The organism is Cupriavidus basilensis, assembly GCF_000876015.1.
In the GTDB taxonomy this organism is placed as follows: domain Bacteria; phylum Pseudomonadota; class Gammaproteobacteria; order Burkholderiales; family Burkholderiaceae; genus Cupriavidus; species Cupriavidus basilensis_B.
In genome coordinates this window covers 57,374-149,217 of sequence record NZ_BBQM01000029.1, presented here as the reverse complement: position 1 = coordinate 149,217, position 91,844 = coordinate 57,374, and the positions used below count along the sequence as shown (strand labels likewise).

Below are 91,844 nucleotides of genomic sequence, written 5' to 3'. Positions count from 1 at the left end.
CCGCCGAGGGCGAGCGGCCCTACGTGGCGCCGCGCACGGAGGCGCAGCGCTGGCTGGCGCAAGTGTGGCAGGAGGTGCTGGGCGTGGAGCGGGTCGGGCTGGACGACCATTTCTTCGAGCTGGGCGGCGACTCGCTGCTGAGCCTCAAGGTGATTTCGCGCGTGCGCGCCAACAAGGCGCTGGGGCTGGCGCTGAAGCTGCGCGACCTGATGCGCACGCCGACCATCGGCGAGCTGCTGCCGGACGCCGCCGCCGCGCCGGTGGCCGGCGCCACGCCGCCGGCCGCGCTGCGCGTGCTGGCGCAAGGCCCGGCCGGCGCCGCGCCGGCGCCGCTGTGCTGCGTCCACGCGGCGCTGGGCACGCTGTTCGACTACGACGAGATCGCGCGCCGCCTCGGCGCCGGGCGCGCCGTCTACGGCCTGCAGTCGCGCATGCTGCTGGACCCGGACTGGCGCGACGCCTCGCTGGAGGCGATGGCGCGCGACTACGTGCGCGAACTGCGCGCGGCGCGGCCGCAGGGGCCTTACCTGCTGCTGGGCTGGTCGCTCGGCGCCACGCTGGCCACGCTGATGGCGCGCGAGCTGGAGGCGCAGGGCCAGCAGGTGCAGTGGCTGGTGCTGGTCGATCCGTTCGTGCCGCAGCCGAACGCCGGCGCCACGGCGCCGGCGCCGCGCTGGCGGGCCGCGCTGGCCGACTTTGCCCGCCGCATGCTGCCGCACGCGCCGCCGCTGCCGATGCCGGCCGGCGCGGACGTGAACGCGGAGCCGGAGCCGGAGCCGGACGCCGCGGCCGTGCGCGCCCTGCTGGCGCCGCTGATGGCCGGCGCGCCGGCGCGGCAGCAGACGCTGGGCGCCGACGAGCTGGCGCAGATGTTCCTGGCGGCCCACCGCCTGGGCACGCTGGCCGGGGCGCTGCGCGCGCTGCCGCCGGTGCGCGCGCCGCTGGCGGTGTGGTGGCGCGCCGGCCGCGCCGGGGCCGCCGCGCGGCTGGCGCAATGGCAGGGCGCGCCGCTGCGCGAGGCCGTGCTGGACGGCGTGGACCATCACGCCATCGTGCGCGATGCCCGCCTGGCCGAGGCGCTGGCCGCGCTGGCGCCGGACCGGCAGGCCCCCGGCAATGCCACTGCCGGCGGCGCGGGCAATGGCATGCAAACCACAACCCTGCTGACGGAGTAGGGTAAAAACGAAAATTCGGATGCGAATACTAATGATTTGCATTTAGAATTGCGGTCGATATGACCGCCCGGCGCCAAGGCGCCACCGGACCGGCCCGCCCTGCCTCGCAGGCGGGCCGGCGCCGTCGGGGCGGGCCGCACCGGCTCCCCATCGCCAATCGCGGCCATCACGGAATTCCAGGGACCACCCGCAGGCCGCGCCGCCGCAGAACCGGCCCGGCCCGCCGGGGCGTGCCCATCTGTCGGGCTGCCCGGCCGCCAGGCGCGGGCCCGGCCCTCCAGCGGGTTTTGCGCGCCGTGTGGCGTGCTGCTTCGCCATCGCGGAACACGCGGCGCCGCGCGCCGCCGCCGCGATGATTTTTGACTTAGGGGAGAAACATGAAAACGGGCAAATCGGTCGGGTCGCGCAGGGCGCAGGCCAATCACCGACATCTTGCGCTGAGCGCGCTGGCCTTGGCGGTATCGGCGCAGATGGCGCACGCGCAGTCCGGCGCCACCACCACGGCGGCCTCGGGCGAGGCGCAGCTGCCGGCGGTCAGCGTGCGCGCCGACAGCGCCGCCGCGCCGGTCTACGGGGCCAGGAACACGGTATCGGCCACCAAGACCGACGCGACCATCGCCGAGACGCCGCAGTCCATCAGCGTGGTGACGTCCGACCAGATCCGCGCCCAGGGCGCGGAGCGGGTCGAGGAGGCGCTGCGCTACACCGCCGGCGTGCGCACCGAGCCGATCTACGACACGCGCCGCGGCAACTACCTGATCCGCGGCTTCCTGGCCTCGCAGCAGGGCCAGTACTGGGACGGCCTGAAGCTGCCCCACTCCGGCGGCTACGGCGGCTGGGAACTGGAGCCCTACAGCCTGGAGCGCATCGACATCGTGCGCGGGCCGGCTTCGGTGCTGTACGGCCAGAGCTCGCCGGGCGGCATGATCAACCAGGTCAGCAAGCGCCCGCAGGACACCCCGGAGCACGAGCTCAACGTGAGCGTGGGCAACAACGCGCGCAAGGAAGTCTCCGGCGACTTCACCGGCCCGATCGACCAGGACGGCAAGCTGCTGTACCGCGTCACCGCGCTGGCGCGCGACAGCGGCACGCAGACCCCGCACGTGGACGACAACCGCCTGTTCATCTCGCCGCAGATCACCTGGCGCCCGACCGACGCCACCAACTTCACGCTCTACGCGCAGGCCTACAAGGACCGCTCGGGCAACAGCGGCAACTTCCTGCCCGCGGTGGGCACGGTCAGCCGGCTCGGCAACGGCCAGCGCATCCCCACCAACCTGTTTACCGGCGAACCGGACTTCGACCTGTTCAAGCGCGAGCAGTACATGGTCGGCTACGAGTTCTCGCACCGCTTCAACGACGTGTTGACGGTGCGCCAGAAGCTGCGCTACGCCCACCTGCATGTGAGCTACGAGGACATCGGCGGCAACGGCGGCCTGACCAACTACACCACCGGCCCGTTCAACCTGCGCCGCATCGGCCTGATCTCGAACGAGTCGTACAGCCTGTTCACGGTGGACAACCAGGCCCAGGTCAAGCTCTCGCACGGCATCTTCGACCACACCTTCCTGGTGGGCGTGGACTACCAGCGCTCCACCTTCGACCGCCTGTTCGGCCAGAGCGCCAACGAGCCGGCGCTCAACGTGTTCAACCCGGTCTACGGCAACTTCGTGCGCCCGGCCTACCAGACCGACACCGACACCACGCGCGACCAGGTCGGCTTCTACCTGCAGGACCAGGTCAAGATCGACAAGCGCTTCGTGGTGCAGTTGGCGGGCCGCTACGACAAGGCCAAGGTCAACACCGACACGCGCACCATCGCCACCAACGCCACCTCCACCACCAAGACCGACGATGGCCGCTTCACCGGCCGCGCCGGCCTGCTGTACGAAGGCCCGTTCGGCCTGTCGCCGTACGTCAGCTACTCGACCTCGTTCGAGCCCGCCATCAGCACGCTGATCTACGGCGGCGGCACGCCCGAGCCCACCACCGGCCGCCAGTACGAGGCCGGCGTCAAGTGGCAGCCCGCCAACTCGCGCAGCTTCGCGCAGATCTCGCTGTTCGACCTGACCCAGCGCAACGTGCTGACCACCGCGCCGGTCAACGGCTTCTATTCGCAGATCGGCGAGGTGAGCTCGCGCGGCATCGAGCTGGAAGGCACCTGGGCGGTGACGTCGAACTTCAACGTGCTGGCGTCCTACACCTACACCGATGCCGAAGTGACCAAGGCCGGCCCGGGCGCGCCCAATGCCGGCAAGGTGCCGCCCTACGTGGCCAGGCACATGGCTTCGCTGTGGGCCGACTACCGCCTCTCCGGCGGCCCGCTGGCCGGCGTGTGGCTGGGCGGCGGCGTGCGCTACGTGGGCGGCAGCTTCGATGCCACCAACACGATTTCGGTGCCGTCGTTCACGCTGGTCGACCTGGCGGCCAGCTACACCATCGCCAAGCACTACACGCTGCGCGTAAACGTCAACAACCTGTTCAACAAGACCTACGTGGCGGCCTGCGACAGCGCCACCAACTGCTATTACGGCCGCAACCGCACCGTGGTGGGCACGTTGAGCTACCGCTGGTAAGCACCGCGCGGCCCGCCCGGCGACGGACGGGCCGGCGGCAGCGCACCGGCACGCATAAGAAAGGACCCCCATGAAAGCGCCTACGCTGCGCATCTGGTACGCCATCCACCGCTGGACCAGCCTGCTGTGCACGCTGAACCTGCTGGTGCTGTGCGTGACCGGCCTGCTGCTGATCTTCCATGAAGACATCGATGCCATGCTGGGCCAGGACCACCACGGCAGCGTGGCGGCCGAGCGCGGCGCGGCGGCCAGCGCGCCGCGCCCGCCGCTGCAGGCGCTGGTGGACGCGGCGCGCGCCGCCAGGCCCGGCTGGGCGCCCAAGTCGGTCTCGTTCAGCGACGACGACCCCGACGCCGTGGGCGTGCGCGTCGGCCCGCCCGGCGAGCCCAGGCTGCGCAACGGCGCCACCGTCCAGTTCGACGCCGCCACCGGCGCCACGCGCAAGCCCGGCCCGCCCGGCGAGACCTTCAGCGGCTTCATCCTCAAGCTGCACCTGAACCTGTTCCTGGGCCTGCCGGGCCAGTTCTTCATCGGCTTCATCGGCGTGCTGCTGGTGGCCAGCCTAGTCAGCGGGCTGGTGCTGTACGGCCCGTTCATGCGCAAGCTGGCCTTCGGCCTGCTGCGCTTCGGCAAGCCGGTGCGCGTGGTGCAGGCCGACCTGCACAACCTGTTCGGCATCGTGGTGATGGTGTGGGCGCTGGTGGTCGGGCTGACCGGCACCTTCCTGTCGTTCTCGCCGCTCATCATCGGCCTGTGGCAGAAGACCGAGCTGCAGCACCTGATCGCCACCCTGCCCGGCCCCGCGCCGGGCGCGCTGGTGCCGGTGGACCGCGCGCTGGACGCGGCCCGCGCCGTGGTGCCCGGCAAGGACCCGGCCTTCGTGTTCTATCCCGGCACCGAGTTTTCCACGGGCCGCCACTACGGCGTGGTGCTGCGCGGCCATACCGAGCTGCAGAAGCGCGTGTACGCCATCGTGCTGGTCGATGCCGGCGACGGCAAGGTGGCCGCCGTGCGCGGCATGCCGTGGTACCTGCAGGTGCTGCTGCTGTCGGCGCCGTTCCATTTCGGCGACTACGCCGGGCGGCCGCTGCAGGTGCTGTGGGCGCTGCTCACGGCCATCACCGCCGGCGCCACCGTGACCGGCTTCATCTTCTGGCTCAAGCGGCCGCGCCGCGGCGCGGCCGGCGCGCGCGCACCGCAGCCGCAGCCGCAGCCGCAGCCGCAGCCGCAGCCGCAGCCGCCGCAGCTTTCCGGGGACCAGGCATGAAGGACACGGACGTGAACGACCACAACGGCGGGCGCCTGATGCGCGATACCTGGCCGATGCCGGTCCTGCTCGGCCTGCTCTCGCTGGGCGGGCTGGCGGCGGGCATCTTCGGCGACGGCGCCTGGGACTGGCTGTGCTGGCTGGGGCTGGCCGTGCCGGTCGGCGTCACCGCGCGGCTGCTGTGGCGGCAGTGGCGCCAGTTCCGCGACGGCCGCCGCGCGCCGGCAGGCGCATCGGCGCGCGGCGATGCCGGTGCCGATGAGGTGGAAGGATCCGAAATCTGAATAGCGCCGCTGAATAACGCCGGACAGACGCGGCATCAGCGGGCCGCCACCGGGACCGTCTGCGCGACGGCTTCCATTTTCCCCGCGCGCGCCTGCGGCAGCGGACAGGTCCCGCAGTGCCCCTCGCCGGGCAGCCGGTGGTTCAGGCAGCAGATGCGCCGCAGCGGCGCCACGCCCGGCGTGCCGGGCTCCCTGCCCGGCCGGAAAGCGCCGTGGTACGGATTGGCGATGCCGCCGTCCGACACCGCCTGGCCGATCCACGCCGCCACTTCCGCGCGCGCCGGCGCGGCCAGCGCCGGGTGCGCGGCCAGTTGCCGCGCCACGCCGGCCGCGGCGACCCCGCCCGTGCACCACAGCAGGCGCGGCGACACCTTCGCTACCGCCGACAGCGCCGCCACCACGCCGGGCAGATGCGCGTTCACCAATGGCGCCAGCAGGTCCGGCAGCGGCGCCTGCCGGCATTCGCCTTCGTCCGGCAGCAGCAGGCAGGCCAGCAGGCCGTCGGCGGCGCCGTGCCAGATTGCCTGCGGCGCGTCGAACGGCAGTTGCCGGCGCAGCAGCGCGGCCGCCACCAGCGCGCTGGGCAGCAGCGCCAGCGTGTAGTCGCGGAACCAGGCGGCGGCCAGCGCGCGCAGGTCGCCGCAGCCCAGCGCGCGCGCCTGCCGCGCGAGGCAGTCGCGCGCCTGCGGCTGGCCGAAGGCGCCCTGCCACGGCGCGCCGCCGGCCGGGGCTGCCGGCCGCGCGGCGGCCACGCCCACGCGCTCGCCGAACGGGCGCAAGGCCCCGGCGAAGAACGGGGCCAGCGAAGCAATCATCGGATCTCCTGACGTGACGGCGCGGCCATGCCGGCAAGGCCGCCCACGTCACCGTGACGAAGCGCGCCGCCGGAAATTTAACGCGCCGCCGCCGCGCGGGCGATGCGCGGCCGCCGCTAACTTTCGCCGCGCGCCGCACGTCTATCCAGCAGTGCCCGCCACCTTCCGCCATCTCCGCGACCCCATGACGCTTCTCTCCTCCCTGCCGCGCAAACTGCGCCTCACCATCGTCCTGGCCGCCGCGGCCAGCCTGGCCGCCGGCCTGTGCTCGGTGGGCATGATCGCGGTCATCAACCGCGTGCTGGCCACGCAGGGCGCCGAGGCCGCGCGGCTGGCGCTGCCGTTCGCGGCGCTGGCGCTGGCCGTGCTGGCGTGCCGCACGCTGGCCTCCACGCTGTTCGTGCAGGTCAGCCAGAGCGCGCTGGCGCGCATCCGCGCGCAGATCTGCGCGCGCTTCATCGGCGCGCCCTACGCGCATATCGAGCAGACCGGCAACGCGCGCGTGCAGGCCGCGCTGGCCGACGACAGCACTCACGTGGCCAACGGCCTGTCGGTGATCCCGGTGGTGCTGACCAACGCGATGGTGGTGCTGGGCTGCCTGGGCTACCTGGCGTGGCTGTCGTGGCAGACCTTCGCCGTGGCCTGCGCCATCATCCTGGCGGGCTCGTGGTTCTACCACCGCAACCACCGCCGCGCGCTGGTGCACCTGAAGCAGGCCAGCGCTGCGCAGGACGCGCTGCATGGCCAGTTCAAGGCGCTGGTGGCGGGCGCGCGCGAGCTCAAGCTCAACCAGGACAAGCAGCACAGCTTCCTGCGCGACGGGCTGGAAGCCTCGCTGGAGGCGGTGCGCGGCGCGCGCACGCGCGGGCTGTCGATCTTCTTCGTGGCGCTGGGCTTCGGCAGCTTCCTGTTCTTCGCGGTGATCGGCGGCGTGCTGTTCATGCCGCGCGCCACGCCGCTGGCGCCGGCGGTGATGACCGGCTTCACCATCATGTTCCTGTACATCATGTCGCCGCTGGAGTCGCTGCTCAACGCGCTGCCGGCGCTGAGCATGGGGCGCCTGGCCTACGCGCGCATCGAGGCGCTGGGCGCCGACGCCGAGCCGGAAGCGCCCGCGCGCGCGCTGCCCGCGACGCCGTTCGTCTCGGTGGCGCTGGCCGGCGCCAGCCACCGCTATTTCCACGAGGCCGAGAACAGCTTCTTCGCGCTGGGCCCGCTCGACCTGGAGCTGCGCGCCGGCGAGATCGTGTTCCTGGTGGGCGGCAACGGCAGCGGCAAGACCACGCTGGCCAAGCTGCTGGCCGGGCTCTACCCGGCGCTGGCCGGCGAGGCGCGCCACAACGGCGCGGCGGTCGACCCGGCCCACCTGGCGGACTACCGCACGCTGTTCTCCGCGGTGTTCTCCGATTTCCACCTGTTCGAGACCCTGCTGGCGCACGACCCGCGCGACGAGGCGCTGGCCAACCGCCTGATCGAGCGCTTCCAGCTCGCCCACAAGGTCAGCGTGCGCGCCGGGCGCTTCACCACGCAGGCGCTGTCGCAGGGCCAGCGCAAGCGGCTGGCGCTGATCGTGGCCTGCCTGGAGCGGCGCCCGGTGCTGGTGCTCGACGAATGGGCGGCCGACCAGGACCCGCTGTTCAAGGAGATCTTCTACCGCGAGGTGCTGCCCGAGCTGCGCGCGCAGGGCAAGGCGGTGCTGGTGATCTCGCACGACGACCGCTACTTCGGCGTGGCCGACCGCGTGATCAAGATCGAGAACGGCCAGATCGCGCGCGACGGCGGCACGCCCGCGCCGCAGGCCGCCCCGCCGGCGCAGCCGGCGCATCGGCACGACGCCCTGGCGGCGCCGGCCGCCTGAGCGCCCGCGCCGCCGCTCCACCATTCCACGGACCCGATTTCCCATGCCACTGCATCCCGACCTCGAAGCGCTGCTCGACATGGTGGAAAGCGCCACCGCCAGCGGCAAGCGCCCCGCCATCCATCACCTGACGCCGGCCCGGGCGCGCCGCGAATTCGACGACGCGTCCGGCGCGCTCGACCTGCCGCCGCTGCCGCTGGCGCGCGTGGAAACGCTGACGCTGCCCACGCGCGACGGCGGCCATATCGGCGCGCGGCTGTTCGCGCCGCGCGCGGCGCACGCGGGGCCGCCGCTGCCGGTGCTGCTGCATTTCCACAGCGGCGGCTTCACCGTGGGCAGCCTGGACTCGCACGATTCGCTGTGCCGCTCGCTGGCCGCGCGCACGCCGTGCGCGGTGCTGTCGGTGGCCTACCGGCTGGCGCCCGAGCACCGCTTCCCGTGCGCCGCCGACGACGCGGTGGACGCGCTGGCCTGGCTCGGCGCGCACGGCGCGGCGCTCGGACTGGACACCGCGCGCATCGCCATCGGCGGCGACAGCGCCGGCGGCACCCTGGGCGCCATGCTGGCGCTGGCCGCGCGCGACGACCCGGCGCTGCCGCAGCCGTGCCTGCAAGTGCTGTGCTACCCGGGCCTGGGCGGGCGCCAGGACACGCCCTCGCACCAGCGCTATGGCCACGGCTACCTGCTCGACAGCGAGACCATCGACTGGTTCTACCGCCAGTACCTGCGCGACGAGCGCGACCGCCTCGACTGGCGTTTCGCGCCGCTGCTGGCGCCCGACCACCGCGGCGTGGCGCCGGCGCTGCTGGTGCTGCCCGAGTGCGATCCGCTGCTCGACGAAGGCCGCGCCTACGCGCGCAAGCTGGCCGAGGCCGGCGTGGCGGTGACGCTGCGCGAATACCCGGGCATGGTCCACGAGTTCCTGCGCATGGGCAATATCGTCGGCGAGGCCGAAGACGCGCACGACGACATCGCGCGGGCGCTGGCGCAGGCGTTCGGGCTGGCCGGCGCGGAGCCGGACGCCGTGGCGCGGGCGGCCTGACCACGCCGGCCGCCGGACTGGCCGGACTAAATTCGCGCGCGCGCGCCTCGTCTCGGTAGGGAAGGCGCGCGCGGCATGCCGCCGCCGCGCGCCGGCCCCGACCGCATCGCACCGCATTCAATCGCATCGCCAGGATTCGCCATGTCGACCCCGACTTCCGCCGCAACGCCCGCTATTACTCCCGACGCCACGCCCGACGCCGTCAAACCCTTCGCGCGCTTCCGCTCCTTCGCCGCGCAGCCGGACGGCGGCTGCGAGAGCCGCTTCGACGGCGCGCGGCTCACGGTGTCGCGCGATGGCGCCACGCTGGCCAGCTTCGCCTTCGACGGCGGCACGCTGCGCCTGCGCGAAAGCGCGCTGGACGATGACGCGCTGGCGCGCGCCACGCTGGCCGCGCTGGATGCCTGCTTCGCCCACGGCGCGCTGCGCGCACTGCCCGTGCAGCTGGAAGCGCGCGGCTGCGAGCGCGCGCTGCTTGAGCGCGGCGCGCTGGTGCGGGACGCCGCGCGCGGCACGGTGGCGCTGGCCGAGATGCTGTGGCAATTGCCCGAACTGTGGATGGCGCCCACGCCCGGCGCCTACCCGCTGCGCTACGCGCTCACCGCCGGCCGCCGCCATCCGCTGCGCCCGCCCAAACCGGGCGGCGTGGTCTACGCGCGCCACATCCCGTGGCTGGGCCGGACGCTGACGCTGCGCGCGGCCACGCTGGAACAGGACCTGCCGCTGCTGCACCGCTGGATGAACGACCCCGACGTGGCCTACTTCTGGCAGGAGGAAGGCGACGAGGCCAGGCACCGCGCCTACCTGCAGGGGCTGCTCGACGACCCGCACATGCTGCCGCTGATCGCCGCGTTCGACGACCAGCCGTTCGGCTACTTCGAGGTGTACTGGGCCAGGGAGAACCGCATCGCGCCGTTCTACGACGCGCAGGACCACGACCGCGGCTGGCACGTGCTGATCGGCGAGCCGGCGTTCCGCGGCAAGTCGTTCCTGACGGCGTGGTTCCCCGCCATCCAGCACTACCAGTTCCTGGACGACGCGCGCACCCAGCGCATCGTCGGCGAGCCGCGCGCCGACCACGCGCGCCAGATCGCCAACCTCGACAAGGCCGGCTTCTCCAAGATCAAGGAATTCGATTTCCCGCACAAGCGCGCCATGCTGGTGATGCTGCTGCGCGAACGTTTCTTCGGCGAGCACCTGCTGCTGCCCGCCGCCAACCCCGCCCCCGCCAGTGCCGGCACGCCCGGCGCCTGATCCGCGCCGCCACGCTGCGCTTTCCGTGACCCATCCATCAAGGACCGAACTCATGACGCTACGCGACGCATCCACCGCCGTCCACGACCTGGTCGGCATCGGCTTCGGGCCGTCCAACCTGGCGCTGGCCATCGCCCTGCAGGAACAGGCCGGCGCGGGCCGCCCGCTCGACGCGCATTTCCTGGAAAAGCAGCGCACCTACCACTGGCACGGCAACACGCTGGTGGCGCAGAGCGAGATGCAGATCTCCTTCCTCAAGGACCTGGTGTCGATGCGCAATCCCACCAGCCCATACAGCTTCGTCAACTACCTGCACCGCCACGGGCGGCTGGTGGACTTCATCAACCTGCGCACGTTCTACCCGAGCCGGCTGGAGTACGACGACTACCTGCGCTGGGCCGCAGGCCACTTCGCCGAGCAGTGCAGCTACGGCGAAGAAGTGGCCCGCATCGAGCCCGAGCGCCACGGCGACGCCATCACGCGCGTGCGCGTGGTCTCCACCGACGCCGCGGGCCGCGAGCGCGTGCGCGACGCGCGCGCCATCGTGCTGTCCACCGGCGGCACGCCGCGCATTCCCGAGGTCTTCGCCGGCCTGCGGGGCGACGCGCGGCTGTGCCACCATTCCGGCTACCTCGACTGGATCGGCCGCCAGCCGTGCGCCAGCGGCAAGCCCATGCGCATCGCCGTGATCGGCGCCGGCCAGAGCGCGGCCGAGGCCTTCATCGACCTGCACGACAGCTACCCCGGCGTGAAGGCCGACCTGATCGTGCGCGGCGCCGCGCTCAAGCCGGCCGACGACAGCCCGTTCGTCAACGAGATCTTCGCGCCGGCCTATACCGACGTGGTCTACGAGCAGGCCCAGGCCGGGCGCGACCGGCTGATCCAGGCATACCTGAACACCAACTACTCGGTGATCGACGCCGACCTGATCGAGCGCATCTACGCGCTGCTGTACCGGCAGAAGGTCAGCGGCCAGTTCCGCGTCAACCTGCTGACCTGCAAGACGGTGGTGGCGGCCCACGCGGCGCCGGCCGGCATCGAGCTGACCATCGCCGACACCGCGCCGGCCGGCAGCGAAGCCACCGAGACGCGCCGCTACGACGCGGTGGTGCTGGCCACCGGCTACGAGCGCGAGAACCACCGCCGCCTGCTGGCGCCGCTGGCGCCCTACCTGGGCGATTTCACCGTGGACCGCAGCTATCGCGTGCAGGCCGCGCCCGAGCTGGCGGTGCCGGTCTACCTGCAAGGCTTCTGCCAGAGCAGCCACGGCCTGAGCGACACGCTGCTCTCGGTGCTGCCGGCGCGCGCCGAGGAGATTGCCAGCGCGCTGTACGACGCGCTGACGCCGGGCCGCCAGGACGGCGCCGCCGCACGCCACGCGCGCGCGGCCGAGCTCGGCGCGCTGCGGGCCTAGGCTGCCGCGACGTGCTCCCCGGCATGCCCGGGGGTGCCGCGGAACGGCCGGCCGGCGGCGTTTCCCGCATCATTGCGCGGACGTCCGGACGTCCGCGGCCAGGCCGCCGGGCGGCCGGTCGCGGAAAGTCGCGGGAAATTGGTGGATGGCGGCGGCGCGGCGCATGGCCGGCTTCCGCACGCTATTCCCGATTCCCTCCGGCACCACTGCCGAAAGCGCTCACGACCTGGCGCAGGACCTCCGCCGATTCGTGCAGCGACGCCGCGGCCGAAGCCGCCTGCTCGACCAGCGCGGCATTGTGCTGCGTCATCTCGTCCATCTGGACGATGGTCTCGTGCACCTGCGCAATGCCCGTGGCCTGCTCACGGCTGGCGCCGGTGATGTCCCCCACGATGCGCGTCACGCGCCCGACGCTCTCCACCACGTCCCGCATGGTCGTGCCGGCCTGATCGACCAGCACGGTGCCGCTGTCCACGCGGCTGGTGGAACTCTCGATCAGATGCTTGATGTCGCGGGCGGCCGTGGCCGAGCGTTGCGCGAGGCCGCGCACTTCCGACGCCACGACGGCGAAACCACGGCCGTGCTCGCCGGCGCGCGCCGCCTCCACCGCCGCGTTCAACGCGAGAATGTTGGTCTGGAACGCGATCCCTTCGATGACGCCGATGATGTCAACCACCTCCTTCGCGCTCTGCGCGATCCCCTGCATGGTATCGACGACCTGGGCGACCACGGCGCCGCCTTCGCGCGCCACGGTCGAAGCCGCGTCGGCGAGCCGGCTCGCGTCCTGGGCATGTTCGGCGTTCTGCTTCACGATGCGCGCGAGCGTTTCCATCGAGGCGGCGGTTTCCTGCAGGCTGCCGGCCTGGACTTCGGTTCTCCGGCTCAGGTCGGCGTTGCCGCTGGCGATCTCCATTGCCGCCCGTTCGACACCCGATGCGCTGGCGCTGACGTCCCGCATGGCGATTTCCATCTTCGCAATGGTGGACTTGAGCACGGTCGCGATCGGCGCGGTGACCGGGATGTGCCCGACGTCGAGGCAGATCCTGCCGCCGCGATCCACCTGGCTGACGATTGCCGACAGTTCCGCCGCCTCCAGGGCCGCGACGCGCAGCCGCCGGGCGAGAAACATCTCGACGGCGGTCTGCATGACGACATAGGCCGCATGCAGCAACGTGCGCGGCAGATTCGCGCTCTCGGTGCAGAACACCATGAAGTTCAGCGCCTGGAGCCGGTCGAACGCGAGATGATGCACCGCGAACAGCCCCGCCGCGAGCAGCAGCACGCCCACGTCGCGGTAGACCAGGAGCAGCCCGAGCAGCACGAATACCCCGAAATGGAATTCGGTGGTCCCGTGGGCAAGCTGGATATGCAGCGCCACGAGAACGACATTGCAGATGGTAAGCAGGCTGCGGGACAGCGCCGTGCCGCGCGCCTGGAAGAACGCGGCGCTGCCCACCAGCAGGGACAAGCCGCCGCCAGTCAGGGCCAGCCCCGTCTGCGCGTAGTACAGCCCGATCAGCCATGCCACCACGACGGAACAGACCAGCGTGAAGTACATGATGGCGTCGGCCTGCCGCGCCATGTCGCGCAGCGCCAGGCTCGGGACGCGCGCCTGAGGGCCGCAGGCGCGCGGCAGCGCGGCGCGGGCCGGGGGAGTGATAAAGGCAATGCCGCTGTTCATGCGTATTCTTGGTGGCCAGAAGGTAAAGGGGATGCCCTGACGAGCAAGTTCCCTTCCGTTATCAAGTTAACGGAGGGCTAAGTGGAAACCCTTAGAAGGCAATTGTGAAAAACTGTGAACGCGCATTCGCCGGGCGCGATGTCGGCACCCGAGGTCGGCGCCTGACGCGAATCCGCGCGGGGCTTCCGGCGCCCCAGGCCGCCGCGCCGCCGTACACGGCGCCACGGCAACCGGGTACAGTGCTGGCTGGTTGCCTTTGTGCCCCGGACGTTATCGAACGATCCTCTTCCGGCAGTGGCTTGCCCGCAACCCGCGGCATGCCCCGACGCGCGCCAGCCGGCGGCGGCCTTTGCGTCAGGCAAGCCGGCGGGCATTCGCCGGCCCGGACATAACGACGTTTTTCGACATGCTTCACGGAGGCCGATCATGGACGCTCCCGTCAAGGACGCTTCCGCCCCGCCTGCCGCATCGCCACGGCGCCATCCGCTGTCGCGGGCGATGGCCGGCGCGGCCCGGATGATCGGCAACCACCCGTATGCGGTGGGCATGGCGGGAACGCTGGCCGCCATCGTGGTGATGATCGTGCCGCTCGCGATGATGGCGGTCAGCCGCCATGAGGTCATCGACCACGCGCGCGAAACCTCGGAGAACCTGAATTCGATCATCGCGCTCGATCTCGAACGCAATTTCCGGTTCTACGACGTTCAGCTCCAGGACCTGGTCCGCAGCGTGGAAGCGCTGCGGGCGTGGCCACTTTCCACCGGCCTGCAAGACCGGGCGCTGTTCCGCAGCCTGCCCGACAGCGCCTATGTCGACGGCAAGTTCATTGTCGACGCGTCCGGCCGGATCCTCGCCTCATGGGACGGCAAGGAAACGGACCCCGCCTTGCGGCTGAGCGACCGCGACTATTTCTTCAGGCAACGGCACAACCCGTCGGCGGGCCTGGTCGTTTCGCATCCGTTCCGCTCGCGGATCAACGACGGCAAGCTGGCCATCGCGCTGACGCGCCGCATCAACGGCCCGGACGGATCGTTTGCGGGCATTGCCTTCTTCGAGGTACGCCTCGAATTCTTCCAGCGGCTGTTCGACAGGATAAACGTGGTGGCGCCGGGGATCGTCGAGATCCTGCTCGACGACGGCACGGTGCTGGCCGCAAAGCCGTTCTCGGAGAGTAGAGTCGGCACCAGCGTGGCCGGCTTGCCGGCGTTCAGGCCGATGGCCGCGCGCGGCAGCGGTTCGGTGATCGCGACCGGGACAGGCGCGATCGAGCGCCTGTATACGTACCGGCACGTTCCGGACTTGCCGCTCATTGCCGTGGTCGCCCCGTCGATGGAGGATGTGGCCGGGCGATGGCGCCGGCAATTCATCGTGACGGCCTGTGTCGCCGGCCTGTGGGGCATGGTGCTGATCGCCGGGGCCTGGCTGCTTGCCTACACGCTGCGCGACAAGTTGCGCGCGGAGGCCGAGCTGACGCGTCTTGCCACCACCGATCCGCTCACCAGGCTGGACAACCGGCGCACGCTGGATGAGCGGCTTCAGGGCGAATGGGACCGCGCGGTGCGCGACAAGAACGAGATGTCCATCCTGTTCATCGACATCGACCGCTTCAAGCTGTTCAACGACACGTACGGGCATGCCGCGGGCGACGAGATTCTCGCCACCGTGGCGAAATGCATTGCCGAGTCTGTGAGGCGATCGGTGGACGTGGCGGCCCGGTACGGCGGCGAGGAGTTCACGGTCGTGCTGCCCGGCACCGGGCGCGACGGCGCCGCGCGGGTGGCGGAAACGATCCGCGGCAATGCCGAGGCCCTCGACATCTCGAATCGCGGCAGCGAAACGGGACGGCTGACGCTCAGCATCGGATGCGCGAGCTGCCGGCCCATCGACGGCGGCAGCCCGGAGAAACTGGTTTCGATCGCGGACGAACAGTTGTACAAGGCCAAGTCCTCCGGCCGGAATCAGGTACGTGCGGTCGTCGCCAAGGCGATGACGGCGCAGCCGGCGCCGCAGGATTAGCGCGACCGGCCCCGAAGCTAAAGAATCCGCCCGGCCTGCCGTTGATATTTTTCACGGAGGAAGACGCCGCTTTTTTTTTGCATTACCGGAATTCCGGCCGTTCCCGACTCGCCTCGACATGGACGGCCGGCCGGGCCCGTTCAGCCCGTCATCGACCGTAGTGGAAAGGATTCCCGCACATGGGAGGATTCAAGCACATCTTTATCGACCCGTCCGTGGACATCCCGTTCCTGCACGGCACCTACGACGCGGGGCTGGTCGTGCTGTCGGTGCTGGTGGCGGCGTTCTCGTCCATCATGGCGCTGCAGATCGCCCACATTGCCCGCGGCGCCGAAATCCCCCTGCATCGCCACATCGCCATCGGCACCGGCGCCATCTCGCTGGGCGGCGGCATCTGGACCATGCACTTCATCGGCATGCTGTCGTTCCAGCTGTGCACCGCGGTTCACTACGGCACCGGCCTGACCCTGCTGTCCATCGTGCCCGCGCTTGCCGCGTCATGGGTCGCGCTGCGCAAGCTCTCGCTGCCCGAGGTCACGGCGCGGCAGGTATGCGTCTCCGGCACGCTGGTCGGCCTGGGCATCGCCGCGATGCACTACAGCGGCATGGCGGCCATGCAGATGAGCCCGCTGCTGCGCTATGACCCGCTCCGCTTCGCGCTGTCCGTCGTGCTGGCGGCCGGGCTGTCGATCCTGGCGATCTGGATCCGCTTCGGGCTCAACCGGTCGCGCCTCGGCGCGCTGCAGCGCCTCCTGGCCGGCGGCGGCGTCATGGGGCTGGCCATCGCGGGCACCCATTACGTGGGCATGTCGGCGGCCCGTTTCATCGGCCAGCCGGGCACGCCCGCCACGGGCATGATCCTCGACACCACGTTCGCGTCGCTGGCCCTGTCCACCTTCACGATCACCGTCACCGTCCTGGTGTTCGCCGCCAACGGCCTGATCCGCTATCGCCTGCTGTTCCGCAAGATGGGCGAGAGCGAATCGCGCATCCGCGCCATCGTCGAGACCGCCGTGGACGGCATCATCACCATCGACAGCCGCGGCATCATCCAGGCGTTCAACCAGTCCGCCGAGCGCCTGTTCGGCTGGCAGGCGCACGAGGTCATCGGCCGCAACATCAAGATGCTGATGCCGGAGCCGGACCAGTCCCGCCACGACGAGTACCTGGACAATTACCTGACGTCCGGGGTGCCCAGGATCATCGGCTCGGGCCGCGAGGTCGAGGGCCTGCACAAGGACGGCACCCTGATCCCCATCCGGCTCGCCGTGGGACGGGTCGAGCTGCCCGGCGCGCCGCTGTTCGTCGGCTTCGTGACCAACATCGCCGAGCGCCGCAATCTCGAGAAATCGCTGCGCGAAGCGGCCGAGCGGGCCGAGCAGGCGGCCTCGGCCAAGAGCACCTTCCTCGCCAACATGAGCCACGAGATTCGCACGCCGATGAACGCCATCATCGGCTTCACCGAATTGCTCCTCAAGGGCGAGCTGACGCCGCTGCAGCGCAGCCACCTGACCACCATCCGGCAATCGTCCCGCTCCCTGCTGGGACTGCTCAACGATATCCTCGACACGACCCGGCTGGAAAAAGGCGCGCTCGAACTGGAGACCATCGACTTCTCGCTGAAGGAAGTCACCGAGCACATCCTGGCCTCGCTGCGCCTGAGCGCCCAGGCCAAGAACCTGGCGCTGACGATGGTCTACCCGGAGGACATGGAGCGGTATTTCAAGGGCGACCCGCTGCGCATCCAGCAGGTGCTGACCAACCTGATCGGCAACGCCATCAAGTTCACCGAGCGCGGCGCGGTCACGGTCGAGTTCCGGCCCGAGAACGGCCTCGTGCACATCCGGGTCAGGGACACCGGCATCGGCATGAGCAGCCAGCAACTGCAGACCATCTTCGACCCGTTCTCCCAGGCCGATGCCAGCATCGGCCGCCGCTTCGGCGGCTCGGGACTCGGCACCACCATCGCGCGGCAGCTGGTGGAGCTGATGGCGGGCTCGATCTACGCCGACAGCGTGCCCGGCGAGGGCAGCGTGTTCCACGTGCTGCTGCCGCTGCGCCACGGCGCGAGGCCGGGCGCGCAGCCGGCGGACGCCGGCGCCGTCGCGCTGCCGCCGCTGGACATCCTGATTGCCGACGACGTGCCGCAGAACCTGGAGCTGCTGACGCTGATGCTGGCCGGGCGCGGCCACAAGGTCACGGCGGCCGGCGACGGCGACGAAGTGGTCCGCCTGGCGCTGTCGCGCCGCTTCGATCTCGTGCTGATGGACATGCACATGCCCGGCATGGACGGCCTGTCGGCAACCCGCCTGATCCGCCAGCGCGAGCAGGCCGCGAACGCCGCGCCCACCCCCGTCATCGCGCTGACCGCCAGCGTGATGGACTCCGACCGGCGCGCCGCGCGCGAAGCGGGCATGAACGGCTTCGCGGCGAAGCCGCTCGACCCGCCCAAGCTGCTGGCGGAAATCGCGCGCGCCCTCGGCCTGGACGCCACGCCGCCACACGCCGGGCCGGACCCGCAGAAGCCGGACGAGCACCGCCACCTGATCGACTGGACGCTGGGCGTTTCGTTGTGGGGCGGCAAGGCGCGCCTGGCGCAGGCGCTGCGCACGTTCCTGGCCGAGGCGGCGGCGCGGCATCCGCTGCCCGACGAGAATGCGCCGCACATCGACTGGGACGCCGCCATGTTCAGCCTGCACGGCATCCGCGGCGCCGCCGGCAACCTCGCCCTGCCGCGCGTCACCGAGCTGGCGAGCACGCTGGAGGACAAGATCCGGGGCGGCGCGCGGGAAGAGGTCCGGCCGCAGTTGACCCGGCTGCGCGACATGCTGGCCGACGCCGCGGAGGAATTGCGGCAGTCCGGTACGCTCGCGCCGGCGCCTTCCCTGGCGCCTTCCCCGGCACCCTCCGCATCGCCCTCGGCGGCCGCGCCCGTGGCGCCGGCCCCCGGTCCCTGCGACGACGCGGACGACGAGGAAACGTGCCGGCAGATGGAGGACCTGCTCGCCTGCCTGGAGCGCAGCGAGCTGAACGCGCCGGCCCTCGGCGCCGTGAACGCGTGGCTGCGCCGGCGCGGCGAACACACCCGGTGCGAGGCGCTGAACGACGCCATCGACGCCTTCGACTTCGCGCAGGCCGCGGCCCTCGCGCGGCGAATCCTGGAGAGCCTGGCCAGGCGCCCGTCCGGCAGCACCATATGAGAAAACTCACCGACCCCCGCCAGACCCTGCTGCTGGTGGACGACGAACCCACCAACCTGCAGTTGCTGCGCCACACGCTCCAGGACGACTACCGCCTGTTCTTCGCCAGGGACGGGGAAAAGGCCATCGCGCTGGCCCGCGCCGAGCAGCCCGACCTGATCCTGCTGGACGTGATGATGCCGGGCATCTCGGGCTACGAAGCCTGCCAGGTGCTGAAGCAGTCGCCGGCGACCGCCTGCATCCCGGTCATCTTCGTCTCGGCCCTTTCCCGGGAGGCCGACGAGCAGCGCGGCTTCGACCTGGGCGCGGTGGACTACATCAACAAGCCGTTCAGCCCCGCCATCGTCAAGGCGCGCGTGCGCAACCACCTGTCGCTGATACGGGTCCATGCGCTGCGCGAGACCCGGCTGCAGATCGTCCAGTGCCTGGGCGTGGCGGCCGAGTACAAGGACAACGAGACCGGGCGGCACGTCATCCGCATGAGCTACTACGCGCACACGCTCGCGCTCGCCGCCGGCTACAGCCAGGCGGCGGCCGACGACCTGCTGCATGCGGCGGCCATGCACGACGTCGGCAAGATCGGCATCCCCGACACCATCCTGCAAAAGCCGGGTAAGCTTACCGAGCAGGAATGGCAGGTCATGCGCGAGCACACCACGATCGGCGGCCGGATCATCGGCACGCACGAGGCGGGCGGCCTGTTGCACATGGCGCGCGTCATCGCCGAGAATCACCATGAGAAGTGGGACGGCAGCGGCTATCCGCGCGGCCTCAGGGGCGAGGAGATTCCCCACGTCGCGCGCATCGTCGCGCTGGCCGACGTGTTCGACGCGCTCACGAGCGTGCGCCCGTACAAGGCGGCGTGGCCGATCGGGGACGCGGTGGAGCACATCCGGCGCAGCAGCGGCTCGCACCTCGATCCCGAGCTGGTATCGCTGTTCCAGCAATGCCTGCCGGCGATCCTGGAGATCCGCGAACGCTGGGCCGACGCATCCCCGCCGGCGCCCGCCCCGGAACCGTAGCGCCGGGCATCCGGGGACGGCACGCAGAAGAAGCACAAGAGACGCGGCACGGGAGAGGAGCAAGATGATGCAACTGCAGTTGCTGGCAAGACTTCGGCGGCTCTGGTCGGTCGAGCGCGACAACCCGGCGTTGCTGAAGGCCCAGTACAGGGCGTTCTCCCGGAAGATCCCGCTGATGTATTTCGTCCTGCTGGTCAACAGCTGGGCGCTGGCCTTCACCCATCTCGACGCCGCGCCGCGCTGGCTGGCGGTCTACTGCCCCATCGCGCTCAGCGCGCTCTGCGTCGCGCGCTTCGCCTACTGGCACCGGATGCGGCACACCGAGCCGACCGCGGACATGGCCTGGCGGGCCCTGGTGCTCACCAACCGCTTCTCCGTCCCGGTGGCGGTCAGCTTCACGGTCTGGGCGGTATTGCTGTTCCCCTACGGCGACGACTACGCGCGCGCCCACGTCGCCTTCTACATGGGCATCACGGTGATCAGCTGCATCTTCAGCCTGATGTACCTGCGCTCGGCCGCGCTCACCACGGCCCTGATCGTCAACGGCACGTTCATCGTGTTCTTTCTTGCCACGGGCATCCCGACGTTCGTCGCGACCGCGGCCAACATCGTGCTGGTCACGGGGGCGATGCTTGCCATCGTCATGAGCCACTACCGGGACTTCACCCGCCTGATCGACGCGCAGGTGCGGGCCGAAGCGCTCGGCAACGAGAACCTGCTGCTGGCGAACCTGGACAGCCTGACCCAGCTCCCCAACCGGCGGAAGTTCTTCGCGCTCCTGAACGCCGCCTGCGACAAGGCGCGCGCCGGCGGCAACCGCTTTGCGGTCGCCATCATCGATCTCGACGGATTCAAGCCGGTCAACGACCTGTACGGCCACGCGCTGGGCGACCGGCTCCTGACGGAGGTCGGCCAGCGCCTGCGCTGCCTGTGCGACGAGCACAGCCACGTCGCCCGCCTGGGCGGCGACGAGTTCGCGCTGATCCTGGGCGACGCGCCCGATGACGCGCAGCTGCAGGCCTTCGGCCAGCGCGTCTGCGCCGTGCTGCACGCGCCGTTCCTGCTTGCCAACACCACCATCCACATCGCCGCGTCGGCCGGGCTCGCCACCTTCCCCGACATGGCGGCCGACGCGACCACACTGTACGAATACGCGGACTACGCGCTCTACCACGGCAAGCGCAGCAACCGGGGCGCCGTCAGCCTGTTCTCCGCCAGCCACCGGGACCAGCTCCACCGGGACGCGAACATCGAGCAGGCGCTGCGCAAGGCCGATCTCCAGCAGGAGCTCTCCGTCCATTTCCAGCCCATCGTCGACGTCCGCAGCGACGCCACCATCGCCTTCGAGGCGCTCGCGCGCTGGACCAGCCCAATGCTCGGGCGCGTGCCGCCGATGCACTTCATCCCGGTGGCCGAGCGCACGGGCATCGTCGGCCAGTTGACGCGCATCCTGGTGGCCAAGGCGCTGGCGGCGGCGGCGCGCTGGCCCGCCGACGTGCGGCTGTCGCTCAACCTGTCCGCGCACGATCTCGGCTCCGTCGAAAGCGTGCAGAATCTCGTCGCGCTGATCCAGGCGGCGGCGTTCGATCCGCGCCGCCTCGACCTGGAGATCACCGAGACCGCCATGATGTACGACCTCGACCAGACCCGCTGGGCCACCGACCGCCTGCGCCAGCTCGGCTGCGGCATCACGCTCGACGACTTCGGCACGGGGTACTCCAGCCTCAGGCAACTGCACGCCCTCGCGCTGACCAGCATCAAGATCGACCGGAGCTTCGTGACCGGCATCCAGGACAATCCGACCAGCTACAAGATCGTCAGGTCCCTGCTGGCATTGAGCCGCGACATGGGGCTGGGCTGCGTGGTCGAAGGCGTGGAAACCCGGGACGAGATGCGCGTCGTGAAGGAACTGGGCGGCTCGCTGGTGCAGGGCTACCTGTACTCGCGGCCCATGCCGGAATCAGAAACGGGCCCCTGGATTCTCGCCAGCCGCGACGGCGCCGCGATCGCTCCCTGCTGACCAGACCGCCGCCGGTCCGAATGCCGGCCCGAACGCCGGCACCGACTCCGGCCCGGCGTCCGCAAGCAGCGCTTCCTCCTGCGGCAGGCACAGGACCAGCAGCCAGCCGTTCGCCATCGAGATTTCCTCGACGCGATAATGCCCGCCGTCATACATCTCGACCGAGATGCTCCGCTGCGGCTGGCTGCGCCGCAGCGTGTCGGCCACCGACAGCCACACCCGGATGTCGTCGGTCTCGATGCGCGGGCCGCACTTGCGCCGGTAGCAGCTATACAGGATGTCGCTGAACGTGCGCGTCTTGGGCAGCACCCCGTACAGCCGGCGGAATACTTCGTTGGCCCAGGCCAGGCGATCCGACGGATCGAAGATCGCCGCGGCGATGCCGCCCAGCTCCAGCCCGACCATCAGCCGCATCCCGGGCGGCAGCGACGGCTCGCCTTTCGCGCCCTTCTTGCGCGCGGACTGGGTATCGGCGAAGGCATGATGGCCGGCGACGACCACGCGGTTCCGGCCCTGCTCCTTGGCGCGGTAGAGCATCTGGTCGGCCAGTTGTATCCACTCGTCGCGGCTCGCGAGATCCGGCGTCAGCCCCGCGATGCCGATGCTCACGGTCACGGCGCGCCCTTCCAGGATCGGCTTGTCGCGCAATTCCGCCTGCAGCCGCTTCATGAACAGGCCCGCGTCGTGCGCGGTCGTATGCGGCATCAGGACGACGAATTCCTCGCCGCCGTAGCGCCCGACCACGTCCGACCGGCGGAAGCCGCCCTTGAGCCTCGCCGCGAACCGGCGGATGACCTTGTCGCCGACCGGATGCCCCAGATCGTCGTTGATGCTCTTGAAATGATCGAAGTCGATCATGGCGAGCGCGGCCGGATCGCCGCCGCGCTGGAATCTCAGGTATTCGGTCTGGATGCTGGCGTCGACGTGCCGCCGGTTGTGCAGGCCCGACAGCGCATCGTGCAGGCTCAGCTGGGTCAGTTCCTCGCGCTGCGCCTGCAGGCCGCTGATCGCCCGGTAGGCCCGCTGCCCGACCAGCAGGAGATAAGCGAACAGCAGCAGCGCGCACGCCCACAGCACCGGCATGGAGGGCGCCGGCTGCCACGCCACGCCATAGACGAGCCCGCCCGCCGCGATGCCGCCGGCATGCGCGGCCATGCCGCGCGCGAACTGGCGCCAGCCTCCGGCGATCATGCTGTCCATCGCCTTCAGAGACAGCATCAGGACGCCGGGCAGGAGACTGAAGGCCGTCGCGGCGGTCCACATGCCCACGGCGAAATGGTCCACCAGCAGCGCGCGGCGCTCCGGGCTCACCTGGTCCGCGGCGCGGCCGCGCAGCCAGCGGGCGACGTGCGGCCACGCGACCCCGTGCAGGGCCGGCCCCAGCCAGAACCACCAGGGCGCGCGCCGCTCCAGCAGCACCAGCCCCACGCACAGAAACCCGAGCCCGCAGCCGAGCACGCGCGTGCCATAACTTCCGCGCAGGAAGCTATCCATCCATGTCCTGGGAGGCGCCGGGCGCGCGCCCGTTTTCAGGGCAGGCAACGGAGATGGCGGCCGGGGCCGCATGAGAAGGGGCGCGGGGCAGGCGCCGCCGCGCCGCCGGGGTACGCGCGCGCATCGGCACGCGCGCCGCTACCGGTTTCGCAAACCGAAACCCGTGCGCGCAATTTGCGCCAGACGTGCGGCATGATCCCTGTCCTTTCGATTGCTGGCCACGAACATACCGAGATATGCCGGCGCGCCTTTTTCCGCGCGACTCAAGCCCATGATTCGGGCCCATGATCCGGGCCCGCGATTCGATTCGATTCGGGCCAGACCGGCCCGCGCGTGATTATACGTGAAGCCATCCCGGCATCCGGGCGCGCCCGGTCCGCCGCGTTGTAGGAAAGCCGACATTGCCGACGATGTCAGGTTTCTCCCAAACCCAGCGCCTCGGCGAACAACGCCAGCGCCGCGCGCGCCCTGGCCGGATCGTGCGTGGCGGGCTTGAGCAGCAGGCGGTGCGGCCCCAGGCGCTCGCGCAGCCTGCGCGCCTGCGCGGCGCAGTGCGCGGGATCGCCGATCACGGCATTGGCCATGATGACGTCGTCGCTCGCGTCCGCGGCGAACATCGGCGGCAGGTTGCCCGCGGCGAACCGCACCTGCATCGCGCCGGGATAGGCGCGCACGCCGGCCACGCCATGCGCCACCGCGCGGCCGTGGTCGCTTTCGCAATGGAAGAAGCGTGCGATGGCGAACGGGAAGTCGCCGCGCCGCGCGCGCTCGGCCGCCACCAGCGCCGCCACGCTGGCCAGGTCCGACGACGGCGTCGCCATCAGGCCGTAGCCGTGCTGCGCGGCCACGCGCAGCGCGTCGCCGCTCAGGCTGGCCAGCCATACGGGCACCGGCTGCTGCCAGGGCCGCGGCGACAGCGCCACGCCCTCGCAGCGATGGAAGCGCCCCGCGAAGCTCGTCACCGGCTCGCGCCACAGTTGCCGGATCAGCGCGAGCGCCTCGAGCATGCGCTCGCGCGCCTCGCCGGCCGACGCCAGCCCCGCCACCTGGTACTGCTGCGGAAACGGCCCGCCGCGCGCGACGCCGAACTCGACGCGCCCGCCGCTGAGCAGGTCGAGCGTGGCCACGTCCTCGGCCACGCGGACCGGGTCGTTCATGGCCAGCAGCGAAGCGCCGGTGCCCAGCCGGATCCGCGCCGTGCAGGCCGCGATGTGGGACAGCAGCACCAGCGGCGCGCTGCCGACGGCAAAGGGGCTGTAGTGATGCTCGGCCACCCAGGCTTCGTGAAAGCCCAGGGCCTCGGCCGCCACCGCGATGCGCACGGCCTGCGCCAGCGCGTCGCGCGCATCGTTGCCGGGGTTCTCGACGTTGATGAAGACACCGTAGCGTTGTGGGAAGTCCGACATGGCGGGCAGTGGTTTGGTGGCCATGCCCGGTCGATGCAATTTCCAGGCCCGGCGGCGCGAGCGCTCGCGCTGGCCGCGGCACATGGTTCCGCGCATGGTTCCGTCAGCCGCGCCCGGGTCCCGCGCCGGCGGCCGGCCACCGCCGCGTCACCCGCCGCCCGGCTGCGCCAGCCACGCCACCGCCGCGGCGTAGCCCGCCGGCGCCGGCAGCGCATGCAGCTCCGGCGCCATGCCGCCGCCCAGCAGGGCCGCCATCTCCGGCGTTTCCGGCGTCAGGCCGAAGCGCATCCCCTCCACGCCGGGCAATACCGACACCTGCTGCAGATGCGCGGCGATGCCCACGCCCAGCGCCTTGAGCAGCGCTTCCTTGGCGGTCCACAGCGCATGAAAGGCCGCGGGCCATCGCGCGGGGGCCAGCACCCTCAGCCATTCGCGCTCGCGCGGCGTGAAGCACATCTGCGCCATCCCGCGCCGCGCCGCATGGTCCAGCGCGGCATCGATGCGCTCCACGTCCACGCCTGCCTGCGCCACCGCCGAAGCCTCTCCCAGCGCCACCAGCCCGTGCGCGCCCGCATGCGAGACGTTGAAGGCCGGCGCGCCGGGCAGGTCGAGGCAAGGCTTGCCGTGCGCGGACGCGACCAGCGGCAGCGCCCGCGGCGGCATGCCGAGCCGCTCGGCCAGCAGCATGCGCAGGCTGGCGCGCGTCACCGCGAAGCGCAGGCGGTCGGCCGGCTGGCGCAGCGCCGCGCAGCGGTCCCGCTCGGGGCCGCTCAGGCAGGGCAGCGCGTCGGCCAGCGCCATGCCGCGGCCGGACAGGTCGAGCCGCCACAGGTCCAGCGCCGGGCAAGGGCTGGCCACGCGGAGCGGCATGGCGGCTGGCGGGGTCATCGGCCTCCTGGGTGACGGGGCCGCGTAACGGGCCCGGAACTGGGAAGACGGATGGGACCCGCGCGAATTTAGGCGGCCGGACAAACGGCCGGACAAGCGGCCAGACAAGCGCCGGATGAGCATCGGAGGCGCACCAGGGACGCTTGCCCGACTGCCTTCGCCCGCGCCGAAGCCGACACGAAACCGCCGCCGGATTGCCTCGCGACTGCCTCGGGATTGCCTCCGAATCGCCGCCGAATCGCCCCCGGAGCGACACGATTTCGTCATAGGAATGCTCCTAGACGAGTATCGCAGCGTGGAATTTAATGCTTTTCACACCACGAAATTGGAGCACGAAAATATAGGAATGCTAACTACAGCGTTACTTTTTTCTTAATTGACAACCATTCGCATTCTCATTAACTTGTCCTGCCCGTACCGCCAACGCTAACGTTCCAGGAGCTTCCCGTGAACCACGCTTCCGACCTGCGCGCCAATCTCGCCGATCTCGCCCCGCTGGGCTGGGACACTGGCAGCGACCTGCTGGGCCTGTTCCTGGAACATCGCGCAGCGCTGGTGGGCGCCGCCGCGCGCATCGTCGGCTCGCGCCACCAGGCCGAGGACGTGGTGCAGGACACGTTCCTGCGGCTGCGCGGCATGGACGGCGACACGCCCGCCATCCGCGCCAAGCTCAGCTACCTGTTCCAGATGGTGCGCAACCTCGCCATCGACGCCTACCGGCGCCAGAGCCTGGAGCAGAAATGGATGGCGCCCGAGGAAGACGGCATCCACGCGCCCTCGCCCGCCACGCTGCCGGAGACGATCGCGATGGACCGCCAGGCGCTGTGCGCGCTGTCGGGCGCGCTGGCCGAACTGCCAGAGCGCACCCAGCAGGCATTCGAGATGTGCCGGCTGCAGGGCATGACGCAAAAGGAGATCGCCGCGGTGCTGGGCGTGTCGCCGACGCTGGTGAACTTCATGGTGCGCGACGCCTGCATCCACTGCCGCGCGCGGCTGATCCGCCAGCAGGTGATCTGACTGGCCGGCCACGCGGGGCTGGCGCCGCCGGCATCATTCCCAGGCGGGAAACGGGTCGTCGTATCCGAGCCAGGCCGGCGGCCCCTCGGCCATCTCGGCGTCGCGCAGCAGGCAGTCGTCGAGGCGGCGCCGCAGCTCCGCCTCGGCCATGCCGATGCCGATCAGCACCAGTTCCTGGCGCGCGTCGCCGACGCGCTCGTCCCAGTTCCGGCGGATCGCCGCCACGGCTTCGGGGTCCGCCGGCCAGTGCTCGGGCGGCACCGCGGCCCACCAGTATCCCGCCTGCCCGTGGCGCCAGACGCCGCCCGCCTGCGACCACGAACCCGCATGAAGCGGCCTGCTGGCCAGCCAGAAGAATCCCTTGGAGCGGATCACGCCGGGCCATTCGCTGCCGATCAGGGCGAAGAAGCGCGCGGGATGGAACGGGCGGCGCGCGCGGTAGACGAAGTTGGCGATGCCGAATTCGGTGGTCTCGGGCGTATGCTCCCCGCGCAGTTCCTTGAGCCAGCCCGGCGCCCTGGAGGCGGCCTCGAAATCGAAGAGGCCGGTCCCGAGCACCTTGTCGAGCGCGATCTTGCCGAACTCCGAAACCTCGATCCTGGCGCGGGGATTGAGGCGCTGCAGGATCGCCATCAGCCGGCCCCGCTGCGCGTCCGTGACGAGGTCGACCTTGTTGAGCAGGATCACGTCGCAGAACTCCACCTGCTCGATCAGCAGGTCCACCACGGTGCGGCGGTCCTCCTCGCCAAGCGATTCGCCGCGCGACTGCAGGCTGTCGCGCGAACCGTAGTCCTTGAGGAAGTTGTAGGCATCGACCACCGTGATCATGGTGTCCAGCCGCGCCACGTCCGACAGACTGCGCCCGTCCTCGCCGGTGAAGGTGAAGGTCTCGGCCACCGGAAGCGGCTCGGAAATCCCCGTGGACTCGATCACCAGCTGGTCGAACTTCCCTTCCCTCGCCAGGCGGCCGACTTCCAGCAGCAGGTCTTCGCGCAGCGTGCAGCAGATGCAACCGTTGCTCATCTCGACCAGCTTCTCGTCGGTGCGTGACAGCTCGGCGCCGCCATCGCGCACCAGCGCCGCGTCGATGTTGACCTCCGACATGTCGTTGACGATGACGGCCACGCGGCGGCCTTCCCGGTTGTTCAGGATGTGATTGAGCAAGGTCGTCTTGCCCGCGCCGAGAAAACCGGACAGGACGGTGACGGGAAGGCGGGGGGTCGTATTCATGGGCTGTGCCTGCTGGTGCCTTTCGGACGGGGTCGATGCTGCGTGGCCGCCGCCGTGCGGCGCCTCCCTGCGGACCGGCAAGCCGCGTCCGCGCACCGGATTCCGGGTCCGCCGCCACCGCGTCGCCAGCCACGCTCTCTTGCAACTCAGTTGCACGGCAATCATAAATGCAACATAGTTGCATTGCAAGCGTGAAGCGAGCAGTCCAGGAGGGCCGAGGAACCGATGCGCCCCGCCGGCCGGCGGAGGCCGCGCCCGCCACGGACACGAGGGCGCGGCAGGCGCGTCAGCCCTTGAGCAGCTTGCGCGCGATCAGCACGCGCTGGATCTCGCTGGTGCCGCCGCCGATCTGCGCGTGGCGCAGGTAGCGGTAGAACAGCGTCAGCGGCAGTTCCAGGGCCTCGCCCATCGCGCCATGCACCTGGATGGCCTCGTTGACGCAGCGCGCGCCCCACTCCGTCGAGACCAGCTTGACCATCGCCGCCTCGGTCCGCACGTCCTCGCCGGCGTCGGCGCGCGCGGCCACCGAGTAGGTGAGCGAACGCAGGGCTTCGATATCGATCGACATGTCGACCAGTTTCCACTGGATGGCCTGGCGCTCGGCAATGGGCTTGCCGAATGTCACCCGCTGCTTCGCCCAGTCCACCGACATGTCCAGCGCGCGCTGCATCTTGCCGAGCGCATACGGGCCGCGCAGCAGGCGGTCGTGGATGGTCAGCCATTTCTGGCCGAGGGAGAAGCCCGCGCCCACGTCGCCGAGGACGTTCGCGCCGCTCACCCGGCAATTGTCGAAATGCACCACGTATTGCGACGGCTTCGGCCCGAGCCACGTGCGGATGCCGCATGCCTCGATGTGCACGCCGGGGTTGTCGCGCTCCACCAGGAACATGGTGATGCCGCCGCGCTGGCGCTTTTCGGAATCGGTGACCGCCTGGACCATGATGATGTCGGACTCGGCCGCCATCGAAATCCACATCTTGGTGCCGTTGATGATCCAGTCGCCGCCGCCGTCGCGCACCGCGCGCGTCTGCATCATGCCGCCGGGGTCCGAACCGGCGTTCGGCTCCGTCTGCGCGAACGACGTGGTCATCTCGCCGCGCACGACCGGCTCGAGGAACCGCTCCACCTGCTCCCCGCGGCACTGGTAAAGAATGTTCGGGACGTTGGCGAACGGAAACGGCACCGGCGTGTAGTTGAACTGCTCCAGGATGGCGATCTGCGCAAGCATGGAAAGCCCCGATCCGCCGTGCTCCTCCGGCACCATCAGGTTCCACAGCCCGGTTTCCTTCGAGATCCGCGTCAGGCGCTCGACCACGTCGGGGCCAAACACGTTCTTGAGGTTGATGGTTTCCTTGACGCCATAGGCATGTTCGGAGCTTGCCAGGTATTGCTGCTCGAGCGGGAGCAGTTCCTCGCGGACGATGCGCGCCGCGACGTTGCAGAACTCCTGCACGTCGTCGGGAAGCTTGAATACGTTTTCGGTGCTGGGTGTTGAATTCACGGGAATTTCCTCAAACGGAAGGATGGGGGGAAACATGGCGAGCGGCGTTCACGCCGTTCACGCCGGAATGATCCGGTCGAGCAGTTGAGCCATCGGCATCGCGTCCGCCGCGTCGCTGAACAGGGTGGCGCCGATTGCCTCGCCCGTGCCCGGCTGCCGGCCGCAGCGGGCCAGCCGCTGCCCGAAGATCCGCGTGGACGTGGCGGCGTCGTGATAGAGCCAGGTCCTGGGAGCATCGGCCGCGTGGCATACGCGGGAGGTGCCGTCCTCGAAGTGGACCGTCAGGACGGCATCGAGCTTGGTGCCCTCGTCACTGGGAACGATTTGGGTCTTTCCGACCAGCGCCAGCAGCGCCGGGTCATGACGCCGATGCAGCGAAACGTCGTATTCGAGATCGCCCAGCACCAGCATCGCGGCGGTTGCGAACGCCGTGCTGGCAAGTGCCTGGACGGGCAGGTCGAACGGCCCCTTGTACTGGGTGCCGGGGTACTCCGCATAGGCGCGCCAGATGCGGATCTCGATGCGCGTTATCCGGCTGGTGTCGATGCCCTCGTCATGCATCAGCCTGGCCGCGCGGACCGCCGCCATGTTGTCGCCCAGCGTGGCCCAGGGCTTGGCATAGATGTCGAGCATGGCGTCGTCGCGCAGCGGCAGCGTCCAGCCCGGCGGAACGGCATCGAGTCCCGCCAGGGCCTGCAGCAATCCCTTGGGCCCGGCCAGCGCGGTGCGCGCGCCGACGACGTCGCGCTGCGCCAGCTGGGCCGCCAGCAGCCCGCCGCGCGCGGCCTGCGCGTTTTGCGCGCGCCATTCGTCGGAGCCGCAGCGCAGCGGCGCCAGCGTGCCGCCCGTGATACTGGCCGCGATCGCCAGCGCATTCGCAGTGCGGGCCGCGCTCAGGCCCAGGACGACACTGGCCGCCGCCGCGGCGCCGATGGTGCCGAGGGCCGGGCTGGTGCGCACGCCACGCTGGATCAGGGCATGCGCGACATGCTCGTGGTCGCCCAGCCAGTTCAGCACCGTGTAGCCGGCAATCAGGCCGCGCACCGCGCGCTCCACGCTGGCCCCGGTCGCCTCGGCCACGCCGACCGCGACAGGCGTGATCAGGGAACCCGGATGGCACCACGAGTGCGGATCGGAATCGTCGTGGAAGTGCGCGTGCACGGCGACGGCGTTGGCCGTGACCGCTTCGGACAGCACCGCGCGGATGCCGTACGGCCAGAGCCTGGGGCTGGCCGCGTCCGGCGGGAGCGCCGTGGTCGCGTCGCGCATGGCCAGCGTGGTGGCCTCGTCGCGGGCGATCTGCGCCAGGCCCAGGGCGTCCAGCAGGCAGGCCTTGGCCTTCTCCCGGACGGCGGGCGAGAACGTGCGGGTGGCGAAGCCGGCCACGGATTCGCCCAGCCCCGGGATCAGCGTGTCGTCGGTGGTGGACGTGCTCATTTCTGTACCTCGCTCTTGGCCACGACCCTGGCCCACTGGGAGACCTGATCGGACAGGAACTTCGCCGATTTCTCCGGCGAATAATTGGCCACGATCATTCCCTGCTTCTCCACCCACTCCTTCATTTCGGGGGAGGCCATGATCCGGGTCACCTGCTCGCTGAGCCATTTCATTCTCTCGGCCGGCATCCTGGCCGGCGCGGCCAGGCCCAGCCATCCGTCGACCACATATCCCGGCAGGCCTGCCTCCTCCATCGTGGGAACGTCCTTCAACAGCGGCGAGCGCGCCTTGCCCGTGACCGCCAGGGCGCGGACCTTGCCCGAGCGGATCTGCGGCTCGCCCGTCGTGATGGCGTCGAACATCATGGGCACCACGCCGGCCATGACGTCCACCATCGCCGGCCCCGCGCCGCGGTACGGGATATGCGTCATCTTCACGCCGCTCATCTGCCCCAGCAGCTCGCCCGACAGATGCGGCGTCGTGCCCTTGCCCGACGACGCATAGCTCAGTTGCAGCGCGCCCGAGCGCCCGAGCGCCAGCAGCTCCTTGACGGAATGCGCCGGAACGTTCGGCCCCACCACCAGCACGTTGTTCGAGAGCGTCAGCACCGAGACCATCGACAGGTCCTTCAGGACGTCGTAGGACGGCTTGGGCGGCATGCTGACGTTGATCGCGTGCGACGTGATGATCATGCCGAGCGTGTAGCCATCGGGATCGGCCTTGGCCACGGCGTCCATGCCGATGTTGCCCCCGGCGCCCGGACGGTTGTCGACGACGAACGGCTGGCCGCTGGCCTCCGTCAGCTTCTTGGCCAGGATGCGCCCGAGCACGTCGGTGGTGCCGGCGGGCGCGAACGGAATGATCAGCCGCACGGGCTTGTCCGGATACGCGCCCGACGCGATGGCCGCCTGCGACCAGACGGCGGCGCCAAGCGCGGTGGCTGCGATGAGTACTCCCAGTCTTTTGTATTTCATTTATGTCTCCTTTGGTGCCTCGTTGGTCTGCCGAGCGGACAGGCGCGGGATGGACCAGAAAATCAGTACGTGCCTTGCGGGTTGTGCTCTCCTCCTCTTCCACGGCCGAAGTGGCCGGCCAGACTGTCGATGCCGCGCGCCAAGAGCGTGACGTCGGTGCCCACGGCGACAAAGCGGGCGCCCAGTTCCAGATACCGGCGCGCCAGCGCGGGATCGCTGGTCAGAATGCCGGGCGCCTTGCCGGCGGCGGCGATGCTGGCGATGGCGCCTTCGATCGCCTGTTGCACGGCGGGGTGCGACGGGTTGCCGGGATGGCCGAGCGAGGCCGCCAGATCGGCCGGGCCGATGAAGACGCCGTCGACGCCGTCGGTCCGTGCGATATCCACCAGGTGTTCGAGGGCGGTCGAGGTCTCGACCTGCACCAGCAGGCAGATCTGCTCGTCGGCACTTGCGATGTAGTCGCCGCGGCGGCCGAACCAGGAGGCGCGCGCCAGGGCCGCGCCCACGCCGCGCACGCCAAGCGGCGGATAGCGCGTTGCCGCGACCAGCGCCCGGGCCTGCTGCGCCGTGTCCACCATCGGAACCAGCAGCGTCTGGGCGCCGATGTCGAGGTACTGCTTGATCATCCAGGCCTCGCCGCTGGGCGGGCGCACCACCGGCGCGGCGCGATGGGATGCGACGGCCTGCAACTGCCCGAGAATGCTGCGCACGTCGTTGGGGGCATGCTCGCCGTCGATGAGTACCCAGTCCATGCCCGACGCCGCGCAGATCTCGACCGAGTACGGGCTCGCCAGGCCCGCCCAGATGCCGATCAGCGTTTCGCCCGCACGCAGGCGGCGCTTGAACGCATTCACCGGCGCCCGCTGGAAGTCCTCCGCCGGCGCGCTCATGCCGCCCCCGTCGCGTTTTCCGCGCGTGCGGCGACGCGGCGGCGCAGCACGTCGAGACTCCCGGCGACTTTCAGGCTGCCCGGCAGCGGATGCCCGACGATGTCCTCGGCCAGCTCCGCCGCGGCGATCAGCGCGTCGAGATCGAGCCCGGTCTCGATGCCCATCTCGGCCAGCATGAAGGCAAGATCCTCCGTGCACACGTTGCCCGCGGCGCCCTGGTTTGCCGCGAACGGGCAGCCGCCCAGGCCGGCGATGGTGGCGTCGAACAGGTCGACCCCCATCTGCAGCCCGGCGTAGGCATTGGCGATTCCCATGCCGCGCGTGTCATGCAGATGCAGCCCGACGCGCAGCGCCGGGTAGCGCTCCCTGACCGCGCCGACGACGCGCTTGATGGCTTCGGGCGTCGCCCACCCCATGGTGTCGGCCAGCGAGACCTCGCCGATGTCGCAACCATGCTCCCGGCCGATGTCCATGATCGCGTCGACCTGCCGCAGCACCGCGTCGACGGGGACCTCGCCCTGGTAGTTGCAGCCGAAGGCGGCCATCACGCTGCCGCGGTCCACGTTCACGCCGCTGGCCTTGAACAAGGCCATCATGGCGCGCTGCGCGGCCAGGTTCTCTTCCTGCGTGCGCTGCTGATTGCGGGCCAGGAACTGGGCGGAAGCGGTGGTGGAGATCGAGCCGCGGAAGTCCAGCCGCCCGCTCGCCAGCGCACGCTGGAATCCCTTGTCGTTCAGCCAGAGCGCCGTGTAGCGCACGCCTTCCTTGCGCCGGAACCCTCGGACCACGGCCTCCGCGTCCGCCATGCCGGGCACGCGCCGCGGGTTGACGAAGGACACCGTCTGGATCTGCTTCAGCCCGGTCTCGGACAGTGCGTCGATCAGCGCGATCTTTCGCTCGGTCGGGATGTTTCCCTTCTCGATCTGAAAACCCTCGCGGGGCCCCTCCTCGTTGATCTGGACAAACTTCGGAAAATCAGACATCTCAAACTCCTCGGCAATGTTTCTGTTGGCATCGATTGCTGATGAACCCATCCGGCACCGCGCCGGCCATGCCGGTTCAGCCGGAGAAAAACGGCTCCGGCACCCCGCGCGCGCCAAGCCCGTGGATGGCGAACACCGCGCCGGCCAGCGGCTGCGACGCGCGCGACGCATCGGGCACCAGCACCGAGGTCGACGTCACGTACAGCACGTCCAGCCCCGCGCCGCCGAAGTTGCACATGGTGGGATGGCTGACGGGCAGCCGGACCATCCGCTCCAGCCGGCCGTGCGGATCGAACCGTCCCACCGCGCCATCGCCGATGAGCGCGCACCAGTAATAGCCGTCGGCATCGAACGTGGCGCCATCCACGCGCCACGGCAGGCCGCGGGTATCCAGGTACACCCGCTTGTTGCTGATGGCGCCGGTGTCCAGATCGAAGTCGTAGCGCCAGATGGTGTCGCCGCGGCTGTCGCCAAACACGAGCGTCTTGTCGTCCGGACTGAAGGCCATGCCGTTGGACACGATGAAGCCGCTGTCCATCTTGTGCACGCTCTCGTCGGGATCGAGCCGGTACAGCGAGCCGCCGGGATTTTCATTGCCCGCGTCGCGCGTGCCGCACCAGAAGCGCCCGCGCCGGTCGCAGCGGCCGTCGTTCAGGCGGTTCTCCGGCAACTGCGGTTCCGGGTGGACGATCGTGGTCAGCGCCCCGGTCGCCGGATCGAGCCGGCAGAAGCCCTGCTTGAGCGCCACCACGATGCCGCCATCGCGCGCGAACACGAAGGAGCCGATGTTGCTCGGCATCTCCCACGTACGCGTGGTGCCGTCGGCCTCGAGCCGGCGCAGGGCCGGGCGGCGGGTGTCGACCCAGTACAGCCGGTGCTCGGTCGGATGCCACATGGGGCACTCGCCCAATTGATCGATCTCCTGGCAGGCGATCTCGATTTCGTAACTCAGTTTGGTCATGGGAATGGCTCTTGGATTCACACCGACGCGGGTTCGGCGGGCGCGACGAACGGGTAAGGCACGGGTTCTCCGTCGCGGTACGGCAAGGCGATCACCGCCGTGCCCGGCGTGGATTCCTTCTGCGTTTCGTCGCGGATTCCCAGCTCCAGGTCGACAAGCCCGAAGGCCTCGGCGCGGCGCGTGTTCACGACCTTGCCCCACAGGGCGAGCCGCTCGCCCACCAGGTTCATGGCGCGGAACTGGAAGCCGATCTTCCAGACCCAGCCCGCGGACCCGGCCCACGCCTTCAGGTATTCGGCGATGAATTGCTGCTTGAGAGAACCGTTGATCAGCAAGCCGGGCAGTTCGTCGTGCTGCTGGGCGAACGGCAGGTCGTAGTGGATCTTGTGCCAGTTCTCGACCGCGGCCGACCAGCGCATCAGGTGCGCGGTGGTCAGCGGCCCTTTCATCAGCGGGGAGAGGTCGTCACCGATGCCGACGTCTTCGAAGTTCCTGCGAGAGCTCATGGTCTTATCTCCTGATCAGCGTTTTTTTCACCCGCATCAGCGGCTCGCCGGATTCCGTCTCATAGGTGGTCTCGATGACCACCATGATCATCGGACCGGAGCGGGACTCGCGTTCGTAGATGTCGGCGTAGCGCGACTGCTGGTAGATCCGCTCGCCGTGGCGCGCGTAGCGAAGCAGCTCGATCTCGGCGCCGCCGTTGAGCAGGGCCATCCCGTGGAGCGGCAGCTCCGGCAATCCGCTGCCGACGGCGGTGACGAGGCCGTCGAAATCGGGGTCCTGCGCGCGCTCGCTCAGCGGGTCGCCCGCGCCATACGGCAGCCGGAACAGGAACGCCGGATACAGCGGGGGCGCCACCGCGCCGCCATGACGGGGATGGCGGTCATCCATATAGGCCGGATCCGCGTCCATGATGGCCTGGGCATAGCGCCGCACGGCGCCGCGCTCGACGGCGTCGCAGGCGGGCCTGCGCTCACCCTGCATGCCGATGTGCCGGCGGACTTCGTCGGTAATCAATGTCATGAAATCTCCTCCTGGTGACCGGATGGGTTACGCCTGGACTTCGGGCTGCGCCGGCGCGTACTGCCGCCAGCCGTGGTCCAGTCCAATGACTCGGCGCGCCGCGAGTTCCTCGAGCTGCTGCGCCGTGTAGCCGAGCTCGTTCAGCACCTCGGCGGTGTGCTGGCCCAGCCGCGGCGGCGGCAGGCGCACCGCTCCGGGCGTGTCGCCCAGGCGGAAAGGCAGGCCGGCCATGCGCATCGGCCCCAGGCCCGGCAGCTCCAGGTCCTCGATCAGATGCGCGGCCTGCACCTGCGGCTGGGCCACCACCTGGTCGATCTTGTTTACCGGGGAGCACGGCACGCCCTGCCCGGCCAGCCGCGCCGTCCAGTAGGCAACCGGGTGTTGCGACACGACCTCGGCGATCAGGGCAATGAGTTCCTGCCGGTGAAGCGAGCGCACGCGCGCGTCGGCAAAGCGTTCGTCGTCGATCCACGCCTCGCGCTCCAGCGCGCGGCACAGGCCCTGCCACATGCGCTGGTTGAACGCGGCGATCACGATCCAGTCGTCGCTGCCCTGGAAGGCGCGGTAGATGGGACTGCTCAACGCGCCGCTGCCGCTCGGGCCCGGCACTTCGCCGCTGGCGAAATGGCGCGTGAGGAAATGGGCGAGCATGGCGATCTGCCCTTCGAGCAGCGACGTGTCCACCTGTTGCCCGAGGCCGGTGGCGTGGCGAGCCTGCAAGGCGGTCAGCACGCCGATCGCGGCGAACATTCCGCCGCCGATGTCCGCAACCGAAATCCCCATCTTGGCCGGCGATCCGCCCACCTCCCCGGTGATGCTCATGCCGCCCGAATAGGCTTGCATGAACAGGTCGTTGGCTGGTTGCGCCGCCAGGGGCCCGGTGCTGCCGAAGCCGCTGATGCTGCAATAGATCAGCCGTGGATTGGCCCGGGAGAGCTCGGCCCACCCCAGGCCGAGCCGGTCCAGCACGCCGGCGCGGTAGTTCGTCACCAGCACGTCGGCGCCCTCGATCAGCGCGCGCGCCGCGGCGACACCCTCGGGATGCTTGAGATCCAGGGCTATGCCGCGCTTGTTGCGATTTGCCGAGGCGTAGTAGTAGCCCATCGAGCCGTGGAAATACGGCGGCCACGCGCGGCTGTCGTCGCCCTCGCCGGGGCGCTCGATCTTGATGACGTCGGCACCGTAGTCGCCCAGCGTCATGGCGCAGAAGGGCCCCGCCATGGCAACGCCGATCTCCACCACCCTGATTCCCGCCAGCGCGGCTTCCGGCACCGTGGGTCCCGCTTTCTGTTCCGTAGTCATAGATTAATTTGCAATGCGAATAATCAATTCATTGAAAGGGCAAAAAAAATTTTACGGCCTGGGCCGGCTCAGCGCGGCGCCTGCCGCCCCGACTGCCACGTCGACAGGCAGCGCGCGAAACCCGCGTTGGCGCGCTTTTCGAGCCAGTAGCCGTAGTTGGCCGGAACCGTGGCGTAGGCATCCTGCTGGTCGAGCTTGGCCGCGGCATCCAGGGCCCAGTGCGGGTTGTAGAGCAGCTCGCGGCCCAGCGCGACGAGGTCGGCCTGACCGGCCTGGAGGATGGTCTCCGCCTGTTCGGCATGGATGATCAGGCCGACCGCCATCGTGCCGATGTCCAGCTCCCGGCGAATCGTCTCGGCGTAGGGCACCTGGTAGCCATAGGACGGCGAGGGGCCGGGATCGGCGACGGAGCGCGCCGTCATGCCGCCCGCGCTGCAATCGACGATGTCCACGCCGTGCGCCTTCAGGCATTGCGCGAAGCGCAGGCTGTCGGCGATGGTCCAGCCCGCCTCGTCCGTGGCCGAGATCCGGCAGAACAGCGGCTTGTCCTGCGGCCAGGCCGCGCGCACCGCGCTCACTATCTCCAGCGGGAAGCGCATCCGGTTTTCCAGCGAGCCGCCGAATGCGTCGGTGCGCTGGTTGGCGGCGGGCGACAGGAACTGGTGCAGGAGATAGCCGTGCGCCGCGTGGATCTCCAGGACATCGAAACCGGCGGCATGGGCCCGCTTTGTCGCCTCGCTCCACCTGCGCACCTGGTCCCGCATGTCGGCTGGCGTCATGGCGCGCGGCACGCTGGCGCCGGCCGTATGCGCGATGGCGCTGGGGCCGATGATTTCCCAGGCCTCCCCGTGGTCGACTCCCGGCGCCTCCGCCAGCGGCGCGCGGCCCTGCCAGGGCAGCGAATTGCGCGCCTTTCTCCCCGAATGCCCCAGCTGGATGCCGGCCGCCGCGCCATGCTGGCGCAGAAAGGCGGTCACGCGGCGCAGCGGCTCGATGAAGTCGTCCTTCCAGAGGCCCGGATCGTTCGGCGTGGTGCAGCCGCGCGGGTCGACCTTGGTGGACTCCATGAAGACCAGCCCGACGCCGCCCACCGCGAACTTCCCGAGATGCACCAGGTGCCAGTCGGAGATGAATCCGTTGCGCGCCGAATAGGTCAGCATGGGCGCCAGCACGATCCGGTTCTTGAGTGTCACGCCGCGCAGCTGGAGCGGGGAAAACAGTTTCGCCTGCATCGTTTGTCTCCTTGTGTCGCACGGCGCATCGAGCGGGGCGGCCCGGGCGCTGGACACATTCCGTGCCGCGCCTCTTTATTATTCGCTATGCGAGTTATATAATTGCCATTCGAATAAACTACCGGAAGACAGATCATGGCGCAAGCCCGCCCTCTCGCTAAGGACCGGCAGTTCGTCGCCGCGCTTGCCCGCGGCATCCAGGTTCTGCAGTGCTTCTCGGCCGCGCGCCCCGAACTGAGCGGATCGGAAATCGCCAAGCTCACCGGCATTCCCCAGCCCACCGTCTGGCGTCTCTGCCACACGCTCCTGGAAACCGGAATGCTGATCGTCGTCGCCGGCGAGCGCTATCGCCCCGGCCTGCCCGTCCTGCGGCTGGGGTACAGCGCCATTTCCGGGATGAGCCTGGTGGAACTGGCCCGGCCGCACATGCAGGAAATCGCCACGCGCTACGGAGCGGCCTGCGGGCTCGCCACGCGCGACGGCAACCGCATGGTCTTTGTCGAGCGCTGCGAGGGAAACAATCAGCTGTTGATGAACCTGCGCGTCGGCTCCGCCGTTCCGCTGGCGACGTCGGCGCTTGGCTGGGCCTACGTAGCCGGGCTGCCGACCGCGCAGCGGCGCCAGTTGCTAGACGAGCTGCGCACCCAGGACCGGGCAACCATGACGGAGGTCAGCCGCGCCATGAACAAGGCGCTCGCCGACTACGACCGCCTCGGCTATGTGCTCAACGAAGGCGTGTTCCACAAGGCGTACACCACGGTGGCCGTGCCCGTGGTGGCCGCCGACGGCAGCATTCCTTACACGCTCAACTGCGGCTCGGCCGCGATATCGATATCGGTCGCCGAGCACAGGAATGTCATTGCCCCGAAACTGATCGCGCTCGCGCGCATGCTTGAAAACGCCCTGGAGATCCGTTCCTGAATGGCGAGGAATGGCGAGAATCGCGCGGAATCGCGCGGCCGTCAGCCGCGGCTGTCGGGCACGGCCAGCGCCGGGTAGCGCTCGGTAAGCCGGGCCGGGAATTCCACGTCGAGGATGAAGCGGTCGCCGCGGTACCAGAAGCAGCCCGCCGTGAGCACGTTGCCGTCGACATCGAGCGTGGTGCGCACGATCTTGGCGACCGGCGCGGCGAAGCCGCAGGCCAGCTCGCGCGCGAGCGCGTAGTCGGCCGGCTCCACCGTCATGCTCTGGTGCAGCATGCCGAGGCGCTCGCCCACGGCCTCGCGCAGCAGGCGCGCGATCTTGCGCTGCTTCTCGGCGCCGCGCGGGAAGCGGTTGAACACCGCCGAGGCCACGTACAGCTCGATCAGGCAGAACGGCTCGCCGTCGTGCAGGTGCAGCTTGCGCAGCAGCACGTATTTGTCCAGCGCCGCGCCGCGCGTGGGCAGGCCGTCGGGCAGGCGCACGTCCCGGTGTTTTTCCAGGATGCGGATCTCGAGCTCGCTGCTGCCGACCAGCTCGTCGTTGATGACCGAGCGCATGCCCGCGCTGGGCCCGGGCGGCTGGCCGGTGACGTGCGTGCCGCGCCCGCGCTGGCTGCTCACCAGCCCTTCCTCGGCCAGCACGGCGAAGGCCTGCCGCACCGTGACGCGGGCGATGCCGTAGCTCTGCGCGAGCTGCTCCACCGTGGGCAGGCGGTGGCCCAGCGGCCATTCGCCACAGACGATGCGATGGCGCAGCACGCTGGCCAGCTGGCGGTAGCGCGCCACGCCGCCGCCGTCCTCGGGCAGTTGCGCGGGCGGTGGTGCCAGCGGCGATGCCGGCGGTGATGCCGACAATGATGCCGGCGCGGCGCGGTTCATGGCAGCAGCCCGCGCGGCACGCGCACCGGCATGGCCAGCAGGATCTGCGCCATGCCCTTGCCGAGCGGGTCGTTGCGCAGCGAGGCCATGCCGCCGCCGTCGAGCGCTTCCTCGCACACCAGGTTGACGGCGTGGATGCCGGGCAGGTCGTGGCGCGTGACCGGCCCCCTGACCAGATGGCCGAGCCATTGCGCCACGCGCGCCGGCGTCGCGCCCGCGCGCAGCCACGGCAGGTACTCGGGCCGGCGCGCCATCAGGCCGATATTGGAGATGTCGCCCTTGTCGCCGCTGCGGCCATAGGCGAGGCGGATCAGCGGGACTTCCTCGAAGTCGCCGGCGGACGGCGGCGCATCGAGTCCATCGGGCGCGGGCTGCGCGGAGGGAGACGCGGCCGCGGGCGCCGCCACGGGCATGGCCACCGGCTTGCACTCGCCGTCGATCAGCACCGTGGGCGACAGCTTGTCTTTCTCCAGCAGGAAGGCGTATTGCCGGATCGACGGCGAGGGGCTGGGCCGGCCGCCGCCCGAGCCGGTGGTGCCGGGCGACCAGCTGGTGCCGGCCGCCGAGATCTCGCGCGCGAACAGTTCCAGCGCGGCCTTCTCCGGGTGCATCACGGCCAGCCGCATGATGGCCTCGCGCGTGTGGCGCGTTTGCGCGTGGGGGCCGTAGCACGACTCGGCGCCCAGCACTTCGACGTGCGTGCGGCTGTAGTCGCCGAAGCCGTGCGCGGCGAACAGCGCGCGCGTGCGCGCGAGGATGGCCTGCGCGGTGCGCTCGGCCTTGGCCACCGCGTCGAAGCCGACGATGGAGAGCTGCGCGTTGCAGCGGAAGCCGTCGACATAGGTGGCCGAGACCTTGTAGCGGTCGCCCGGCGCGCGCCCGCGCGCGCCACGCACCTCGACCAGGTCGGGGCCGGCCTGCGCCAGCGTCACGCCGGTGAAGTCGCAGGTCACGTCGGGCAGCAGGTAGGCGGCCGGGTCGCCGATCTCGTACAGGATCTGCTCGCCCACGGTGGCGGTGCTGACCAGCCCGCCGGTGCCGGGCGGCTTGCCCACCAGGAAGCTGCCGTCGGCGCGGCAGGCCACCACGGGGTAGCCGATGTTCGGCCAGTCCGGCACGCTGTCCCAGTCGGTGTGCAGGCCGCCGGTGGCCTGGCAGCCGCATTCGATGATGTGGCCGGCCAGGCTGCCCTGCGCCAGCAGGTCGTAGTCATCGGGCCGCCAGCCGAACTCGTGCATCAGCACGCCGAGCGTGACCGCGCTGTCCACGCAGCGCCCGGTGATGACGATCTGCGCACCGTCGTCCAGCGCCTGCCGGATCGGCAGCGCGCCGAGATAGGCGTTGGCGCTGACCAGCTTGTCCGGCAGCGGCTGGCCCTTCTGCATGTCCTCGACGCCGCTCTCGCGCAGCGCCGGCAGCAGCGGCATCACGTCGTCGCCCTCCACCACGGCGATGCGCACGTCCACGCCCTGCTCCGCGGCGATCGCGGCCAGCGCCTGCGCGCAGCCCCGCGGGTTGATGCCGCCGGCATTGCTGACCACGCCGATGTTGCGCGCGGCGATTTCCTTGAGCAGGCTCTTCATGGTCACGGCGACGAAGTCGGTGGCGTAGCCGAGCTCCGGCTTGCGCAGGCGCGCGGCGGCCAGCACCGACATGGTCAGCTCGGCCAGGTAGTCGAACACCAGGTAGTCGATCTCGCCGTGGCGCACCAGCTGCGGCGCGCCCACGCTGCTGTCGCCCCAGAAGCCGGAGGCGCCGCCGATGCGCACGGTGCGGCCGGTCTTTGTCGTTGCATCCATCTGCTTTGTCTCCTCTGTCGTGTCCGGCTCAGGCCCGCGCGCGCCGCCGGCGGGTCATCTCAGCTGGCTGGCTCGGGCGCTGGTTTAGTTCTATTAATGGAACTATAGGCCAATGACTCCGCGCGGCACAAGAAAAAGCGCCACGGAAAAAGCCAGACACGATGCTTGACAAGCCCCTCAACGCTGTGCCGGACGACGGTTTTTCTGGGCCGTGTTATCCACAATTACTGTGGATAACAACCCCCTCGATACCCGCAAACCCGCTTGCCGACGCCAAACCGTTCGGACTGCCTAATGTTTCAGCAAGTTGACGATTCAATGTCATGACAAAGACAGCGGCGACCGGTCCGCGGACCGCAGCGCGCCGGCGGCGGCACCCGCCGCCGCCGGCGTCCGGGACCGATGCCCCACGCCGGGACGCCTTCCGGACGGGGACGGGCGGCGCTCAGGCCCAGGGGCGCAGGCGGCGCGCCGCGTGGGTATCGGGAAGATGGGCGGCGCGGCCGAACAGCTTCTCGCGCAGCGTGCCCTCGGCGTAGCCCGACTGCATCAGGCCGCGGCGGCGCAGCACCGGCACCACCGCGTCGGCGAATTCGTCGAACCACTCGGGCATGACGACCGGGATCAGGTTGAAGCCGTCCACGCCGGCCTCGACCCAGCCGGCGATGCTGTCGGCGATCTGCTCGGGCGTGCCCGCCACCGCCTTGTTCAGGCGCTGGCGCATCACGTCGCCGAAGCGGGCGCGCTTGTCGGGCGCGGCGTCGATGACCGCGCGAATGCCGCCCTGCATGTACTCGGTCTTCACTTCGTCGAGCGGGGTGTCGGGGTCGATCGCGGACAGGTCGAAGCCGATGGTGCCCGAGGCATGCGCGAGGTAGCCCGGCTCGCTGCGCCAGTGGAGGAATTCCTCGTAGCGCACGCGCGCCTCGGCCTCGGTGCTGCCGATGACCGGGTGCAGGCTCACCAGGTACTTGAGGTCGCCGGGCGCGCGGCCGTGCGCCGCCAGCCGGCGGTTCATCTCGGCGATGTCGTTGCGCGCCGAAGCCGGCGTGATGGCCGGCAGGAACGTCAGCTCGGCATGGCGCGCGGCAAAGCCGCGGCCGGCGGGCGAGGCGCCGGCCTGCGCCAGCAGCGGCGTGCGCTGCGGCGAAGGCTGCGGCAGGTGCGGCCCCGCCACGCGGTAGCGCGGCCCCTCGTGGTCGATGGCGTGGATGCGCTCCGGGTGGGCATAGATGCCGGCGGCCGCGTCCGCCGCCACGGCGTCGTCCTGCCAGCTCGCCTCCCACAGCTTGTAGACCACCTCGGCGTATTCCTCGGCCCAGGCATAACGCTCGTCATGGCCGGTCAGCGCCGGCTGGCCGAAGTTGCGCGCGGCGTTGTCCAGGTAGCTGGTGACGATGTTCCACCCGACCCTGCCGTCGGTCAGGTGATCGAGCGTGGAGAGCTTGCGCGCGAACGAGAACGGATGCTCCTGCAGGATCGAGCTGGTGACGATGAAGCCCAGGTGCTCGGTCACGTAGCCCAGCGCCGACACCAGGCTGGCCGGGTCGTTGGACGGGAACTGCATGCCCTCGCGCGCGGCGGTGGCCCAACCTTGCCGGTACTTGTCGTAGACCCCGACCGTATCGGCCAGGAAGATGGTGTCGAGCCCGGCGCGCTCGGCGGTGCGGGCCAGCTTCACCCACGGCTCGAGCCGCGAGAAATTCCGCTGCGCGCCGGCCTCGGGCCGGCGCCATTGCCCATGCGTCTGGTGCGACGGCGTGACGTGGGTGAACGCGTTGTAGATGATCTTCCGGCCTGTCATGTGCTGCATTTCCTTTTTTGCATCGTTCAGGCCGCGGCGGAGCGCCTGTCCTCGCCGGCGGACCGGCGCAGCGGCAATACCGCCTCCAGCAGCCGGCGCGTGACCGGGTGCCGCGTGTGCTCGTGCAGCGCGCCGGCGTCGAAGGTCTCGACGATGGTGCCGCGCTCCATCACCGCCACCCGGTCGCACAGCGACTCGATCACCGCGAGGTCGTGGCCGATGAACAGGAAGGTCAGGTTCAGCTCCGCGCGCAGTTCGCGCAGCAGGTCCAGCACCTGGGCCTGGATCGACACGTCGAGCGCGGACGTGGGCTCGTCCAGGATCACGAACTCGGGCTGCGCCGCCAGCGCGCGCGCGATGCCGATGCGCTGGCGCTGGCCGCCCGAGAACTCGTGCGGATAGCGTTCCAGGTGCGCCGCGGCCAGCCCCACGCGCTCGAGCGCCTGCACGGCGAGGTCGCGCGCGGCGCGCGCGCTGGCGGCCACGTCCAGCCGCGTCAGCGCGTCGGCCAGTTGCGCGCCGATCTGGCGGCGCGGGTTCAGCGAGGCGCCGCTGTCCTGGAACACGAACTGCACGCGCCGGCGGAACGCCTTCAGCGCCGGCCCGCGCAGCCGGGTCACGTCGACGCCGTGCGCGCGGATGGTGCCGCCGGAAGGGTCGATCAGCCGCGCGGCCAGGCGGGCCAGCGTCGACTTGCCGGAGCCCGACTCGCCGATCAGCCCGAGGATCTCGCCGCGCCGGATGCGCAGGTCCGTGGGCCGCACCGCCGCGACCTCGGTCCCCTTGCCCCAGAATCCGCCGCCCAGGCGGAAGCTGCGCGATACCTGCTCGAGCACCAGCACCGCGTCGGCATCGTCGCGCGCGTCCGCCGGCGCAATCGGGGACGCGACCGGGGACGCGGGAGTCGCGGCGCTCACGGGCGCCGCGGCCAGTTGCCGCTGCGCGCGCCGGATCTCGGCGGAATCGGGCACGGCCCGCACCAGCGCCGCCGTATACGGATGCGCGGGCGCCGCCAGCACGTCGCGGGTGGCGCCCTGCTCGACCACCACGCCGGCGCGCATCACGGCCACGCGGTCGCTCAAATACGACACCACGCCGAAATCGTGCGTGATGACCAGCAGCGCCGTGCCCTCCTCGCGGTTGATGTCGCGCAGCAGGTCCAGGATCTGCTTCTGGATGGTGGGGTCCAGCGCCGTGGTCGGCTCGTCGGCGATCAGCAGCTTCGGGCGTCCCATGACCGCCATCGCGATCATCACGCGCTGGCGCATGCCGCCCGACAATTCATGCGGATAGGCGCGCAGCACGCGCTGCACGTCGCGGATGCCCACGCGATCCAGCCACCGCGCGGCCTCGGCGCGCGCCGCCGCCGCATCGAGCCGGTGGCGGAAGCGCAGGCCTTCGGTCATCTGCTCGCCGATGCGGAAGGACGGATCGAGCGAGCTCAGCGAGTTCTGGAAGATGATGCCGATGCCCGCCCCGCGCACGCCGTTGAGCGCCGCTTCGGGCAGGCCGAGCAGTTCGCGCCCCTCGAAGCGGACCGAGCCGCGCGCGCGGCTGTCGCGCTCCGGCAGCAGCCCGAGGATGGCGGCCGCGGTCACGCTCTTGCCCGAGCCCGATTCGCCGACCACCGCCAGCACCTCGCCCGCGCCGAGGTCCAGGCCGATGCCGTGGATCACGCGCTGCGGGCCGCCGGCGCCGTCGAACTCGACTTCGAGATTTCTGATGGAGAGTAGGTTCATCAACTTGTTCCCGGCGCCGGATCGGGGCGCCATGTCCGGTGCCATGTGTGGCGCAATATCCCGCGCCCTGCCGCGCCATGCCGCGCGCGTCAGCCGCGCGGGTCCAGCACGTCGCGCAGACCGTTGCCCAGCCAGTTGAAGGCCAGCGCCAGCGCCACGATGACCAGCGCCGGCGCGGTGGCCACATGCGCCGCGCCCAGCACCAGCACCTGCGCGCCCTCGGCCACCATGCGGCCCCAGTCCGCGTCCGGCGGCTGCGTGCCCAGCCCGAGAAAACTCAGGCCGGCCTGGAACACGATCATGCCGCCCGCCAGCGTGGTGCCGTACACCACCGCGGCGGTCGCCACGTTGGGCAGGATCTCGCGCAGCAGCACGTCCGCCGTGGTCGCGCCGCAGGCGCGCGCCGCCTCCACGTATTCCTTGTCGCGCTCGGCGCGCACGCCGGCATAAACCACGCGCGTGAGGTAAGGCGTGGCCGAGAACACGATGGTCAGCGCCACGGCCCAGATGCCGGGCCCGAGCGCGGTGGCCAGCCCGATGGCCAGCAGCACCATCGGGAACGCGAACAGGATGTCGATCACGCGCATGATCAGCGCCGGCCAGCGGCCGCGGTGGTAGCCGGCCAGCAGGCCCAGCGCCAGGCTCAGCAGCACCGCCACCACCACCGGCGGGATGCTGGCGAGCAGCGCGCGGCGCCCGCCCCACAGCAGGCGGCTGAAGATGTCGCGCCCCTGCGCGTCCAGGCCCAGCCAGTAGCCGGGCGTGCCCGGCGGCGCCAGCCGCAGCTGCGGCTCGGCCACGTTCGGGTCGTGCGGCGCGAGCCACGGCGCCGCGGCGCTCACGGCCAGCGCCAGCACGATCACGACCAGCCCGAGCAGGGCCAGCCGGTTGGCCCGCAGGCGGTGCCAGCGGCCACGCGCCGCGGAACGGAAAGCGTGCTGGCCGTCGCCATCGTTGTCATTGTCGTTGTCGTCGGCGGCGACCGTGGTGGTGACGGCGTGGTTCATGCGGGTCCGCCTCCGTTGCGCAGGCGCGGATTGAGCAGGTCCAGCGCGACGTCGGTGGCGAGGTTCACGGCGATGAAGCAGCCCGTCACCAGCATCACGCCGGCCTGGATCATCGGGTAGTCCTTGCCGGCCGCCGCGTTGTAGAGCTGGGTGCCGATGCCGGGCCAGTTGAACACGTTCTCGACGAAGATCACGCCCGACAGCAGGTAGCCGACCTGCAGGCCGGTGACGTTGATCACCGGCGAGAGCAGGTTGCGCCCGAGGTGGCGGCGCAGCAGGAGGGACCTGGGCAGGCCCTGCGCGCGGAACGTGCGCAGGTAGTCCGAGCCCATGATGTCGATGACCTGGGCCCGCACCAGCTGCGCCAGGATCAGCATCGAGATCACCGCCGCGGCGATGGCCGGCAGCACCAGGTGGTGCAGCAGGTCGAGCCAGTCCTGGTCGCCGCGCATGTCGTACATGCCGGAGACCGGGAACCATTGCAGCCGCACGCCGAACACCCAGATCAGCAGCAGCCCCGACCAGAACACCGGGAAATTGTGGCCGACCTGGATCACCAGCATGGCCGCGCCGTCCATCCACGAGCCGCGCTTCAGGCCGCTGAGCACGCCCACCGCCACGCCGCCGGCCAGGCACACCACCACCGCGGCGGCGGCCAGCAGCAGCGTGTTGCCGAAGCTGCGCGCCAGCACCTCGAACACCGGCGTGCGCAGCACCAGCGAGGTGCCCCAGTCGCCCGCCATCAGGTGCTCCAGCCACAGCGCGTACTGCACCAGCACCGGCTGGTCGAGGCCGTACTCCTTGCGGATCGCGTCGATCGATTCCTGCGGCAGCGTGCTGGCCAGCGCGTTGGTGACGGGGTCGCCGTCGCCCGCGTGGGCGATCAGGAAGACCAGCACCGACACCACCAGGAAGATCGGGATGGCCTGCAGGAAGCGGTAGACGATCGCGCGCGTCATTTCTTCAGCCAGACCTTGGAGAGATCGTAGAAGTTCTGCGCCGGCACGTTGAAGCCCTGCACGTTCTGGCTGTTGGCGAAGTGGTTGCGGAACGTCACCAGCGGCAGGAACACCGCGTCGCGCTGCGCCAGCGCGTTGGCCGACTTCCACGCGGCGACCGCGGCGCGCTCGCTGGTCTGCGAGGCGGCCTTGGCGATGGCCGGCGCGATGGCCTGGTCCACCACCTTCTCGCCGCCGCCGCGCGTGATCACGTAGCCGTCGAAGGCGAGCTTGAGCCAGTACGGCGTGACGAAGCCCCACTCCATCGTGAACAGGCCGGTGTCGGGCGCGAGCTTGGCCAGCTTGCTGGTGTAGGTCAGCCACTCCTGCGAGATCACGTTGACCTTGATGCCGACCTTGCCCAGGTCGCGCTGGATCCATTCGACCGAGGGCTGGTTGGCCACGTCGGTGATGATGGTGAAGTGGACGTCGCCCTCCTTGTAGCCGGCCTTCTTCAGCAGCTCGCGCGCGCGCGCCGGGTCGTAGGTGAAGTCCTTCTGCGCGGCGTCATAGGCGGTGTTGCCGATGTTGAAGATGCTGTAGGACGGCACCGCGCGGCCCTTGAAGATGGTGCGCGCCAGCCCTTCGCGGTCGATCGCCAGCAGGATCGCCTGGCGCACCGCCTGCTTGCTGGTGAATTCGTTGCGGAAGTTCCAGCCCAGGAAAAGCTGGCCGGCCGTGGTGCTGTCGCGCACCGTGTAGCCGCTGCCCTCCAGCCCGTCCGCGGCGTCGGCCGGCACGCGCGTGAGGATGTCGATCTCGCCCGAGCGCAGCGCCGCCAGGCGCGTGGCGTCGTCCGGGATCGGGCGGAAGATGATGCGGTCGAGATACGGCCTGGCGCCCCAGTACTTGTCGTTGCGCACCAGCACGGTCTTCTCGCCGTGCACGCGCTCGACGAACTTGAACGGTCCCGTGCCGGTCGGATGCAGCGCCAGCCCGTCCTGGCCGTATTTCTTCAGCGCGGCCGGGCTGAAGATGCCGGACACGTAGTTGCCTTGCGGCAGCAGCCGCGGGAAATCGACGAACGGGGCCTTGAAGACGAACTGCACGGTGTGGTCGTCGACGACCTTCACTTCCTGCAGATTGCCGTAGACCGGCTTCATGGTGGCCGCGGCGCGCACGTCGTAGAACTCGAACGCCGGGTCCGTGTAGCGGCGCACGTTGAACTGCACCGCCTGCGCGTTGAAGTCGGTGCCGTCGTGGAACTTGACGCCCTGGCGCAGCTTGAAGGTGAAGGCGCGGGCGTCGTCGCTGACCTGCCAGCTCTCGGCCAGCGCGGGCACCAGCGGCGGCGGGCCGTCCTTGGCCGGGCGCGAGAGATCCTCCGCCACCAGCGACTCGTAGATATGCTTGTCTACGCGGTAGGTCTCCCACGAGTACTGGCGGTTCGGGTCGTACACCGTCGGCTCCTGGTACTGCCCCACCACCAGCGTGCCGCCGGTGCGCGGCGTGCCCTGCGCCTGCGCGATGCCGTGCGCGCCCCAGGCCACCACGCCGGCGAGCAGCGCGGCGGCCAGCCGCAGGCCGGCATGCCGGCGGGTCTCCGCGCCTGAACGCGGAACAGAAGATGAAACACGTCCAGGCACCGTCATGGCAATCTCTTTATCTGAAAGCTTCGTCTGAAAGAACGGAAATTCTATTGGCGCGCCCGGCAAACGCGAACGACGCATTTCGCATGTCGTCATAGCAAACGGGAAAGCGCGCGGCGGCCCCGGCGCGCGCGCTCACGCGGCGTGGCGGCCGCCGAGATAGGCCGCCAGCACGGCGGGGTCGGACGCCACCTGCGGGCCGGTTCCCGCCAGCACGATGCGGCCCTGCTCCAGCACGTAGGCGCGGTCGGCCAGCGCCAGCGCCTCGCGCGCGTTCTGCTCGACCAGCAGGATGGTGGTGCCGGTCGAGCGGATGTCCGCGATGATGTCGAAGATCGCGGCGATGATGCGCGGCGCCAGGCCCATCGACGGCTCGTCGAGCAGCAGCAGCCGCGGGCGCGCCATCAGCGCGCGGCCGATGGCCAGCATCTGCTGCTCGCCGCCGGACAGCGATCCGGCCAGTTGCTTCTCGCGCTCCTCGAGGCGCGGGAACAGCGCGTAGATCCGCGCGATGTCGGCCTCCACCTGCGCGTCGCGGCGCAGGTAGGCGCCGATGCGCAGGTTCTCCGCCACGCTCAGGCCGGGCACCGTCTGGCGCCCTTCCTGCACCAGGCTGACGCCGCACGCGACGCGCCGCTCGACCGCGAGGCCGTCGAAGCGCGCGCCGTCGAACGCGATGCGCCCGGCAGTGGCCGGCACCAGCCCCATCAGCGCCGACAGGATGGTGGTCTTGCCGGCGCCGTTGGCGCCGATCAGCGCCACGATCTCGCCCTCGCGCACCTCGAGGCTGACGTCATGGACCACCGCCAGCGCCCCGTAGGCCACCGACAGCCCCTGCACCGCGAGCATCGCCGCCGGCGCGGCGTCCCGCTCAACGCTTGGCATGGCGCACCCCCAGATAGGCTTCGATCACCGCCGGGTTGTCCTGCACCTGCGCGGGCAGCCCCGACGCGATGGCCTGCCCGGCGTTCATGACCACCACGAAATCGCTCACGCCCATGATCAGTTCCATATCGTGCTCCACCAGCAGCACCGTGATGCCCTGCCCGCGCACATCGCGCAGCAGGCTTTCCAGATCGCGCTTCTCGGTCGGGTTCATGCCGGCCGCGGGCTCGTCCAGGATCAGCAGCGCGGGTTCGGCCGCCAGGCTGCGCGCGATCTCGAGGCGGCGCTGATGGCCGTAGGACAGCGCCTGCGCCGGCCAGTCGCGCGCGTGCAGCAGGCCGAGCCGCTCGAGCATGGCCTGCGCGCGCCGCCGCGCGTCCTTGCCGCGGCGGCGCTCGGCGCCGATCAGCACGTTGTCGAGCACGCTCAGGTCGGCGAACAGGCGGATCTGCTGGAAGGTGCGCCCGATGCCGAGCCGGGCGATGCGGTGCGGCGGCAGGCCGCGCAGCTCCACGCCGTTGAAGCGCAGGCTGCCGCCGTCGGCCTGGTAGAAGCCCGTCAGCAGGTTCATCAGGCTGGTCTTGCCCGAGCCGTTGGGCCCGATCACCGAGGTGATGGTCCCGGGCGCCACGTCGAACGACAGCCCGTCGAGCGCGGCGACGTTGCCGAAGCGCTTGCGCGCGTCGCGTACCGACAATACCGGGCTCATCGCGACGCCTCCGCGGTGGCCGGACGCGCCGCGCGCCTGCGCCCGCGCGGCGCCGCCAGCCCGCCGACCGACAGCATGCCGCGCGGCAGGAACACGATGGCCAGCAGCAGGATCAGCGCCATCAGGATCTCGCGCGCCTGCGCGGAGAAGCGCAGCACCTCGGGCAGCACGGTAAACACCGTCGCGCCCGCGATCGCGCCGGCGACGTGGCCCAGCCCGCCCAGCACCGCATAGGCCACGGCATCCAGGCTGCGCTGCAGGCCGAAGTCGTTGGGGCCGATGAACGAATTCATGTGCGCCGCCAGCGCCCCGCCCAGCCCGCACACCGCGCCGCTGAACACGAACACGGCCAGGCGCACGCGCGCCACGTCGATGCCCAGCGACTGCGCCGGCATGTCGTCCAGGCGCGTGGCTTCCATGATGCGCCCGAGGCGGCCGCCGCGCAGCGCCAGCACGGCGATCACCAGCGCCGCCAGCACGCCGGCGAGCTGCGGCAGCGTGGTGCGCACCGGAATCGCGTCCAGGCCCAGCGCACCACCGGTCACGCTGTCCCAGTTGAACGCGATCACGCGGAACACCTCGGTGAAGGCCAGCGTGCCCAGCGCGAAGTAGTCGCCTTCGAGCCGCAGCACCGGCGTGCCGAGCAGCAGCGCCACCAGCGCCGCGGCCAGCGTGCCCAGCGCGACGGCGGCCGCGAACGGCAGGCCGGTGTGCAGCGTGGCGAGGGCCGACACGTAGGCGCCCATGCCCACCAGCCCGCCGGTGGCCAGCGAGAAGCGGTTCACGCTGAGCATCAGGTACACGCCGATGCCGAGGATGGAATTGACGAAGACGAGCGCGATGACGTTCTCGTACGATTGCAGCCACTCGATCATGCGCGCTGCCTCGTCGCGGTGCCGAACAGGCCGGAGGGCCGGCACACCAGCACCAGGAAGATCGCGCCGAATGCCACCGCGTCGCGCAGCGACGACTGCAGGTAGGCCACGCTGTAGACCTCGGTCAGGCCCAGCACCAGGGCGCCGATGGCCGCGCCCGGCACGTGGCCGAGGCCGCCGAGGATCAGCGCCGAAAGTCCCTTGAGCAAGATGTTCTCTCCCATGAACGGGGATACGGCGTCGTAGAGCACGCCAAGCTGCACGCCGGCGGCGCCGGCCAGCGCGCCGGTGAGGAAATACGTCAGCAGCCGCAGCCGCGCCACCGGCACGCCGACCAGCTGCGCGACGCTTGGCCGGAACGCCATCGTGCGGATCGCCAGGCCCACGCGCGTGCGCCGCAGCACGTAGGCCAGCACCGCCATCAGCACCACCGCCGCGACGATCACCACCACCTGCAGGCTCTGCACCCGCACCGCGCCGAGCTGCCAGACGTGGCCGGTCCAGGGCGCCGGCGGGAAGCGCCGCACCTGGGTGCCGAACACCTCCTGCACGATGGCGATGAGCAGGCGCGACAGCGCCAGGCTGGCGACCAGCCCCATCCAGCGGTTGGCGCCGCGCCGCGCCAGCGGCCCGAACACGAGCAGCTCGCTGAGCAGCGCGATGCCGCCCGCGATGGCCATCGCCGCGAGGAACGACGGCAGCAGCGGCCAGTGCAGGGCCAGCGTCAGCTCCAGCCCGGCGAAGGCGCCCACCATCAGGATCGAGCCCTGCGCCAGGTTCAGGACGTTGAGCACGCCGAACAGCAGCGTGAAGCCGACCGCGAACACCGCGTAGGTCGCGCCGAGCGCCACGCCGTTGATGGTCTGCTGGAGGAATACGTTCATGCCGCGGCCTTACTTCGCCTCGAACGGCACGAACCGTCCGTTCCTGCCGACCAGGATCTTGGGCTGCACGGTCGGGTCGCGGTTGGCGTCGAAGCCGATCGGGCCGAGCACGCCCGGATAGTTCCTGATGCCGACCAGCTCCGCGCGGATGCGCTTGCTGTCGCCCGAGCGCGCGCGCCGGATGGCTTCCACCAGCAGCGACGCGGCATCGTGGCCATAGGCCGAATAGATGTCGGGCGGGTGCTTGTAGCGGCTGGCGTAGTTGGCGATGAAGGCCTTGCTGACCGGATTGTCCAGCTCGGCGAACCACGCCGTGCCGACGATCACGCCCTCGGCGCCGGCGCCGCCGAGCTCGAAGAACTTGGTCGAGATGGCGGACTGCGTGCCGACGAACACCACCTTCTGCGAGATGCCGAGCTGGCGCGCCTGCCGCACGATGCCCGCGGCTTCCTCGGCCAGCGCGCCGATCACGATCAGGTCCGGGTTCTGCGCCTTGATCTTGGTGAGCTGCGCGGCAAAGTCCACGTCGCCGCGCTGGAAGGTCTCGGTGGCGACGATGGGAATGCCGTTGTCTTCCAGCGCCTTCTTCTGCACGCCGTAGGCGGACTTGGTCAACTGGTCGTCGATGCCGTAGATCTGCGCGGCGCGCTTGACGCCGTAGCGGCCGATCACGGTCTTGAGCACGTTCGGCGTGACGTTGTCCTCGGGCGGGCTGACGCGGAAGATGTAGTCGCCCAGGCGCGTGGTCAGGCCCGCGGCGGTGTTCGACGACGCCACCACCGGGATGCCGGCCTTCTGCGCCAGCGGGTCGGCCGCGTAGGCGGAGGTCGCCAGCGTCGGCCCGAGGATGGCGGATACCTTGTCCTGCGCGATCAGGCGCTGGAAGATGTTGACGGTCTGGTTGCGGTCGGCGCCGTCGTCGTAGTGGATCAGCTCGAGCTTGAGGTCGCCCAGCTTGCCGCTGGCGTTGGCCTCGTCGACCACGAGCTGGATCGCGTTCTTCTGCTCGATGCCGTACAGCGCGGCGGAGCCGCCGGTGGTGGTCTGCACCAGGCCGATCTTGACGACTTCCGCGGCCGCGCCGGCCGGAATGGTCAAGACGGTCGAGATGGCCAGGCCCAGCATGCCGAGCGCGAGGAGATGTTTCTTGATGGGCAACATGGGAGTCTTGGTCTTGTAGCTTGTTGCGAAACGATGGAAAGGGAAAGCGGGAAGCGGGAGCCCGCGGCCCGCGCCGGGCGTCACGACGCCTGCGTGCGCCAGCCCGCGTCGCGCTCGCTGGTCCAGGCGGATGTGGCGCCGGCGTCCGCGCGGCGGTCCACCGGCAGGTGCGGCAGGACCAGCTCGGCGAAGCGGTAGGCTTCCTCCAGCAGCGGCATGCCGGACACGATCAGCACGTCGATGCCGGCCTCGCGGTACTCGCGGATGCGCGCCAGCACCTGGGACGGGCTGCCGATCAGCGCGGTGCCCGGCCCGTGGCGCACCAGCCCGATGCCCGACCACAGGTTCGGCGCGATCTCGAGCTCGCGGATGTCCTTGGGCTTCTTGCCGCCGTGCAGCGCCGACATGCGCTGCTGGCCGACCGAATCGATGCCGGCGACGTAGGCCTGCGCGCCCGCGATCGCCGCGTCGTCCATGTGGTCGTACAGGTCCTGCGCGGCGGCCCACGCCTCGGCCTCGGTCGGGCGCACGATGACGTAGAGGCGGATGCCGAAGCGGATCTTGTCGGCGCGGCCGTGCGCGCGCGCGAGTTCGCGCACCTCGCGGATCTTGCTGTCGGCCTGCTCCACCGTCTCGCCCCACGACAGGTAGGTGTCGATGTGCTTGGCGGCGACCTCGTGCGCCGCGCGCGACGAGCCGCCGAACCACAGCTCCGGCGTGCGGCCGCCGTAGGGCGGCAGCGGCAGGCCCGCGTCGACCACGTGGATGTGGCGCCCCTTGAACGTCACCGACTCGCCGCGCAGCAGGCCGCGCAGGACGGTGAGGTATTCGTCGGTATAGGCGTAGCGTTCGTCGTGGCTGAGATGCACGCCGAACTGCGCCATCAGCTTGGCGTCGCCGTTGACGATGTTCACGCGCAGGCGCCCCTTGGAAAACTGGTCGAAGGTGGTGATCATCTTGCCCAGCAGCGTGGGCGAGAGCAGCGGCGGGTGCGCGGCGATGAGATGCTGGAACTGGTCGGTGTAGGGAATCAGCGATGCCCCCTGCACCCACGCGTCGTGCGTGCCCGTGGCCAGCAGCGCGCCGGTGAAGCCGAGATGGTCCACGGCGCGGGCCAGTTGCTGGAAATACGGATAACTCAGTGCGCGCGCGCCGTCGGCGCGCCACGGGTAGCGCCCGTCCGGGCCGGTCAGATACCACAAGACTTCCATGAAGTTCGTCCTCGCTGTCATGCCGCCGCCAGGGCGGGATAGTTCTCCGTCACCGTGTCGGCGACGTCGATCGGTTCGGGAATGAGCCCGAAGCGGGCAAAGATGTCGGCATGGCGCTGCTGCTCGGCCAGGAACCCGGCATCCGGCACGTGCACGCCCCACGGGCGCGCGGCGAGCGCGGGCAGCCATTGCGCGGCGCTGTTGCCGTTGACGCCGTCGAGCAGGCGCGCGGCCGCTTCCGGGTCGGCCGCCGTCAAGCGGTCCGAGTCGGCCAGCGCGTCGACCAGGGCATGCACCGCGGCGGGCCGCTCGCGCAGCACGTCCTGGCGGCCCCAGTAGACCGAGCGGTTCGAGAAGGCGTTGCCCGGCCGCGCGAGGACGCGCACCGACACGGCCTGCTCGATCTGCCCGAGCAGCGGATCGGTGGCGACGATGGCGTCGAGCAGCCCGGCGACGAACGCATCCCGGGCCGTGGCCGGGGTCAGCTCGACCGCGTTCACCTCGCGCCAGTCGAGGCCGGCCGCGTCGAGCTCGGCGGCCAGGAACTGCGTGTGCCAGGAGATCGGCATCAAGGCCACGCCGCGCCCGCGCAGATCGGCCAGCGTGCGCACCGGCGAATCGGCGCGCACCACCAGCCCGCCGCGCTCGTGGCGCGGCTCGGACATGCCGAAGGCGGCCACCGCCAGCCCCTGCGCCTTGGCCAGGATCGGCGGCGTCGCCCCGGTGCCGCCGAGGTGGATGACGCCGAGCCGGATCAGCGGAATCGTGACCGCGCCGGCGCCGTAGACAAAGAAGGAAAGTCCCTCCGCGCGCAGCGCGGCGACATGCGCCTGCCGCCTGGCAAGGATCGACAACGAAGGATTCTGGGGGTGCGCCCCCACGACCAAGGCCATCCGTGACACCTATCGAAAACAGCGGGAAGAAACGGCGCCACGGGCTGGCGCCGGCCGGGAAGCCATGACGCCAAGCGATTTTTGTCATGGGTTAAACTCATGACGGAAAGTCTACGCACAAGGTATCCGGCCAACAAGCGCGCATTTCGAATATGCATATCCGGTGCCGCCATTGGCGCCATCGCCGCTTCGGCAGGCGCGCGGACGGAACATGGGCCGGCACCTTTTTTTTCGGGGACGTAACTGCGATGATATGGGCCACATCCATAGCGACAACCTGCCATGAACGCACCTGAACTGCCCGCAGCGGGCACAGCGGGAGAAGCCGCCGCCGCGCCCGCGCGGCCGGTGACAAAGAAGGAACTGACCCTCAAGTTCCGCGGCGGCGTCGCCAGCCTCTATCTGGTGGAGACGCTGGGCGAGTGGACCGGCCGGCAATACGAGCGCATCCACAGCGCGCGCCGCTGGGACGAATGGCTGCGCGGCGCCAAGCTGCCGAAGCCGCCCCAGCGGGCGACCGAAGACGAGCTGGCGCAGATGCGCGAGCTGCGGCGCGCGATCTACGGCGTGGTGCAGGCGGTGCGCGCCGGCCACGCGCCGGCGCGCGGCGAGGTCGAGACCATCAACGCCTTCGCGCGCGAGATGCCGCCCCCGCCGCAGCTCTCCAGCACCGGGGACAAGAAGCGGCTGGGCAGCCCGATCAGCCATGCGCAGGTGCTGGGACTGATCGCGCAGGACGCGATCGACCTGCTGACCGGCGACCTGCGCCACAGGATCCGCGCGTGCGCGAGCCCGGTCTGTCCGGTGCTGTTCGTCGACAAGTCGCGCCGCGGCGACCGCCTGTGGTGCTCGGCGGCCTGCGGCGCGCGCAAGGCCACCGCCAAGTACCGGCTGCGCCTGGCCGGGCGGGAGCTCGACGAGGAAGCCGCGTTCTGCGTCGAACAGCACTGAGGCGGCACCAAGGCAGAGCGGCGCGCGCCGGCCCCTACCGCGGGCCGGCCATCCGCCCGGCAAGCTCGCCGAGCCGCAGCAGGCCCTCGCGCGCCTTGGGCGAATCGGGCACGCCGCAGTTCATGCGGATGCAGTGCCCGTAGTCGCCGTGGGGCGAGAACAGGATGCCCGGCGCGACGCCGACGCCGAGGCCGACGGCGCGCTCCTGCAATGCGAGCGTGTCGACCTCGCCGGGCAGCTCGACCCAGAGCAGGAAGCCGCCGCTGGGCAGCGCGAACGAAGTGCCTTCCGGGAACACGCGCGCCACGTTCTCCGCCATGCGATAGACCTGCGCCTGCATGGCGCGGCGCGTGCGGCGCAGGCGCCGCGCCATGCCGCCGCTGGCGAGGTACTCGGCCAGGGCCAGCTCCAGCACCTGGGGCTGGCCGACGCTCGATACCCGCTTGAGAAACGCGATCTGCTCGCTGAAGCGCCCGCCGTCGACCCAGCCCACGCGCATGCCGGGCGCGATGGTCTTGGTCAGCGACGCGCACAGCATCACCAGGCCGGATTCGTCGAAGCCCTGCGCGGCGTGGCAATCGCCGGCGAAATGCAGGTCGGCGAAGGTGGCGTCTTCGATGACCGGGATGCGGCAGCGGTTGGCCAGCTCGACCAGCTGGCGCTTGCGCGCGAGCGGCATGGTGGCGCCGGACGGGTTGCTGACCGTCGTCGACAGCAGCACCGCCGCGATCTTGCCGCCCTCCGCGGCGCGCGCCAGCGCGTCGACATCCATGCCGTCGCGGTTCGCGCCGACGACCGGCAGCGCGCGCAGGCCCAGCATCTGCAGCGTCTGCAGGAAGCCGTAGTAGGCCGGCGCCTCCACCGCCACCGTGTCGCCGGGTTTCGTGACCGCGCGCAGGCACAGCTGGATCGCTTCCACCGCGCCGTTGGTGATGACCACGCGGCGCGGGTCCACACTGGCGCCCCACTCCACCACGCGGCGCGCCACCTGCTGGCGCAGTTCCAGCGAGCCGGGCGCGAAGTTGTAGTTGCCGACCAGCGCCGGCTTGCGGCGCAGCAGGTTGGCGATGCCGGTGGCCAGCCGCTCGCACGGAAAGAACGAGGCGTCGGGGATGGCAGCGCCGAACGGAATCAGGTCCTCGCGGTAGGCCAGCGCCGAGGCCGGCCCGCTGCTGGCGAGATAGCGCGTGACGGCGCCGCCGCCGGGCACCGGCTCCGGCCGCGCGATCTCCGGCAGGCGCGGCGCGACGTAGCAGCCGCTCTGCGAGCGCACGACGACCCACTGCTCGTCTTCAAGCTGCCGGTAGGCTTCCTGCACGGTGCTGATGGAAAGCTGCTTCGAGCGGCTGAGCGCGCGCACGGAAGGCAGCTTCTGCCCCGCCACGAACACGCCCTCGAGGATCTGCTGCTTCAGCTCCGCGGCCAGGCGCGCGTACAGCGTGGTGCGCACCGCGCCGACCGGCCTCGCCGCCGCCGCGGGCTGGTCCGCGCTCCCGGCCGTGGGTTCGGCCACGGGCTCGGCCTCGGGTCCGGCCACCGCGGCGGGTTTCTGCCTGGCACTGGCGTTCATGCTGCGTTCCTCGCATTGCGTTCACTGGCCGGCGCCGACCCGCATCCACGCCGGGGCCGCGCCAGCAGCGATTATCCTCGACCGGGCCGCAAGCGCGCGCGGCATCTCAGGCGCCCGCGGCCACGGCGCGCGCCACCGCCACCATCGCATGCGCGGCCTGCTCGGCCTCCCGCGGCGCCACGTCGAGATGCGTGGTGGCGCGGATGAAGTTGCCGCCGATCGCGCGCACGCGCACGCCTTCGGCCAGGCAGCGTTCGGCAAACGCCTCGGCGCGCACGGCGGGCGCGTCGAAGGTGAAGCGCAGGATGTTGGAGTCCGGCCGCGGCGGATCGAAGCGGAACAGCCCGCACGCGGACAGGATGCGCCAGATCGCCAGCGCGTTGGCGTGGTCGGCCGCCAGTCGGGCGACGTGGTGTTCCAGCGCGTACAGGCCGGCGGCGGCCAGCACGCCCGACTGCCGCATGGCGCCGCCGAGGCGGTATTTCCATTGCCAGGCGTCGCGCACGAACGCCGCGCTGCCGCACAGCACCGCGCCGACCGGGCAGCCCAGCCCCTTGCTGAGGTCGATCCAGGCGCTGTCCCAGCCGGCGGCGTAGTCGGCCGCGGCGATGCCGGTGGCCGCGCTCGCGTTGAGCAGCCGCGCGCCGTCCAGGTGGCAGCGCAGGCCGTGCCCGCGGGCGGTGTCGCGCACCTCGCGCAACTGCGCCAGCGGCCACACCGCGCCGCCCGAGAAATTGGTGGTCTGCTCGACGCACAGCAGCGCCGAGCGCGGCGCGGTGCGCGCGCGCGGGCGGATGCCGTCGGCCACCTGCCGCGCCGTGAAGATGCCGTGCGGGCTCGGCAGCGCGCGGATCGACACGCCGGCCAGCGCGGCGGCGCCCGCGGCTTCGGTGCCGTAGATATGCGATTGATGGTCGCAGATCACTTCGTCGCCGGGCGACGTGTGCACCAGGATGGCCACGAGGTTGCACATGGTCCCCGACGGCATGAACACGCCCGCCTCCTGCCCCAGCAGCGCGGCCACCTCGGCGCACAGCCGCAGCGTGGTCGGGTCGTCGCCGGACTGCTCGTCGCCGACTTCCGCCGCCGCCATCGCCGCGCGCATGCCGGCGGTCGGCCGGGTCTGGGTGTCGCTGTAGAGATCGATCGGGCGCGGCTTCATGCGGCGCCCCCGGGAATGGCTTCGCCCGGCGCGAAATCGGCGCCGGCCGGCGGCAGCGCCGCGAGGTCGTGCAAGGCGTCGTGGAACGCGGCCGGCTCCAGCGCCGCGCGGTTCACGTGCAGCGTGAAGACGTCGAAGCGGTTGTAGGCGCCCACCACGTCGTGGAACTGCTTGGGCACGATGCAGTCGTCGAGGTCGATGTCGGCATAGACGATGCCTTCCTCGTCCTGCAGCGTGTCGCTGATGACCGCGCCGGTCGGGCCGATGATCATCGACACGCTGCGCGGCGCGCTCTCCACCAGCGCGCGCGCGGCGGGCTCGCCGCGGCACACCAGCTCGGCGGCGGCGTCGCTGAAGAAGCCGGAGGCCACGATGGTGAAGCACTTGGCCTCGAAGCTGTGCGCGCCCGAGCGGATGCAGATCGCCGCGGCGAGGTCGTAGCGCTCCTTGCTGGCGGCCGGATGGGTCGGCCAGCACGGCGAATAGGAGGCGATGTGGATCTGCTCGCCCTGCGCCATCAGGCTGTAGCGCGCCAGCGGGTTGGTGTTCTCGCCGCACACCAGCGCGCCGACCTTGCCGACCGGCGTGTCGACCACGCGCAGGCCGCTGCCGTCGCCGTTGGCCCAGGTCAGCTTTTCCCAGTAGGTCGGCACCAGCTTGCGGTGGCGGTTGAGCAGGCTGCCGTCGGCGCCGATCAGCAGGTTGGTGTCCCAGATGCAGCCGACGCTGGCCTTCGAGGCCTCGTTGATGCCGAGCGAGACCACGATGCCGTGCGCGCGCGCGGCGCGGCGGATGCGGTCGATGGCCGGGTGGTCGATGGTCACGGCGCTCCTGGCCATGCGCACGAAGAACTCGTGGTTCTCGACCGGCGCGCGCACGCCGGACCACACCGGGAACGCGCACAGGTGGGCTTCCGGGAACGCCACGATCCTGGCGCCGTGGCCGGCGGCCTCGGCGATCAGCGCGCAGGTCTTGTCGACCGTGGCGTCCAGGTCGAAGTAGATCGGGCAGACGTGGCAGGCGGCGGCCCTGAACCGGGTGGCAGAAGACATCGGGAGACTCCGGGGAAAGCGCCCAAGTTTGCCGGCGGCCCCGCCGCCCGGGTAGACGCAGTTGGGGCCATCGGCGTGCCGTACAGTTGGCTGCCGGGCCGGCCCGGCGGCGGCGCGGCGGCGTGGCAGGCACTTCTTGCGGCGTCGGGCGGCCCGAAGCGCGCGGCCCGGACCCACATATCGTCCGAACTTAATAATCCATCTTTATTTTTCATTGGCCATTGTTAATGGCCATTTTTATCATGCCGTCATGAACCTCGAAACCTCGAACACGCCGGGAGCGTCTTGTGACAACTTGGGCAATTGGTATTGATATTGGCGGCACCTTCACCGACGTGGTGGCGCTGGACTACGGCGCCGGCAAGCTGCATAGCCTGAAGGTGCTGACCACGCACGGCGACCCCGCCCAGGGCGTCGCCGACGGCGTGAGCCAGCTGATCCGCTCGTGCGGCATCCGCGCCGAGCGCGTGGCGCGCGTGGTGCACGCGACCACGCTGTTTACCAACGCGCTGATCGAACGGCGCGGCAGCACCACCGGCCTGCTGGCCACGCGCGGCTTCAAGGACGTGCTGGAGATCGGCCACGAGCGCAAGTACGATCTCTACGACCTCGCCATCGAGGCCGCGCCGGCGCTGGTGCCGCGCAGCCTGCGCGCCGAGATCGGCGCCCGCATGGACGCGCGCGGCAACGAGATCGAGGCGCCCGACGCCGACGAGGTGCGCCGCGTGGTGGCGGGCCTGGCCGAGAAGGGCGTGGAATCGGTCGCGGTATGCCTGCTGCACGCGTATGCCAGCGCCGCCCACGAGCAACTGGTGCGCCAGTGGATCGAGCGCGATTTCCCCGCCCTGCACGTGACGCTGTCGTCCGACGTGGCGCCGGTGATCCGCGAGTTCGAGCGCAACTCCACCACCGTGGCGAACGCCTACATCAAGCCGCTGGCCGAGCGCTACCTCGATGCGCTGGAAGCGCGCCTGAGCGCGCTCGGGCTGCCCGCGGGCGTGCTCATGATGCTGTCCAACGGCGGGTTGTCCCACATCGAGGAAGCCAAGCGCAACCCCATCGAACTGCTGGAATCGGGCCCCGCGGCCGGCGCGATTTCCGCGGCCCACTACAGCCTGCGCGACCAGCAGGCCAACCTGCTCGCGTTCGACATGGGCGGCACCACCGCCAAGCTCTGCCTGGTCGAGCGCGGCAAGCCGTCGATCGCGTTCGGCTTCGAGGCGGCGCGCCGCAAGCGCTTCGCCGAGGGCAGCGGGCTGCCGATCCGCATCACCACCATCGACCTGATCGAGATCGGCGCGGGCGGCGGCAGCATCGCGCACCAGGACCAGCTCGGCCTGCTCAAGGTCGGCCCGCAGAGCGCGGGCTCGGAACCGGGGCCGGCCTGCTACGGCCTGGGCGGCACCGAGCCGACCGTCACCGACGCCAACCTCGTGCTGGGCTACCTGAACCCGGACTACTTCGCCGGCGGCACCATGTCGATCGACCGCGACAAGGCCGCCGCGGCGCTGGGCCGCATCGGCGAGCACCTGGGCCGCGACGTGACCGGCGTGGCCTGGGGCATGCACGACATCGTGGCCGAGAACATGGCCGGCGCGGCGCGCGTGCACGTGGCCGAGCGCGGCCGCGACGCGCGCGACTTCGTGCTGCTGTGCACGGGCGGCGGCGGCCCGCTGCATGCCTACTACGTGGCGCAGAAGATCGGCGTGCGCACCATCATCTGCCCGCCCGCGGCGGGCGTGGCCTCGGCCTACGGCCTGCTGGTGGCGCCGGCGCGCGCGGACCGCTCGCGCACGGTGAGCTTCCGCCCGGCGACCGATTCGCTGGCGACGCTGGAAGAGGCCTTCGCCGCGCTGGAAGCGCAGGCGCGCGACGCGCTCGACCAGCTCGCCGAAACCTTCGGCCCGATCGCGCTGGTGCGCCACGCGGACGGGCGCTTCGCCGGCCAGGGCTTCAACCTGTCGGTGGCGCTGCCCGCCGGGCCTTACACGGCGACGGCGGCGGCCGGCGGCCAGACCGAGCAGGAGGTGCGCGCGGCGCTGGTGGCGGCCTTCGAATCCGGCTACCGCGAGAAATTCGGCCGCACCCCGCCGGACGTGCCGGTGGAGCTGGTCAACCTGCGCGTGACCGGCGAGGCGCCGCCGCGGCAGGCGTTCGACGCCGAGACGCTGGCAGGCGGCGAGCCGGCCCGGCCCAAGGGCTCGCGCCTGGTCTATTTCAGGGAAGCCGGCGCCTACGTGGAGACCCCGGTGTTCGAGCGCGGCGCGCTCCAGGCCGGCTTCTCGGCGGCGGGGCCGCTGCTCGTGGAGGACGCCAGCTCGTCGCTGGTGGTCGGGCCGAAGGGCCATGTGAAGCAACTGGCGAGCGGCAATCTGGTGATCACCATTGAGGAGCAGGCAGCATGACAAGCGACAGGCAAACCCACGGCGGCGCGGCCGCCGACCCGATCTTCCTCGAAGTCTTCTGGACGCGCGTGCGCTCGGTGGTCAACGAAGCCGCCAAGCTGATCGTGCGGACCTCGTTCTCGACGCTGTCCACGGAGGCCAACGATTTCGCGGTGGTCATCACCGACTCGCAGGGGCGCTCGCTGGCCGAGAACAGCGGCAGCATCCCCTCGTTCATCGGCACGCTGCCGCGCACGGTGCAGGCGGCCATCGCCCGCATCGGCGCGCAGGCGATGCGCCCGGGCGACATCTACATCACCAACAACCCGTGGATCGGCACCGGCCACCTGAACGACGTGTGCCTGGTCAAGCCGCTGTTCCACCAGGGCGTGCTGACCGGCTTCGCGGCGACCGCCGGCCACGTGCCGGACATCGGCGGCAAGATCCGCTCGGTGGACGCGCGCGAGCTGTTCGAGGAAGGCTTCCACATCCCGATGATGCACCTGCTGCGCGAGGGCCAGGCCGACGAGACGCTGCTGTCGCTGATCCGCACCAACGTGCGCACGCCCGAGCAGACCGTGGGCGACATCTGGTCGCAGGTGGGCGCGGTGGAGCTGATCTCGCGCCGGCTCGACGAGATCCTCACCGAATACGCGCTGCCGGGCATCGACGACCTCGCCCACGCGCTGTTCGAGCGCAGCGAGGCCGCCATGCGCCAGGCCATCGCCCGGCTGCCCGAGGGCGAATACCACTACGAGATGGAGACCGACGGCTTCGACCAGCGCTTCCGCTACGTGGTGGCGGTGCGCGTGAAGGACGGCGAGATCGAGTGCGATTTCGCCGGCACGTCGCCGCAGCAGCCGCGCGGCATCAACTGCGTGCTGTCGTACACCAGCGCGATGACGGTCTACGCCATCAAGTGCCTGCTGCTGCCGGACCTGCCCAACAACGACGGCCTGTTCCGCCCCATCCGCGCGGTGGCGCCGGAAGGCAGCATCCTCAACCCGCGCTCGCCGGCGCCGGTGGGCGGGCGCTCGTGCACGGGCCACTACGTGCCGACCGTGATCTTCGGCGCGATGTACCAGATCCTGCCCGAGAAGGTCATGGCGGGCGTGGGCTCGCCGCTGTGGATCGCCAACCTGAGCGGCACCCGCGACGACGGCAAGCCCTTCGCCACGGTGCTGTTCTACAACGGCGGCCTGGGCGCGACGGCGGGCAAGGACGGCGCCTCGGTGATGTCGTGGCCGAGCAATATCTCGCCCACGCCGGTGGAGGTGGCCGAGCGCGACGCGCCGCTGTTCTTCAAGTACAAGACGCTGCGCGAGGGTTCCGGCGGCGAAGGCCGCTTCCGCGGCGGCCTGGGCGAGGAGATCTGCTTCGTGAGCCAGCACCGCACGCCGCTGTCGATCGTGTTCCTGACCGAGCGGCTGCAGGTGCCCGCGCCCGGCCTGGGCGGCGGCGCGCCCGGCGCGTGCGGGGAAGTGCTGATCAACGGCCGCGCCATCGACTCGCGCCGGCCCCAGGTGCTGGAACCGGGCGACGAGGTCATCCTGCGCACGCCCGGCGGCGGCGGCTACGGCCCGCGCGCGGCGCGCGACCCGCGCCTCGTCGCGCACGACCGCGAGCATCAATACGCGCTCTGAGCGCGCCCCGGCCCGGCGCCGGCTAGGCCGGCTTCGCGGCGCCCTTGCGGGGGCGCCGCGCCGCGGCCGCCTCGATCATCGCCACGCCGTCGGGCAGCGGATGCTGCCTGATGGTGTCGAGGATGACGTCGAGCATGCGCTGGGAACTCGGCGACAGCGAGCGCAGCCGCCGCGTGATCAGGCAGATCTCGCGCGACAGCACCGGCCCGCGCAGCTCGCGGAACGACAGCTCGTTGAAACCCGCCACCCTGGCCGCCAGCGCCGGCACGATCGAGAAGCTGCCGCCTTCGCTGAGCACCGCGAACAGCGAGGTCGTGCTCGAGATCTCGTCGTGGCTGCCCTGGAACACTGGCCACTGCCCGGCGTTGTGCGCCAGGAACGTGCCGATGCCGGTGTCCGCCGTGAATGCGACGAAATCCTTCGACTTCAGGTCGGCCCACCGCAGCGGCCCCGTGCCCGACGCCAGCGCATAGTCCGCGCGGCACACCACGCCGAACCGGTCTTCCAGCAGCGGCGTGTAGTCCAGGTCGTCGAAACCCTTGTGCTTGCTGGTGATGGCGAAATCGAGCTCGCCGTCGATCACCAGTTGCTCGACCTGCTCCGCGCCGGCGTCGCGCAGCGAGAAGGTGACGTTCGGGTATTCCCGCCGGAACGTGGCGATCGACTTGACCAGGAACTGATAGATGACCGAGGCCGCCGCCGCGATGCGGATGTGGCCCTGCTGGCCCTGCGCGAACGACTGCAGGTCGGCGATGGCGCTGTCGAACTCCTTGAGGATCTTGTCGGCCTCGTCCTTGAAGCGCATGGCTTCCTGGGTCATGACCACGCGCCGCGTGTTGCGGTCGAACAGCTTCAGGCCGACCGCCTCCTCGAACTGCTGGATGGTGGCGGTCAGCGCCGACTGCGTGACGAACAGGCGCGCGGAGGCCGTGGTGAAGGACCCGGCATTGGCCACCTCGACGAAACAGCGCAGGTGCCGCAGGGAGATATTTCTGCTCATGGGGAACGGGAGAATGGGACGCCGCGGCGCGGTCGCCATGCCCGGGCGCGGGGAATGCGCTGCCGGGGATGCGACACCGGGAATCCGGCGAGGGATGCGGCCGATGTTATATCGCCGAAAACGAACAATCAACAAAAACCAATCACCCGTGCCGAATGCCTTGCGGCCCCTGGCCGCAAGCCGCGGCGGCGCCCGCGCAGGGTGCCCGACTTATCGCTGGTCGTGATTAGTTCATCGTAAGTTTTCAGTAGTGCTCATTAGTCAAACTCCCTAGAATCGACCTGACTGATGAGGCAATGCCTGTGCCGGACGCCCTTTCCCAGGCAGCCGGCACGGTGCTTGCACGCAGATGATGTTCCAGAAAAAGAGAACGACCGTCCGCCTTTGCGGGCAGGTTGTCTCACTATGCTCCAGCACTTCTTTCCAGTTCCCAACCCCACTCCGGTCCTGATGAACGGCCCGGATCGCATCATGGAGAGAGAGTCATGTTTGGAAAGATTGCCCCCGTGCTACTGGCGCTGGCATCCGCAGGTTGTTTCGCGAACGCCGCTGCCGCGGCGGAGGCGCCCTCCGACTATCCCGGCAAGCAGCCGGTGAGAATCATCGTCCCCTATCCGGCCGGCGGCTCCACCGACCTGCTGGCCCGCGTGCTGGGCCAGAAGGTCGGCGAGCAGATCGGCCAGACCGTGGTGGTCGAGAACCGCCCCGGCGCCAGCGGCAACATCGGCGCGAGCTACGTCGCCAAGTCGCCGGCCGACGGCTACACGCTGTTCCTCGGCACCTCCACGGCGCTCGCGGTGAACCCGAGCCTGTACAAGACCCTGCCCTACTCGCCCGACAAGGACTTCTCCCCGATCATCCTCGCCACGCTGCTGCCGAGCCTGGTGGTGGTCGGCAACTCGGTGCCGGTCAAGACGATGAAGGAGCTGCCGGCGTACCTCAAGAGCAATGCGTCGCAGGTTGCCTATGCCTCTTCCGGCAACGGCACGCCGGCGCACCTGGGCGGCGAGCTGTACAAGAAGACCGTGGGCCTGCCGACGCTGTCGCATGTGCCGTACAAGGGCGGCGTGCCGGCGCTGACCGACCTCGTGGGTGGACAGACCACGGTGATGTTCGCCATCCTGCCGGAAGCCTATCCGCTGGTGAAGGAAGGCAAGCTGCGCGCGCTCGCCGTGACCACGGCAAGCCGCCTGCCCCAGTTGCCGAACCTGCCCACGGTGGCTGAGTCCGGCGCGCCCGGCTACGAGCTGGTGGGCTGGTACGGCTTCCTGGCGCCGGCCGGCACGCCCGCGCCCATCATCGCCAAGCTGAACCACGCCTTCGATCACGCCCTCAAGGACGAAGAGGTCAAGGCCAAGCTGGTCGGCATGGGCTTCGAGATGGCCGGCGGCCCGCCCGAGGTGCTGGCCAACAAGATGCGCAGCGAAACCGCCAAATGGCGCAAGGTCATCAACGACTCGCACATCACGCTCGACTGAGTGCGGCAAGGCCCGGCGGCGGCGCGGTCCGCCGCGCGCCGTTCCTTTGCCAATCTACAGGCGGCACGCGGTGGCCCAACCCCGGGCCGGCGCGCCCCACGTTGGTGCTGCATGCCGTGCTCACGCCGCGCGAGCGCGACATCATGGGGCTGATCGCGCAAGGCCGCGACAACGCGGCGGGTCGCCGCGTACCTGGGGTTGCGCGAAAAGACCGTGAGGAATCACATTACGAGTGTTTTTGCCAGGCTTGCGCTGGAGAACTGGCTGCAGGCTATTGTGCTGGCGCGCACGGTGGGATTTCGGGATTTTTTGGGTAGATTTTGATTCAGGGTTTTAAAGTTAAAGGCTTAACTTCGGCTTCAAAGTCAACTTCAACTTCAACTTCAACTTCAAAAGCTTAAAGTCAAAGGCTTTCGCGCCCCCGGCGCGACTTACTTTCTTTTATCCGAAAAGAAAGTAAGCCAAGAAAGCGGACTGCCTGGCCGGCAGGGGCAGAGCCGAACAGAGTTGCTGAGGTTGGTGGTTTCGTGGTGGGGGTGGTGGTTCTGCTGGGATTCTGCCGGTACCGGTTTTGGTGGCCACTATCTTGCGGATGGTGTTGGATTCGTGGTGGCGCTGCATGATGGCGGTGGCCCAGGCCCTTCAAGCTGCTGCCGCGACCGGGGCGGATGCACACGGCATAGGGACGGTACTGGTTTCGTGGTGGGCACGGTGGCCCCAATGCAAGAGTACCCACTGACACCCGCGCCCCGGTCCACCACGCCCACCACGAAACCATGAGGGTGCTATGTCGGGGTGGCCAAAACCGGTAACGGCAGATGCCCAAACCAGCAGTGCGCCTGCCATCATAGGTCTGACCCCGAAACCCATACCGCCAGCCAGATCGTGGCCGCTCGCACCGGTAACGGCAGGATGCCAGCAGAACCACAGGCCCCACCACGAAACCACCAACAACAAGAAACCCCAACGTTTCTGCCCCTGCCGGCCAGGCAGCCCGCTTTCTTTGCCTACTTTCTTTTCGGGGAAAAGAAAGTAGGTCGCTCCGGGGGAGCGAAAGCCTTTGACTTTGATTTTGACGTTCAGCCTTTGAATTTGACTTTGAAGTTAAAGCCTTTGACTTTGACACTTCAAATCCCAAAACTCCCTCTACTCCAAATAATCCCCATACCTCCCCCGTATCTCCTCAAGATTAGCAAGCGTACCCGACAGATGCCGCCGCAGGCTGGCCTGCGCCTCGTCCACGTCGCCGCGCGCGATGGCATCGACGATGGCGGCATGGTCCGCCACCACGGCGCCGGCCTTGCCGGGAATCGGCAGGTGCAGGCGCCGCAGGCGGTCCAGGTGGCCGCTCTGGCGGCGCACCAGCAGCCACAGGTCTGGCACCTGCGCGGCGTCGTACATCTGGCGGTGGAAGGCCAGGTCGAGCTGGGCGAATTCGGCGAAGTCCGGGGCGGGCAGCAGCGCCTGCTGGCGCGCCACCATCTGGCGCAGGCGCTCGGCCAGCGCGGCGTCCGGCGCCCCGGCCAGCGTGCGCACGATCTCCACCTCGACCGAGCGGCGCAGGAAATGCGCCTGCCGGGCCAGCGCGATGCTGATCGGGCTGACCACGGTGGCGTGCTGCGGGAAGATGTCGACCAGCCCTTCCTCGCTCAGGCGCATCAGCGCGTCGCGCACCGGCGTCTGGCTGATGCCGTACCGCGCGGCCAGGTCGGTGCGCGAGAGCACCGTGCCGGGCGTGAGCGCCATCGAGATGATCTGCTCGCGCATGTGCTCGAACACCTGCGGCGCGGCATGGCGCGTGCGGTCGAACTGGAACTGGATGTGCGCGGCGGTGGCTTCCATCGGGCGGCGGTCTTTGTCGGGGGGCACGCGGCGGTATGCGTATCCGGAATATCAGGTTTGGCAAAAGGCGGGGGCGCAGCGCCACGCGCTGTGGTGCACTTACGCTTGGCTGCGCGTGGCGCAGCCGCGGCGAGGCCCGCTGCCCCGCATTCTAGAGCAAACGCCCTTGGTTTGACACACTAATATATTAGTGCTCTAATTGGCCGCCATCCTATCAGATGTCATACCTCTGCTGCCGGCGGAGGCCCACGACGAACATCCCAGGAAGAGACAATGACGTCCCGAAAGAAGACGCCCGAGACATTGCGCAGCGCGCGCTGGTTCGCGCCCGACGACCTGCGCTCCTCCGGCCACCGCTCGCGCATCATGCAGATGGGCTACGCGCCCGAGGAATGGCTGGACCGCCCGGTCATCGCCATCATCAACACGTGGTCCGACATCAATCCGTGCCACTCGCACTTCAAGCAGCGCGTGGACGACGTCAAGCGCGGCGTGCTGCAGGCCGGCGGCTTCCCGATCGAGCTGCCCGCCATCTCGCTGTCCGAGAGCGCGGTCAAGCCGACCACCATGCTGTACCGGAACATGCTGGCGATGGAGGCCGAGGAGCTGATCCGCTCCCACCCGGTCGACGGCGCCGTGCTGATGGGCGGCTGCGACAAGACCACGCCGGGCCTGCTGATGGGCGCCTCCAGCGCCGGCGTGCCGGCCATCTACGTGCCGGCCGGGCCGATGCTGCGCGGCAACTACAAGGGCAACGTGCTGGGCTCGGGCTCGGATGCGTGGAAGTACTGGGACGAGCGCCGCGCCGGCAACATCAGCCAGGCCGAGTGGACCGGCATCGAGGGCGGCATCGCGCGCAGCCACGGCACCTGCATGACGATGGGCACGGCCAGCACCATGACGGCGATCGCGGAGACCATCGGCATGACGCTGCCGGGCGCCTCGTCGATTCCCGCCGCCGACGCCAACCATATCCGCATGTGCTCGGAGTCGGGCCGGCGCATCGTCGACATGGTGTGGGAGGACCTGACCCCGGCGCGCATCCAGACGCGCGCCGCGTTCGAGAACGCCATCGCCGTGGCGATGGCGATGGGCTGCTCCACCAACGCCATCATCCACGTGATCGCGATGGCGCGCCGCGCCGGCTGCGAGATCGGCCTGGAAGACTTCGACGCGGCCAGCCGCCGCGTGCCGGTGATCGCCAACATCCGGCCCAGCGGCGACAAGTACCTGATGGAGGATTTCTTCTACGCCGGCGGCCTGCCCGCGCTGATGAACCGCATCCGCGACAAGCTCCAGCTCGACGCGCTCACCGTCACCGGCCGCACGCTGGGCGAGAACATCGCCGGCGCCGAGGTCTACAACGACGACGTGATCCGCACTCCGGACAACGCGCTCTACCAGGAAGGCGCGCTGGCCGTGCTCAAGGGCAACATCGCGCCGGACGGCTGCGTGATCAAGCCGAGCGCCTGCGAGCGCCGTTTCTTCAAGCACACCGGCCCGGCGCTGGTGTTCGACGACTATCCGTCGATGAAGGCCGCGGTGGAGGACGAGAGCCTCGACGTCACCGCCGACCATATCCTGATCCTGCGCAACGCCGGCCCGCAGGGCGGCCCCGGCATGCCCGAGTGGGGCATGCTGCCGATCCCCAAGAAGCTGGTCAAGCAGGGCGTGCGCGACATGCTGCGCATGTCGGACGCGCGCATGAGCGGCACCAGCTACGGCGCCTGCATCCTGCACGTGTCGCCGGAATCGTATATCGGCGGCCCGCTCGCGCTGGTGCGCACCGGCGACCTGATCTCGGTGGACATCGACCGCCGCAGCATCCACCTCGAAGTCTCCGACGAAGAACTGGCGCGCCGCCGCGCCGCCTGGACGGCGCCGCCGCCGCGCTTCGGGCGCGGTTACGGCTGGATGTTCTCCAAGCACATCCGCCAGGCCAACGACGGCTGCGACTTCGACTTCCTGCAAACCGATTTCGGCGCGCCCAGCGGCGAGCCCAGCATCTACTGATGACCGCCATGACCGAAACCAGCCAGTTCAGCCCGCGCACGCGCGACCAGCTCAAGACCGTCAGCACCGCCACGCTGTGCACCGCACTGTTCAAGCGCGGCCTGCGCAACCAGTTCCTCCAGGACGTGCATCCGCTCAACCCGGCGCACGGCAACATGGTCGGCGAGGCCTTCACGCTGCGCTACATCCCCGCGCGCGAAGACCTCAACCCGATCACGGTGTTCCAGGACCCCGACCATCCGCAGCGCCAGGCCGTGGAGCAATGCCCGCCGGGCGCGGTGCTGGTGATCGACAGCCGCAAGGACGCGCGCGCGGCCTCGGCCGGCTCGATCCTGGTCACGCGCCTGATGCGCCGCGGCGTGGCCGGCGTGGTGACGGACGGCGGCCTGCGCGACGCGCCCGAGATCGCGCGGCTCGCCATCCCCGCCTACCACCAGCGCCCGTCCGCGCCGACCAACCTGACGCTGCACCAGGCCATCGAGATCAACGGCCCGATCGGCTGCGGCGACGTGGCCGTGTTCCCCGGCGACGTGATGGTCGGCGATGGCGAGGGCGTGGTCGTGATCCCGCGCCACCTGGCCGAGGAGATCGCCGCCGAGGCGGTGGAAATGACCGCGTTCGAGGATTTCGTCACCGAGGAAGTCAACAAGGGCCGCTCCATCATCGGCCTCTATCCGCCGACGCAGGAACAGAGCCGGCTGGATTTCGCCGCCTGGCGCGAGAAGAACGGCCGCTAGGCCGGGACCAGGCAGAGCACTGCCGCCAAGACACAAGACGGAGCCACCGCGGCTCCGCCCACCCCAACCCGACCGACCACAAGGGACCTCTTCTCATGAAACACCGCCTTCTCCAGCACGGCCGCCTGCCGGCCGCGCTCGAAGCCAGCCTGGCCGAGCACTACGACGTCCACCCGCTGTGGGCCGAGACCGACCCCGCCGCCTTCCTGGCCGCGCGCGGCGGCGAGTTCGTGGCGCTGACCACGCGCGCCGCCAACGGCGTGGACGCCGCCATGATGGACGCCATGCCGGCGCTCAAGGTCATCTCCAGCTTCGGCGTGGGCCTGGACAAGATCGACCTCGACGCCGCGCGCGCGCGCGGCATCGCCGTGGGCTACACGCCCGACGTGCTCAACGACTGCGTGGCCGACACCGCGTTCGGCCTGCTGATGGACGTGGCGCGCGGCTTCAGCGCGGCCGACCGCTTCGTGCGCCGCGGCGAATGGCCCAGCGGCGCGTTCCCGCTGAGCACGCGCGTGAGCGGCAAGCGCATGGGCATCATCGGCATGGGCCGCATCGGCCGCGTGATCGCGCGGCGCGGGCTGGGCTTCGACATGGACGTGCGCTACCACAGCCGCCGCCCGGTGGCCGACCTGACCTACCGCCACGAGCCGTCGCTGGCGGCGCTGGCCGAGTGGGCCGACTTCCTCGTCATCGCCACCGCCGGCGGGCCGGAAACCCGCCACCTGGTCTCGGCCAGCGTGCTCGAGGCGCTCGGGCCGCGCGGCTTCCTGATCAACATCGCGCGCGGCACGGTGGTGGACGAGGCCGCGCTGGTGGACGCGCTGGCGCACAAGCGCATCGCCGGCGCCGGGCTCGACGTGTTCGAGCACGAGCCGCAGGTGCCGCCCGCGCTGTTCGCGCTGGACAACGTGGTGCTGCTGCCGCATATCGCCAGCGCCACCAACGAGACCCGCCAGGCGATGGCCGACCTGGTGTTCGAGAACCTGCAGAGCTTCTTCGCCACCGGCGCGGTCAAGCGCGAGGCGACCTGACGCCCGGCGCGAGGCGCGAGGCGCGGCGGCGGCGGCCCCCTACCACCGTGTGGTAGCGCCCCGCCCGCGCCTTTGCGCATACTTCACGCTCGACGCAAGAACAGAACCGACAACAAAGGGTCGAGCATGGAAGTCATCACGTTTGCCGCGTATCTCCTGGTCTTTCTGCTCGCGCTGCTGCTCGGCGCGCGCAGCGTGAGCCGGCATCACCCGGCCCTGCGCCAGGATGCCGCGCCGTCGCTGAAGCGCCGGCAGTCCTGACGCCGGACGCCCGAAACCGGCTTTTCCCTTCAGGCCTGCGCCACGTCCGCGCCGGCCTGCGCCATCACCCTGAGGCGCGCCATCGAACTGCGGATGTGCTGCCGCGCCACCTGCTCCGCCCGGTCGCCGTCGGCGCTCTCGATGGCCGCCACGATCTGCTCGTGCTCGTCGATGGCCGCCAGCGCGCGGTCGCGCGGGAACACGGTGCGCGGCGCGAACACCTGCGAGGTCATGTGGACGATCGGCACCTGCCGCGCCAGGTATTCGTTCGACGCCAGGCCGATGATGGTGGTGTGGAATTCCACGTTGGCCACCGTGTATGCCTCGGGCTGCCACGGCGCCAGGCTGCCGCGCTGGGCGCCGATGACGGCGCGCAGCGGCGGGCCCGCCAGCTTGCCGGCGCGCTCGGCGGCCAGCCGCGCCGCGAGGCCGTCGATGACTTCGCGCAGGGCGTAGGCGTCCATCAGTTGCCGGAAGTCCGCGCTGACCACGGTGACGCCGCGCGCGGTCTCGGCGCTGACCAGCCCTTCGCGCTCCAGCATGCGCAGCGCCTCGCGCAGCGGCGTGCGGCTGATCTTCAGGTCCTCGGAGATCTCCACCTGGCGCAGCGCCTTGCCCGGCGGATAGACGCCGCGGTAGATGCGCTGGCGCAGCACCTGCGCCACCTCTTCCACCAGGCGCAAGCGCCCCTGCCATTCGAACGTTTCTGCCATTTGCCTCTCTGAGCGCCGCGGCGCAGTGGAAGTGCGGATTTTGTCGGCGCAGTTTACAAGCGCATGACACACGTCTACTATAGCCGCAAAGAATGGATTCTGGATCCAGAAACCAATGGTGCGGGCGCCCCGGCGCGGCCGTGCCGTGGCGGCGCCTCCGATCCGCTCCGAGACGTTTTCTGGAGAAGCTCGCCAATGAGCGATATGAGCGATGCGCTTTGCTTCCTGTCCGCCACCGAACTCCAGGGCCGCATCGCGCGCCGGGAGGTCTCGCCGGTGGCACTCATGCGGGCGGTGCTGGAGCGCGCCGCGCGCCTGCAGCCCGAGCTGAACTGCTTCATCACGCTGTGCGCCGAGCAGGCCCTGGACGCGGCCCGCGCGGCCGAGCAGGCCGTCATGGACGGCAAGCCGCTGGGACTGCTGCACGGCATCCCGTTTACCGCCAAGGATCTGGTCAACACGCAGGGCGTGCGCACCACCTTCGGCGCGGCGCCCTACCGCGACAACATCCCCGGCACCGACGCCGTCGCCGTGGCGCGCCTGCGCGCGCAGGGCGCCATCCTGATCGGCAAGACCACCACGCCCGAGTTCGGCTCCAAGTGCCTGACCGATTCGCCGCTGTTCGGCCGCACGCGCAACGCCTGGAGCGCCGCGCGCACCAGCGGCGGCTCCAGCGGCGGCGCGGCGGTGGCGGTGGCCAGCGGCATCGCCCCGCTGGCGGTGGCCACCGACGGCGGCGGCTCCACGCGCATCCCGGCCGCGTGCAACGGCGTGGTCGGCATCAAGCAGAGCAACGGCGTGATCCCGCACAGCCAGGCGCAGGACCTGTTCGGCAACCAGACCTACGTCACGCCGACCACGCGCACGGTGGCCGACACCGGCCTGATGATGCAGGTCATGGCCGGCGAGCACGCGTGCGACCCGTGGTCCATCGGCGTGCCCAAACCCGATTACGTCGAGGCGGCGCAGGCGCGCGGCGACCTGCGCGGCAAGCGCATCCTCCATTGCCTGGCGCCGCCGGGGCGGCCCGTGGCGGCCGAGGTGGCGCGCGCGTTCGAAGCCAGCCTGGCGCGGCTGGCCGGCCTGGGCGCGGAGCTCGAGCCGTTCTCCGGCGAAGGCTTCGACGTGGAGCCGATCTGGCGCGCGATCAACCACACGGTCTGGCGCGCGCGCTTCGCCGCCATCGCCGCCGAGCACGGCGAGCAGCTCAGCGCCACCTTCCTGCGGCAGGTGGCCTCGGCCGCGCAGGTCAGCGGCGTCGAATACCAGCAGGCCATGTTCGACCGCTCGGCGCTGTTCCAGCGCGTGCAGGCGCTGCTCGCGCGCGCGGATTTCCTCGCCATGCCCACGCTCACGCGCACCGCGCTGCCGCTCGGGCAGGACCTGTTCGGCACCATCGACATCGACGGCCAGCACTACGAGAACGTGCGCGCGCACTGGTTCCCGTGGACCATGCCGTTCAACATGACCGGCCACCCCGCCATCAGCCTGAACAGCGGCTTTGCCGCCGACGGCCTGCCGGTCGGCTTCCAGCTGGTCGGGCAGTTCCGCGGCGACGCGGCGCTGCTGCGCGCCGCCGCGCTGTTCGAGTCCGCGCACGGCCTGCTGGGCCGGTGGCCGCAAGCCTGACGACTTCCCCCCCCCCGAACGACCTGACCCCGCCCGCGCCATGATCCAAGCCTCCCGCCGCAAACTCACGCTCCACCTCCTGGCGCTGCCGGCCTGCGCCGCCGCCGTGCTCGCCCTGCCCCGGCCGGCGCACGCCGCGGACGGCGGCGAGCCGATGCGCATCGTCGTCGGCTACGCGCCCGGCGGCGCGGCCGACAGCCTGGCGCGGCTCTATGCCGAGCAACTGCGCCAGGACGGGCAAGGCACGGTGATCGTGGAAAACCGCCCGGGCGCCTCGGCGCGGCTGGCGCTGGACTACGTCAAGCGCGCGAAGCCCGACGGCAAGACCGTCTTCATCGGGCCGTCGCCGCTGTTCACCATCTTCCCGCTCACGTACAGGAAGCTCGGCTACGACGCCGACAAGGACCTCGTGCCCGCCGCCGTGCTGACCGACGTGCCGACCGTGGTGGCCGCCGGCGCGCAGCAGCCGTACAAGAACATGAAGGAATACGTGGAGTGGGCGCGCCGCAATCCGGCCGGCGCCAGCCTGGGCCTGGCCACCATCGGCAGCGCCGGCCACCTCGGCACCGTGGCGCTGGGCAAGTCGGCCGGCGTCGCCATCACGCCGGCGGCCTACCGCGGCGCCTCGCCGATGCTGGTGGACGTGATCAGCGGCAACGTTTCGATCGGCTGGGACGCGGTGGCCAGCATGATGACGCTGTACAAGGCCGGCAAGCTCCAGTTCCTGGGCGTGAGCGGCACGCACCGCGCCAAGGCGCTGCCCGAGGTGCCCACGCTCAAGGAGCAGGGCTTCGGCCAGTACGAGTACGCCACCAGCTGGTACGGCGCCTTCCTGCCGGCCGGCACGCCGCCGGACGTGGTGGCCAGGGTGGAGAAGATGTTCATCGCCGCCTCGGGCAACGCCGCCACCGCCGCCAAGCTCGAAGCGCTGGGGCTGGAAGTCGCGCCGAAGCCGGGGCAGGACGCGCGCCACCGCATCCAGGTCGAGCGCGCCGCGTGGAAGCCGATCGTGGAGGCCACCGGCTTCGTCGCCGAGGACTGAGCCGGCGGGCGGCGGGCGGTTCCTGCGGGCGCGGCCGGCATCGCGCGGGCCGGCGCCTGTAGTATTGCAGGCTGGCGCAGCCACCTTGCGAGGAACCCCCATCGTGTCCACGGCATCGGCGTTCGAGTTCATCCTGGTACTGGTCGGCGTCATCATCGGGCTGGAGCTGCTGGCCCGGCGCCTGCACCTGCCGCCCGCGGCGGCGCTGCTGGCCGGCGGCATGGCGATCGCCTTCCTGCCGGGCGTGCCGCAGCTGGAGTTCGACCCCGAGCTCATCCTCATCATCTTCCTGCCCCCGCTGCTGCTCGACGGCGCCTACTTCACGGTGTGGGAAGACTTCAGACGCAACCTGGGCGGCATCCTGTGGCTGGCCATCGGCGCGGTGGCCTTCACCACGCTGGCGGTGGGCGTGGTCACGCACTGGCTGCTGCCGGCGCTGCCGTGGGCGGCCTGCTTCGCGCTCGGCGCGGTGGTGTCGCCGCCCGACGCGGTGGCGGCCAAGGCCGTGCTGGAGCGCGTGAGCCTGCCGCGCCGGCTGATGGCGCTGCTCGAAGGCGAGAGCCTGCTCAACGACGCCGCCGGGCTGGTGCTGTTCCGCTTCGCCATCGCCGCGGCGCTGACCGGCGCCTTCAGCCTGTGGCAGGCCTCGGCCTCGTTCGCCGTGCTCGGGCTGGGCGGCGTGGTGGTGGGCGGCTTCATCGGCGCGGTGATGGTCACGCTGCAGCGCACGCTGGGGGTGGACCACCTCGTGATCGCCGCCTCGCTGCTGTCGCCGTGGCTGAGCTACACGGTCGGCGAATCGATGCACGTGTCCGGCGTGATCTCCACCGTGACCTGCGGCCTGATCATGGGCTGGCGCCAGCACGAGGTGCTGTCCGCGCGCATCCGCGCCAAGGGCACGGCGTTCTGGCAGGTGATGGTGTTCCTGCTGGAGGCGCTGGTGTTCATCCTGATGGGGCTGTCGCTGCGCGGCGTGCTGGCGCGCCTGGGCGGCGCGGCGCATGCGTTCGACACGCTGGCGCTGCCGGTGGCGGCGGTGGTCGCCGCGGTGGTGGTGTCGCGCTTCGTGTGGATCTTCGCCACCGGCTGGCTGCGCGCCGCCTGCGCGCGGCTAGCCGGGCGCGCCGCGCGGCCGCATTCGGCGGCCGGCTCGGCCGTGCTGTCCTGGGCCGGCATGCGCGGCGTGGTGACGCTGGCGATCGCCTTGTCGGTGCCGGAATCGATCCCGGGCCGCGACCTGATCCTGGCGGCGGCCTTCGCGGTAATCCTGGTGACGGTGCTGCTGCAGGGCTCCACGCTCGGCCTGCTGATCCGCGCGCTGCGCCTGGGCGACGCCGAGGAAACCAACCCGGCCCACCTCACCGAGTCGCAGGTGTGGGCGCACCTGGAGGCCGCCCAGTTCAAGGCGGTGGAAGCGCTGGCCTACGACGCCGGCGGCGCGCTGATCCACCCGCGCCTGCTGGAGCAATACCGCTACCGCGCCGACATCACCGCGCGCTACAGCGCCGACACGGCCTCGCGCGCCGGCGTGGCCGCCGAGCACTACCGCGTGGTGCTGGCCGCCATCGCCGCGGGGCGCGCGGAACTGCTGCGCCTGCATCGCCTGGGCCAGATCCACGACCACGTGCTGGAAGTGCTCGAGCGCGACTTGGACCTGCAGGAGATCGCCGCGGAGGACGCGCGCGGCTGACGCGCCGCGCGGCGCGCTCAGTTCCCGGAGGCGGGCGTGGGCGCCATCAGGTCCTCGAGGAAGTACGCGGCAAGCTGGTGGCGCCCTTCGAGCCGCGCCTTGGCGTAGACGTTGGCGGCATGCTGGCGCACCGTCTTGGCGCGGCTCTCGCGCAGCGCGGCGATCTCTTCCAGCGAAAGCCCCTTGACCAGCAGCAGGGCCACGTCCTTCTCGGCCGGGGTCAGCTTCCAGGCGTCGAACTGCTCCTGCATGTGATCGAGGAAATGCCGCGTGCTCTGCCGGGCGGCGGCGTCGCGCTCCATCATGGCGCGCTCGCCGGCCCGCACCGCGTTGCGCAGCTCGGCGAAATCGCGCGCCACCCGCTGCCGCTCGCGGATGAAGACCAGCAGGATCGCCACGAACGCGATGGTCGCGGCCGTCTCCGCCAGCAGGTGGTAGTGCACGCCGACGTTGCGGTAGATCTGGCTCAGATCCCATATCTGATAAGCGGGGAAGAAAGCGAGCAACAGCAAAAGCCTGGGTGACATGTAGTGAGATTCCTGGGACAAGCTCCTCGGCACCATCCGTGCGAGGTCCGACTGGGCTTTAAATGTAACTGATTCTCGTTAGTGGGAAAAGCCGGCCCGCCAGCGCGCCGCGCGGGCGCGGACCGCCGCCGCAGCCGCGCGGATGGCCGCTTCCGGCGGCACGGGACATTTGTCCCGCGGGCCTGCGGCACCGCCCGCGATGCCCGTGGCGGCGCGGCAAAGGGCCCGGACGGGCGGGGCATATGTCCCGCCTTTTCGCTCCCGGCCGCTGCGCGCATTGAGCTTGCGCATGATCCACATTAGCCTGCTCTGACTCCGTTCGCGGCCCTCGCCGGCCTGTCGGACGCTGCCTACCGGCCGGTCCCGCCGGCCATCCTCCGTGAGTCCGAGCTTCATGACTGGTGCATCCCGCCTCTGCCTTGCCATGCCTTCCCGACCAGCCCGGTGCGGCGCCATCGTCCGCGCCGCCGGGGCCGCGCCGTCGTCCGTGCCACCCTTCGCGGCGCGCTTCCTGTAGCGCGCCGCGCGGTTGCCGATGTCCACCAGAACCGATCGCCGCTTCGCTCCCCGGCCCGCCGCCGCGCGCCCCGGCGCGAAGGACGGCACGCCCGAAGCCGTGTGGGGAGAGCCCGGCCGCCAGGCCGCGCAGGCGCTCGCCGCGCGCGGCGTCGCGGTGTCGCCGGGCAGGGTCGCGGTGCTGCTGGTGCTCGGCGAGGCGCCGTCCCGCCACGTGACCGCGGACGGCCTGTGCCGGCTGATGATGGCATCGCCCTACCGGATGGCGCTCTCCACGTTCCGCGCGGCGCTCTACGAGCTCACCGAATGCGGGCTGCTCTGGCGCGTCTCGGTGCCCGGCGGCGACCATACCCTGTCTCACTACTACGAACTGGCGGACCAGCCGGTCCACGAGCATTTCTTCTGCACCGCCTGCGGCCGCTTCGAGGAGGTCTTCGACGCCACGCTGCTGGCGATGCAGGAAGCCCGCCTGGCAGCGCGCGGATTGCGCCCGGCGCTGGTGCGCAGCGCGCTGGTCGGCAGATGCGCGGCGTGCGTGAAGCAGGCGTAGCCGCCCGCCTCAGTCGTGGCCGGCGGCCTGCCGGCGCCCTCGCGCCAGGTGCAGCCAGAACAGCGCGCCGACGGCGAGGCCGCCGCCCCAGTGCAGCCATTCGGTCGCGCCGCGCAGCGCCTCGCCGTTGAAGTAGTACAGGCCGAAGCCGGTCGCCACCAGCAAGCCGACCACCGCCGCGAACAGCCCGCCGGCGAGGCGGTTCTGCCGCTGGATCCAGCACATGCGGATATGCGCCGACCAGACGATGCCAAGCAGGAAGGTGGCGTACATCGCCGCCGCGCCGTGCAGCTTCATGCTCCACGCCTGCCACGGCGCCAAGGTCTCCGGCTCGAGTTCGAGCCAGCGCGCCAGCAGCCACGCCAGGCCGGTGAGCAGCAGCAGCGCGAACGTGGCGTACAGGGCCAGGCGCCGGTGCGGGCCGAGGCGCGCGGCGCGGCGCCGGCGGGCGGGAACATGGGGCTGGTACATCGGACGAGGTCGGGTTGGATAGGCTAGTTGCCGGGGCTGCCGCCGCGGCCGTCGCGATAGAGCAGCGCGCGGGCGCCGTAGCGCGCCAGCAGCGGATGATCGGGCGCGCCGCACACCAATACCACCTTGGTCAGGACGTCGGCAAGCATGCACGAAGGCGCCAGCACGCTGGCGCCGGCGCCCGCCGGCAGCGCCGACGGCGCGCGCCGGTCTGCGATGCGCGGCGCCGCGGACAGGCCGAGGCCGCCCGCGCTGGAGCCGGCCAGCGCCGCGTTGTCCAGGTGCCAGCGCAACGCCACGCGCGCCGGCGCGCCCGGCTCGCGCAAGGCCACGGCGGCCGGCGCGCGGCCGGCGTGGCGCATGTCGCCGCCCGCGTTGACCAGCACGTCGTCGATGTCGAAGCCGAGCATGGCGCGGACCGCGCAATCCACCGCGTAGCCCTTGGCGATGCCGCCGAGATCGAGGCGCGCCGGCCGCAGCTTGCGCAGCATGGCGCCCTCGATCGCCCAGGCCGGGCCATGCGCGCCGCCGGACGCGCCATCGAGCGCGCAGTCGAACACGCAGTCGAAGGCCCCCTCGCTCTCGGCCTGCAGGCGGGCCGCGGCGGCGAGCACGGCCAGCGTGTGCGCATCCACCGCGAGCATCTCACCCGGCGCCGCCCGGTTGAAGCGGCCGATGTCGCTGCCGGCGGCATGGCGGTTCATCAGGCCGTGGATCCTGCCGACCTCGGCGAAGCCCGCGCGCACCGCCTGCGCCGCGGCGGGGCCGCTCGCCCGTATCTCCACCAGCGTGCCCAGCAGCGGGCGCGCGCGGCGGCACGGCGCGGCCGGCGTGGCCTGTGCGGTCTGCGTGGCAAGGCTCACGGCGCGGTCAGCCTTTCGCCAGCGCCATCTGCGCCATCACGGCAATGCGCCGGATGCCGTCGGTGATGTGCGTGCACGACAGCGTGGCGCCGCTGATGTTGTCGATGTCCTCGCCGACGCGCAGCTTCGCCTGCGCGGACTTGCCGGTGAACTGGCTGCGCCACGGCTTGTTGCGGACTTCGTAGCCGTGGCTCTCGCGGTAGGCCAGGATCTCCACGTCGCGGATCTCGCCGGCCGGGCTCAGTGCCACCGCGTAGTTGATCAGCTCGAACTTGCCGATCACCGCGTCGGCCACCACGTAGCCGAGCACGCTGGCGCCCTGGCGCGCCTGCCAGATGCGCCACGCGCCCGGGCGCGGCGGCCCGCCGGCGCGCTCCGCGAGCTGCCGGAGCTGCTCCGGATTGAGCGCCACCACGACCGGCGCGAACTCGGTCGCGTCGGCGAACATCAGCTTCTGGCTTTCGGCCACGCTCATGTAGTCGGCGGCATAGGCGCGGGTCGTGACGAGCCCGGCGGACGCCGCCGCCGCGGCACAGATCAAGACGCTGGGAACAGAGCGGTAGTGCATCGAAGCTTCCTCCGGCCGCGGCGCGCCGCGGCCGCATGTCATGACACTAGAAATAGATCCCCAGCCCGAGGTCGAAGCGGCTGAAGTCGCGGTTGACGCGGAAGCGCTGGTAATCGACCTTGAACACGACGTTCGGGTTCAGGTAGAAGTTCAGGCCCGCCGTCCAGACCGTATCGTAAGGCTTGGGGAACACCGCGCCGCTGGCCGTGACCGGCTGCGACGGCACCGCCGGGAAGCCCGGCGCCAGGCCCTCGTAGCGCGCGCCCATGTTGTACCGCTCGAAGCGCGCGAACGGCACCGCGCGATAGCTGCCATGCTGCCACACGCTGTAGGCGGCCTGCAGGTACCAGCCGTAGAACGAGGCCGGCATCGGGTTGGCGGTGCCCGGGAACTGCGCGTTGACCTTGGCGGTGTTGCTGATGTAGCCCTGCGCGTAGAGCGCCGACAGGTCCCACTTGCCCGGCGTCCAGCGCGCGTGGGTTTCCCACAGGGTCGAGCGCTGGCTGCCCGCGCCCGCGGCCGGATTGGCGTTGCCGGTGAAGACCGAGCCGCCCAGCAGCAGCCCCGGCACGCCGCGGTAGTTCAGCGACAGGTACTGCGAGGCGTTCTTGGCGTTGGCCAGCGACATTTCCTGGTGGGTGGCCTGGAACGGCGCCGAGCCGTTGTTCTGCAGCTCCAGCGCCGAGCCGTACAGCGGCGTCTCGGGCGTGAAGTTCCACTTGGACAGGTCCAGGCCGGTGGTCAGGCCCACGTTCCAGTCCAGCCCGATGTCGGTGTTGCCGTGCAGCGCGAAGCCGCCCTCGCGCCACGTGCTGGGAATGATCAGGGTCTCGATGAAGTTGCGGTAGACGCCGTAGTAGGCGGTGGGCTCGTGGTGCTCGTTGATGAGGCCGACCGGCATCAGGAACACGCCGGCGGTCACGCCCACCTTGTCGGTGAACATGTGGTCGACGTAGAACTGCTCCACCTCGAACTCGCCGGCATCGGACGACGAGGCGATGGCGTGCTCCACCTCGAACTCGGAGGCGAAGCGCGTCTTGTCGTCGAAGCGGTAGCCGAAGCCGAACACCGCGCGCCCGAGGTCGGCGCGCGTGTCGTTGGTGTTGCGGCTGGGCCGCGAATAGCCGATTTCGCCGTAGCCGAACAGGCTCAGGTTGTCCAGCGGCGAAGGCTTGGCCGCCGCCTGCTGCAGGGTTTCCTGCGACGCCTGCAGCTGCGCGACCTGCGCGGTCTGGTCGGCCTGCTGGCGGGCCTGCGCCTGCTGCTGCGTGGCCATCGCGGTGTTCTGCTCCTTCATGGCCCTGAGCTCGGCCTTGAGCGCATCGAGCTGGCCGGCCATGTCGTCGATCTTCTTCTCCAGCTGCTGCACCACCGCCGGACTGGCGCTCGGCGGCGCGGCAAGCGCAGGTGTCCCCGCCACGGCGAGCGCCGCCGCGGCAATCATGGTCCTCTTCATTGCATTTCCTCCCTGTTTTTCCTGGCTCGTTCCGGGCTATTTCCTGTTCTTGGCGACAGTGGCTACGGTGACGGTGTTGGTGACGGCGGCGGGCGCGGCCGCGCCGCCGGCGCGCGTGGCGGCCACGCTGGCCGCGGTGGACTGGCACTGCGCGGGCGGCTGGTAGGCGGACGGATTGGCCGCGTCAAAGCCGTCGGTCAGCGTGCACAGGAAGCGCACCAGGTCGGCGATCTCGCCGTCGCTCAGGTTCGGCGCCAGCGAGGGAATGTAGGGAACCTCGGACACGTTGACGTTGCCGGCATAGGCGACCGGCAGGTCGTTGTAGAGGATGTCGGGCGTGCCGTCGGCCTTGCGGTACCAGCGCGCGGGATCGGTGTCGCGCGTGATGTACCACGCCACCGCTTCTTCCAGCGTGTCGAACACGCCGTTGTGGAAATACGGCGCGGTCAGCGCGATGTTGCGCAGCGTCGGCACCTTGAAGGCCCCGCACAAGCTGGTGCGGCCGGCGAACTCCGCGCGCAGCGGCCCGCACAGGCCCAGGTCGTAATAGTCGTGGCCGGGATCGCCGAGCGCCGCGCCGTTCCGCGGCACGTAGCCGAGCGTGTTGCCGTCGACGTTGGCCGCGATCTTCCAGTTGCGCGGGATGCCGACGTTGTCGTAGGTGAAGTCGGTGAACAGCGCCGGCGTGGTGGCGGTCGGCGTGGACACGTGGCAGGCCGTGCAATTGCCCTTGGCCGGGTTGTTGAACAGCGCCAGCCCGTTGAGCTCCTGCGGCGTGAGCTGGGCCGTGCCGTTCAGGTAGGCGTCGTACTTGCTGGAGAAGCGGTGGAACGACGGATCTTCCTTCTGGTACTGCGCCAGCGCCTGGCCGATGTTGTGCAGGGCCGTGGTCGCGTCCGTCACCGAACTCTCGCCGAATACCGCCTTGAAATCGCTGATGTAGGGCCGCGTCAGCAGCCGCGCCAGCACCTCGTCCGCCGAGGCGTTGGCCATCTCGAACGGCGTGATGAACGGCTGCTCTGCCTGGTCGGCGATCGACGCCGCGCGCCCGTCGCGGAAGAAGCCGCCCACCGGCGTGCCGTCGGGCTGGAAGCTGAAGGCCGGCGTGAACTGCATGTAGGTCAGCGAAGGCGCGTTGCGCAGGCCCGGCAGGTCCATGTTCGGGCCGCCCAGCGGCACCGCGAGGCCGTCGTCGGCGGCGTAGCCCCGGCTTTCCACGTGGCACGTCGCGCACGACTGTCGGCCCGAGGCCGACAGCGCGGTGTCGGAGAAGATCTTTTCCCCGACCCGCGCCATCACCGACAGCGAACCGGCAACCGGCGCCGTGGCGGCGCTGTTGCCGGACGAGCCGTCGTCGCCGCCTCCGCCGCAGCCCGCCAGCCACATGCCAAGCAGGACCGCGGCCAACAGGCCGCGCCGCCCTCCCCTCCGATGACGCCGCTCAGGGCCCTCTTTGATAGTCATTGTCTTGTGGCGTGCGAGACGCTGCCGAGATGGATGGATCGTTCGGTATGAAATTTACGAATCAGAATGATTCGTGTTTAGCGGATTATAGAAGCGGACTTTCGGGAATGAACAGGGGGGTCCCCACATATATCTGAGGCGCTCAGGTAAATGTGTTGTGGCGGCGCGTCACCCGGTACCGTGCCGATTAATTTCGCGGCCCTTGTCTTGAATCAATCTGGCCTGACTTCAAATGCCTCTTCTTAATAACAAAGAAACTTGTGCGTCGTCCTGCCGGTTCTACCAGCATCCCGTAATCCCTTTGCTCAAGCCAGTCTTCGTTGATTCCCTGCCGCTCCCGCGTATCCCGCGGGAGGTTTCTCCGTCATTTTTCTTATCGCCAACAGGTGTTTTCCCGGATCAAGACATCCGCAATGCCGAGCGGCATCGGATTACTCTGGTCCGGCCTTAATTTTTCCTTAATGGAGGATGATTTATCATTTAGCTTGCGTGTATTGACCTTGGTCAAAAGATGCGCTGAAAAATACGCCGGTTATTATCTTTATTCAGGCGGAAGTGAATTTACAGGCTCACGACTGATCGCCCGCCCCACCCGCCCGGCTTGCCTCGCTTGCGGCGGTCGCCGCGCCCCGGCGATGTTGCGGCAATCCCCGACACGCGCGTCCGCGCAACCGCCCGGTCTCCGGCTTTGATATAATGAGAATCGTTCTCATTTTTTGGCCATGACCGGTGCTGCGCACCGTATGATCGGGAAGGACTGCCATGCCGGCCGCGGAATCCGCACCACAGCGCGAATTGCTTGCGCTCTACACCGACCATCACGGTTGGCTGTGCCGTTGGCTGCGCGGCAAGCTCGGCTGCACGCATCGCGCGGCCGACCTCGCCCACGACACCTTCCTGCGCCTGCTGGCGCGCGAGGACACGCTCGGCATCGAGGAGCCGCGCGCGTTTCTCACCACCGTCGCGCAGCGCGTCCTGTCCAACCACCGCCGGCGCGAGCAGCTCGAGCACGCCTACCTCGATGCGCTCGCGCACATGCCGGAGCCGATGGCGGCCTCGCCCGAGGAGCGCGCCATGCTGCTGGAAACCCTGTTCGAGATCGACCGCCTGCTGTCGGGCCTGCCGACGGCGGTCAAGCGCGCGTTCCTGCTGTCGCAACTGGACGGCATGGAGCAGGCGGACATCGCCGCGCAGTTGCGCGTGTCCGTCACCACGGTCAAGCGCTATCTCGTGCGTGCCGCCACGCAGTGCTATTTCGCCGTCGCGCCGGAGTAAGCATTCATGAGCGCGCAAACAGTACCCGGCATCCCGCCCGAAGTGGCCGCGCGCGCGGTCGAATGGCTGCTCCTGCTGCAGGAAAAGGACACCTCGCCGGCCACGCGGCAGGCCTGGGAACGCTGGCGCGCGGCGCACCCGGACCACGCCCGCGCCTGGGCGCGCATCGAAGCGGTCAACGCGCAGTTGCGGCAGTTCGCCTCGCCCGGGGCCGCCGCCGTCGCGCGCGCGGCGCTGCTGCCGCCGCGCTCGGCCGGCCGCCGCCAGGCGGTCAAGACGCTGGCCCTGCTGCTGTTCGCCGGCGGCATCGCCTGGACCGCGGAAGAACGCGCGCCCTGGCGCGAGTGGCTGGCCGACGAGCGCACCGCGGTCGGCGAGCGGCGCAGCCTCATGCTGGCCGACGGCACCGTGGTGTCGCTCAACACGGACAGCGCCATCGACGTGCGCTTTACCGCCGCCGAGCGCCGGGTGCGGCTGGTCGGCGGCGAGATCATGATCGTGACCGGCAAGGACGGCGCCGCGCCGCGGCCCTTCGTGGTGGAAACCGAGCAGGGCGAGCTGCGGCCGCTCGGCACGCGCTTCACCGCGCGGCGCCTGCCGGACGCAAGCCAGGTCGGCGTGTTCGAAGGCGCGGTCGACGTGCGCCCGCGCGACGGCCACGGACTGGCGCGCACGCTGCGCGCCGGCGAGCAGGCCCGCTTCACGCGCACCGCCATCGGCGACATCGGCGCGGCCAGCGAGACGGACGCGGCCTGGGTCGACGACATGCTGGTCGCGACCCGGATGCGCCTCGACGGGTTCCTCGCCGAAGTCAGCCGCCACCGCCCGGGCCGCCTGCGCTGCGATCCGGCGATCGCCGCGCTGCAGGTGTCCGGCACCTTCCCGCTGGCCGATACCGACCGCATCCTCGATGCGCTGCGGACCACGCTGCCGGTGCAGATCCACTTCCTGACCCGCTACTGGGTGACAGTGCAGCCGGCCGGCTAGTCCGCCGCCGGCCGCGGCCAGCCGGCACGCACGCACGAAAGCCGCCTGCGATTTTTTTTGCGCCCGAGGTGGTCTGTTTCCGATTCTCGCGGGACATAAGAGATAAGCGCACCACATCTCCGAACCTCCTCCGAGTCACCGATCATGGAACATCACCGCATCGCCGCACGCGCCCTCCGCGCCAACGAGGGCTCTCCAGCCACGCCGCACGGCCCCGCCCCGCGCCGGCTGCCCACCGCGCGCCGCCCGCTGGTGGCGGCGCTGGGCCATGCCGTGGCGGCGCTGGGGCTGGGCGTGGCGGCCCTCGCGCCCGGCGCCGCCACCGCCGCCGACGCGCCCGCGTCGCAGCCTTCGCCGGCCAGGGCCTATGACATCCCGGCCGGCCCGCTGGAAGGCGCGCTCAACCGCTTCGGCCGCGAAGCCGGCATCCTGCTGTCGTTCCCGCCGGAGATCGCCGCCGGCCTGCAAAGCAAGGGGCTGCGCGGGCAATACGGCGTGCCGGAAGCGCTGGGCGCGCTGCTCCAGGGCACCGGCCTGGCCGCGGTGGCGCAGGGCTACGGCGGCTACGCGCTGGTCCGGCGCGTCGAGCCGGCCGCCGCCGTGCCGCCGCTGGCGCCGGGCGAGGCGGCGCTGCCGCCCGTGGTGGTGCAGGCCAACGCCGCGCGCGAGGAAAGCTACCGCCCGCCGCCCAACGCGGTCGTCACGCGCTCGGACACGCCGCTGCTCGACATCCCGCAGGTGGTCAACATCGTGCCGGCGCAGGTGCTGCGCGACCAGCGCCCGCGCAACCTCGACGACGCGCTCGGCAACATCAGCGGCATCACCCAGGGCAACACGCTGGCCGGCACCCAGGACACCATCCTCAAGCGCGGCTTCGGCGGCAACCGAGACGGCTCGGTGATGCACAACGGCATGCCGCTGATCCAGGGCCGCGGGCTCAACGCGGCGGCCGACAACGTGGAGGTGCTCAAGGGCCCGTCCTCGTTGCTGTACGGCATCATGGACCCCGGCGGCGTCATCGACATCGTCAGCAAGCGGCCCATGCTGCAGCAGTACAACGCCATCTCCGTGCTCGGCACCACCTACGGCCACGGCAAGAACGGCGCCGGCGGCACGCTCGACACCACCGGCCCGATCGGCACTTCCGGCCTGGCCTACCGCCTCGTGGTGGACCAGGTGGACGAGCAGTACTGGCGCAACTTCGGCGAGCACCGCGAGACGCTGGTGGCACCGTCGCTGGCCTGGTACGGCAAGGACACGCAGGTGGTGCTGTCCTACGAATACCGCAAGTTCCTCTATCCGTTCGACCGCGGCACCGCGCTCGACCCGCGCACCAACGAGCCGCTGGCGATTCCCAGCCGGCGCCGCCTGGACGAGCCCGTCAACAGCATGGACGGCCAGTCCCACCTGGTCCAGCTGGTGGCGGACCACCAGTTCAACGCCGACTGGAAAGGACACTTCGGCTACAGCTACAACCGCGAGACCTACGACGCGGGCCAGCTGCGCGTGGCCGGCGTCAACACCACCACCGGCATCCTCACGCGCAGCAACGACGCCACCCACGGCGCGCTGAGCACCGACAGCTACGCCATCGGCTACCTCGACGGCCGCTTCCAGGTGGCCGGCATGCGCAACGACCTGCAGGTCGGCGTGGACAGCGAATACCGCCGCATCTACCGCGCCGACCTGCTGCGCCAGGCCACCACGTCGAAGTTCAGCTACCTCAACCCCGTCTACGGGCTGGAGCCGGCGTCGAGCACCGTGTCGCCCAGCGACAGCGACCAGACCGACACCCTGCACGACACCTCGGTGTTCCTGCAGGACAGCCTGCACCTGACCGACAAGTGGATCCTGGTCGGCGGCGTGCGCTTCCTGTCGTACAGCCAGGTGGCCGGGCGCGGGCGGCCGTTCGTGACCAACACCGACCTCGACGGCAACAAGTGGCTGCCGCGCGCGGGCCTGGTCTACAAGTGGTCCGAGGCGGTCTCGCTGTACGGCAGCTACACGCAGTCGCTCAAGCCGACCTCCACCATCGCGCCGCTGAGCACGGGCGTGGTGATCGATTCCTCGGTGCTGCCGGAAGAAGCGAAATCGTGGGAGCTCGGCACCAAGCTGGATTTCACCGGCGGGCTGACCGCCAACCTCGCGTTCTTCAACATCGACAAGAAGAACGTGCTGGTGTCCCAGTACAACGACGCCACCAAGCTGACCGACTGGCGCACCTCCGGCCGGGCGCGCTCGCGCGGCATCGAGCTGGACGTGGCGGGCCAGATCGGCAACCGCTGGAGCGTGATCGGCAGCTATGCGTTCATCGACGCCAAGACCACCGAGGACCCGCTCTACGCCGGCATGCGGCTGTGGAACGTGGCGCAGCAGACCGGCTCGCTGGCGGCGGTCTACGACTTCGGCCAGATCTTCGGCGCCGACCGGCTGCGCCTGGGCGCGGCCGGGCGCTACGTGGGCCGGCGCCCGGGCGACTCGGCCAACAGCTTCGCGCTGCCCGCCTACGTGGTGGCGGATGCCTTCGCCACCTACGAGACCAAGGTCGGCGCCACGCAGAAGCTGCGCTTCCAGCTCAACGTCAAGAACCTGTTCAACCGCACCTACTACCCGTCCAGCGCCAACCGCTACTTCGTGGCGATCGGCGACGCGCGCCAGGTTTCCCTGCTGACCACGCTGGAATTCTGAGGAACGAGGAAACCCATGAACACGCACGACCTCCAGCGAGGCGCCAGCCGCGCGCCGCGCCACGGCGTTGCCGCAAACCCGCGCCGCCGCGCGTTCGCCGCGCGCCTTGCCGGCCTGCTGCTGCTTGCCTGCAGCATGATCGGCGGCGCGCACGCCGCCGAGCCGGCGGGACACGGCCGGAAGATCGCGCTGGTCGTCCAGGCCGGCGGCCCGGACCTGCCGGTGGACCTCAAGATCAAGGCGCACCTGGAAGCGCGCGGCTACGCGGTCAGCCTGCTGGCGCAGGACCAGCCCGCCGACGCCGCGCTCGGCGCCGACCTCGTGGTGATGTCGTCCACCATCGCCGCCAAGAACGTCGCCGCTGGCTGGCGCGCGCTGCCCCGGCCACTGCTGACCTGGGAGAACGACCTGCTCGACGACCTCGCCATGACCGGCAAGCGGCACGACACCGATTTCGGCGAAGCGCCCAAGGAACGCTACCTGTGGCTGGTCAACGCGCCCCATCCGCTCTCGGCCGGGCTGCCCGCCGGCGTGGCCAACGTCTACGAGCGGCAGGCCGCCATGAGCTGGGGCAAGCCCGGCCTGGGCGCCAGCATCATCGCCACGCTGTACGGCCAGCCCGACAAGGCCGCCATCTTCGCCTACGAGAAAGGCGCCACGATGGACTACGAAGCGCTGGCGCCCGCGCGGCGCGTGATGTTCTTCCTCGGCAACGATACCTTCGCCAACCTCGCCGCGCCGGGCCGCCAGCTGTTCGATGCGGCGGTGGACTGGGCGCTGGGGCTGCGCTAGCCGGCCACCAGTACCCGGCCCCGCGCGCGGCGCGGCGCCCCTGTCTCCGGGAATTGCGGCCGCGCCACACTCATGCACTGGCGCGCCGGCGCGCCGGCCAGTATGCTCTGGGCGCAAACTTAGCCAAACGCCCTCAATGAGAACAAAAGCCGAAGTCGTCGTACTGGCAGCCGACCTGGCCGGGACTGCCGTATTTGCGCTGGAAGGCGCGATCACCGGAATGCAGCACGGACTGGACCTGCTCGGCGTGATGGTGGTGTCGCTGATCACCGCGGTGGGCGGCGGCATCATCCGCGACCTGCTGATCGGCGCGGCCCCGCCCAACGCGATCCGCGACTGGCGCTATCCGGCGCTGGCCATGCTGACCGGGGCGGCGGCCTTCGTCTTCCATGCCGCCGCGCGCGATTTCGCCGGCATGCTGCCGACGATGCTGGACGCGGCCGGCCTGTCGCTGTTCGCCGTGGCCGGCGCGCAGAAGGCCCGCCTCTACGGCGTGCGCCCGTTCATCGCCACCCTGATGGGCGCCGTCACCGGCGTGGGCGGCGGCGTGGTGCGCGACATGCTGCTGGCGCGGGTGCCCGTGGTGCTGCACGCGGACATCTACGCCACCGCGGCCTGGCTCGGCGCGACGGTGGCGGTGAGCACGCGCGCGCTCGGCCTGCCGCCGGTGGCGGCCGCGGTGGCCGGCGGCGGAGCCTGCTTCGTGCTGCGGCTGCTGGCGGTCTGGAACGACTGGCACCTGCCCACGGCGCCGGTCTGGTAGCGGCGGGCCGCGTCAGGCGGCGCGATACCAGGCGATGCCGTCGTCGTCCGTCTCCATGACGGCTTCGCCCCGGTGCAGCAGGTAGTTCAGGTGCGCGATGCTCTCGCCGGTGGCCATGCCCAGCAGCCCCGGCTCGGCGCCGATGGGCCGCGAGAACAGCTCGCCGAACACATCCACCGCCCGCTTCGGCGCGCCCAGCGCCTGGCGCAGCCGGTCCAGCGCCGCGTGCTGGCTGCGCTCCAGGTGGCCGATGCGCGCATGCAGGCCGCGGAACGGCTCGTTGTGGGCCGGCAGCACCAGCACGTCGTCCGGCACCTCGCGCCGCAGCTTGGCCAGCGAGGCCAGCCAGTCGCCCATCGGGTCGGCATCGGGCTCGGTCGGGAACACCGACACGTTGGACGAGATGCGCGGCAGGATCTGGTCGCCGCTGATGAGGATCTTCAGCGCCTCGCTGTAGAAGCAGGCATGCTCCGGCGAATGGCCGTTGCCTACCACCACGCGCCATTGATGCGCGCCGATCTGCAGCAGCTCGCCGTCGCGCAGGCGGCGGTAGCTGTCCGGCAGCGCGTGCACGAACTTGCCGAAGCCGCCGAAGCGCGCGCGGTAGGCCTCGATGGCGTTGTCGTCCCAGCCCGCGCGGCGGTAGAAGCGCACGCCGTCTTCCGGCGCCTCGCGCCCGGTGTCCGCCGCCAGCACGCGGCAGTTCAGGTATTCCAGCCGCGTCATCCACAGCCGGCAGCCGAACTTGCGGGTCAGCCAGCCGGCCATGCCGATATGGTCCGGGTGCATGTGGGTGACGAACAGCCGGGTCAGCCCGTCGGCCAGCGCGCCGCCGCCGGCGAACAGATCGCGCCAGGCGGTGGTGGTCTCGCTGGTCTGCAGGCCCGCGTCGAAAGCCGCCCAGCCACCGCCGTCGCGCACCGCCCACAGGTTGATGTGGCTCAGCGCGAACGGCATCGGCATGCGGAGCCACAGCAGGCCCGGCACGATCTCGCGCACGGTGCCGGGCGCGGGCGCGTCGCCGCAGGGGTATTCGAGGACGGGCCTGCCGTCCGCCGGGGCGGAGGATGCGGGGGACGCGGGGCTGGCCGGGGCGGCGGTTTTCTCGCTGCTCATCTTGTCTGGCTCCTTGGATGCCGCGGGCGGTCCGGCACCGGGGCCGCCGCGCTTGTGAGGTGGATCGATTCTACCGAGGTCCGGCGGTTCGCATCGGCCGACGCCGGCCGCGCCCCCCGGGTTGTGTGCGGTAGCCGCCTGGACCGGCCGCACCATCCGCCTGACCGCCCCCGAGACCACGCGATGCCCCGGGGCCGGCCGCCCGCGCGGACGCCATCGCGCAAGGCGAGGTAAAGTAATGGCCATCATGAGACATCCGCTATTCGCGGCGCTGCTGGCCACCATG

The 91,844-nt window shown here is 70.4% G+C and carries 75 protein-coding genes and 1 pseudogene (1 of these 76 cut by a window edge); 33 read left to right on the top strand and 43 right to left on the bottom strand.

Annotation, left to right across the window (positions count from 1 at the left end; genetic code table 11):
- From KF708C_RS30580 to KF708C_RS30565, 4 genes are all read left to right on the top strand, one after another.
- Window positions 1-1,175, top strand: a 1,175-nt coding sequence (locus KF708C_RS30580; protein WP_231586641.1) for an alpha/beta fold hydrolase, incomplete at its 5' end; no start/stop codon positions are given.
- A gap of 377 nt (window positions 1,176-1,552) precedes the next feature.
- Complete coding sequence (locus KF708C_RS30575; protein WP_063923091.1) at window positions 1,553-3,751, top strand: TonB-dependent siderophore receptor; 2,199 nt, start codon at window positions 1,553-1,555, stop codon at window positions 3,749-3,751.
- Between the two features lie 70 nt (window positions 3,752-3,821).
- Window positions 3,822-5,018 carry a PepSY-associated TM helix domain-containing protein gene (locus KF708C_RS30570; protein WP_063923090.1) on the top strand — a complete coding sequence of 399 codons (1,197 nt, stop codon included), beginning with the start codon at window positions 3,822-3,824 and terminating at the stop codon, window positions 5,016-5,018.
- Between the two features lie 11 nt (window positions 5,019-5,029).
- Window positions 5,030-5,302 carry a hypothetical protein gene (locus KF708C_RS30565; RefSeq protein ID WP_156174026.1) on the top strand — a complete coding sequence of 91 codons (273 nt, stop codon included), beginning with the start codon at window positions 5,030-5,032 and terminating at the stop codon, window positions 5,300-5,302.
- 35 nt (window positions 5,303-5,337) lie between these two features.
- Here KF708C_RS30565 and fhuF read toward each other — a convergent pair whose 3' ends face one another.
- Entirely contained in the window at window positions 5,338-6,117 is a 780-nt protein-coding gene (gene fhuF, locus KF708C_RS30560; protein ID WP_059415408.1) for a siderophore-iron reductase FhuF, read from the bottom strand.
- A gap of 184 nt (window positions 6,118-6,301) precedes the next feature.
- Between fhuF and KF708C_RS30555 the strand changes: the two genes are divergently transcribed.
- The 4 genes from KF708C_RS30555 to KF708C_RS30540 all read left to right on the top strand — a co-directional run bounded on the left by KF708C_RS30555 (window position 6,302) and on the right by KF708C_RS30540 (window position 11,685).
- Window positions 6,302-7,975 (top strand): cyclic peptide export ABC transporter, encoded by a 1,674-nt coding sequence (locus KF708C_RS30555; protein WP_059415406.1) that lies wholly within the window; start codon window positions 6,302-6,304, stop codon window positions 7,973-7,975.
- 43 nt (window positions 7,976-8,018) lie between these two features.
- Window positions 8,019-9,017 carry an alpha/beta hydrolase gene (locus KF708C_RS30550; RefSeq protein WP_059415404.1) on the top strand — a complete coding sequence of 333 codons (999 nt, stop codon included), beginning with the start codon at window positions 8,019-8,021 and terminating at the stop codon, window positions 9,015-9,017.
- A 141-nt stretch (window positions 9,018-9,158) separates the two neighbouring features.
- Entirely contained in the window at window positions 9,159-10,271 is a 1,113-nt protein-coding gene (locus tag KF708C_RS30545) for a GNAT family N-acetyltransferase (RefSeq protein ID WP_231586640.1), read from the top strand.
- Window positions 10,272-10,323: 52 nt separating this feature from the next.
- Complete coding sequence (locus KF708C_RS30540) at window positions 10,324-11,685, top strand: lysine N(6)-hydroxylase/L-ornithine N(5)-oxygenase family protein (RefSeq protein WP_059415400.1); 1,362 nt, start codon at window positions 10,324-10,326, stop codon at window positions 11,683-11,685.
- Window positions 11,686-11,866: 181 nt separating this feature from the next.
- On the opposite strand, the gene KF708C_RS36975 is transcribed toward KF708C_RS30540, so the two are convergent.
- Complete coding sequence (locus tag KF708C_RS36975; RefSeq protein ID WP_197090453.1) at window positions 11,867-13,366, bottom strand: methyl-accepting chemotaxis protein; 1,500 nt, start codon at window positions 13,364-13,366, stop codon at window positions 11,867-11,869.
- Window positions 13,367-13,792: 426 nt separating this feature from the next.
- Here KF708C_RS36975 and KF708C_RS30530 point away from each other — a divergent pair, with 426 nt between their 5' ends.
- The 4 genes from KF708C_RS30530 to KF708C_RS30515 all read left to right on the top strand — a co-directional run bounded on the left by KF708C_RS30530 (window position 13,793) and on the right by KF708C_RS30515 (window position 21,624).
- Window positions 13,793-15,382 carry a sensor domain-containing diguanylate cyclase gene (locus KF708C_RS30530; RefSeq protein ID WP_156174025.1) on the top strand — a complete coding sequence of 530 codons (1,590 nt, stop codon included), beginning with the start codon at window positions 13,793-13,795 and terminating at the stop codon, window positions 15,380-15,382.
- Between the two features lie 179 nt (window positions 15,383-15,561).
- A complete protein-coding gene (locus KF708C_RS30525; RefSeq protein ID WP_082080129.1) occupies window positions 15,562-18,582 on the top strand; it encodes an MHYT domain-containing protein in 3,021 nt (1,006 codons plus the stop codon).
- Window positions 18,579-19,604 (top strand): response regulator, encoded by a 1,026-nt coding sequence (locus KF708C_RS30520; protein ID WP_020203892.1) that lies wholly within the window; start codon window positions 18,579-18,581, stop codon window positions 19,602-19,604. Before KF708C_RS30525 ends, KF708C_RS30520 begins: the two co-directional genes overlap by 4 nt.
- 64 nt (window positions 19,605-19,668) lie before the next feature.
- On the top strand, window positions 19,669-21,624 hold the full coding sequence (locus KF708C_RS30515) for a putative bifunctional diguanylate cyclase/phosphodiesterase (RefSeq protein WP_059415395.1): 1,956 nt from the start codon (window positions 19,669-19,671) through the stop codon (window positions 21,622-21,624).
- Here KF708C_RS30515 and KF708C_RS30510 read toward each other — a convergent pair.
- From KF708C_RS30510 to KF708C_RS30500, 3 genes are all read right to left on the bottom strand, one after another.
- Complete coding sequence (locus KF708C_RS30510; protein ID WP_059415393.1) at window positions 21,565-23,118, bottom strand: sensor domain-containing diguanylate cyclase; 1,554 nt, start codon at window positions 23,116-23,118, stop codon at window positions 21,565-21,567. The genes KF708C_RS30515 and KF708C_RS30510 overlap by 60 nt on opposite strands.
- Window positions 23,119-23,531: 413 nt before the next feature.
- Window positions 23,532-24,548 (bottom strand): LLM class flavin-dependent oxidoreductase, encoded by a 1,017-nt coding sequence (locus KF708C_RS30505; RefSeq protein WP_231586639.1) that lies wholly within the window; start codon window positions 24,546-24,548, stop codon window positions 23,532-23,534.
- 123 nt (window positions 24,549-24,671) lie between these two features.
- A complete protein-coding gene (locus KF708C_RS30500) occupies window positions 24,672-25,412 on the bottom strand; it encodes a 4'-phosphopantetheinyl transferase family protein (protein WP_231586638.1) in 741 nt (246 codons plus the stop codon).
- A 447-nt stretch (window positions 25,413-25,859) separates the two neighbouring features.
- On the opposite strand from KF708C_RS30500, the gene KF708C_RS30495 reads away from it, so the two are divergent.
- On the top strand, window positions 25,860-26,429 hold the full coding sequence (locus KF708C_RS30495; protein ID WP_020203887.1) for an RNA polymerase factor sigma-70: 570 nt from the start codon (window positions 25,860-25,862) through the stop codon (window positions 26,427-26,429).
- 33 nt (window positions 26,430-26,462) lie between these two features.
- Here KF708C_RS30495 and zigA read toward each other — a convergent pair whose 3' ends face one another.
- The 11 genes from zigA to KF708C_RS30440 all read right to left on the bottom strand — a co-directional run bounded on the left by zigA (window position 26,463) and on the right by KF708C_RS30440 (window position 37,965).
- Window positions 26,463-27,659 carry a zinc metallochaperone GTPase ZigA gene (gene zigA / locus KF708C_RS30490; RefSeq protein WP_020203886.1) on the bottom strand — a complete coding sequence of 399 codons (1,197 nt, stop codon included), beginning with the start codon at window positions 27,657-27,659 and terminating at the stop codon, window positions 26,463-26,465.
- A 286-nt stretch (window positions 27,660-27,945) separates the two neighbouring features.
- Window positions 27,946-29,160 (bottom strand): acyl-CoA dehydrogenase family protein, encoded by a 1,215-nt coding sequence (locus tag KF708C_RS30485; protein WP_059415388.1) that lies wholly within the window; start codon window positions 29,158-29,160, stop codon window positions 27,946-27,948.
- A gap of 57 nt (window positions 29,161-29,217) precedes the next feature.
- Window positions 29,218-30,597, bottom strand: a complete 1,380-nt coding sequence (locus KF708C_RS30480) for an MmgE/PrpD family protein (protein WP_059415386.1) — start codon at window positions 30,595-30,597, stop codon at window positions 29,218-29,220.
- Window positions 30,594-31,571 (bottom strand): Bug family tripartite tricarboxylate transporter substrate binding protein, encoded by a 978-nt coding sequence (locus tag KF708C_RS30475; protein ID WP_059415383.1) that lies wholly within the window; start codon window positions 31,569-31,571, stop codon window positions 30,594-30,596. The genes KF708C_RS30480 and KF708C_RS30475 overlap by 4 nt, the downstream gene beginning before the upstream one ends.
- Before the next feature lie 62 nt (window positions 31,572-31,633).
- Window positions 31,634-32,461 (bottom strand): 4-hydroxy-2-oxoheptanedioate aldolase, encoded by an 828-nt coding sequence (hpaI, locus tag KF708C_RS30470; protein ID WP_059415381.1) that lies wholly within the window; start codon window positions 32,459-32,461, stop codon window positions 31,634-31,636.
- Window positions 32,458-33,495, bottom strand: a complete 1,038-nt coding sequence (locus KF708C_RS30465) for a hydroxymethylglutaryl-CoA lyase (protein ID WP_231586637.1) — start codon at window positions 33,493-33,495, stop codon at window positions 32,458-32,460. The genes hpaI and KF708C_RS30465 overlap by 4 nt, the downstream gene beginning before the upstream one ends.
- A gap of 25 nt (window positions 33,496-33,520) precedes the next feature.
- Window positions 33,521-34,405 carry an SMP-30/gluconolactonase/LRE family protein gene (locus tag KF708C_RS30460; protein WP_059415378.1) on the bottom strand — a complete coding sequence of 295 codons (885 nt, stop codon included), beginning with the start codon at window positions 34,403-34,405 and terminating at the stop codon, window positions 33,521-33,523.
- Window positions 34,406-34,422: 17 nt separating this feature from the next.
- Window positions 34,423-34,911, bottom strand: coding sequence for a hypothetical protein (locus KF708C_RS30455; RefSeq protein ID WP_059415376.1), 489 nt, complete (start codon window positions 34,909-34,911; stop codon window positions 34,423-34,425).
- Window positions 34,912-34,915: 4 nt separating this feature from the next.
- Window positions 34,916-35,431 carry an FAS1-like dehydratase domain-containing protein gene (locus tag KF708C_RS30450; protein ID WP_063923089.1) on the bottom strand — a complete coding sequence of 172 codons (516 nt, stop codon included), beginning with the start codon at window positions 35,429-35,431 and terminating at the stop codon, window positions 34,916-34,918.
- Between the two features lie 27 nt (window positions 35,432-35,458).
- Entirely contained in the window at window positions 35,459-36,733 is a 1,275-nt protein-coding gene (locus KF708C_RS30445; protein WP_063923088.1) for a CaiB/BaiF CoA transferase family protein, read from the bottom strand.
- A 68-nt stretch (window positions 36,734-36,801) separates the two neighbouring features.
- The gene (locus KF708C_RS30440) at window positions 36,802-37,965 is read right to left on the bottom strand and encodes an NADH:flavin oxidoreductase/NADH oxidase (protein WP_059415364.1); all 1,164 of its coding nucleotides are present in this window, start codon (window positions 37,963-37,965) and stop codon (window positions 36,802-36,804) included.
- A gap of 135 nt (window positions 37,966-38,100) precedes the next feature.
- Here KF708C_RS30440 and KF708C_RS30435 point away from each other — a divergent pair, with 135 nt between their 5' ends.
- Window positions 38,101-38,886: an IclR family transcriptional regulator gene (locus KF708C_RS30435; protein ID WP_059415358.1), complete on the top strand. Its 786-nt coding sequence runs from the start codon at window positions 38,101-38,103 to the stop codon at window positions 38,884-38,886.
- 41 nt (window positions 38,887-38,927) lie between these two features.
- On the opposite strand, the gene KF708C_RS30430 is transcribed toward KF708C_RS30435, so the two are convergent.
- The 14 genes from KF708C_RS30430 to KF708C_RS30365 all read right to left on the bottom strand — a co-directional run bounded on the left by KF708C_RS30430 (window position 38,928) and on the right by KF708C_RS30365 (window position 55,282).
- Complete coding sequence (locus KF708C_RS30430) at window positions 38,928-39,767, bottom strand: GntR family transcriptional regulator (RefSeq protein WP_059415354.1); 840 nt, start codon at window positions 39,765-39,767, stop codon at window positions 38,928-38,930.
- The gene (locus KF708C_RS30425; protein WP_059415353.1) at window positions 39,764-41,566 is read right to left on the bottom strand and encodes an acyclic terpene utilization AtuA family protein; all 1,803 of its coding nucleotides are present in this window, start codon (window positions 41,564-41,566) and stop codon (window positions 39,764-39,766) included. Before KF708C_RS30425 ends, KF708C_RS30430 begins: the two co-directional genes overlap by 4 nt.
- Window positions 41,567-42,011: 445 nt before the next feature.
- Window positions 42,012-43,370, bottom strand: a complete 1,359-nt coding sequence (locus tag KF708C_RS30420) for an NtaA/DmoA family FMN-dependent monooxygenase (RefSeq protein WP_020203883.1) — start codon at window positions 43,368-43,370, stop codon at window positions 42,012-42,014.
- A 26-nt stretch (window positions 43,371-43,396) separates the two neighbouring features.
- Window positions 43,397-45,109, bottom strand: coding sequence for a dipeptide ABC transporter ATP-binding protein (locus KF708C_RS30415; protein WP_059415351.1), 1,713 nt, complete (start codon window positions 45,107-45,109; stop codon window positions 43,397-43,399).
- Between the two features lie 89 nt (window positions 45,110-45,198).
- Entirely contained in the window at window positions 45,199-46,116 is a 918-nt protein-coding gene (locus tag KF708C_RS30410) for an ABC transporter permease (RefSeq protein WP_059415349.1), read from the bottom strand.
- The gene (locus KF708C_RS30405; RefSeq protein WP_059415345.1) at window positions 46,113-47,075 is read right to left on the bottom strand and encodes an ABC transporter permease; all 963 of its coding nucleotides are present in this window, start codon (window positions 47,073-47,075) and stop codon (window positions 46,113-46,115) included. The genes KF708C_RS30410 and KF708C_RS30405 overlap by 4 nt, the downstream gene beginning before the upstream one ends.
- Window positions 47,072-48,706, bottom strand: a complete 1,635-nt coding sequence (locus KF708C_RS30400; RefSeq protein ID WP_231586636.1) for an ABC transporter substrate-binding protein — start codon at window positions 48,704-48,706, stop codon at window positions 47,072-47,074. The genes KF708C_RS30405 and KF708C_RS30400 overlap by 4 nt, the downstream gene beginning before the upstream one ends.
- 132 nt (window positions 48,707-48,838) lie before the next feature.
- Window positions 48,839-49,588: an ABC transporter ATP-binding protein gene (locus KF708C_RS30395; protein ID WP_231586635.1), complete on the bottom strand. Its 750-nt coding sequence runs from the start codon at window positions 49,586-49,588 to the stop codon at window positions 48,839-48,841.
- A complete protein-coding gene (locus KF708C_RS30390) occupies window positions 49,575-50,297 on the bottom strand; it encodes an ABC transporter ATP-binding protein (RefSeq protein WP_059415339.1) in 723 nt (240 codons plus the stop codon). Before KF708C_RS30390 ends, KF708C_RS30395 begins: the two co-directional genes overlap by 14 nt.
- Entirely contained in the window at window positions 50,294-51,172 is an 879-nt protein-coding gene (locus KF708C_RS30385; protein WP_020203876.1) for a branched-chain amino acid ABC transporter permease, read from the bottom strand. Before KF708C_RS30385 ends, KF708C_RS30390 begins: the two co-directional genes overlap by 4 nt.
- Complete coding sequence (locus tag KF708C_RS30380) at window positions 51,169-52,056, bottom strand: branched-chain amino acid ABC transporter permease (protein ID WP_059415337.1); 888 nt, start codon at window positions 52,054-52,056, stop codon at window positions 51,169-51,171. Before KF708C_RS30380 ends, KF708C_RS30385 begins: the two co-directional genes overlap by 4 nt.
- A gap of 9 nt (window positions 52,057-52,065) precedes the next feature.
- Window positions 52,066-53,217, bottom strand: coding sequence for an ABC transporter substrate-binding protein (locus tag KF708C_RS30375; protein ID WP_059415335.1), 1,152 nt, complete (start codon window positions 53,215-53,217; stop codon window positions 52,066-52,068).
- 80 nt (window positions 53,218-53,297) lie between these two features.
- Window positions 53,298-54,428: an LLM class flavin-dependent oxidoreductase gene (locus KF708C_RS30370; protein ID WP_020423830.1), complete on the bottom strand. Its 1,131-nt coding sequence runs from the start codon at window positions 54,426-54,428 to the stop codon at window positions 53,298-53,300.
- Between the two features lie 17 nt (window positions 54,429-54,445).
- Window positions 54,446-55,282, bottom strand: coding sequence for an ABC transporter substrate-binding protein (locus tag KF708C_RS30365; protein ID WP_059415332.1), 837 nt, complete (start codon window positions 55,280-55,282; stop codon window positions 54,446-54,448).
- 321 nt (window positions 55,283-55,603) lie between these two features.
- Here KF708C_RS30365 and KF708C_RS30360 point away from each other — a divergent pair, with 321 nt between their 5' ends.
- Window positions 55,604-56,272 (top strand): CGNR zinc finger domain-containing protein, encoded by a 669-nt coding sequence (locus KF708C_RS30360; RefSeq protein ID WP_082080118.1) that lies wholly within the window; start codon window positions 55,604-55,606, stop codon window positions 56,270-56,272.
- Window positions 56,273-56,306: 34 nt separating this feature from the next.
- Here KF708C_RS30360 and KF708C_RS30355 read toward each other — a convergent pair whose 3' ends face one another.
- The 3 genes from KF708C_RS30355 to KF708C_RS30345 form a co-directional block, all read right to left on the bottom strand.
- Window positions 56,307-57,842: an aminotransferase-like domain-containing protein gene (locus KF708C_RS30355; RefSeq protein WP_059415324.1), complete on the bottom strand. Its 1,536-nt coding sequence runs from the start codon at window positions 57,840-57,842 to the stop codon at window positions 56,307-56,309.
- Between the two features lie 106 nt (window positions 57,843-57,948).
- A complete protein-coding gene (locus KF708C_RS30350; RefSeq protein WP_059415318.1) occupies window positions 57,949-59,004 on the bottom strand; it encodes a threonine aldolase family protein in 1,056 nt (351 codons plus the stop codon).
- The gene (locus KF708C_RS30345; RefSeq protein WP_059415313.1) at window positions 59,001-60,056 is read right to left on the bottom strand and encodes a carbon-nitrogen hydrolase family protein; all 1,056 of its coding nucleotides are present in this window, start codon (window positions 60,054-60,056) and stop codon (window positions 59,001-59,003) included. The genes KF708C_RS30350 and KF708C_RS30345 overlap by 4 nt, the downstream gene beginning before the upstream one ends.
- 287 nt (window positions 60,057-60,343) lie before the next feature.
- On the opposite strand from KF708C_RS30345, the gene KF708C_RS30340 reads away from it, so the two are divergent.
- Window positions 60,344-62,461: a hydantoinase/oxoprolinase family protein gene (locus tag KF708C_RS30340; protein ID WP_059415309.1), complete on the top strand. Its 2,118-nt coding sequence runs from the start codon at window positions 60,344-60,346 to the stop codon at window positions 62,459-62,461.
- The gene (locus KF708C_RS30335) at window positions 62,458-64,083 is read left to right on the top strand and encodes a hydantoinase B/oxoprolinase family protein (protein WP_020203866.1); all 1,626 of its coding nucleotides are present in this window, start codon (window positions 62,458-62,460) and stop codon (window positions 64,081-64,083) included. The genes KF708C_RS30340 and KF708C_RS30335 overlap by 4 nt, the downstream gene beginning before the upstream one ends.
- 22 nt (window positions 64,084-64,105) lie before the next feature.
- Here KF708C_RS30335 and KF708C_RS30330 read toward each other — a convergent pair whose 3' ends face one another.
- Complete coding sequence (locus KF708C_RS30330) at window positions 64,106-65,083, bottom strand: LysR family transcriptional regulator (protein ID WP_020203865.1); 978 nt, start codon at window positions 65,081-65,083, stop codon at window positions 64,106-64,108.
- Window positions 65,084-65,568: 485 nt separating this feature from the next.
- On the opposite strand from KF708C_RS30330, the gene KF708C_RS30325 reads away from it, so the two are divergent.
- Complete coding sequence (locus KF708C_RS30325) at window positions 65,569-66,561, top strand: Bug family tripartite tricarboxylate transporter substrate binding protein (RefSeq protein WP_020203864.1); 993 nt, start codon at window positions 65,569-65,571, stop codon at window positions 66,559-66,561.
- Window positions 66,562-66,680: 119 nt separating this feature from the next.
- Window positions 66,681-66,885 (top strand): annotated as a pseudogene (locus KF708C_RS36805) (response regulator transcription factor); the annotation flags it as partial.
- 822 nt (window positions 66,886-67,707) lie between these two features.
- Here the strand turns inward: KF708C_RS36805 and KF708C_RS30320 are convergent.
- On the bottom strand, window positions 67,708-68,403 hold the full coding sequence (locus KF708C_RS30320; RefSeq protein ID WP_020205312.1) for a GntR family transcriptional regulator: 696 nt from the start codon (window positions 68,401-68,403) through the stop codon (window positions 67,708-67,710).
- A 273-nt stretch (window positions 68,404-68,676) separates the two neighbouring features.
- Between KF708C_RS30320 and araD the strand changes: the two genes are divergently transcribed.
- From araD to KF708C_RS36970, 4 genes are all read left to right on the top strand, one after another.
- Window positions 68,677-70,416, top strand: coding sequence for an L-arabinonate dehydratase (gene araD, locus KF708C_RS30315; protein ID WP_020205313.1), 1,740 nt, complete (start codon window positions 68,677-68,679; stop codon window positions 70,414-70,416).
- Window positions 70,416-71,153, top strand: coding sequence for a ribonuclease activity regulator RraA (locus KF708C_RS30310; protein WP_020205314.1), 738 nt, complete (start codon window positions 70,416-70,418; stop codon window positions 71,151-71,153). The genes araD and KF708C_RS30310 overlap by 1 nt, the downstream gene beginning before the upstream one ends.
- Window positions 71,154-71,248: 95 nt before the next feature.
- The gene (locus KF708C_RS30305) at window positions 71,249-72,187 is read left to right on the top strand and encodes a 2-hydroxyacid dehydrogenase (RefSeq protein WP_059415307.1); all 939 of its coding nucleotides are present in this window, start codon (window positions 71,249-71,251) and stop codon (window positions 72,185-72,187) included.
- 126 nt (window positions 72,188-72,313) lie between these two features.
- The gene (locus KF708C_RS36970; RefSeq protein WP_020205316.1) at window positions 72,314-72,448 is read left to right on the top strand and encodes a hypothetical protein; all 135 of its coding nucleotides are present in this window, start codon (window positions 72,314-72,316) and stop codon (window positions 72,446-72,448) included.
- A gap of 29 nt (window positions 72,449-72,477) precedes the next feature.
- Here KF708C_RS36970 and KF708C_RS30300 read toward each other — a convergent pair whose 3' ends face one another.
- Window positions 72,478-73,161 (bottom strand): GntR family transcriptional regulator, encoded by a 684-nt coding sequence (locus KF708C_RS30300; RefSeq protein WP_020205317.1) that lies wholly within the window; start codon window positions 73,159-73,161, stop codon window positions 72,478-72,480.
- A gap of 204 nt (window positions 73,162-73,365) precedes the next feature.
- On the opposite strand from KF708C_RS30300, the gene KF708C_RS30295 reads away from it, so the two are divergent.
- From KF708C_RS30295 to KF708C_RS30285, 3 genes are all read left to right on the top strand, one after another.
- Window positions 73,366-74,790, top strand: a complete 1,425-nt coding sequence (locus KF708C_RS30295; protein ID WP_059415422.1) for an amidase — start codon at window positions 73,366-73,368, stop codon at window positions 74,788-74,790.
- A gap of 40 nt (window positions 74,791-74,830) precedes the next feature.
- Window positions 74,831-75,832 carry a tripartite tricarboxylate transporter substrate-binding protein gene (locus tag KF708C_RS30290; RefSeq protein WP_020205319.1) on the top strand — a complete coding sequence of 334 codons (1,002 nt, stop codon included), beginning with the start codon at window positions 74,831-74,833 and terminating at the stop codon, window positions 75,830-75,832.
- 103 nt (window positions 75,833-75,935) lie between these two features.
- Window positions 75,936-77,522 carry a Na+/H+ antiporter gene (locus KF708C_RS30285; RefSeq protein ID WP_059415302.1) on the top strand — a complete coding sequence of 529 codons (1,587 nt, stop codon included), beginning with the start codon at window positions 75,936-75,938 and terminating at the stop codon, window positions 77,520-77,522.
- A gap of 17 nt (window positions 77,523-77,539) precedes the next feature.
- Here the strand turns inward: KF708C_RS30285 and KF708C_RS30280 are convergent, their stop codons facing one another.
- Window positions 77,540-78,049, bottom strand: a complete 510-nt coding sequence (locus KF708C_RS30280) for a helix-turn-helix transcriptional regulator (RefSeq protein ID WP_043367104.1) — start codon at window positions 78,047-78,049, stop codon at window positions 77,540-77,542.
- 535 nt (window positions 78,050-78,584) lie between these two features.
- Between KF708C_RS30280 and KF708C_RS30275 the strand changes: the two genes are divergently transcribed.
- Window positions 78,585-79,115, top strand: a complete 531-nt coding sequence (locus KF708C_RS30275) for a Fur family transcriptional regulator (protein ID WP_020205322.1) — start codon at window positions 78,585-78,587, stop codon at window positions 79,113-79,115.
- A gap of 9 nt (window positions 79,116-79,124) precedes the next feature.
- Here the strand turns inward: KF708C_RS30275 and KF708C_RS30270 are convergent, their stop codons facing one another.
- The 5 genes from KF708C_RS30270 to KF708C_RS30250 are packed head-to-tail and all read right to left on the bottom strand — an operon-like array spanning window position 79,125 to window position 83,880.
- Entirely contained in the window at window positions 79,125-79,586 is a 462-nt protein-coding gene (locus KF708C_RS30270; protein WP_059415295.1) for a hypothetical protein, read from the bottom strand.
- A 23-nt stretch (window positions 79,587-79,609) separates the two neighbouring features.
- Window positions 79,610-80,449 carry an FAD:protein FMN transferase gene (locus KF708C_RS30265; RefSeq protein WP_059415292.1) on the bottom strand — a complete coding sequence of 280 codons (840 nt, stop codon included), beginning with the start codon at window positions 80,447-80,449 and terminating at the stop codon, window positions 79,610-79,612.
- 7 nt (window positions 80,450-80,456) lie between these two features.
- Entirely contained in the window at window positions 80,457-81,017 is a 561-nt protein-coding gene (locus KF708C_RS30260) for an FMN-binding protein (RefSeq protein WP_029044107.1), read from the bottom strand.
- A 46-nt stretch (window positions 81,018-81,063) separates the two neighbouring features.
- A complete protein-coding gene (locus tag KF708C_RS30255) occupies window positions 81,064-82,473 on the bottom strand; it encodes a porin (protein WP_020423913.1) in 1,410 nt (469 codons plus the stop codon).
- Between the two features lie 36 nt (window positions 82,474-82,509).
- Complete coding sequence (locus tag KF708C_RS30250; protein WP_156174024.1) at window positions 82,510-83,880, bottom strand: cytochrome-c peroxidase; 1,371 nt, start codon at window positions 83,878-83,880, stop codon at window positions 82,510-82,512.
- Between the two features lie 819 nt (window positions 83,881-84,699).
- Between KF708C_RS30250 and KF708C_RS30245 the strand changes: the two genes are divergently transcribed.
- The 5 genes from KF708C_RS30245 (at window position 84,700) to KF708C_RS30225 (ending at window position 90,442) form a co-directional block, all read left to right on the top strand.
- The gene (locus tag KF708C_RS30245) at window positions 84,700-85,212 is read left to right on the top strand and encodes a sigma-70 family RNA polymerase sigma factor (RefSeq protein ID WP_020205328.1); all 513 of its coding nucleotides are present in this window, start codon (window positions 84,700-84,702) and stop codon (window positions 85,210-85,212) included.
- Between the two features lie 6 nt (window positions 85,213-85,218).
- The gene (locus KF708C_RS30240; protein ID WP_029044108.1) at window positions 85,219-86,199 is read left to right on the top strand and encodes a FecR domain-containing protein; all 981 of its coding nucleotides are present in this window, start codon (window positions 85,219-85,221) and stop codon (window positions 86,197-86,199) included.
- A 144-nt stretch (window positions 86,200-86,343) separates the two neighbouring features.
- Window positions 86,344-88,887 (top strand): TonB-dependent siderophore receptor, encoded by a 2,544-nt coding sequence (locus tag KF708C_RS30235; RefSeq protein ID WP_156174023.1) that lies wholly within the window; start codon window positions 86,344-86,346, stop codon window positions 88,885-88,887.
- Window positions 88,888-88,902: 15 nt separating this feature from the next.
- Window positions 88,903-89,679: a hypothetical protein gene (locus tag KF708C_RS30230; protein WP_059415288.1), complete on the top strand. Its 777-nt coding sequence runs from the start codon at window positions 88,903-88,905 to the stop codon at window positions 89,677-89,679.
- A gap of 136 nt (window positions 89,680-89,815) precedes the next feature.
- Window positions 89,816-90,442, top strand: coding sequence for a trimeric intracellular cation channel family protein (locus KF708C_RS30225; protein WP_059415286.1), 627 nt, complete (start codon window positions 89,816-89,818; stop codon window positions 90,440-90,442).
- 12 nt (window positions 90,443-90,454) lie between these two features.
- On the opposite strand, the gene KF708C_RS30220 is transcribed toward KF708C_RS30225, so the two are convergent.
- Entirely contained in the window at window positions 90,455-91,558 is a 1,104-nt protein-coding gene (locus KF708C_RS30220; RefSeq protein ID WP_059415284.1) for an MBL fold metallo-hydrolase, read from the bottom strand.
- A 247-nt stretch (window positions 91,559-91,805) separates the two neighbouring features.
- Between KF708C_RS30220 and KF708C_RS30215 the strand changes: the two genes are divergently transcribed.
- Window positions 91,806-91,844 carry the start of a hypothetical protein gene (locus KF708C_RS30215; RefSeq protein WP_156174022.1) on the top strand. 378 nt of this gene lie beyond the right edge of the window, so only the first 39 of its 417 coding nucleotides appear in the window; it begins with the start codon at window positions 91,806-91,808; its stop codon lies beyond the right edge, outside the window.

What these genes read in the sequence shown, in the direction of transcription:
- KF708C_RS30575 (WP_063923091.1), top strand. Translation starts at nt 1,553, where the DNA reads ATGAAAACGGGCAAATCGGTCGGGTCGCGCAGGGCGCAGGCCAATCAC.
- KF708C_RS30570 (WP_063923090.1), top strand. Translation starts at nt 3,822, where the DNA reads ATGAAAGCGCCTACGCTGCGCATCTGGTACGCCATCCACCGCTGGACC.
- fhuF (WP_059415408.1), bottom strand. Translation starts at nt 6,117, where the DNA reads ATGATTGCTTCGCTGGCCCCGTTCTTCGCCGGGGCCTTGCGCCCGTTC.
- KF708C_RS30555 (WP_059415406.1), top strand. Translation starts at nt 6,302, where the DNA reads ATGACGCTTCTCTCCTCCCTGCCGCGCAAACTGCGCCTCACCATCGTC.
- KF708C_RS30550 (WP_059415404.1), top strand. Translation starts at nt 8,019, where the DNA reads ATGCCACTGCATCCCGACCTCGAAGCGCTGCTCGACATGGTGGAAAGC.
- KF708C_RS30545 (WP_231586640.1), top strand. Translation starts at nt 9,159, where the DNA reads ATGTCGACCCCGACTTCCGCCGCAACGCCCGCTATTACTCCCGACGCC.
- KF708C_RS30540 (WP_059415400.1), top strand. Translation starts at nt 10,324, where the DNA reads ATGACGCTACGCGACGCATCCACCGCCGTCCACGACCTGGTCGGCATC.
- KF708C_RS36975 (WP_197090453.1), bottom strand. Translation starts at nt 13,366, where the DNA reads ATGAACAGCGGCATTGCCTTTATCACTCCCCCGGCCCGCGCCGCGCTG.
- KF708C_RS30530 (WP_156174025.1), top strand. Translation starts at nt 13,793, where the DNA reads ATGGACGCTCCCGTCAAGGACGCTTCCGCCCCGCCTGCCGCATCGCCA.
- KF708C_RS30525 (WP_082080129.1), top strand. Translation starts at nt 15,562, where the DNA reads ATGGGAGGATTCAAGCACATCTTTATCGACCCGTCCGTGGACATCCCG.
- KF708C_RS30520 (WP_020203892.1), top strand. Translation starts at nt 18,579, where the DNA reads ATGAGAAAACTCACCGACCCCCGCCAGACCCTGCTGCTGGTGGACGAC.
- KF708C_RS30515 (WP_059415395.1), top strand. Translation starts at nt 19,669, where the DNA reads ATGATGCAACTGCAGTTGCTGGCAAGACTTCGGCGGCTCTGGTCGGTC.
- KF708C_RS30510 (WP_059415393.1), bottom strand. Translation starts at nt 23,118, where the DNA reads ATGGATAGCTTCCTGCGCGGAAGTTATGGCACGCGCGTGCTCGGCTGC.
- KF708C_RS30505 (WP_231586639.1), bottom strand. Translation starts at nt 24,548, where the DNA reads ATGGCCACCAAACCACTGCCCGCCATGTCGGACTTCCCACAACGCTAC.
- KF708C_RS30500 (WP_231586638.1), bottom strand. Translation starts at nt 25,412, where the DNA reads ATGACCCCGCCAGCCGCCATGCCGCTCCGCGTGGCCAGCCCTTGCCCG.
- zigA (WP_020203886.1), bottom strand. Translation starts at nt 27,659, where the DNA reads ATGAATACGACCCCCCGCCTTCCCGTCACCGTCCTGTCCGGTTTTCTC.
- KF708C_RS30480 (WP_059415386.1), bottom strand. Translation starts at nt 30,597, where the DNA reads ATGAGCACGTCCACCACCGACGACACGCTGATCCCGGGGCTGGGCGAA.
- KF708C_RS30475 (WP_059415383.1), bottom strand. Translation starts at nt 31,571, where the DNA reads ATGAAATACAAAAGACTGGGAGTACTCATCGCAGCCACCGCGCTTGGC.
- hpaI (WP_059415381.1), bottom strand. Translation starts at nt 32,461, where the DNA reads ATGAGCGCGCCGGCGGAGGACTTCCAGCGGGCGCCGGTGAATGCGTTC.
- KF708C_RS30465 (WP_231586637.1), bottom strand. Translation starts at nt 33,495, where the DNA reads ATGGGTTCATCAGCAATCGATGCCAACAGAAACATTGCCGAGGAGTTT.
- KF708C_RS30460 (WP_059415378.1), bottom strand. Translation starts at nt 34,405, where the DNA reads ATGACCAAACTGAGTTACGAAATCGAGATCGCCTGCCAGGAGATCGAT.
- KF708C_RS30455 (WP_059415376.1), bottom strand. Translation starts at nt 34,911, where the DNA reads ATGAGCTCTCGCAGGAACTTCGAAGACGTCGGCATCGGTGACGACCTC.
- KF708C_RS30450 (WP_063923089.1), bottom strand. Translation starts at nt 35,431, where the DNA reads ATGACATTGATTACCGACGAAGTCCGCCGGCACATCGGCATGCAGGGT.
- KF708C_RS30445 (WP_063923088.1), bottom strand. Translation starts at nt 36,733, where the DNA reads ATGACTACGGAACAGAAAGCGGGACCCACGGTGCCGGAAGCCGCGCTG.
- KF708C_RS30440 (WP_059415364.1), bottom strand. Translation starts at nt 37,965, where the DNA reads ATGCAGGCGAAACTGTTTTCCCCGCTCCAGCTGCGCGGCGTGACACTC.
- KF708C_RS30435 (WP_059415358.1), top strand. Translation starts at nt 38,101, where the DNA reads ATGGCGCAAGCCCGCCCTCTCGCTAAGGACCGGCAGTTCGTCGCCGCG.
- KF708C_RS30430 (WP_059415354.1), bottom strand. Translation starts at nt 39,767, where the DNA reads ATGAACCGCGCCGCGCCGGCATCATTGTCGGCATCACCGCCGGCATCG.
- KF708C_RS30425 (WP_059415353.1), bottom strand. Translation starts at nt 41,566, where the DNA reads ATGGATGCAACGACAAAGACCGGCCGCACCGTGCGCATCGGCGGCGCC.
- KF708C_RS30420 (WP_020203883.1), bottom strand. Translation starts at nt 43,370, where the DNA reads ATGACAGGCCGGAAGATCATCTACAACGCGTTCACCCACGTCACGCCG.
- KF708C_RS30415 (WP_059415351.1), bottom strand. Translation starts at nt 45,109, where the DNA reads ATGAACCTACTCTCCATCAGAAATCTCGAAGTCGAGTTCGACGGCGCC.
- KF708C_RS30410 (WP_059415349.1), bottom strand. Translation starts at nt 46,116, where the DNA reads ATGAACCACGCCGTCACCACCACGGTCGCCGCCGACGACAACGACAAT.
- KF708C_RS30405 (WP_059415345.1), bottom strand. Translation starts at nt 47,075, where the DNA reads ATGACGCGCGCGATCGTCTACCGCTTCCTGCAGGCCATCCCGATCTTC.
- KF708C_RS30400 (WP_231586636.1), bottom strand. Translation starts at nt 48,706, where the DNA reads ATGACGGTGCCTGGACGTGTTTCATCTTCTGTTCCGCGTTCAGGCGCG.
- KF708C_RS30395 (WP_231586635.1), bottom strand. Translation starts at nt 49,588, where the DNA reads ATGCCAAGCGTTGAGCGGGACGCCGCGCCGGCGGCGATGCTCGCGGTG.
- KF708C_RS30390 (WP_059415339.1), bottom strand. Translation starts at nt 50,297, where the DNA reads ATGAGCCCGGTATTGTCGGTACGCGACGCGCGCAAGCGCTTCGGCAAC.
- KF708C_RS30385 (WP_020203876.1), bottom strand. Translation starts at nt 51,172, where the DNA reads ATGATCGAGTGGCTGCAATCGTACGAGAACGTCATCGCGCTCGTCTTC.
- KF708C_RS30380 (WP_059415337.1), bottom strand. Translation starts at nt 52,056, where the DNA reads ATGAACGTATTCCTCCAGCAGACCATCAACGGCGTGGCGCTCGGCGCG.
- KF708C_RS30375 (WP_059415335.1), bottom strand. Translation starts at nt 53,217, where the DNA reads ATGTTGCCCATCAAGAAACATCTCCTCGCGCTCGGCATGCTGGGCCTG.
- KF708C_RS30370 (WP_020423830.1), bottom strand. Translation starts at nt 54,428, where the DNA reads ATGGAAGTCTTGTGGTATCTGACCGGCCCGGACGGGCGCTACCCGTGG.
- KF708C_RS30360 (WP_082080118.1), top strand. Translation starts at nt 55,604, where the DNA reads ATGAACGCACCTGAACTGCCCGCAGCGGGCACAGCGGGAGAAGCCGCC.
- KF708C_RS30355 (WP_059415324.1), bottom strand. Translation starts at nt 57,842, where the DNA reads ATGAACGCCAGTGCCAGGCAGAAACCCGCCGCGGTGGCCGGACCCGAG.
- KF708C_RS30350 (WP_059415318.1), bottom strand. Translation starts at nt 59,004, where the DNA reads ATGAAGCCGCGCCCGATCGATCTCTACAGCGACACCCAGACCCGGCCG.
- KF708C_RS30345 (WP_059415313.1), bottom strand. Translation starts at nt 60,056, where the DNA reads ATGTCTTCTGCCACCCGGTTCAGGGCCGCCGCCTGCCACGTCTGCCCG.
- KF708C_RS30335 (WP_020203866.1), top strand. Translation starts at nt 62,458, where the DNA reads ATGACAAGCGACAGGCAAACCCACGGCGGCGCGGCCGCCGACCCGATC.
- KF708C_RS30330 (WP_020203865.1), bottom strand. Translation starts at nt 65,083, where the DNA reads ATGAGCAGAAATATCTCCCTGCGGCACCTGCGCTGTTTCGTCGAGGTG.
- KF708C_RS30325 (WP_020203864.1), top strand. Translation starts at nt 65,569, where the DNA reads ATGTTTGGAAAGATTGCCCCCGTGCTACTGGCGCTGGCATCCGCAGGT.
- KF708C_RS30320 (WP_020205312.1), bottom strand. Translation starts at nt 68,403, where the DNA reads ATGGAAGCCACCGCCGCGCACATCCAGTTCCAGTTCGACCGCACGCGC.
- araD (WP_020205313.1), top strand. Translation starts at nt 68,677, where the DNA reads ATGACGTCCCGAAAGAAGACGCCCGAGACATTGCGCAGCGCGCGCTGG.
- KF708C_RS30310 (WP_020205314.1), top strand. Translation starts at nt 70,416, where the DNA reads ATGACCGCCATGACCGAAACCAGCCAGTTCAGCCCGCGCACGCGCGAC.
- KF708C_RS30305 (WP_059415307.1), top strand. Translation starts at nt 71,249, where the DNA reads ATGAAACACCGCCTTCTCCAGCACGGCCGCCTGCCGGCCGCGCTCGAA.
- KF708C_RS36970 (WP_020205316.1), top strand. Translation starts at nt 72,314, where the DNA reads ATGGAAGTCATCACGTTTGCCGCGTATCTCCTGGTCTTTCTGCTCGCG.
- KF708C_RS30300 (WP_020205317.1), bottom strand. Translation starts at nt 73,161, where the DNA reads ATGGCAGAAACGTTCGAATGGCAGGGGCGCTTGCGCCTGGTGGAAGAG.
- KF708C_RS30295 (WP_059415422.1), top strand. Translation starts at nt 73,366, where the DNA reads ATGAGCGATGCGCTTTGCTTCCTGTCCGCCACCGAACTCCAGGGCCGC.
- KF708C_RS30290 (WP_020205319.1), top strand. Translation starts at nt 74,831, where the DNA reads ATGATCCAAGCCTCCCGCCGCAAACTCACGCTCCACCTCCTGGCGCTG.
- KF708C_RS30280 (WP_043367104.1), bottom strand. Translation starts at nt 78,049, where the DNA reads ATGTCACCCAGGCTTTTGCTGTTGCTCGCTTTCTTCCCCGCTTATCAG.
- KF708C_RS30275 (WP_020205322.1), top strand. Translation starts at nt 78,585, where the DNA reads ATGTCCACCAGAACCGATCGCCGCTTCGCTCCCCGGCCCGCCGCCGCG.
- KF708C_RS30270 (WP_059415295.1), bottom strand. Translation starts at nt 79,586, where the DNA reads ATGTACCAGCCCCATGTTCCCGCCCGCCGGCGCCGCGCCGCGCGCCTC.
- KF708C_RS30260 (WP_029044107.1), bottom strand. Translation starts at nt 81,017, where the DNA reads ATGCACTACCGCTCTGTTCCCAGCGTCTTGATCTGTGCCGCGGCGGCG.
- KF708C_RS30255 (WP_020423913.1), bottom strand. Translation starts at nt 82,473, where the DNA reads ATGAAGAGGACCATGATTGCCGCGGCGGCGCTCGCCGTGGCGGGGACA.
- KF708C_RS30245 (WP_020205328.1), top strand. Translation starts at nt 84,700, where the DNA reads ATGCCGGCCGCGGAATCCGCACCACAGCGCGAATTGCTTGCGCTCTAC.
- KF708C_RS30240 (WP_029044108.1), top strand. Translation starts at nt 85,219, where the DNA reads ATGAGCGCGCAAACAGTACCCGGCATCCCGCCCGAAGTGGCCGCGCGC.
- KF708C_RS30235 (WP_156174023.1), top strand. Translation starts at nt 86,344, where the DNA reads ATGGAACATCACCGCATCGCCGCACGCGCCCTCCGCGCCAACGAGGGC.
- KF708C_RS30230 (WP_059415288.1), top strand. Translation starts at nt 88,903, where the DNA reads ATGAACACGCACGACCTCCAGCGAGGCGCCAGCCGCGCGCCGCGCCAC.
- KF708C_RS30225 (WP_059415286.1), top strand. Translation starts at nt 89,816, where the DNA reads ATGAGAACAAAAGCCGAAGTCGTCGTACTGGCAGCCGACCTGGCCGGG.
- KF708C_RS30220 (WP_059415284.1), bottom strand. Translation starts at nt 91,558, where the DNA reads ATGAGCAGCGAGAAAACCGCCGCCCCGGCCAGCCCCGCGTCCCCCGCA.